Raw genomic sequence first — 111,225 nt, 5'->3', positions numbered from 1 at the left:
GAGGAACGCCGGCATTTTGCCCTGCGACAGGAAGCGGGTGGCGCTTTCGGCAAAGCCGGTGGTGGTCGGGCAGGAGAGCTGGGCCTGGAAGATGGTCAGGGCGCCGCTGACGCTGTGGCCGCAAACGTCCAGCGTGCCGCCCGCTTCGGTAAAGCGGATCAGCGCCACCAGAATGTGATGCAGGCCGAACGGCAGCAGCAGGCGTTCGCCGGTGCCGAAAATCATCGGCCCGAAGATGCCGGCGCCGTTGATGACGCGGCCCAGGCCGTTAATGCCGGCGGCGAACCACGGCCAGATCAGCGGGATCACCAGGCCGCATAGGCCCAGCACCACGGTGGTCACGATCGGCACGAAGCGGGTGCCGCCGAAGAACGCCAGCGCGTCCGGCAGGCGGATGGTGTGGAAACGCTCATGCAGCAGATACACGATGATACCGACGATCACCGCGCCAAGGATGCCGGTGTCGATCGACTGAATGCCGAGAATGTTCTGGATGTTGTTGGCCTTCAGCACCAGCGGATCGCTGCTGGGCAGCACGCCGGCGGCGGTCAGATAGAAGTTGGTGGCCAGATTCAGCACGGCGAAGCCGACGAAGCCGGAGAACGCGGCCACGCCCTTGTTCTCGCGCGCCATGCCCAGCGGAATGGCGATGGCGAACATCACCGGCAGGAAGCTGAAGGCGAAGGAGCCTATCTTGCTCATCCAGGTGAAGATCAGCTGGAAGATCGGATGGCCGATAAACGGCATCAGGGTGATCACATCGCGGCTGCTCAGCGAGCTGCCGATCCCCAGCATGATGCCGCAGAAAGAGAGCAAGGCGACGGGCAACATGAACGTTTTGCCCAGGCTCTGGAAGAACTCCCAGAGGGTGATTTTTGGTTTGTTGGCTGCTGACATAACCGACTTCTCCTGGCGAAAAGACGAGCAAAAAGGGGACTGCTGATTAGGTAAAAAGAAGATAAAACGTTTTACCTAGCAAAAATGCGCCGTTAATCACAAATTTGCCGCCCGCTTTTTGGCGACAATGCGGCGGTCAGTAAAACGTTTTACTGAGTTAACGGATTCGGTATACCCTTGATCATCACGGCGCGGGTTGCCCAGGAACGGGTTCGCAGAGACTATGAGCATTAAAAAGATCACCATTACCGATGTGGCGCAACAGGCGGGCGTTTCGGTCACCACGGTTTCCCTGGTGTTGAGCGGCAAGGGGCGGATTTCGCCCACCACCGTCGAGAAGGTCAATCAGGCGATAGCGCAGCTGGGCTATGTACGCAACCGCCAGGCGGCGACGCTGCGCGGCGGCGAGTCCGGGGTGATCGGCCTGATTCTGCGCGATATCTGCGAACCCTTCTATGCCGAAATGACCGCCGGGCTGAGCGAAACGCTGGAGGCGCACGACAAACTGCTGTTTTTGACGCAGAGCGGGCGGGAAGGTCAGGGGCTGCAGCGGGCGTTTGACGCGCTGCTGGCGCAGGGCGTCGACGGCATCGTGCTGGCGGGCGGCATTCGCGCGGCGGCGGGGCTGAAGGAAAAGGCGGCCGAGCAGGGCGTGCCGCTGGTCTGCGTAGCGCGCTCCAGCGGTCTCGAGGGGGTGGACGTGGTACGGCCGGACAATATGCAGGCCGCCAAGCTGGCCTCCGAGTTTTTGATCGCCCGCGGTCACAGCCAAATCGCTTACCTCGGCGGCCAGAGCGACTCGTTGACGCGCGCCGAACGGCTGGGCGGATTCTGTGCCACGCTGTTGCAGTATGGCCTGCCGTTTCGCAGCGAATGGATCGTCGAGTGCGATTGCCGACAGAGCCAGGCGGCGGAGGCGGCGGAGCAGCTGCTGCGCCACTACCCGAATATCACCGCTATCGTCTGCCACAAGGCGTCGGTGGCGCTGGGCGCCTACTTTGGCCTGACGCGCAGCGGCCGCAGCATCGGTTCGGACGGGGTCGACGCCTACTACGGGCGACAGGTGGCGCTGATTGGCTTTGGCGACGTGCCGGAGGCCGAACTGACCGAGCCGCCGCTGACCTTTGTTTCCAGCTCGGCGCGGGAAGTGGGGCGCAGCGCCGCTGCGCGCCTGTTGCAGCGCATCCATGACGCCGATCTGCCGACGCAGAACGTCATCCTGCCACCGGCGCTGATCCGGCGCGGCTCCGCTTAGTCGCACCGCTGCTCCTCTTCCGCCTCCCGGCCGATCCAGCCGATAAAGGCTTTCATCGCCGGTGTCAAATCCCGCGATTTCAAATGGGTCAGCCAATAGGCGCCGAGCGCGGCCTCGGCGGCGAACGGCCGCTGCAGCGCGCCGGTGGCCAGTTCGCGGCGGAACATGCTGACCGGCGCCAGCGCCACGCCGTCGCACTGGATCGCGCCTTCCACCATCAGCCTTGAGGAATCGAACACCGGGCCGTTGATCCGCCACGGCGTCACCTGAGCCGCGCTGAACCAGCGCTCCCATTCATCCTTGCGGTAAGTGCGCATCAGCTGCTCGTGCTGCAGGTCCTGCGGCGCGTGCAGGCGCGCGGCAACCGCCGGCGGGCAGAGCACCGTCAGCGGCGCGTCGAACAGTTTGATATTGCGGGTGGCGGGCCACAGGCCTTCGCCGAAGCGGATGGCGAAATCCATGCCGTCCGCCGACAGATTGACCAGGTTGTTGTGGGTCAACACCCGCAGATCGATAAACGGATGGGCGGTGCGGAACGCCGCCAGCCGTGGCATCAGCCAGCCGACGGCGAAGGTGCCGACCACCGCCACCGTCAGCACCTCGTGGAAATGCCCGCCTTCGAACTGCTGCAGCACCGCCTCGATACGGTCGAAGGCGTCGTTCAACACCGGCAGCAGCGCCTGGCCTTCTTCCGTCAGATCCAGCCCGCGCGGCAGGCGGCGGAACAGCTGAATGCCCAGCTGTTCTTCCAGCATGCGCACCTGCTGGCTGACGGCGGCCTGGGTCACCCTCAGCTCCAGACCGGCGCGGGTGAAGTTCAGGTGGCGAGCGGAAGATTCGAACGCCCGCAGGGCGTTGAGGGGAAGTCGATTGCGCATGATTGATAGCCATAAGTTTTTCTTTATGCTGGCTGAAATTATTATCGCTTGTCAACCCGGCGGCAAAATCCGATATTTGGCGCCACTGCTGCGAAAGTGGCGGAGTCCGTAAAGGAATGACATCATCAATCAGGGAAAACGCCGTGTTCAACGCCAACAAAAACTTTTGGCCGCGCCGATGCCCTGCAACCGAAGAGTTTCTATCATGACGAAAATGAATCGCCTGGCGGCCGCGCTGATCGCCGCATTGATCCTGCCGACCGCGCATGCCGCACAGCAGCAGGATATCGACGCCGTAATTCAGCCGCTGATGAAAAAGTACGGCGTGCCGGGCATGGCGATCGCCGTGTCGGTCGACGGCAAACAGCAGATCTACCCGTATGGCGTGGCCTCGAAGCAGACCGGCAAACCGATCACCGAGCAGACGCTGTTCGAAGTGGGCTCGCTGAGCAAAACCTTCACTGCGACGCTGGCGGTCTATGCGCAGCAGCAGGGCAAGCTGTCGTTCAGCGATCCGGCCAGCCGCTATCTGCCTGAACTGCGCGGCAGCGCCTTCGATGGCGTCAGCCTGCTGAATCTGGCGACCCATACCTCCGGTTTGCCGCTGTTCGTGCCGGACGACGTCACCGACAATACGCAATTGATGGCCTACTATCGCGCCTGGCAGCCGAAACACCCGGTCGGCAGCTACCGCGTCTACTCCAACCTCGGCATCGGCATGCTGGGCATGATCGCCGCCAAGAGCCTCGGCCAGCCGTTTATCCAGGCGATGGAGCAGGGGATGTTGCCGGCGCTGGGCATGAGCCACACCTATATTCAGGTGCCGGCGGCGCAGATGGCCAACTATGCGCAAGGATATAACAAGGACGACAAACCGGTGCGGGTCAATCCCGGCCCGCTGGATGCCGAGTCTTACGGCATCAAATCCAACGCCCGCGATCTGATTCGTTACCTGGACGCCAACCTGCAGCAGGTGAAAGTCGCACAGCCGTGGCGCGAAGCGCTGGCCGGCACGCACGTCGGTTATTACAAGGCGGGCGCGTTCACGCAAGATCTGATGTGGGAGAACTACCCGTATCCGGTAAAACTGCCGCGACTGATCGAAGGCAACAACGCCGGGATGATCATGAACGGCACGCCGGCCACCGTCCTCACGCCGCCGCAGCCGGAATTGCGCGCCGGCTGGTATAACAAAACCGGTTCCACTGGCGGTTTCTCCGCCTACGCGGTGTTTATCCCGGCGAAAAATATCGCCGTGGTGATGCTGGCCAACAAGTGGTTCCCGAACGACGATCGCGTCGAGGCGGCTTACCGCATCATCCAGGCGCTGGATAAGCGCTGACGGACAGGGGCGCCGACGGGGCGCCCCTATTACCGATGCTGCCGTTCACGCCGCTCGCGCATGAAATCGATAAAGGCGCGCAGCTTGAGCGGCAAATGCCGGCCGGCGGGAAAGTAGATGAAAAATCCCGACGTCTCGCTGGCGCAGTCCGGCAACACTTCCACCAGATCGCCCTGCGCCAGTTCTTTCAGCACCGTGCCCTGAAAACGCTGTGCAATCCCCAGTCCCGCCAACGCGGCATCCTTGATCAGCCTATCTTCGTTAAAAATCAAACTGCCGCTGACGTCCAGCGCGCGTTCATCGCCATGTTGACTGAAATACCAGGGTTCCAGTTTGCCGCTGCCGGGAAAACGGTAGCGCAGGCAATGGTGCGCGAGCAGCTCATCCGGCGTGGCCGGTGCGCCGCAGCGCGCCAGATAGTCGGGTGAGGCGACCAGCACCCGGCGTTGCCCGTTGTCGATCGGCACGGCGACCATGTCCTTTTGCAGCATGGCGTGCATGCGAATGCCAGCATCGAAACTGCCCAGCACCAGATCGGAAAAGCGGTCTTCGGTAAACAGTTCCAGCTGCACCTCGGGATAGCGGCGCTGAAACGCCGCCAGGTGCGGCATTACCAGCAGCGAAGCGGCCAACTGCGGCAGCGTAATGCGCAGCAGGCCCGCCGGCTGTGCGCCCAGGGTACGCACGTCGTCCGCCGCCGCGTCGATCTGGTTCATCGCCGGCGACACTTTCTGATAGAACAACCGGCCCTCGTCGCTCAGCCGCACCGAGCGGCTGGTGCGGTGGAAGAGTCGCACCCCCAGCTGATTTTCCAGCGCCTGTATATTTTGCGACACCGCCGGCGGCGTGACGCCCAGCTGGTTAGCCGCGCGGGTAAAGTTGCCCAGGCGCGCGACGGCTTCGAAATAGGGCAACAGTTGCAAAAGTGAACTCATAGATTGCTAACCTGTGCTTAATGATCCATTAAATTATGCCGTATTTTAATTTATGAATAACGTTCTAGACTGAATGTACTTTTTATCAAAGAGCAAAAAACATGTTGGCGAAACAACAGACGTTAACAGAACGGCTCGCGGCTATCGATCGGCAGGCGATCGCCGAAGGCCGCATCGTGGGCAGCGTGGTGCTGGTGGCGCGGCAGGGCGAGATTTGCTACGCCGGGGCGGCCGGCTATGCCGATCGCGAGGCGCGGCGGCCGATGCGGCGGGAAACGCAGTTTCGGCTGTCGTCGGTGTCCAAACCCTATACCGCGCTGGCGGCGCTGCGTTTGATCGAACAGGGTAAGCTGGCGCTGGACGATGCGGTCAGCGATTGGCTGCCGTGGTTTACCCCGGCGCTGGCCGACGGCCGTCGCCCGGCGATCAAAATTCGTCATTTGCTGAGCCATACCGCCGGGCTGGATTATCGGCTGAATCAGCCGCCGACAGGCGTATATCACCAGATGGGGATCCAGGACGGCGTGGAGCGCTCGACGCTGACGCTGGAGCAAAACCTGCGGCGGCTGGCGCAGGCGCCGTTGCTGTCGGAACCGGGAGAGCGCTTCAACTATTCGCTGGCGATCGACGTGCTGGGGGCGGTGCTTGAACGGGTGACGAGCATGTCGCTGCCGCAGCTGTTTGTCGAATGGGTCGCGCGGCCGCTGGCGCTCGGCAATACCGCGTTCCATGCCACCGACGCCGCGAACCTGGCGACGCCGTATTACAATACGCCGCAGGGGCCGCAGCGCATGTCGGAAGGCGTGCGGGTGGCGCTGCCGGAGGACATGGGCGCCGATGTCGAATTCTCGCCGGCGCGTGCGTTTGACGCCGAAGCGTTTCCTTCCGGCGGCGCCGGCATGGTTGGCGATGCCGACGACGTGCTGCGGCTGGTGGAGGCGCTGCGCAGCGGCGGGCAGGGCATTCTGCGGCCGGAGACGGTGGCTTTGCTGAATAGCCCGCACGTCGGCGCCGAGGCGCAAACGCAAGGGCCAGGTTGGGGGTGGGGATTCTGCGGGGCGCTGCTGGTGGATGCCGAGGCGGCAAATACGCCGCAGCATGCGGGCACCCAGGCCTGGGGCGGGGTTTATGGCCACAGCTGGTTCTTTGATCCCGAGGCGCAGCTGAGCGTGGTTGTCTTGACCAATACCGCGTTCGAAGGCATGTGCGGCCGCTATCCGCAGCAGATCCGAGATGCGGTTTATGCGGGGTAAATAAAAAGGGCCCCGCAGGGGGCCCTCGATCAGGCTTTCAGGCGATTACTGCGCCGGTGCCGGAACAGGCTGCGCATCCTGCGCCGGTTCGTCGTCTTCCGCCGGGGCGCCGCCGCCCAGCAGGCCGAACTGGCCGATGAACTCCTGCAGCGACATCTTGTTGCCGTTCAGGTCAACCTGATTGTCAGCATAGTGGAACTTGCTCGCGATCACGCCGTCTTTCTGGGTAGTCAGCTTGAACATCTGGCCCATCGCCGCCAGGCCCTGCACTTGCTGCTGCGCCAGCTTCTGCGCGTCTTCCTCGTTGTAACCCTGCAACAGCGCGGTCTTCGCGGTCACTTCGGTGGCCATCGCTTCCGGAATAGTCAGGCTGAGATCCAGTTTTTTCACCACGCGCGCGACCATCTGGTCCGGCGATTCGGCCGGAGAGCCGGCCTGGCTTGGATCGGTCAGCGCCAGATCCAGCGTGAAGGTGCTTTCACCCTTGCCGTTTTTCCAGCTCAGCGGGGCGATGCTGAGGCTTGGGTTGCCTTTCAGCAGCAGCGGCAGGTTCTTTTGCAGCATCTCGGTGGTCTGCTGTTCGTAGATCTCCGGATCCAGATTTTCACCCTGCTGCAGCAGCGCCATGGTCTGGCGGTTGTAGCTATCGGAGAAATCTTTCAGCGCTTTGCCGTCGACGTTGTCGATTTTCAGCGTCAGTTTACCGGCGCCGAAGTCGTTGCCCTGCACCTTGAGCGCGTCCATGGTGTAGTCGATCTGGCCGCCGATATTGCTGCTGCCTTGCTCGCCGAACTTGCTCACCAGGTTGAAGCCGTCCAGGGTCACGGCGTCTTTGCCGTCAATCGCCAACTTGAACTGCTTCAGCGTCATCGTCTGATCGCCGAGTTTAACGCCGAACTTGCTCTCGTCGCTGTTGCCTTTCAGCTTGAAGCCCTGGAAGGTGATCTGCTCGGTTTGGCCGAAAGCGTTCGGGCTGCTCACGGTGATGTTGTCGCTGTTGGCGTCGAGCGCGAGGTTCTTCAGATCGCTGGACACGTCGGCGTTGAGGGTGGCGCCGCTGAATTTCAGCGAGGATTTATCCTTCTGGTATTCCAGCGGGATGATGTCGATGGCGGACGCGGTGTCACCGTTGTACGAGATGCGCGAATCGGCGGTAAACAGCGATTTGCCTTTAGTGACCTCAAACAGGCCTTTCACCGCCGGGGTATTTTCCAGCTCGGTATGCACCGACGCCATGCTCGGCAGCAGGTTGAATTTTTTCAGCTGGGCGAAGGGGAACGGACCGTGATCGATGGTTTCCAGGAACGCCACTTCTTCACCGGCTTTCAGCGCCGCGTTCTCACTGGTATCCGTGCCGTCGGAACGCAGCACATAACGCACTTTGCTGCTGAACAGGCCGCGCTGGTAATTTTCATAGCTCAGCTTGACGCCGGCTTTCGGCAGGTAAGCTTTCAACTGGCCGTTGGCGTTGTCGACGACTTCGCCCATGTGTTGCTCGATCAGTTTCCCGGTGTACCAGGATGCCCCGGTCCATGCTGCGCCAAGAACCACAATGACGCTGACAGCGACTAACGATTTTTTCATAGCTCTGTTTCATCCTTTTTTCTTATAACCCTCCGTTGCGAGGGAGGGGGCAAATACGGGCCGACAATAAACGCCCGCAGGCGTTTAATTGTGGGGGCAGCTCTCGCTTTCAGCAAGCAATTTGCTGAAATTTATCAACGGTTAGGCCAGCTGGTTATAAACCCGGGCGATGCGGCCGCTGCCGCTGACGTTGACCGGGGATTCGAAGGCGCCGATAAAGCAGGATTCGCCCGGTTGGAGCGCCAGGCGCTGCCCCGATTTTTCCAGCGTCGCTTCACCGCTGACGCAGAACACGATGGCCGCGCTCTGTTGCGTCAGCGTCTGTGGAGCGGCGGTCAAATCGTGCAGCGAGAAGGCGAAATCCTCCACCGGGATCGGGAAGAACAGCTCATTGCCGCGTTGTTCCGGTTGGGTCAGCAGGCCGGACGCCGGTTGCGGGCGGAACTGCAGGTTGGCCAGCAGCTCAGGCACGTCGATAAATTTCGGCGTCAGGCCGGCGCGCAGCACGTTATCCGAGTTGGCCATCACCTCCAGCGCCACGCCTTTCAGGTAGGCGTGCGGCGTTTCGGCATACAGGAACATCGCCTCGCCCGGTGCGAGCTGCACCACGTTCAGCAGCAGCGGCGAGAACAGGCCGCTGTCGTCCGGGTAAAAGCCGGCGATAAAGCGCACGGTATTCCAGGGTTCACCCTGCTGGTTGTTGAGCGCGGCTTTCAGCACGCCGAGCGCCAGCGATTTTTGCTCGCCGCTCATCGTCAACAGACTGGCGAACAGGGTCGACAGGTGCGCGGTGTCCGGCTGTTGCAGGAAGGCGGCGATGTCGTGGTGCGCGCCGGCGATCGGCTGCAGCAGGGAAACGATATCGGCCAGCTCGCGAAAGCCGTTCATCGCCAGGAACGGCGTCAGGGCGAAGACCAGCTCGGGCTTGTGATTAGGATCTTTGTAGTTGCGTTCGGCGGCGCTCAGCGGGATGCCGGCGGCGTTCTCTTTCGCGAAGCCGATCTCGGCCGCCGCTTTGCTCGGATGGACCTGGATCGACAGCGGTTGATCGGCGCACAGCACTTTAAACAGGAACGGCAACTCGCCAAAGCGGCTGGCGACGTCGGCACCCAGCTGCTTTGGCTGGTCTTCATCGATAAGAAAGCGCAGCGACCGCAGCTCGCCGTCGGCGCCCGGCACGCGGGAAGGGCTCTTGGGATGCGCGCCCATCCACAGTTCGGCCATCGGCTGGTTATCGGGATTGGCGATGCCGTAAAGGCGAGTCAGCGCATCGTGGCTGCCCCAGGCGTAATTCTGTACCGCGTTGGTCATTTTTTGCATGTCGATAAACGTCCTTTGCGTCATTGCCGTACTGACGGCCAATAACTTACTGATTTTTTGTATGATTATCTCAATCTTTGCCGACGACCATCATACGCCCGCGTCGACGGTAAAAATCATGGGCGCGATCAAAATAACGCCGGATAACGTCGCGCCCGGCAATGCGGCCAAAGTATAGCGTGATAACGATCGGCGTCTCAAATGGCGCGCCGGCCTCAAGGCGGCCCGGTAAACCCGTTAATCGATTATTTTTGGGGGCGGCGGGGTTATTGCCGACGGCTCGGACAACCTGCCGCATTATTTAATTTTCAGCATGTCAAAATATGTCGACCGAATTTATTTTTTACCGTCTGAGCCATTCCCTTATTATTATTTTCGCGCTGCGCCGAGCGATCACACGCCGAGCTTAAACCTGAATGACAGACCTCGTTACCGTAACCGTTAACGAGTCAATTTAATGAAACAAGAGGTCTGTCGCATGAAAAAACTGTTGTTGCTATTGGGGCTTTGCACCGGCGCAGCCCAGGCCGCGGTGATCGTCACCTATCCCTACGCCGCCCCGCGCGCCGTGGTGATAACGCCGGCGCCGATCGTTGTTGCGCCCGCACCGGCAGCGGTTCCCGTCGCGATCGCGCCCGCCCCGCATCCGTTGGCGCTCACCGCCGGCGCGGTGGCGGCCGGGGCGTATCGCCATAATGAGCGGCAAGACGCCTACGATGAGATCAATCATCTGCAGCAGCAGCGTATCGATGAGCTCAACCATTTGCAGGCGCAGCGCATCAATAACGTTAATTCACGGCATCCGCGTTAGTTCTTATCTGCGTGTCTATTATCCAGGCGCATTCTTCAACGTTATTTTTGCACGGGTTAACCGATGGCAAATAACCGCGTCATCAATGGGTCAAAGAGATGAAACGTGCTGTGAGATAACTCTCTTAATGCGAATAGTTATTATGTCACTATACTGGGAGTGCATGCCGACGGGGGGTAGCGCGTCGGCCTGACCCTACAATTTTAGGAATTATGCTAAGGAGACAATGATGGCAGGCGTTCGTATCGAAAAAGACTCCATGGGCCCCATCGAAGTACCGGCCGACAAGCTGTGGGGCGCGCAGACCCAGCGCTCGTTGGCGCATTTCCGCATTTCCACCGAAAAGATGCCGACCGCGCTGATCCATGCGCTGGCGTTGACCAAGCGTGCCGCTGCGCAGGTGAACGTGGATCTCGGGCTGCTGCCGGCCGAGCGGGGCGCCGCCATCATCAAAGCCGCCGACGAAGTGCTGGCGGGCAGCCATGCCGACCAGTTCCCGCTCTCGATCTGGCAAACCGGCTCCGGCACCCAGACCAACATGAACATGAACGAAGTGTTGGCCAACCGCGCCAGCGAGCTGCTGGGCGGCGTGCGCGGTGAAGAGCGCAAGGTGCACCCGAACGACGACGTCAATAAAAGCCAAAGCTCCAACGACGTGTTTCCCACCGCGATGCACGTGGCGGCGGTGATTGCGCTGCGCGAGCACCTGATCCCCGAGCTGAAAGTGTTGCACAAGACGCTGAGCGACAAGGCCGAAGCCTACCGCGACATCGTCAAAATCGGCCGCACCCATCTGCAGGACGCCACGCCGCTGACCCTGGGCCAGGAGATCTCCGGCTGGGCGGCGATGCTGGCGCACAGCCTGAAACACATCGAAGACAGTATCCCGCACCTCGCCGAGCTGGCGCTGGGCGGCACGGCGGTCGGCACCGGTCTGAACACCCATCCGGAGTACGCGGTGCGCGTCGCTAAAGCGCTGGCGGCATTGACCCATCAGCCGTTCGTCACCGCCCCGAACAAGTTCGAAGCGCTGGCGACCTGCGATGCGCTGGTGCAGGGCCATGGCGCGCTGAAAGGGTTGGCGGCCTCGCTGATGAAGATCGCTAACGATGTGCGCTGGCTGGCGTCCGGCCCGCGCTGCGGCATCGGCGAGATCGCGATCCCGGAGAACGAACCGGGCAGTTCGATCATGCCGGGCAAGGTCAATCCGACCCAGTGCGAAGCGATGACCATGCTGTGTGCCCAGGTGCTGGGCAACGATGTGGCGGTGAACATCGGCGGCGCTTCCGGCAACTTCGAGCTGAACGTATTTCGCCCGATGGTGATCCACAACTATCTGCAGTCGATCCGTCTGCTGGCCGACGGCATGCAGGGCTTCAACGAGCACTGCGCGGTAGGCATCGAACCGAATCGCGATCGCATCACCCAGTTGCTGAATGAATCGCTGATGTTGGTGACCGCGCTCAACACCCATATCGGCTATGACAAGGCGGCGGAAATCGCCAAGAAAGCGCACAAGGAAGGGCTGACGCTGAAAGCCGCGGCGCTGAAGCTCGGCTATCTGACCGAAGCGCAGTTCGACGAGTGGGTGCGGCCGGAGGCGATGGTCGGCAGCATGCAGAAGTAATCGCGTTCGCCGTCATCTCTTAACGGGGCGCGTTTGCGCCCCGTCTTTTCAAGCCAATCTCTCCAGCACCGATAACAGCGCCTGCGGCTCCGGTCGCCGGGTGTAGTCGGCGTGCGCTTCGGCATAGGCGATACGGCCATCGCGGGCGATGACGAATCGCGCCGGCAGCGGCAGCGTCCAGTCGTCATTCTGATTGAACTGCGCCAGATCGAGGCCGAGCCGTTGTTGATACAGGGTAATCAAGGCCTCCGGCAGGCGGTAACGCAGGCCGAATTGGGCCGCCAGACGGTTGCCGGCATCGCTGAGCAGCGGAAAGGTCAGATCGTGATCGCGCGCGGCCTGGCGGTTATGCATCGCGCTTTGCGGCGAAACGGCCAACAGCTGCGCGCCGCGTTGCTCTATGGCGGGCAATGCGGCCTGCAACGCCTGCAGATCGAGCGTGCAGTAGGGGCACCAGATCCCGCGATAAAAACTGACGACCAGCGGCCCGTTCGCCAACAGCGCTGCGGAAGCGCATGGCCGGTTTTCGCTGTCCGGCAGGGTAAAGCCGGGCGCGACGTCGCCGACGCTCAGTGCGCGTTCGGCGATGCCTGACGCGATCTGCGCCTGTATCGCCTCACGCATCAGCGCGTGATCTTGCGCAGCGAGTTTGAGCGGCAGTTGGCCGGCTTCGAATGCCGCTTTGAAGGCATCGAGTTTGTCTTGCAGTGTCATGCGTTCTCCTGACGGGAATGAGGGGTTGCGCTTATCTTGCCCATTCCGGAATGGCGCGTGTAGACTGCCAGAGGTGTTAACCGTTATTCCATGAGGGAATGCATGGGCAAATTTGCCGATTACGAAACCTATGCCTGCGTTTACGAGAGCGGTTCCTTTACCGCGGCAGCGCGGCGGCTGCACGTAGGGCAACCGGCGGTCTCGAAGGCGGTGGCGCGCCTGGAACAGCAGCTCGGCACACGCCTGATGCTGCGTTCGACCCACGGCCTGCAGCCGACGGATGCGGGGCAGCAGCTGTATCAACGCACTCGGCGCATTCTGAACGAGCTGGCGGAGACCGAAGCGCTGGTGCAAAACGCCGGCGAGACGCTGAGCGGGCGGCTGCGGGTCGCTTCGGCGGCGGTGTTCGCCCGCATCGTGCCCTTGCCCGACCTGACGGCGTTTATGCGCGCCAATCCGCGTTTGAGCGTCGATCTGTTGCTGGATGACGGCAACCTGTCGCTGATTGAAGAGGGCATCGATATTGCTCTTTGCGTCGGCGAGCTGGAGGATTCCGGCTTTACCGCGCGCAAGCTGGGTGAGGTAAAGCAATGCGTGATCGGCACGCCCGATTATTTTGCCGCCGCCGGCATGCCGCAGCGGCCGGAGGATCTGTTGCGGCACGAGATGGTGATTTACCATCGCCAGGGCGGCGGCGAGCAGTGGCGTTTCAGCCGTGAAGGGGAACAGCGCATGCTGCGGTTGCCGGGGCGCATGCGGGTCAACGCGGCGGAGTGCGTGCGCGAGCTGGTGCTGGCGGGCTTCGGCACTACCGTCGCCAGCGAAGGCCTGTTTCGCAGCGAACTGCAAAGCGGGGCGGCGATCGCGGCATTAGCAGATTGGCAACTGCCGCCGCTGGCGCTGTGGGCGGTGTTCCCCGGCGGCCATTTCGTCTCGGCCAAGGCGCGGGCCTTTGCCGATTTTGTCCAAACCTCGCTATGCAGGGAGCCGTGATATGTCGCGCGCGCAACGTTTACTCGATCTGATGCAGCTGCTGCGCAGCCACCGTTATCCGGTGGCGGGCCATGCGTTGGCGCAGGCGCTGGGCATCAGCATGCGCACGCTGTATCGCGATATCGCTACGCTGCAGCAACAGGGGGCGGAGATCGTCGGCGAGGCCGGCGTCGGCTATGTGCTGCGCCCCGGCTTTATGCTACCGCCGCTGATGTTTTCGCAGGCGGAGATAGAAGCGCTGGTGTTGGGCATGCGCTGGGTCAGGCGCCGCGGTGACAGCCAGCTGGCGGACGCCGCGGGCCAGGCGCTGGCCAAGATCGCCGATGTGCTGCCTTCGGCGCTGCGGGAAGAGTTGGAGGCCAACACGCTATTGATCGCGCCGGTTCAGGCGCCGCCGGTGGCGGATGAGATGCGGGTGCTGATCCGCGACACCATTCGCCGTGAGCGCAAGCTGCAGATCGACTATCTCGATCTGGCGGGGCAGCGCAGCGAACGCCTGCTGTGGCCCTTTGCACTGGGTTTTTTCGACCAGTTCCAGATGCTGGTCGCCTGGTGCGAGCTGCGTCAGGCCTTTCGCCATTTTCGCCTCGATCGCATTCAGGCCGCCACGCCGCTGGAACAGCGCTATCCGCGCGGCCGACGGCGGTTGCTGAAAGAGTGGCGTCTCAGCGAGGGCATTGCGGAACAATAGCGGCACACTGCTGCCATAAACTGTCAGTCGCACGCCTTAGTCTGTGCCTATCGGGAACCGACCGGTTCCCATCACTCAGAGGACAGACCGATGACCCTTCCCAGCATGACGATGCTTTACGTCGATAACCCACTCAACAGCGCCGCTTTTTATCAACGCCTGCTGGGGCAGGCGCCACAGGAGCTTTCCCCCGGCTTCGCCCTGTTCGTGCTCAACAACGGCTTCAAACTCGGAATGTGGGCCAGGCAAAAAGTGGAACCTGCCGCCACGTTGACCGGCGGCGGCGGTGAGCTGGGCTTTCTGTGCCAGGATGCGCAAGAGGTGGAGGCGCGCTATAACCAGTGGCGCGAACTTGGGTTGACTATCGAGCAAACGCCAACCGAGATGGAGTTCGGCTACACCTTTGTCGCGCGGGATCCGGACGGCCATCGCCTGCGGGTGTATACCCTCAGCGAGTAGCGTCGTCGGTATACAGGTGCAGGCGCGGCACCAGCAGCCGCAGCGGCCTGGCGTCGGGTTTGTAACGGTGTTTCACCGCCTCGGCGTCGTAGTTGAGCAGCTCGCCGATCTTCGGCACGGCGGCGCCGCTTTCAACCTGACACAGGGCGATCAGCGGCAGCGGGCAGGGGTGCTGCACCTGTTTCTGCTGCTGCTGATACCACACCCGGGCGATCGGCTGCACTTTTACTGGCCGCTTGATTTTCAGCGTAGCCTGCTGCGGCAGCCGGCTGACGTCGTCTATCTCACGGCTGACCAGGGCGGCCCACTGTTCGCGGCTGTGCGGCGGCACCGCGCGGCCGGCTTTCAGGCTTTTCTCCAGCTGCGCCAGAATGTCGTCCCGTTTGACGTTTTTGATGATGTGCTTGTTGGCCCAGCCGAAGCGCACGGAATCGGGATTGGTCAGGGCGGTGAGGGTGCGATAGGCGCTGAGGGTGATCAGCCCGTGCAAATGGGTGTGCACGAATTCGAAACGCTGCTCCGGCGCCAGGCCGGAATCGACGGTGATAATCTGCTCCAGCTCGCCCTTCAGGCGGTTGATCAGCGCCAGCTGCGTTTGCAGCGCCTGATATTCCGGTTGCTCCACCGCCAGACAGATAACGCCGGGCAGGCGCACGGCGGCCTTGCTGCTGACATTCTCCCGGTTGTGGTGAATGAACAGCCGCTGATAATGCTCCAGCGCCAGATCGCGCGCCGCTTGCCCCACATGCTGCTCGACCGCGATATGCGAAATAGCCTGATGCTCCTGGCCTTTTTCTACCTCCGGCAGGCTGAACACCCGCGCCGCCAGCAACCGCAGCGGGGCTATCTGCTGTTGCAACGCGCCGAGCGCCTGCTCCAGTTCGGCAAAGCAGGTGTTCATTCGGCCAATCACATCGTATCTGCTCATCGCGCGCTCCTATTTTAGTTACAACATACTATAGAAGAGTGGCGGACTGGGGGCAACATCGGCAAACGAGGAGGGCGCGGCTTCACTGGCCACCCGGCTTGCCAGCGAAAAATGCGCCAGAAGGGCCTTCTACAGCAGGGCGCGAAATAGACATTGCATTGGTAGGGGTTTGATTCATTGATGGATTTTTTCTGTTGGTTGATATTTTGTTTGATCCATTTTCCGTTTGCCGTTGTCCAACCGCTGAAACAAACAGAATGGCAGGACGCTGTGAGCCCTTCGGGTTATCTTTTTTTCTGTCATTAACGGGTGCTTTAAACGGAGGTTTACTGTGGATATTAAACAGAAAGTCAAAAACATGACGCTGGAAGAGAAAATCGGGCAAAAAATCATGCTGGATTTTCGCTACTGGGATCAGAACGGTAGCAGCAATCAGGATATGACCGTTCCCGACGAAGCCATTGGCAAACTGATCGCCGATAACCACATCGGTGGGGTGATCCTGTTTGCCAATAATCTAAAAGACAAACAGCAGATTAAAACGTTGACGGCCTGGTATGCCGCGATGAAAACCCACGCGGGCGTTGGTTTGTTTATTGGCACGGACAACGAAGGCGGCAACGTTTTCCGGCTGCCACGCGGCGACTACGCCTCATTCCCCGGCAATATGGCGCTGGCCGCCGCGATTGAAGGGGGCGCGGATAAACAGCTCGCCGTTGAACAGGGCAAACTGATGGCCCAGGATATGCGTGCGTTGCATATCAATACCAACTTTGCCCCGGTCGTGGACGTTAACACCAACCCGTTCAACCCGGTGATTAACGTTCGCGCCTTCAGCGATGATAAAAACGCCGTTGCCCGCCTGGCGGAAAACATGGTGGCGGGGATGAAACAGCAGGGGCTGATCACCGCGTACAAACATTTCCCCGGCCATGGCAGCACCTCCACCGATTCGCACACCGGTTTGCCCCGCGTCGATCGCACGAGGGAAGAGGCTTTTGCCATCGATATCGCCCCTTACAAACAGGCTATCGATCGCTGCGCTGCGCCGGATATGGTGATGACTGCGCATATTCAGTACCCCGCACTGGATAACAGCCAGATCGACACCCGCAACGGTGAAAAAATCACGGTGCCGGCCACCATGTCGCTCGAAATCCAGACCCAGATCCTGCGCAATGAGCTGGGTTATGCCGGCGTAACGATTTCAGACGCGCTGGATATGGGCGCGATTGCCGAGCATTTCAGCCAGCAAGGGGCGGCTGAAAACGTCTTTGTCGCCGGGGTGGACATCGCTCTGATGCCTGTCAGCATCGCCTCGCCGGCGCAGGCGAACCTGCTGCCCGAGCTTATCCGCTACATTGCGCAGCGGGTGAAAAGCGGGCATCTCAGCGAGGCCGATATCGATGCCTCTGTCGAGCGCATTTTGCGCCTCAAATTACGTCATAACCTGATGGGCCATAGCGATAAATCGTGTTCAAACGGCGTTTCGTCTTCCGCGCATCAGCTGGAGAAACGCATCGCCGATCGTTCCATTACCGTCGTTATCAACCGTCAACGTCTGCTGCCGTTAAAGGACAAGGCGCTGCGCTACTTTATTCTGACGCCATGGGGCGAGCAGGCCAAAGGCATTGCGAACGTGATGGCGCAGGAGGGGTATCAGAACGTCGTGGCCGCGAAGGAAACGGAACTGAGCGATGCCCAGATCAGGGAACATATTGCCGGCTGCGACGTGTTCCTGCTCGGCACGCTCTCAACCCGCTTTACGCCTGCCGAGCAGGATGGCGTGGTTACCTCCGCAACCGGGGCGGCTAATGATACCAGTCCTTATCCGGGATGGCTGAAATACGCCGCCGAACAGGGGAAAAAGCGCGTTCATCTTTCACTGCGCGCACCTTACGATATCGTGAACTATGCCGCAGAGGTGGAGGCGGCTGTCGCTACCTATTCCTATTACGGCTATGACAGTGGCGTGTGGCGCGGCCACTCGATGGTATCGCTGGCGCAGGTGCTGACGGGTAAAATCAAACCGCACGGCAAACTGCCGGTTAATACCTGGCATGACTACGATGAGCAAACCAATACCGGCAAGGTGGCGTTCCCTCGCGGGACTGGGCTGAGCTGGTGATGGGATAAGGAGAGGCGTCGTCTGAGAAGGGCGGCGCCGGTCGCTAAACCGCGTTGCGAAAGCGGGCGGTTTCTTGCTCCGCACGCCGCGACATGGGATAACCGTCACTCACGGAAGGAGAACACTGATGCCGACAGGCGCAACAAAATTAGGCGGATGGCTGTTGATGGCCGCCATGCTGGGCGTGGGCGGATGCGCCAAGCCCCCCGAGCCGGAGAAGCCCACGCAGCCCATACCGCCGGCAACGCCGATGCGGGGCATCTGGCTGGCCACGGTTATTGGCCTGGACTGGCCGCCGGCGGCCTCCCTGAAAGCGGCCACCGCGCAAGAGCGGGTTCGCCAGCAGAAGCAGGGGCTGACGGACGCGCTGGACGAGATGGCAAGAGCCGGGATTAACACTGTGTATTTTCAGGTTAAGCCGGACGGCACGGCCCTGTGGCGCTCGAACATCTTGCCCTGGTCTGGGGTATTGACCGGCACGGTGGGCCAGGACCCGGGCTACGATCCGCTGGCCTTTATGCTGCAGGAAGCGCGTCGGCGCGGCATCAAAGTGCATGCCTGGCTGAATCCTTATCGGGTTTCCATGAACACCGGGCAGCAAACGATCGATGCGCTTAACCATACGCTGCAGTCCCCGCCGGCCAGCGTCTATGCGCTGCATCCCGACTGGGTACGCACCGCCAGCGATCGCTTCGTGCTCGATCCCGGCCTGCCCGACGTGCGCAACTGGATCACCAGCGTCGTGGCGGAAATTGTCAGAAACTATGATGTCGACGGCATCCAGTTTGACGATTATTTCTATTACGAAACGCCGCAATCGCCGCTGGATGATGAAAAGACCTATCGCCAATACGGCAAAGGGTTTGCAGACAAGGCCAGCTGGCGAAGAGACAACACGCTGCAATTGATAAAGCAGGTTTCCGCCACCGTGAGAGCGTTAAAGCCCGCCGTCGCGTTTGGCGTCAGCCCGGCGGGGGTATGGCGAAACAAGGCGGACGATCCTGCCGGTTCAGCGACTCAGGCCGGCGCGCCATCGTACGATACGGCCTATGCCGATACGCGCCAGTGGGTAAAACTGGGGCTGCTCGACTATATCGCACCGCAGCTGTACTGGCCTTTTGACCGTGAAATTGTCCGCTACGACGTGCCGGCCAACTGGTGGGCCGAGGTGGTGAAAGGCACGCCGGTCCGGCTCTATGCCGGGGTGGCGCTGTATAAAGTGGGTACGCCTTCCGCCAGCGAACCGGCCTGGACCTTCGACGGCGGCGTCCCTGAGCTGAAAAGGCAGTTGGATCTCAACGAAAGCCTGCCGGGGATGGGAGGAACGATACTGTTCCGGCAACGTTATCTGACTGAGCCGCAAACGCATCAGGCGGTGGAATACCTGCAAACTCGCTGGAAACCCGGTCAATAATCACAGCGTTGGCATCACGAGCCGCGGCTAACCACCGCGGCTTTTTCCATTCACAGGCGCGCCGCTTCCGGCAGCCGTTTCAGGTAATGCACCACCAGCAGCGCCAGCAACAGCATCAGGCTGATGAACGCCGCCACGCCATTCCAGCCGAAACTGTGCCAGAACACGCCGCCGAGGGTACCGGCCACGCTGGAGCCGACGTAATAACAGAACAGATACAGCGACGACGCCTGTCCTTTGGCGCGGCGCGCGCGGCGGCCGATCCAGCTGCTGGCCACCGAGTGGGCGGCGAAAAAACCGGCGGTGAACAGCATCATGCCGATAAAGATCGCCGGCACCTGCGGCAGCGCGGTAATCAGAATCCCGATCAGCATAATTGCGATCGACGCCAGCAGCACCGGGCCACGCCCGAAGCGTGAGGTGAGCGCACCGGCCTTGGGCGAACTGTAGGAGCCGGTGAGGTACACCACCGACAGCAGGCCGACGATCGCCTGGCTCAGGTGATAAGGGTCCGCCAGCAGGCGATAGCCAATGTAGTTGAACAGGGTGACGAAACTGCCCATCAGCAGGAAACCTTCCGCGAACAGCAGCGGCAACCCTTTATCGTGCCAATGCAGTTTAAAGTTGATCAGCAGGGTGCGCGGGCGCAGCGAACTGGCGCGAAAATGCCGCGAGGCGGGCAGGATGCGCCAGAACATGCAGGCGGCGGCGAGGGCGAACAGCCCGATGACGCCCAGCGATACGCGCCAGGAGAAGAAATCGGTCAATACCCCGGTGACCAGGCGGCCGCTCATGCCGCCGATCGAGTTGCCGCTGATATACAGCCCCATCGAGAAGGCGACGAAGCTCGGATGGATCTCTTCACTGAGATAGGTCATGCCGACCGCCGCCACGCCGCTCAGCGACAGGCCGATCAGCGCGCGCATCAGTAAAATGCCGTGCCAGCTGGTCATAAAGGCGCAAATCAGCGTGCAAACCGCCGCCAGCAGCAGCGCCACCACCATGACCGACTTGCGGCCGATGGCGTCGGACAGCGGCCCGGTGAACATCAGGCCGATCGCCAGCAGGCCGGTGGAGACCGAGAGCGACAGGCTGCTTTCCGCCGGCGATACGCCGAAGTCTTGCGACAGCACCGGCAGAATCGGCTGCACGCAGTAGAGCAGCGCGAAGGTCGCCAGCCCGGCGGAAAACAGCGCCAGCGTTACGCGCATAAACTGCGGCGTGCCGCGTTCGATATAGGGGAGTTTATTGTTGAGGGTGGAGCGTTTTACTTTTGGCGCAGCGGCCGCGTCATCGTTGGCGGCCAGCGTCGACGGCATCACGGCCGCAGAACGCACAGGGGTTGTCACAGCGTTTCCTTACCGAACTTCGGGGAGATAACAGACACTTTACAGATGACAAAATGATAGGGAGCGGCTAGTTTTTTGTCTAATATATTAATAATTCAAATTAAGACGTTTTACATATGAATATCGAATTGAGACACCTGCGTTACTTTATCGCCGTGGCCGAGGAGCTGCATTTTGGCCGCGCGGCTGAACGGCTGCGTATCTCTCAGCCGCCGCTCAGCCAGCAAATTCAGGCGCTGGAAGAGATGGTCGGCGCGCGGCTGCTGGCGCGCAACAACCGCAACGTCAGTTTGACGCAGGCCGGGGAGATGTTTCTTAAAGAAGCCTATCAGGTGCTCGATCAGGTCGGGCGCGCGGCGGAAAAGGCGGCGCGCCTGGATCGCGGCGAACTGGGGGAAATGACCATCGGGTTTACCTCCTCCGCGCCCTTTATCAGCGTGGTGTCGCGCAGCCTGCGCGCCTTTCGCCAGCAGTCTCCGCAGGTACATATCAAGATGCGCGAAATCAACACCAAGCAGCAGATCGAACCGCTGCTGAACGGTGAACTGGATCTGGGGGTGATGCGCAACACGCGGCTGCCGGAAGCGCTGCACTATCAGCTGCTGCTGCGCGAACCGCTGGTGGCGGTAGTGCCGGAAGGGCATCCGCTGGCGGAAACGCCCGGCGGCGCGCTGCGTTTTCAACATCTGGCGCAGGAGCCGTTCGTATTTTTCTCGCGTGAAGTGGGCACCGCGCTGTACGACGAAATTCTGCTGCTGCTGAGCAAGGCCGGTATCACCCCGTATATCACCCAGGAAGTGGGAGAAGCGATGACCATCATCGGTCTGGTCTCCGCCGGGTTGGGGGTATCGATTCTGCCGGCTTCTTTCGCCCGGGTGCGGGTGGACGGCGTGCGCTATTTGCCGCTGGCGGAGCCGGACGCCACCACCGAAGTGTGGCTGGTTCATCATCGCCGGCGGCCGCTGACCGCGGCGGCGCAGTCGCTGATGGCGTTGATGCTGAAATGACGTTGAGATTGGGCAAATAAAATTCAATTCACGCTGAAATTGCGAGGAATTTGTGCAGCAAATCACATAACGAATCAAATAGTTGACGCTGTATGACAAAAGCCCCACCATAACCCCTAGTCTTTATTTAGAAGCGCGAAAAATAGTAGGAGCAGGTTTGTGATTGCGGTTGGGCAGCCTGGGCATATTGATCAAATCAAGCAGACCAATGCGGGGGCGGTTTATCGGCTAATCGATCAGCTGGGCCCGATTTCGCGCATCGAACTGTCAAAACGCGCGCAGCTGGCGCCCGCCAGCATCACCAAGATCGTGCGCGAGCTGCTGGAAGCCCATCTGGTCAAGGAAACTGAGTACCAGGAGATCGGCAGCCGGGGGCGGCCGGCGGTGGGGTTGGTGCTGGACACCGAAGCCTGGCACTACCTTTCCGCCCGCATCAGCCGTGGCAGCATCACGCTGGCGCTGCGCGATCTCAGCAGCAAACTGGTGGTGGAGGAACAGCTGCCGCTCGCTGCCGAACACCCCGAACCGCTGCTGAAACGCATCCTGACCGAAGTCGATCAGTTCTTTATCCGCCACCAAAGCAAACTGGAACGGCTGACGGCGATCGCCATCACGCTGCCGGGCATGATCGACGTGCAGTCCGGCGTGGTACACCGCATGCCGTTTTACGACGTGCTGGAGATGCCGCTCGGCCCGGCGCTGGAAACCCGCACCGGCCTGCCGGTTTACCTGCAGCACGACATCAGCGCCTGGACCATGGCCGAGGCGCTGTACGGCGCTTCGCGCGGCAGCCAGAACGTGATTCAGGTGGTGATCGACCACAACGTCGGCGCCGGGGTGATCACCGGCGGCCATGTGCTGCACGCCGGCAGCCACAGCGTGGTGGAGATTGGCCACACCCAGGTCGATCCTTACGGCAAGCGCTGCTACTGCGGCAACCACGGTTGTCTCGAGACCGTGGCCAGCATCGAGAACATGCTGGAGATCGCCCAGCAGCGGCTGAGCGGCTCGATGAGTTCCAGCCTGCACGGCGCGCCGTTGACCGTCGAATCGCTGTGCGACGCGGCGCTGGCGGGCGATCAGCTGGCGCGGGACATCATCCTCGGCGTCGGCCACAGCGTGGGGCGCATTCTGGCGATCATGGTCAACCTGTTCAATCCGGAGAAGATCCTGGTAGGATCGCCGCTCAACCGCGCGGCGGAGATCCTGCATCCGGCCATCGCCTCCTGCATTCGGCAGCAGGCGCTGCCGGCCTACAGCGAGCAGGTCAAGGTCGAATCCACGCAGTTCTTCAATCAGGGCACCATGCCCGGCGCGGCGCTGGTGAAAGAGGCGCTGTATAACGGTTCATTGCTGGTGCAGTTGCTGCAAGGCTAACTTCAGAACATCTTATTAATCCGCAAAAGATTGAGCTACCTCAAGCCCCTACGCGGCAGCATCCCCTAGAATTTTTCCGATAGACTTCCTCGCCGCCGATGCGGCGACACATTGTTAACGGGGCATTCCGGGGCATTTTATTCATGTTGAAGCGTTTATTTGTTACAGGCACGGATACCGACGTCGGTAAAACCGTGGTTTCACGCGGGTTGATGCAGGCGCTGGCCGCCAACGGCCGTTCGGTGGCCGGCTATAAGCCGATCGCCGCACGTTGCCAGGAAACCAGCGAGGGCATCCGCAATAAAGACGCTTTGGTATTGCAGGCATCCTCCAGCCTGCCGCTGTCTTACGAGGAGATCAATCCCATCACCTGTCTGGATGAGGTGTTTCACGCCCATGCGAGCGAGGACATCAACTACGGCGTGATGAGCAGCGGCCTGCGGGATCTGTCGGCCAAAGCCGATACGGTAGTGGTGGAGGGCAGCGGCGGCTGGCGGGTGCTGATGAACGATCTGCGGCCTTACGCCGAGTGGGTGGTGCAGGAGCAACTGCCGGTGGTGCTGGTAGTGGGCATCAAACTGGGCTGCGTCAGCCATGCGTTGTTGACCGCTCAGTCGATCATCAACGACGGCCTGCCGTTGTTGGGCTGGGTGGCCAACCGCATCAATCCGGGGCTGGCGCACTATGCCGAAACCATCGCGGCGCTGCAGCAGCGCATACCTGCGCCGCTGCTGGGTGAGATCCCGTATCTGCCGCGCGCGGAACAGCGCGAACTGGCGCACTATCTCGACATCTCCACGCTGCTGCGCTAGCGCGGTCAGGCCAGCAAAGGGGCCAACAGACGGGCGGAGACAAACAGCCCCAGGCCGTACACCGTATGCACCAGCAGGCTGATGATGCGGCTACGCGTCGGGTTGGGGGTATTCGCCGCCGCCACGCCAAAGCCCAGCGCCGGCTGCATCACGAAGAAAGGCGCCGCCAGGCTCAGCCAGCCGCTCAACAGTGCGACCAGCGGCGCCGGTGCGGCGTACCAACCGATGCCCGCCAAACCGAGCGGGATAAAGGCGAAGGCTACGCCGATCGCATAGTGCAGCAACCATCCTGTCGCTTTTTCTCCTCGCCGCACCGGCGACGCCATGATCGGCGCGTGATAAAACCGGCCGTCGAACAGGCCGATAAACCAGCGGCCAACCAGCGCGTAGTTAAGGGGCGGGATGCCCAGCACGCGCTTTTGCACGATGGCCCACAGGTCGGTGCACAGCGTGGCGCCCACTCCGGTCAGCACAATCATCAGTAAAATTTCTGTCGTCATTTTCGTGTCCTTAAAGTCACTCATGGTGTAATGTGCGCACAGTGTGCAACTTAAAGTCGACTTCAAGTCAATGGAAAAAGAACTGGATATTGGCGAGGTGGCGCGTTTGAGCGGCATCGCGCCCTCGGCACTGCGGCATTACGAGAAAAAGGGGCTGATCGCGTCGATAGGCCGCAACGGTTTACGCCGCCAATATGCCGCCGGTGTGCTGGATCAACTGAAGCTGATCGCTCTCGGGCGGTTGGCGGGATTTACGCTGGATGAGATCGCCTCGCTGTTTGACGAGCGGGGACGCATCGCCCTCGATCGCCGGCTGCTGGCGGCGCGGATTGAAGAACTGGATCGCACCCTGCGGCGTTTGGGGCAGGTGCGCGCCGGTTTGCAGCACATGGTCGATTGCCCTGAACCGGAGCACCTGCAGTGCCCGCAGTTCAGGAAGTTGCTGCAGCAGGGCGAGTTTTAAGCCTCGCGTTTGGGCGGCGGCGCGGTGTGGTAGACCGATACCGGCCGCAGACCGCGCGACACGGTGGTGGCGATCACGCAGGCCAGCAAAATGCCGGGCAGCAGCGCGTATTCGCCGGTCATTTCAAACACCATCAGCGCCGCCATGATCGGCGCATGGGTGGTGGCGGCCAGCAGGGTGGCCATGCCGGTCAGCGCCAGCAGCAGCGGCACCGCCGCATCCATGCCCGGCCACAGGCCGAACAGCTGGCCGATCATCGAACCGAGCGCGGCGCCGACGAACAGCGTCGGGGTGAAGACCCCGCCGGGCGCGCCTGAACCGCTGCTGGCGAGGATCGCCAGCAGTTTGCACACCAGGATCGCGCCCAGCAGCAACACCCCTGGCGGCGCGATCAACAGCGCCTGCACCACGCTATAGCCATTGCCCCACACCTGCGGGAACAGCAGCGAAAGCAGCCCGACGATCAGGCCACCCAGCGCCAGCTGCAACGGCGGTTTCAGGCGCAGCGATCGGAAGGCGCGGCCGGTGGCGGTCATCAGCCATAAAAACAGCGGCCCGCCGGCGCCGGCCACCACGCCGACCAGCGCCATCAGCAGGTATTGCGTCGGCAAGGGGGCGGCGAGCGGCGTCACCAGATAGAGCGGCGCCTGGCCGCCGTTGAGCAGGTTGGTCATCAGCAGCGCGCTCACCGCGGCGATCACCACTGGCCCGAGCGAGGCCAGCATCAGGGTGCCGAACAGGATCTCGGCGATAAACAGGCTGCCCGCCAGCGGCGCATGGTAGGCGCTGGCCATCCCGGCGGCGGCGGCGCAGGCCACCCACAGTTTCCACTCTTTCTCGTGTGTAAAGCGCTGGGCGAACAGCGAGCCCACCAGCGCCGCCAGCAGGATCATCGCGCCTTCGCGGCCGATGGCGCTGCCGCTCGACACCACCAGCAGCGACGCCAGGCATTTCACCAGGCTGGCGCCGGTGTCCAGCTTGCCGTTGCCGGTCTCTATCGCTTCCATATAGTCGGTGGGCGCCGCCGGGCGCTGGTGACGGTAGCGCTGGTGGATATACAGCAGCAGGCCCGCCGCCAGCCCGCCCAGCGCCGGGGTCAGCGCGCGCCGCCAGCCCGGCAGCGCGGCGGCGGCGGCCACAAGGCTGCCGTCGGCATTGCCGAGCAACAGCCACTCGAGGCCAATCATCGAACGGTGAAACAGCCACACCGCCAGGGCGGCGGCGACGCCGATAAACACGGCGATAAACAGGCTGCGCAGCAGGGCGCGATAGTGGTGCAAGTGGACCAATCTTTTCATGCGTGGGCGGCGTCGTGAGAAAAATCAAAGGGTCATCAGCGCATTGTGCTTGGCGCTCCGGCCGATGACCAGTGAATCTTTATCAAACTGCGGCATGGGCGGGGCGGCGGTCGCCCCGGCGCGGATTACTGCGGGGTCAGCACCCGGCGCGTACGGCCGGAGCTGAGGTAGTCGGCGATGTAATCCTGCGAGATTTCGCCGCTGTAGCGGCCGTCTTCATCGACGATCGGCATCCAGGAGGTGTTGTGCTCGTACAGCTTCGACAGCACCACGCGCAGGTTTTCCTCCGCTCTGGCGGTGACGCGAAAACGGTGCAGGCTGTCGGCGCAGACGCCCGGCGCGCCGCGCGCCTCGCGGCGTTTGACATAGCCCAACGGTTTGCCGTCGGCGTCGACCACCGTCACCGAGCGGGCGTCGATATCGTCCATCAGCCCGAACGCCTCCGCCAGCGGCGTTTCCCGGCGCACCGTCACCGTTTCCTGTTGATCGGCCACGTCGCCAGCCTGTACCAGCAGCAGGCGCTTCAGCGTACGATCCTGGCCGACAAAGGAGGCGACGAATTCGTTCGCCGGCCGCGCCAACAGCTCATCGGCGCTGGCGTTCTGCACGATCTTGCCCTGGCGGAACACCGCGATGCGATCGCCAAGTTTCAGCGCCTCATCGATGTCGTGGCTCACCAGCATCACGGTCTTTTTCAGCTGGCGCTGCATGTCGAGAAACTCGTTCTGGATGGTTTCGCGGTTGATCGGATCCACCGCGCCGAAGGGTTCATCCATCAGCAGCACCGGCGGATCGGCTGCCAGCGCGCGGATCACGCCGATGCGCTGCTGCTGCCCGCCCGACATCTCTTTCGGGTAGCGGTGCAAAAAGCGCTTCGGATCCAGCGCCACCATGCTCATCAGCTCCTCGGCGCGATCGTGGCAGCGTTTCTTGTCCCAGCCCAGCATGCGCGGTACCACGGTGATGTTTTCCTCGATGGTCATGTTGGGAAACAAACCGATCTGCTGGATGACGTAGCCGATTTTGCGGCGCAGGCTGACGGTATCCAGCGTGCTGGTGTCTTCGCCATTGACCAGAATGGCGCCGGCGGTAGGTTCGATCAGGCGGTTGATCATCTTCAGCGTGGTGGTTTTACCGCAGCCGGAAGGGCCGAGCAGCACGCAGATTTCGCCTTCCGGCACGTCCAGATTGATGTTGTCGACGGCGTTGAACGGTGTGCCGTTCTTTTGCATGAACTGTTTGGTCAGATTTTCCAATTTAATCATGAGCGGATCCCCTTGGGCGTGAGCGCAATTTGCAAACGGTGCAATAACCAATCGAGGACGATCGCCAACAGGCTGATCATCACGGCGCCGGTAATCAACTGGCGGATGTCGCTGCTGCTGATGCCGTTGAGCAGCAGCAGGCCGAGGCCGCCGGCACCGATCACCGCGGCGATCGCCATCACGCCGATGTTCATCACCACGGCGGTGCGGATGCCGCCGAAAATCACCGGCAGCGCCACCGGGATCTCCACCCAGCGCAGGCGTTGCCAGAACGTCATGCCGATGCCGCGGCCGGCCTCGCGCAGCCCGCCGGGCAGGTTGTCGAGCGCGGTGTGGGTATTGCGCACGATCGGCAGCAGCGAGTAGAGAAATACGGCGGTGATCGCCGGCACATAGCCAATGCCGTGACCGATTAAGGAAAACAGCGGGATCATCAGCCCGAACAGGGCGATGGAGGGCACGGTCAGCACCAGCGTGGCCAGGCTCAGCACCGGCGTCGCCAGCCACTTGTGGCGGACGATCAGCACGCCGAGCGGCACGCCGATCAGGATTGCCAGGCCGACGGCGACGCCGACCAGCAGCAGGTGTTCCAGCGTCAATCCGGCGATATAGGCCCAGTTTTGCCAGGCGTAAAGTAAGGTATTCATCATGCCTCCCTAAATCAGGCCGCGCTGCTTGAGGAACGCGTCGGCGACCTGTTGCGGCGTCTGGTAGTCGATATCCACCCTGGCGTTAAGCTCGGTGATCACCTGGTTATTGAACTGTTTCGACAGCGTGTTCAACGCCTCTTCCAGCCCCGGCGTGTTTTGCAACACCTCGGCGCGCACCACCGGCGTGACCGCATAGCTCGGGAAGTAGCCTTTGTCGTCTTCGAGCACCTGCAGATCGAAGCCTTTCACCCGGCCGTCAGTGGTGTACACCAGCCCGGCGTCGACGAAACCGTCGCGGATGGCGTTGTACACCAGGCCCGGATCCATCTGGCGGATTTGCGGGCGATCCAGCGGCATGTCGTACAGCGCCTGCATCGGCTTCAGGCCGTCAGAGCGGCCGGCAAACTCCAGGTCCAGTCCCAGCAGCCAGTTGTGCTTCGGGTCGTTTTTGCGCACCTGTTCCACTTTGGCCACCAGCTGCGACATCGTGCGGATCTGCTCTTTTTCCGCGCGCTGGCGCTGCATGGCGAAGGCGTAGGTGTTGTTCATGTCCGCCGGCTGCAGCCACACCAGGCCGAGTTTGGCGTCGAGTTTTTTTACCGTGTCGTAGGTTTCCTGCGGCGACATGCGCTTATTGATGTGGTTAAAGATGATCAGCGAGGTGCCGGTGTATTCCCAGGTCATGTCGATCTGCTTGTTGATCATGGCGTTGCGGGTGATCACCGTGGCCAGGTTGGTCTTGGGTATCACCTGAAATCCCTTGGCCCGCAGGTATTGCACGGTGATCGCCGACAGAATGCGCTGTTCGGTGAAGTTCTTGCTCGCCAGCGTCAAGGGGGCGGCCCAGGAGGCGGCCGCGCCGCTCAACAGCAAGGAGAACAGCAGCGCGTGGCAAGTGCGTTGTAACCATCGAGTCATCGCGTCTCTCCCTTCAGGATGCGGTGTGCGGGCTGAGCCGGCGGCCGAGCCCGGCCAGCGCCAGATCGAGTAGCAGGGCGATCAGCGCGGTGGCGGCGGCGCCGAGGATCAGCGTCGGGAAGTCGTTCAGGTAGATGCCGGGGAAGATCAGCTCGCCATAGCTGCTGGCGCCGATCAAAAACGCCAGCGGCGCGGTGCCGACGTTGATCGCCATCGCGATGCGCACCCCGGCGAAGATCACCGGCAGGGCGTGGGGCAGTTCGACCTGGCGCAGCCGCTGCCCGGCGGTCATGCCAATACCGTTGGCGGCCTCTGTCAGCGCCGGCGGCACCGAACGCAGACCGGCATAGGTATTGCGCACGATGGGCAGCAGCGAAGCGAGGAACAGCGCCACCACCGCCGGCCGATCGCCGATGCCGATGATCACCATCGCCAGCGCCAGCACCGCCAGCGGCGGCAGGGTGTTGCCGACGTTGAAGATCTGCATCACGTGTTCCGCCCAGCGGCGGGCGAAGGGGCGGCTCAGCAAAATGCCGCTGGGAATGCCGACCAGCAGCGACAGCAGCATGGAACACACCACCAGGAACATGTGCTGTTGGCCGAGGTAGATCAAATCTTCCCGGCGCGACATGAGGGTTTTCCAACCGATGCCGTAAATCAGCAGTGCGATGACGGCGATAAACAGCAGGCTCCCGAAGAGCAGGCGCCGGTATGGCGCGGACTTATGCATGATGTTGCGTCCTCCGTTGCGCGGAGCGGCCGGCGGCGCACTCCACTCTGATTGTTACCCACTGCCCGGCGGGCGTGGCGGTACAAAACGGGCGTTTCGCATGAGGTTAGCGACATTGAGCGAAGGGTGTGTTCGGCATAGCGTGCTGAACGGTGGCTCAATACGTGAGTTAATCAGCATAAGATACTGATATTTAAACTAGAGAAAGCACGAAGCCCAATGACCCCGGCTAGGGAAGGTATAGCACCCTGTCGTTGGCCATGCCAAGTTTTATGAACAAAATCAGTTGATTGAGCTTAGGCGGATCTGCGCCTCAGCCCGCGCCAGCGCTGGGATGCGCGGAAAGTAAAAAAAATCCGCCGCAAATCGTTACGCCGTAACAATTAGTCCAAATGGTGCGATTCGCCGGCGGCAGCGGCAGGATGTGAGGGCGGATAAACCTGCCGCAGGCGCTTGCTGATATACTCAGGGAAAATAAAAACGCCAGGAAGCCTGCATAACGCCATGACAAATAACGTTTCACCCGCACCTATCGCCCACCGCCCGCTGATCCTGATCGCCTGTATGCTGGCTATGTTCATGTCGGCGATCGAAGCCACCATCGTCGCCACCGCCATGCCGACCATCATCGGCGATCTCGGCGGCTTCTCGTTGCTGGGCTGGGTGTTCGCGGTCTATTTGCTGTCGCAGGCGATCACCATCCCCATCTACGGGCGGTTGGCGGATCTCTACGGCCGCAAGCGGGTGTTCTTCTTCGGCGCCACGCTGTTCCTGCTGGGGTCGGTGCTGTGCGGTTTCGCCCCGGACATGTATTGGCTGATCGGTTTCCGTTTATTGCAGGGGCTGGGGGCCGGCGCCATCATGCCGATCGCTTCCACCATCATCGGCGACATCTACAGCGCCACCGAGCGGCCGAAAGTGATGGGATATCTGTCGAGCGTATGGGGCGTGTCGGCGATCATCGGCCCGCTGTTGGGGGCGTTTATCGTGCAGCACCTGCCGTGGGCGCTGGTGTTCTGGGTCAACCTGCCGATCGGCCTGTTGGCGATGTTCTTCCTTTGGCGCTATCTGCCGGCGCATCAGCAATTGCGCCGGCACGCGCTGGATCTGGCCGGCACCGCCTGGTTGACGCTGTTCGTTTCCGCGTTGCTGCTGGCGCTGTTGCAGATGGAAAGCCTGGGATGGTGGGTGGTGCCGCTGCTGGCGCTGGCGGCGGTGTCGCTGGCGCTGCTGATCCGTCAGGAGCGGCGCGCGGTTGAACCGCTGTTCCCGCTGGCGCTGTGGCAAAGCCGGGTGATCGTCGCCGGCAACATCGGCGGGCTGGTGATCGGCGCGGCGATGATGGGCATCAGCGCCTTTCTGCCCACCTTCATTCAGGGCGTGATGGGCGGCTCACCGCTGGAAGCGGGCACCACGCTGGCCTTGATGTCGATCGGCTGGCCGCTGGCCAGCACGCTGAGCGGCCGTTTGATGCTGATGACTTCGTATCGCGCCACGGCGCTGTTGGGCGCGCTGCTGCTGGTGGCGGGCGGCCTGATCCTGCTGATGCTGCAGCCGGACGGCGGCCTGCTGTGGGGCCGGGTGGCGGCGTTTATGGTCGGCGCCGGCATGGGGCTGTGCAACACCACGTTTCTGGTTTCGGTGCAGAACGCGGCGCATTACAGCATTCGCGGCATCGCCACCGCCTGTACGGTGTTTACCCGCATGGTGGGATCGGCCATCGGCACCGCCATTCTGGGCGCCACGCTGAACCTCAACCTGCAGTGGCGTTTGCCGCAGATCGACGATCCGGTGCAGCGGCTGATGGAGCCGGCGGTGCGGCACAGCATGGGGGGCGAGGCGCTGGCGCAGTTGACCCAGCAAGTGGCGGCTTCGCTGCATTGGGTGTTCCTGGTGTCGGCGTTGGTGTCGTTGCTGGCGCTGGCGGCGGCGATGCTGATCCCGGCCCGTTGTCGGCCGCAGGGCGAAGAAGAAGAGGCGGAGCAGGCATAAGGGATGAGAAAGGGCGCTGCTGCAGCGCGCCCTGGGTAGCCGGTGCGGCTTACTGAGTGTTGGAGGTATCCTGGCTGGTGCCGGTCTGCGCCGCGTCACCGCGATCGTCGCCGTTGTTCAGGCGGGTATAAACGATCTTCTGGGTGTCGTTTTCGCAGTGCCCAACCACCTGGCCGCCCGCTTGATCGGCCTGATCGTTTGGCACGATCTCCAGTTTGAAGCCGGACTCCGGAACGCCGTTATTGACGATTTTTTGCGAAATGTCGGCTTTCACGCTTTCGCAGGAGGCCAGGGCCGCCAATGGCGCGCCGGCCAGCAGCACAGCGGTTAATATCAGCGTTTTTTTCATCACGTCATCCTTTTAGACAATGGACTTCCTGTAACAGGATAGCAGCAACGGCGGCCGGGTTTCACGCTCGCCCGCCCGCCGCAGGGGGATTAAGGATTAATCCGACGCCCGGTCTGGCGATCCAGACATTTACGGGTATCCGGCTCCCAGTAGGCGTTAACGTTGTTGCTGTCGTTGCAGCGATCTTCGTCATCCGCCGCGCGGTCGGCCTTGTCGAACTCTTTCTCGACGCGGGTGTTAACCTTGTGGCGCAGGGTTTTGGTATCATTCCACTGCTCTTTGCTCTGGCGCGCTTCTTCGGTGCTCATCGCGCCGCTGCCTTTGCCATCGACGGTGACGCAGGTGCTGCCCTGAGTGCAGGTGGCGGCCAGCGCCGGCGCCTGCCAGGCGCCCATTACGGCCAGCATGGCGACCGGCAGCATCCCGCGCAGCAGTCGTTGGGTCGAAAATGTTTTCATCGTTTCATCCTTATGAGTGAGTGCGCCTGATGATGGCGACACTGGCGTTACCTCGCCCGCAGGCGTGGTGACAAATATACCACCGCGCTCCTGGAATTCACCAGCCAAGCGCCGATTCGTTTAATTTACCGAGAGAAAACTGCGACCGATGTTAAAAACTACGCTGTTGTTTTTTGCGACCGCCCTGGCTGAAATTATCGGCTGTTTCCTGCCTTATCTGTGGCTGAAGAAGCAGGGTAGCGCCTGGCTGCTGCTGCCGGCGGCCTTGAGCCTGATGCTGTTCGTCTGGCTGTTGACGCTGCATCCGGCGGCCAGCGGGCGGGTCTATGCGGCCTACGGCGGCGTGTATGTGGCGACGGCGCTGCTGTGGCTGCGGGTGGTGGATGGCGTGAAGCTGTCTGCGCTGGATTGGGTCGGCGCCGGCGTGGCGCTGGCGGGCATGCTGATTATCGTTTCCGGCTGGCGCGCGGCCTGAGGAAACGCGGCGGGAGTCGCCTCCCGCCGTCGCGGCTCAGGCACCGCGGTGGATGTTCAGCCCGGCGAAGGACTGGCTGACCGGCATCATTTCCAGCGTGTTGATGTTGACGCGCGCCGGCAATGTCGCGACCCAGAACACCGACTCGGCGATGTCTTCCGGCGTCAGCGCATCGGCGCCTTCGTAGGTTTTGTTGACCTTGCCGTCATCACCCTTGAAGCGCACGTTGGAGAACTCGGTACCGCCCACCAGGCCGGGCTCGATATCGGTCACGCGGATGCGCGTGCCGTGCAGATCGGCGCGCAGGCCCAGGCTGAACTGCTTGACGAACGCCTTGGTGGCGCCGTACACGTTGCCGCCGGCGTAAGGCCAGTTGGCGGCGGTGGAGCCGATGTTGATCACATGGCCGACGTTGCGCTCGACCATGGCGGGCAGCAGCGCGCGGGTCATGTTCACCAGCCCTTTGGCGTTGGTGTCGATCATGGTTTCCCAGTCATCGGCGTTGGCCTTGTGCGCCGGCTCCAGCCCCAGCGCCAGCCCGGCGTTGTTCACCAGCACGTCAATCTGGCGCAGCTCGGCCGGCAGCGCTTCGATCGCCTGCTGAATGGCGGCGCGGTTGCGCACGTCGAGCCGCACGATGTGCAGCGCTTCGCCCAGTTCTTCCTGCAGCTCTTCGAGACGCTCAAGGCGGCGCCCGGCGGCGATCACCCGATGGCCTTCACGGATAAAACGGCGTGCGATCGCCTCGCCGAAACCGGAGGTGGCGCCGGTAACAAAAATAATCATGTTGCTGTTCCTCAACTGTTTTTACCCTACATGCCTCTATCATTAGCACAAACCCGCAGGCAGTGGCAGCGGTTATCGCGGCGGAAAGAAAAAAAGCAAACCGGGCCGATCAGCGTTGAGGCGGCAGGTGGTACACCACCGCGTCATACTTGATGCGTTCGCAGCGGCCGGCCAGCACGCCGCCCAGCGACTCGACGAGGCGGCGGCTGGCGGTATTCTGCTCGGCCACCGGGTAGAGAAAGTGCGGCGGCTGAAAGCGCTCGCTGGCCCAGCGCGCGATACCCTGTACGATTTCACGGCCGTAGCCCTGGCCATGCAGGCCCTCTTTCACCCAGATGCCCAGCTCCGGGGTATGGCTGCGCAGGTTGTGCGCGCCGCCGACGCCGACGAACTGCCGGTCTTCGCGCCGGCGGGCGACGAAGATCACTTCTTCGCCTTCGCGCATCAGCGGCAGCCAGCTTTGCCAGACGTTGGCGAAGTCTTCCGGCGATGCTTCCGGTTCAAAGGTCATAAAGCGCGTCAGAGTTGGGGTGATCGCCTGGTAAACATCGTCGGCGTCTGCTGCGGTAAAGGGGGCAATCAACAAACGGTCGGTGTCCACGCGGCACTGAGAAAGGTCATTGTGATTCATGTTATTTTCCCTCGCTTTTCAGGCCAGAACGGCAAAAAATCCGCGCCCATAAATCGGGGCGGATCGTCGATATTACGCGTATTGGCGTCAGAAGCGACTTATTTTTCACCGCTGCGGCGGTGTGCAGGCGCGGCATTTCGTGACGTCGTCACGTTGGTGGGGAAAGCGGCGGGCAGGGTTGGCCGCCCGCCGCTGAGGGTCAGAACTTCACCGAACCTTGCAGATAGATCGTGCGCGGTTGGCCGACGTACAGACCTTTGTTGTTGTCGTCATAGGCGCGGGTGAAATACTCGTGGTTGAACAGGTTTTTCACGCCGACGCCCAGATTCAGGCCGGCCATTTCCGGGCCGAAATCATAGGCGGCGCGCACGCCCCACAGCATATAGCCGGGGATGCGGCCGGTGCTGCCGTCGGCGCTTTCCGCCTCGGTGTTGGCGTTGTCGGCGAACTGGCTGGATTGGAATTCGCCGTTAAGGTTAAACGCCCAGTTGCCTGGCGTGTAGTCCAGCCCCAGCGTGCCTTTATGCTTCGGCGAGAACGGCACCTGGTTGCCCTTGTAGCCGCCGTCTTCACGAATGGTGGCGTTGACGTAGGCGTAGCTGGCGTAGGCGGTCAGGTCGTCCAGTTTCGGCGTCAGCTGCGACAGATCGTAACGCAGGCTGCCTTCCAGCCCGGCGTGGCGGGTTTTGCCGCGCGCGGTCACGCTGTCGGTCACCTGGTTGGAGTCGTACTGGTTGTTGAAGTTGATCAGGAACAGCCCGATTTCGCCGGTCAGCGCATCGCCGGCGTAGCGAGTGCCCAGCTCCCAGGTGCGCGCCTTCTCCGGTTCGATCTTGCCGCTGTCTACCGCTTTGCCCATCTGGCTATATTGCACGGTGCCGAAGGAGCCTTCGGTGTTGGCGTACAGGTTCCAGTATTCGTTCAGGTGATACATCACGTTCAACGCCGGCAGCGGCGCGTTATAGCTGACGTCGAGGCGGTTGTTCTTGATGTAGTTGTTCTGATACGACTTGATGTATTCGTAGCGCATGCCCGGCGTGATGGTCCAGTCGCCGATGTCGATGCGATCGTCGATATAGAACGCGTGCGCCTCGGTGCCGGACTGGGTGTCGCGATCGTACGGGCTGGCGGTGGACGGCAGCTTGCCGGTGCTGGCTTTAGTGTAGTAGCGCAGCTCGTGGGTGGATTCGCTGACGTAGCGATAACCGACGCCGACCTCGTGCGCCGAGTCGCCCCAGCGGAAACTCTGGCTGTAGCGCGGTTCCACGCCGCGCACCCAGTATTCGCGCGGCGACAGCGTCAGGTTTTTACCCTGATCCAGATAGCCGCTGCGCAGGGTGTAGGTGTAGAAGCTCTGCACGTCGAACTTGTGCTGCTGATCCGGCTGATACTGGTAGCCGAAGTTGGCCAACTGGCGGCGACCCCAGAACTTGTCGTACGGGCGGGTCGACTGGAACGGGTTGGCGTTGTAGTCCGCCCGGCTCAGGCCGCCCGGCATCTCCGCTTCGCCTTCGTAGTATTGCAGCAGGCTGTTGAAGGTGTGCACCTCGTTCGGCGCGTAACGGCTTTTCAGCATCACGTCGTCGATTTTGGTCGCGCTGTGCTCGCGCCAGTCGCTGCCGCGGGTGCCGGAGTAGAGCAGCGCCGCGCCGAGGCCGTTGTCGGCGGTGCCGCCGATCATCAGGTTACCGGTGCCTTTCGGGTGATCCTGGCGCGAGGTCGGGCTGAGCTGCCCCTGCATGCCGGCCTCCATGCCGAAGGTTTTCGGGATGGCGCGGGTGACGAAGTTGACGACGCCACCGACGCTCTGCGGCCCGTAGCGCACCGCGCCGCCGCCGCGCACCACGTCAATCGCATCCATATTGCCGAGCGAGACCGGCGCCAGCGACAGCTGCGGCTGGCCGTAAGGGGCGAAGGGCACCGGGATGCCATCCATCAGCACGGTGGAGCGGCTGGCGAGGCGCGGGTTGAGGCCGCGAATGCCGAAGTTCAGCGCCATATCGTGGCTGCCGGTGCCGTTGTTCTCCGGCGCCACCACGCCCGGTACGCGGTTTAACGCTTCGCGCACGGTGGTGGTGCCGGTTTTGGCGAACTCTTCGCGGCGCACCACGTCGCGCGCGCCGGGATGTTCGAATACATCGATCTGGCGGCCTTCCGCCAGCCAGTCGCCGACCACGGTGATGTCTTCTTCTTTCTGCGGCTGCGGCAGTTTGGCCAGCGTGTAGCCGTTGTTGCCGAGCGCTCGGGCCTGCAGGCCGCTGCCCGCCAGCAGGGCATTCAGGCCGTCGTCGACGCCGTAGCTGCCGTTCAGGCCAGGCGAACGTTTACCGGCGGTTAACGCGCCGTCTACCGAAAGCGCGATGCCGGCGCGAGCGGCGAAAGCGTTCAGCGCGCCGTCCAGCTCACCGGCTGGAATGTGATAGGTGGCCGCGGCGCTGGCGGCGCTCGCCATCAGCGGTGCGGCGAATGCCAGGCCAATGGCCACGGCCAGCGGTTTGGCCCGTTTTCCCCAAAGCGAAGCCGGAGCGACCTTTCCCCAAGCGTTGTTCATACCTTCTCCTGAATCATTTTTATTTATTGCTGCAGTGTTTTCCTGGGAGTCGGATGAGCAAGGCAAAAGGGACAATCAAAAATGCGATTTTTTATCATTTTCATTTAAAAAGTTCAGGCGGGGACGATCTGCAGCCAATAGCGGGTAAAGCTCTGCAGACGTATCGGCAGCGTCTGGCTGAGCAGGGCGAGAGCGCGATCGGTATCGTTGAGCGGGAAACTGCCGCTGACGCGCAGGCCGGCAACGGCCGGATCGCAGCTCAGATGGCCGCGCCGGTAGCGCGCCAGTTCGGCGATCACCCGCTCCAGCCGCCACTGGCTGACGCTCAGCACGCCGCGCAGCCAGCCGTCCTCTTGCGCGGCGAGGTGTTTGTCGCCGAAGGCCGTGGCGCTGAAGCTGATCTGTTCGCCGGCATCCACCCGGCGCGTTTGCCGCGCGTCCTGCGCCAACTGCGCTTCAACCGCATGCTCCAGCACCGTCAGACGCGTCTCGCCGCCGCTCTCGCGCACCAAAAAGCGGGTGCCGAGCGCGCGCATCGCCCCCTGCGGGCTTTGCACCCACAGCGGCCGGGCGTCGCGTCCGGTGATCAGGCTGATTTCCCCGGTGTGCAGGCGGATCAATCGTTGGCGATCGTCGTAATGCACATCGACCGCGCTGGCGGTATTCAGCACCAGCTGGGTGCCGTCGCTTAATACAATGGGTTTGATTTCGCCGGTGGCGGTGCGGTAGTCGGCACGCAGCTCCCGGCCGAGCGGGGACTGATAAAAGAAGCCGCCGCCGCCTACGCCGAGCAACAGCAGCAGGCTTTTCAGCAGCGTGCGGCGGTCGATCGCCGATTGGCGGCCGGCGCGATCGAGCGCGCGGTAGCTGAACTTGCCCGGCACGCCCTGCAGCTGGCTCTGCAACGCTTCGACGCGCCGCCATGCCCAGCGGTGATCGTCATGCTGCTGGTGCCAGGCTTGCCACTGTTGGCGCTGGCGTTCGGTGACGTGCTCATCGCACAGCAGGGCGTACCAGTGTGCGGCCATTTTCAGCGCCTGGCGCTGCTCCGGGGTGATGGCGTTGCTCATGAGAAAACGTCGTTTTCCAGGCTGAACAACAGGCAGTGTTCGGTGGCCTTGGCCATGTATTTTTTAACCGAGCTGACCGACACGCCGAGGCGCGCGGCGATGTCCGCATAGCCCAGGCCTTCGAGCTGCGACAACAGAAAGGCCTGCTTCACCTTGGGCCCGAGGCCGTCGAGCATGGCGTCGATCTGCTGCAGGCTTTCCAGCAGGCTCTGGCGCTGCTCCGGCGACGGGGCGTAGCCTTCCGGGATCAGTGCCAGCATCTCCAGATAAGCGCGCTCCAGCGTTCTGCGGCGGAACAGATCGACCATCACCCGCTTGGCGACGGTGACCAGAAAGTCTTTCGGTTCGCGCAGGGTCGCCGCGGCGTCGCTTTTCAGCAGGCGCATGAAGGTATCTTGCGCCACGTCGTCCGCATCGAACGCGCAGCCCAGCCGTCGGCGCAGCCATCCCTGCAACCAGGCGTGATGGGTGGCGTAGAGGCGCGATAGCGCGGTGTGCGGGGCAGAAGCGGTGGCGGACATGATTTTCGCATTGCTGGTCAAAAAGATGCGCGGATGATAATTGAGAATGGTTATCGTTTCAAGTTTGGCCGTTGTCCGCAGGCCGAGATTCAACCCCCAGGCGCGGCGTTGAAATAAGCCGTGCGCCGTGAAGATATTCGCTTGCCCATTCATGGTGCAGCGGCGCGGTGTTATTTTGGCAGGCAAACGGTTGCTATTGATCTGCCGGAGAGGATCGATGGTTTGCTTTATTCTTTTTTGCCGGTCAATTCCCCTTGATTAATTAATATCATTTTGTTTTTTAACAATAATGTATTTTGGCGCCGTCAACTGGCATACGGCTTGCTATGCTTAAGCCGGTCTTAGCGTTTGGGTAACAAAAGGCATTGTTTCATCTGCGTGGGTTATTACGCGGGTGAGGCGCGCCGGTCGCGACAAGGAAGAAAATAATGGCACTGCAATTCACCACGGCTATTCGTGGCAAATTTTTTGATATCTCCGCCTGTGTGGAGGAGCCGCAACAGCTCGACGAACGCCTGCGGCATGTTCCCGACGGTTTGCTGCTGCTGAACGACGGCGTCATCGTCTGGTTCGGCAGCTGGCAGCAGGGCGAGGCGCTGCTGCCGCCGGGCTTCGCGGTCACGGAATATCGCGACAAACTGATCGTGCCGGGATTTATCGATACCCACATCCACTACCCGCAAACCGAAATGATCGGCGCCTATGGCGACCAGCTGTTGGGCTGGTTAAACAATTACACCTTCCCGACCGAAAGCCGTTACGACTGCCAACGGCACGCCGACGAGATGTCGGCCTTCTTTCTGCAGCAGTTGCTGAGTAACGGCACCACCACCGCGTTGGTGTTCGGCACGGTGCATCCACAGTCGGTCGACGCCTTGTTCGGCCAGGCGCAAACGCTGAACATGCGCCTGATCGCCGGTAAGGTGATGATGGATCGCCATGCGCCGGAGGCGCTGCTGGAAACGCCGGAGCAGAGTTACCGCCAGACGCGTGAGCTGATTGAACGCTGGCACGGCAAAGGCCGCCTCGGTTACGCCATTACGCCGCGCTTTGCGCCCACCAGTACGCCGGCGCTGCTGGCGCAGGTTCAGCGGCTGCGCGAAGAGTATCCCGACGTCTGGCTGCAAACGCACCTGAGCGAGAACCCGCAGGAAGTGGCCTGGGTAAAAGCGCTGTTCCCGCAGCACCGGAGCTATCTGGATGTTTACCATCGTTATGGCATGACCGGCGATAAAAGCGTGTTCGCCCACTGCCTGCATCTGGAGGAGCAGGAGTGGGACTGCCTGTGCGATACCCGCTCGGCGATCGCCTTTTGCCCCACCTCCAACCTGTTCCTCGGCAGCGGGCTGTTCGACCTGCAGCAGGCCTGGCGCAAGCGGGTGAAGCTCGGCATCGGCACCGACGTGGGGGCAGGCACCACCTTTAACATGCTGCGCACGCTGGGCGAGGCGTACAAGGTCGGCCAGCTGCAGCATTACCGGCTCTCTGCTTTAGAGGCGTTCTACCATGCCACCCTGGGCGGCGCCCGCGCGCTGTCGCTGGACGACAAAATCGGCAACTTCAACGTCGGCAAAGAGGCGGATTTCGTGGTGCTCGATCCGGCGGTGACGCCGCTGCAGCAGTTGCGCTGCGCCAACAGCGCCACGTCGGCGGAACAAGGGTTCGTGCTGATGACGCTGGGGGACGATCGCAACATTTATCGCACCTATGTGGACGGTAAGGTGGTTTATCAGGCGGCGCGCTGACGCAGCCGCATTCATTCCTGGTATCGAAGCGTCCAACGTCGCTGTCTTTATCTGGTTATTGTGCGGGAAAAGGCGGGAGAGACGTGAAGTCATTGGCACAGGGTTAACACTGTTGAGCGGATACTATTTATTTATCAGGAAGGACACTGCGCGTATTTTTAATTAAACACTATATAAAGGATTTATTGCTCATGCTCGTATCTGACCCCCGTTATCACTTGTTAGCCGTCTGCAGCGCTCAGCATCTGCGCGCTGTAGCTGAAAGGATCTGTGCTCGCGATAAACTAGAACCGCTAGCATTTGATGCTGTTCTTTGGCGGAGTTGTTGGACATCACCACTGCCAACCATATCGCCAGAGTCGTCAAGTGAGTTTTTGCAATCGGTGGGGCATGTTTATCCTCGCGCCACTTATGAGTTGAGGTCTTGGCTCATCTCTGGCAGACGTAAGTTGGATCTGCAAGCTGCCGACAAGCTGATTTATCTTGCTCGCGTGATCGAGAAGGAGTGGAAAGTTGAAGAGCAACCTTCTGTTTGGCGCAAGCACCCCAGCAACAGGCTCAATGGTTATGCGTACAATATCGTACAGATTCTTATACATACCAGCGTATCTGAGGACTATCCAAAGGAGAATAATATCTCTCACCGGCATGATTTGCTTACGCATTCACCGAGTAACTCAAGGCTCACGGCTTGGATGGAAAAATATCAACATAGCTCAAAAGACCCCTTTGTTTTCGCACGGCTTGATGTGACACGTATCAGTAATATGAGGGAGTTGTTTCTGTGGCAGATCTCGCTTGAAACCCGTAGCGGATTATATACTTCGGCAACCTTCGAGGCTGCAGTGGGGAAAAGAATCAGGTCATACGATCGTCCTGTGCCCGGTCGGCGCATTCAAGCGTTTATAGGTTATATCTAATCGAGTCAACGCACCGCTATACGCCACAGGGAGCGAATCATCGTGGGATGGATATTCTAATCACTTGTTTTTGCTCAAAGTGCCAACTGCGCCTAAGCTAGGAGGTGACTCACAGGGAGCCATTCCCCGAGACCTTATTCCGTGAACATGGAGGAGTTTCGATTTGATGCGTTTATCCACATTGGTGCTGGCGATCGGCATGGCGCTGGGCTCGCAGGCACAGGCAGCAGAAACCCAACCACACGCCGACCATAGCGCGCTGCCCAGCGGCCAGGCGAAGGAGGCTACCGTGACCGGTGAAGCCAATCATCACGACCAGCAAAAGACTCAAAATCCGTTCTTCTATCAAAGCCGTCTGCCGTTCCAGGCACCGCCGTTCAACCTGATCAAGGAAAGCGACTACGCGCCGGCGATCGCAGCGGGCATCAAGCAAAAGCGGGAAGAGGTGGAGAAGATCGCCAACAACCCGGCCAAGCCCAACTTCAAGAACACCTTCGTGGCGCTGGAGCAGGCCGGTTCGCTGCTGACGCGGGTAATGAACGTGTTCGGCGCCATGACCTCGGCCAACACCAGCGATGCGCTGCAGAAGCTGGATGAAGAGACTTCGCCGAAGCTGGCGGCGCTGAACGACGACATCATGCTCAACGGCAAGCTGTTCGCGCGCATCAAGGCCATTTATCAGGATCGCGATGCGCTGAAGCTGGATCCGGAGTCGCGTCGGCTGGTGGAAGTGACCTACAAAAACTTCGAGCTGGCGGGCGCCAACCTGTCGGACGCCGACAAGGCCAAGCTGAAAGCGCTGAACCAGGAAGCGGCGACGCTGAGCACCCAGTTCACCAACAAACTGCTGGCGGCGAGCAAAAACGGCGCGCTGGCGATAACCGACCAGGCGAAGCTGGACGGCCTGTCGGAAGGCGAGCTGGCCGCAGCCGCGCAGGCGGCCGCCGAGCGCAAGCTGGAGAAACAGTGGCTGTTGGTGCTGCAGAACACCACGCAGCAGCCGCTGCTGCAGAGCCTGAAAGATCGCGACACCCGTAAAGCGCTGTTCGACGCCTCCTGGACGCGTGCGGAAAAAGGCGACGGCAACGATACCCGCCAGACCATTTCCCGTCTGGCCAAGGTGCGCGCCGAGCAGGCCAAACTGCTGGGCTACCCGAACTACGCCGCCTGGAAGCTGCAAAACCAGATGGCCAAGACGCCGGATGCCGCGCTGAGCTTTATGCGCAACATCGTGCCGGCGGCCACCGCGCGTGCCGAGCGTGAAGCCAAAGACATTCAGGCGGTGATCGATCAGCAGAAGGGCGACTTCAAGGTGCAGGCCTGGGACTGGCAGTTCTACGCCGAACAGGTGCGCAAGGCCAAGTACGATCTGGACGAGTCGCAGATCAAACCTTACTTCGAGCTGAACAACGTGCTGAACAACGGCGTGTTCTACGCTGCCAACCTGCTGTACGGCATCAGCTTCAAAGAACGCAAGGACATCCCGGTCTACCAGCCGGACGTCAAGGTGTATGAAGTGTTCGACAAGGACGGCAAATCGCTGGCGCTGTTCTACACCGATTACTTCAAGCGCGACAACAAGGGCGGCGGCGCCTGGATGAGCAACTTCGTCGATCAGTCGAAACTCAACGGCACCAAGCCGGTGATCTACAACGTGGCCAACTTCACCAAACCGGCGCCGGGCCAGCCGGCGCTGCTGTCGTATGACGACGTGATCACCATGTTCCACGAGTTCGGCCACGCGCTGCACGGCATGTTCGCCGATCAGGAATACCCGAGCCTGTCGGGGACCAACACCGCGCGCGACTTCGTCGAGTTCCCGTCGCAGTTCAACGAACACTGGGTCAGCGATCCGAAAGTGTTCAGCCACTTCGCCAAACATTACCAGACCGGCGAGGCGATGCCGCAGGAACTGGTCGACAAGATCAAGAAGGCCGACAAGTTCAACAAGGGCTACAGCATGACCGAGCTGCTGTCCGCCGCGCTGCTGGATATGCACTGGCACATGCTGACCGCCGATCAGCCGCAGCAGGACGTGGACAAGTTCGAGGCCGAGTCGCTGCAAAAAGACAAGGTGGATCTCAGCTATGTGCCGCCGCGCTACCGCTCCAGCTACTTCCAGCATATCTGGGGTAACGGCTACGCCGCGGGCTACTATGCCTATCTGTGGACGGAAATGCTGGCGGACGACGCCTTCCAGTGGTTCACCGAACACGGCGGACTGACCGCCGAAAACGGCCAGCGCTTCCGCGACATGATCCTGTCGCGCGGCAACAGCCAGGATCTGGAGAAGCTGTACATCGACTGGCGCGGCAAAGAGCCGAGCATCGAGCCGATGCTGCTCAACCGCGGGCTGAAGGACGAGTAAGTTCGTCCATTCCCGGTAAGTCAACAAAAGGGCGCGTGATGCGCCCTTCGTCTTTTTTGGCGTCGAGGCGTTAGAGAAAGGTTGAGGGTTAATCCGTTGCCGTGCGGTCGGCAAGATCCTCCTCTCCCTGGCGCAGGAACGCCACCAACCGCTGCGCCGGCAGCGGCAGCTGCGCCAGTTCACGCACCGCAATAGACAGACGCCGGATCGCCCAATCGTCCGTCAGCGCGAGGGCGCTACGTTGAATCTCAGGATGGCGCCGGGCACTCTCTTCCGGCACCACCGCCAGCCCGGCGCCGCGCAGCACCATGCGGCAGATGGCGTCGAAATGGCCGGCGCGCGCCCGCAGCCGCATTGGGCCGCCGCTGCGTATCGCCAGCTGCTCCAGATGCTGTTGCAGCGCGCTCTCTTGCGGCAGGCCGATAAAATCAAAAGGCAGGGCGTCCGCAAAGCCGATCTGGCGGCGGCCGCTGAGCGCATGCCCCGGCGGCAGCGCCAGCACCAGACGATCCTGGCGAAAAGGATAGCTGACCAGACCGCGCAGGTCGGCGTGATCCGCCACGATGCCGATATCCGCCGCCCGTTCGGCGATCGCCTGCGCGATAGCCGGGCTGGGCAGCTCCTCCAGCGCGATGTCGGTGTGCGGGTGCAGCGCCAGAAAATCCGCCAGCAGCTCCGGCAAAAAGGCGTCGGCGGCGACGGTATTGGCGACGATGCGCAGCTGGCTGCGCTGGCCCGGCGCAAACTCGGCCATTTCGCCGCGCAGCCGGTCGCGCTGTTGCAACAGCAAACGAGCGTGTTGCAATAAGCGTTCACCGGCGGCCGTTACCTGGACGCCGCGCGGATTGCGCGTCAGCAGCGCCACACCTGCCTGCTGCTCCAGCCCGCGCATGCGGGCGCTGGCGGCGGCCAGCGACAGCCCGACGCGCTCGGCGCCGGCGGTGATGCTGCCGGTCTCGATCACCGCCACCAGCAGCCGCAGATCGATAAAGTCAAAATGCATGCGTTCTCCCTCTGTCTTTGCCGCAGGCAGGCTCTGCCATTGCCGCATTGTGCCGAGCCGCGCCGCTGGTCACAATCGGGCCGTTGATTGCCATAAGGATAGACGCATGTCGCTGACGCTACTGGATATTATCGCCCTGACGGGCATTTTTACGCTGGCCGGCACGGTCAAAGGGGCGATCGGTCTGGGATTGCCGACGGTGTCGATGGGGCTGCTTAGCCTGATGATGCCGCCGGGGCAGGCCGCCGCGCTGCTGCTGTTGCCCTCACTGATCACCAACCTGTGGCAGTTGCTGTGCGGGCCGATGCTGGGGGCGCTGTGCCGTCGGCTGTGGCCGATGATGCTGTGCGTTACGCTGGGCACGTTGCTGAGCGCCGGTGCGCTCACCGCCAGCGACGGCCGCCTGGCGCCGCTGGCGTTGGGCGTTTGCCTGATCGGTTATGCGCTGTTGGGTTTTACCCGTTTCGATTGGCGCATTTCCGCCGCGACCGAACCTTGGCTGGGGCCGCTGTGCGGCTTGGTGACCGGTGTGCTGACCGGCGCCACCGGTGTATTTGTCATACCGGCGGTACCTTATCTGAATGCGTTGGGCTTGGCGCGTGACGATCTGGTGCAGGCGCTGGGGCTGTCGTTCACCGTCTCGACGCTGGCGCTGGCCGCCGGTTTGGCCTGGCATCAGGCGCTGCCCGGCGCGCTGCTCGGCGGTTCGTTGTTGGCGCTGTTGCCGGCGTTGGGCGGCATGTGGCTGGGGGAGAGGGTGCGTCGTCATTGTCGCCCGCAGCTGTTCCGCCGCCTCTTCTTTATTGGGTTATTAATCTTGGGCGTTGAGATTATTTGGCGACTCAATTAATTGAATCGATAGCATGTGCGTGTAATTAGGTTCGATATATTATTCTGGGGTTTATTTTAATATGATGAGTTGCAATGTTTAGAACACGCTTTTTTTATTGGTTTTTTTATGAAATACAGGATGGTTATGGATTGTTATTAGTGTGTTTTACATTTGCCACTACAGCTGTTTTTAATGACGGTAAAACCAGTAAGCCCATAGGAGAGTATTTATGAAGGAAATTTTAAGTAGCCAATTCGATGCGGTGTCAGGTGGATGGCAGGATCGAGATGGGAGCGGCAAAAGATCGTCTGATAACGGAGGCTCTGGTGCTTCAGATCGTGGTGGAAATAACGGCGGTGACCGCGGGCCTCAGTCATTCTTGTCAAAAAACAGCCCTTATGGCAGCGGTTCCGGCGCCAGTGGTTTCTGGGGGAATGGCAGCTCTACAGGAAATGGTTATGGCGGCAATGGCACTGGGCCGAGAGAAACCAGAGAATCCGGAACCAAACGCTAATTAACAGCTGCAATCCCAGCACAGAAGTAACATTCTGTGCTTTTATGGGGTATATGATGAATAAATATGTTGTTTTTATAAAGAGCGATGAGTCAAGGGTACTGAGAAAGGAAGTGGTTACACGAGAAATAATTAAAGACATGAAGCGGAAGGGGTTCAGAAAGCATCATGTTGAAGTAGAAGCTGAGAACGAAAACGATGCTATTAACAAATTAAATAAGAACAGCAATGACTATTTGGATTCACTGAAAAATTTTTCCGGTGATTTATTGTTTTGTTCTATTTGTATCATTGTTATGGTCATGGTTTATTTATTTAGCTGAGCCATAATCAGTATTGAATTATTAAAGTTATTTATACTATATTTTGCGTGGTGATTTAAATGAGTCATCAGATGTTGGGTGTGGATTTATCAAAGATAGAAAAGTCATCCGTTCCAAATATCCTGCACTTTATATGGATTGGTGACTTAAGTGAAGTAAATACTCATTATGTCGATATATGGAAAAAGACGAATAAAGATAAGCAGGTATTCTTTTGGTATGACAAAGACGCTTCACTGTGTCATTTGCTAAATAATGCCATACACGATTTCGTCAACGCCGAAAAAAAATAAATTTAAGGTTGAATTGAAAATAAAAAATCACGCCTTTAATTATATATGCCCAAAGGTAATGGAGGGCTTTTCTTTTGATGAGCTGGTTGTTGCATTCTTAATCGAAAATAAAATTCCTTATCAGAAACCGCCAAAAGCGATTGAAGACGTATGGTTTGAAAGTAGGGGTTTTACAAAAAAATGTATAACGGAGCTTTTTTGCAATGGTTTCGATGATTTCATGAGATATTATTATTATGAGATTATATTAAGGTGTAATCTTGCCAGTGCAAGTGACATAATCAGGCTTTTAATCATCTACCAATATGGTGGAACTTATGTCGATGTTGATACACTCCCATACACTGATAACATATATCATGGGTTAAATAAGCATATAGAAGAGGAGGGCATTATCGAGAGCGACTCGCTTCTCTTATTTAAGGCCGTGTGTTTTTTAAAAAAGACAAATTCAGAAGAGCTATGGCCTGCAGCAGTGATCGGCTGCGATGAAAATGAGTTAGGAGTAGATGCTGTTGAATTTGAAAAAATAAAACAGCTTGTCGAACAGGACCTCTATGGTTTTTCTTTGGATATGATACTGCCATTGGGTGAAACATACGTTCATAAAAATTTATTGGCGTTAGGATCACTCAGAAGATTTAAAGGTGTTTATTTTAATAATTTCATATCTTCTCATCAAAAATCAAAAGCGATAAGGATCATCCTTAGAACCATGAAGAAAAGGTATCGCTTTTTGGAAAAAAGCAATTGCATATTTGATTGTTACGTTGATGACAAGCCCAAGTGTTATCTGACCAGACTTTTAACATGGAGAACCGAGTTAACAACAAGGGACTATTGTGTGACTCAGGTCTTAACTGGTCCGGGATTGATTGTCGAGGTTTTATTGGGGTTGGCTTATAAAGTATTCAATATTGAATATTCAGTTGAGCCACATATTATAGCCGAGTACATGCAAAATTCTGATTTTGGAATTGCATTATTTCAACACAACATAGATACACCTGATGCCGTCTATTCCACATGGAGAAAATAAAAAATAGCTTTGGATGCAAGGTGGTTTAAGTTTCGATGGATTATTGCCAATCTAATAGCGTGTGAGTTTTGTCATTATACTTCACTAAGGGACGCTGCTCATGTTTCGCCAGGAAGCGATCGAGAATCAGAAAATGAAATGGCGTGGCAGGGCGCTCCTGCTACCCGGCATTCCCTTTTGGCTCACGGCAGGGCTCTGCCTATTTTTCTTCATCGCCTTTCTCACCTTCGCGATCGCCGGTACCTATACCCGGCGGGTCAACGTGACCGGCGAGATCAGCACTTATCCGCGCGCCGCCAACGTTTATTCCGCCGTCCAGGGGATAGTGGTCAAGCAATTTGTCACCGAAGGGCAGGTGATTGCCGCCGGCGCCCCCATTTACCAGATTGACGTCAGTAAAAGCACCCGTAGCGGTGTGATCAGCGACAACCAGCGGCGGGATATCGATGGCCAGCTGGTACGCATTGCGCAAATCATCAACCGACTGGAAAGCAGCAAGCAGGCCACGCTTACCATGCTGGAGAAACAGAAGGCACAATATACTGCCGCGTTCACCCGCTCCACTGACATTCTCCGGCGTGCTCAGGAAGGGATACGCATCATGAAGGAAAACATGGAGAACTACCGGCACTATCAAACCAAGGGACTGATAAATAAGGACCAGCTCACCAACCAGGTGGCACTGTATTACCAACAGCAGAACAACCTGCTGGGCCTGTCCGGCCAGAATGAACAGAATGCGCTGCAGATCACCGCGCTGGAAAGCCAGATCCATATCCAGGCCGCCGAGTTTGACAACCAGATCTACCAGATGGAGCTGCAGCGCTACGAGCTGCAAAAGGAGCGGCAAAACATCGATGCCACTGGCGATATTATCGTTCGCGCGCTGGCCGGCGGCCGCATTGACTCGCTGAGCGTCACGGTTGGCCAGATGGTCAACGTCGGCGACAGTCTGCTGCAGGTACTCCCCCACGACATCGATCGCTATGCTCTGGTGCTGTGGGTGCCCAACGACGCTATCCCCTACATCGCCACCGGTGACAAGGTCAATGTACGCTATGACGCCTTTCCGGCAGAAAAATTCGGCCAGTTTGCCGGTACGGTATCCGTCATCTCCAAAGCTCCGGCCTCACCGCAGGAAATGCTGACCTATCAGGGGGCGCCCAAAGCGGCGCTGACCGCCGCCGTGCCTTACTACAAAGTGATCGTCATGCCGGAGAAACAGGCCATTGCCTATGACGGTAAACGTCTGAGCCTGGAAAACGGCATGAAAGCGCAAAGCACCCTGTTTCTGGAAAAAAGGAAGATTTATCAATGGATGCTGTCGCCGTTCTACGACATGAAACACAGCGCAACGGGGCCAGTCAATGAGTAGGAGCACATTCAAACAACGGGTCAGCCAGCTGGATCTGCGGCTGCGCCACCGGGTTCCGATGGTACACCAGACCGAGTCGTCGGAATGCGGGCTGGCCTGTTTGGCGATGATCTGCGGTTATTACGGCAAAAACATCGACCTGATCGCGCTGCGCCGGCAGTTCAATCTGTCGGCCCGCGGTGCAACGCTGGTTGGGCTGACCGGTATCGCCGAACAGCTGGGGTTGAGCACTCGCCCCTTGTCGCTGGAGCTGGACGAACTTGGCGCGCTAAAACTGCCCTGCATTCTGCACTGGGAATTCAACCATTTTGTGGTGCTGGTCAGCGTCAAAGGCCACCGCGCAGTGCTGCACGATCCGGCGCGCGGGCGGCGGGCGGTCAGCCTGGCGGAGCTGTCGCACAGTTTCACCGGCGTAGCGCTTGAGGCCTGGCCCGGCAGCACCTTTACCGCCGACAGCGTTCGCCACCGCATTCACCTGCGCACGCTGATTGGCAGCGTGCATGGCCTCAAGGGGGCGCTCGGCAAAATCTTTTGCCTGTCTCTGGTGTTCGAAACCATCAACCTGGTGATGCCCATCAGCACGCAGCTGGTGATGGATCACGCTATTCCTGCCGGAGATCGCGGGTTACTGTCGCTCATCTGCGCCGGATTGATGCTGTTTATCTTGTTGCGGGCTGCCATCGGCATGGTGCGGGCGTGGTCCGGACTGGTTATGTCGACGCTTATCAACGTTCAGTGGCAATCCGGTCTGTTTACTCACCTGCTGCGCCTGCCGCTCGGTTACTTTGAACGGCGTAAGCTGGGTGACATTCAGTCACGCTTCGGTTCACTGGATACGCTGCGCAGCACTTTCACCACCAGTATCGTCGGCGCCATCATGGATAGCATCATGGTGATTGGCGTGCTGGTGATGATGGCGCTGTATGGCGGCTGGCTGACCTGGGTAGTGCTCACTTTCACCGCGCTTTATGTGTTGATGCGACTGCTGACCTACGGCTATTACCGTCAGCTGTCTGAGGAGGCCCTGGTTAGAGAGGCTCGGGCCGGCTCGTATTTTATGGAAACGCTGTACGGTATCGCTACCGTCAAAATGCAGGGCATGGCAGAACGCCGCATCGCTCACTGGCTAAACCTTGAAATCGACACCATCAACACGGGGATCCGCGTCACCCGAATGGACATGCTGTTTGGCGGGATCAACACCTTCATAGCGGCGTGTGACCAGATCGTCATACTGTGGCTGGGCACCAGCCTGGTGATCGATAACCAGATGACCCTCGGCATGTTCGTGGCGTTCGGCGCCTTTCGGGGGCAGTTCTCCGACCGCATCGGGTCGCTGACGGAGTTTTTGCTGCAACTGCGCATGATGAGCCTGCATAACGAACGCATTGCCGATATCGCCCTGCATCCGCGGGAGGAGCGTAAACCCGATCACCCTTACACGGCGGGCCTGCAACCTTTGGGATTGACGACCCATGCCCTGAGCTATCGTTACGACAGCCAGTCACCGGCTATCTTTGATGGCCTGGACATCAGCGTTGCGCCGGGCGAAAGCGTGGCCATTGTGGGTCCGTCCGGGGCAGGGAAGACCACGCTGATGAAGGTACTGTGCGGGCTGTTTCCCCCAGATTCAGGGCGGGTTGAGGTGAACGGCGTCGATATCCGGCAGCTCGGCATCAACAACTACCACAAAATGATTGCCTGCGTGATGCAGGACGACAAACTGTTCTCCGGCTCGATCCGGGAAAATATCTGCGGGTTCGCGGACGAGATGGATGATGCCTGGATGGAAGCCTGTGCCCGTGCCAGCTATCTGCATGAGGTGATCATGCGCATGCCGATGGGGTATGAAACCCCGATCGGCGAACTGGGGGAAGGTTTGTCCGGCGGGCAAAAACAGCGTCTATTCATAGCCCGGGCAATCTACAAGAAGCCGGCTATTTTGTTCCTGGATGAGGCCACCAGTGCGCTGGATAAGGAGAGCGAAGCTGCCGTGAATCAGGCAATTAAGAGACTCAATATCACTAAGCTGATCATTGCCCACCGTGAAACGACCATTGCGTCGGCAGATCGGGTTATACATCTTGGATAAGGGGGGATATCACCCGCGGCACCGGCTATTTACATTGCTTTTCTCCCCAAAAACCCAATAAGTGGCGATGGGGCAAGGCTATTTTTGCTGCTCGCTTCCGCTTTCAATTTACGGCGCGGCGCATTGCGCGATATTCTGGTTTCCTGATGGGCTAACGGCGGACGAGGGAACCATGACGGACAGCCAGGTGTTTGAACAACAAAGCCTCGACAATCTGCTGAGCTATTGGCGGCGTCATCGCCGCCTGCCGGGCGCGCGTTACCCGGCCGGCCCGACCGACAGCCTGTGCGACGTGCCGGGCGTCAGCGTCGGGCATCACACGCTGGCCGACGGCGAATGCCAGACCGGCGTCACCGCCATCGTGCCGCCGGGCGATCTGTTCAACCAACCGCTGCCGTGCGGCAGTGCGGTGCTCAACGGTTTCGCCAAGCCGCTGGGATTGGTGCAATTGAATGAGCTGGGGGAGTTGCAGACGCCTATTCTGCTGAGCAATACCTTCGCCGTCGGCACGCTGTTTAACGCCATGGTGCGGCGCAGCTGTTTGCGCTATCCGCAGATCGGCCGCGGCAGCGCCACCATTAATCCGCTGGTGCTGGAGTGCAACGACGGCTACCTCAACGATATTCAGGCGATGGCGGTGCGGGAGGAACACGTCTTCAGCGCGCTGGATAATCACTCCACCCGCTTTGCGCGCGGCAGCGTCGGCGCCGGGCGCGGCATGAGCAGCTTCGGCCTGAAGGGCGGCATCGGCACCGCCTCGCGCTATTGCCCGGGGTTAGGCACCATGCTGGGCGTGCTGGTGCTGGCCAACTTCGGCACCCTCGACTCGCTGACGCTGAGCGGCGTGCGCGTAGGTCCGGCGCTGGGCAAACTGTTGGCGGATCCGCCGCCGCAGGTAGACGCCGGTTCGGTCATCATCATCATCGCCTGCGATCGGGCGCTGGACAGCCGTCAACTGAACCGTATCGCCCGCCGAGCGGGCGCCGGTTTGGGGCGGGTAGGCAGCCATTGGGGGCACGGCTCCGGCGACATCGCGCTGGCGTTCTCCACTCGGCTGTTGGGGGCGACGTTGCCGGACGAACGGCTGGAGCCGCTGTTTGCGGCGGCGGCGGACGCCACCGAATACGCGGTGCTGGATGCCTTGCTGAGCGCGGAAGGCGTCAGCGGTTTCCAGCAACATGCGCGCGTGGCGCTGGGCCCGCTGCTCGATCGGCTGGCGGCGGCAAATTAACTTACGGGAGCCCGATGTGAAGGTCTTTATCTCTGCAGATATCGAGGGGATAGCCGGCGTAATGCGGCCGGAGCAATGTAACCCGGCCCATGCCGACTATGCGGCGGCGCGCGAGCTGATGGAGCAGGAAGTCAACGCCGCCATCGACGGCGCTTTCGCCGGCGGCGCCACCGAGGTGACGGTGGCCGACAGCCACGCCATGATGCAGAACCTGCGCGCCGATCGCATCGATGCGCGGGCACGACTGGTGCAGGGCAAGCCGCGTGGGCTGTCGATGGTGGAAGGGCTGCAGCATCAGCGTTACGACGGCCTGATGTTTATCGGTTATCACAGCGCCGCCGGCGAGCGCGGCGTGCTGGCGCACACCATCAACGGCCGGGCCTTTTATCGCGTCAGCCTGAACGGCGACGTGGTGGGCGAAAGCGATCTGTATGCGGCGGCGGCGGCCGAGTTGAACGTGCCGCTGTGGCTGGTGAGCGGCGACGACGAGCTGCAAGGCTGGATCGCCGAACGCTATCCGCAAGCCGGCTATGTCTGCGTGAAGCGCGCCATCTCGCAAACCGCCGCCGAATCGCTCAGCCCGCAACGGGCGCGCGCCGAGATCCGCGAACGCGCGATGCAGCAGGTGCGACAGGGTGCCAGGCTGCCCGTGGAACGCCGCTTCATGCCGCCTTATCGGTTGACGCTGATGGCGGCCAAACCGGTGCTGGCGGATCTGTTCAGTCTGGTGCCCGGCGTGCAACGCCAGGACGCGCTCACCGTGGTCTTCGACAGCGACAACATGGCGGCGCAAATCAGCCTGCTCAGCGTATTTTCCTATCTGGCAACGACGCAGAGCTGAGCATCCCGGTCATTACTGCCGGTCGCGTTGGGTTAACTGGATAGTGAGGTGCTCGATGCGTTCGGCCATCTGCTTGGTCAGGGCGGTGAGCTCGGTGTTTTGTTTCAACAGCTCGAGCAGCTGTTCGGATTGCCGTTCGACCAGGGTTTGCCGCTGCGCCATCGCCTCATCCAAATCCTCCCGGTGCTGGGCATCGGCCAGGGCGTGCGCCTGATCGCGCTCGGCCTGACGGGTTTGCGCCAGCAGGATCAGCGGCGCGGCGTAGGCGGCCTGCAGGCTGAACGCCAGGTTCAGCAAAATAAACGGATAAGGGTCAAATTTGGTGAAGCCCGCCAGGTTGAGATAGATCCATACGCCGACCACCACCGTTTGCCCCACCAAAAACGTCGGGGTGCCGAAGAAACGGGCGAACGCCTCGGCTTTCAGGGCAAACCACTGATCGCCAAAGGTGTGAGTCAGGCCTTTCAGCGGGCGATACAAGCGAAATTTTTTGTGTTCCGACATAGCGGTAAGACTCGTTGCGGTTGGAAGTGCCTCATTTATAGCACAAATGAATGCAAAATTTTGTCCGCGCGACGGTCGGGCGTTGCCGGCCCGCACCGCACGATTCTCCAATAGAAAATCCCTTTTCAACATTAAGCCTACTGAATAATAGGCTACGCTAATTATTGCTCTGCTGCGCTATATCACCTGACCGGCGCGGCAAGCCATTCCCATAACAAGATTTGTTTCGCCGAAGGCAGTGACGCCTTCGGTTTTTTTGGAGTCATGAGCAATGAGCATATCCCAAGTTCCGCTTTCGCGGCGGCGGTTCATCGTCGGCGCCGGGGCGTTGGTGATCGGCGCTTATCTGCCGTCCACCGGCGCGCTGGCGCGCTCGAACGCCCCGGCCGCCTCCGGCGCGGCGGCGTTTGACGCCAACGCCTTCGTCCAGATCGGCGCCGACGGCATCGTCACCGTGATCAGTAAACACACCGAAGTGGGCCAGGGGGTCTATACCGGCATGGCGACGCTGGTCGCCGAAGAGCTCGATGCCGACTGGGCGCAGGTGCGGGTCGTGGCCGCGCCGGTGGACACCTCCGTCTACAAGAACCTGGCGTTCGGATTCCAGGGCACCGGTGGATCCAGCTCGGTCGCCAATGCCTATGAGCAGATGCGGCGCATGGGCGCCATGGCGCGTGCGCTGTTGGTGCAGGCCGCCGCGCAGAGTTGGAAAACCTCGGCGCAGGAAATCACCGTGCAGGCGGGCAAGATTCGCCACGCCGCCAGCGGGCGAGAAGCGGGTTTTGGCGAGTTCGCCGCGTTGGCCGCCACGCTGCCGCCGCCCGATCCCGCCAGCCTGACGCTGAAGGATCCGGCCCATTTCACCCTGATTGGCAAAACGCGCGGCCTGCACCGCGTCGATTCGCTGGCGAAAACCAACGGCAGCGCGCAGTTCTCGCAGGATATCCACGAGCCGGACATGCTGACCGTCACCATCAAGAAGCCGCCGCGTTTCGGCGGCAAGGTGGCGACCTTCGACGCCGAGCGCGCGTTGGCGGTGCCGGGAGTGGTGGCGGTGAAGCAGATCGCCACCGGCGTGGCGGTTTACGCCAAAAATACCTGGGCGGCGATCCAGGGACGGGAGCGGCTGCGGGTAACCTGGGACGACGCGCAGGCCGAATGGCGCAACACCGAAGAGATTTACGCCGAATTCCGTCAGGTGGCGCAGAAAACCGGCGTGGTGGCGAAGAGTCTCGGTAAGCCGGACGAGGTGTTCGACAAGGCCGACAAGGTTATTGAGGCCGAATACACCTTCCCGTACGTCGCCCACGCCCCGATGGAGCCGTTGGACGGTTACCTATTCTGGGATGGCGAAAGCGTCAAGGCGCGCTATGGCTGCCAAATCCAAACGCTCGATCACAAGCAGCTGTGCGATCTGTTCGAACTGCCGCCGGACAAGGTGCAGATTGACACTATTCTGGCGGGCGGCAGCTTTGGGCGGCGCATCGATCTGGGTAACCCGACGCTGGGGCCGGACCTGGCGGCCGACATGGCGGCTGCCGCCAAGGGCATCGGCCCCGGCCACGGTGTGAAGGTGGTGTGGACGCGCGAGGACGACATCCGCAATGGTTGGTATCGTCCGATGATCCTGCACCGCCTGCGCGGCGCCATCCGTGGTGGCAAGGTGGTGGGGTGGACCGATACCGTGGTCGGCCATTCCTGGACGCGCCACAGCGCGATGGATGCGCTGGTGGTCAACGGCCTCGATCAGATGATGGTCGAGGGTGCCAGCGAGGTGCCTTATACCTTCGAAGCCTTCCGCTGCGATGCGCACATCGTGCCCGGCAAGGTGCCGACCACCTCACTGCGATCGGTCGCCAGCACCCACACCGGCCACGCGGTGGAGAGCTTTATCGATCAATTGCTGCAGGAGACCGGGCAGGATCCGGTTGAAGGGCGGCTGGCGTTGATGGGCGAGGCGCCGCGTGCGGCGGGTGTGCTGCGGGCGGTGGCCAAAGCCGCCGGCTGGCAGGGTGCCAAAGTGGTGGACGGACGCGCGCGCGGCGTGGGCGTCGCCAAGGCGTTCGATACCTATGTGGCGCAGGTGGCCGAGGTGTCGATCGGCGAGGGCGGCATTCCGAAAGTGCACAAGGTGTGGTGCGCGGTGGACTGCGGCGTGGCGGTGAATCCCGACGTGATCCGCGCGCAGATCGAAGGTGGCATCGGCTACGGCCTCAGCATGGCGCTATACGGCAACATTACGCTGAAAGATGGCGTGGTTGAACAGTCCAACTTTAATAATTACCGCCCGCTGCGCATCGATGAGATGCCGGAGATCGAGGTGATCATCGTGCCCTCGAGCGAGAAACCGACCGGCATAGGCGAACTGGGGGTGCCGACCATCGCTCCGGCGGTCGGCAACGCGCTGGCGCTGCTCGGGCGGCCGCGCAGCTCGCTGAACCTGCCGCTGCATAATCCCACCGCGAATCCGGCGTCTGACAAGGAGAGAACCTGATGATGCAATTAACCGTAAACGAGCAGCCGCTGACCTTTGAGGGTGACCCGCACATGCCCCTGCTGTGGTTCTTGCGTGACGAAGCCGGCCTGACCGGCACCAAGTTCGGCTGCGGCATCGCCATGTGCGGTGCCTGCACCGTGCATCTGGACGGCGTGCCGGTGCGATCGTGCATGACGCCGGTCTCCGCCGCCGTCGGCAAGAAAATCACCACCATCGAAGCCGTGGGCGCCACGCCGGAGGGCAAAGCGGTGCAGGAAGCCTGGCTCGACCTGGACGTGGTGCAGTGCGGTTACTGCCAGTCCGGCCAGATCATGAGCGCCAGCGCGCTGTTGGCGCAAAGTAAAAATCCAAGTGATGCGGACATCGATGCGGCGATGGGCGGCAACGTCTGCCGCTGCGCCACCTATGTGCGCATTCGCGCCGCCATCCACCAGGCCGCCAAGGCATTGGGTTAGGGAGAGATGCGATGAGCAACGCCTTGAAAGGGCTGTTATGGCTGATTATCGCCGTGGCGGTACTGGCGGGAGGGTACGCGCTGTACACGCAACTGCGGCCAACCGGCGCGGAACCCGCGGCGCCGATCGCCGGGGCGCCGGCCGGCATCACCGATAAGCTGGCGCGCGGCGAGTACCTGGCGCGCGCCGCCGACTGCGTGGCGTGCCATACCGCGCCGGGCGGCGCGCCTTATGCGGGCGGCTTCGTCTTTAAACTGCCGTTCGGCACCATTTACGGCACCAACATCACCGCCGACAAGGAGACCGGCATCGGCAACTGGAGCGACGATCAGTTCGTGCGCGCGGTACGTGAGGGCATCGGTCCGCAGGGCAACCTGTATCCGGCGATGCCGTACACCTCGTACACCGGGCTGAGCCGCGACGACGTGCTGGCGATCAAGGATTATCTGTTCAGTCTGCCGCCGGTGAAACAGGCCAACCCGCAAAACGATCTGTCGTTCCCGTTCAACCAGCGTTGGGGCATGAAATTCTGGAACCTGGCGTTCTTCCGGGAGCAGCGCTTCGCGCCGGATCTCAACAAGGATGAACAGTGGAATCGCGGCGCCTATCTGGCGACGGCGCTCGGCCACTGCGGCGAGTGTCATACGCCGCGCAATCTGGGGTTCGGCCTTAACCAGAGCAAGCACCTGAGCGGTGAAGTGGTGCAGGGGTGGTTCGCCGCCAACATCACGCCGGACAAACAGACCGGCATCGGCAGCTGGAGCGACCAGCAGCTGTCGCAGTATCTGGCCACCGGTCATGCGCCGGGGCGCAGCAGCGCCGCCGGCCCGATGGCGGAAGCGGTGGAAAACAGCCTGCAGTTCCTGACGCCGGAAGATAATCTGGCGCTGGTGAAATACCTGCGCGATATCGAGCCGATCGCCGGCGACGGCGCGGCGGCGGTGAACCTGCAGCCGAAGGGCGCGGCGGCATCCACCCCGATCCTGCCGGGCGGGCAAGACAGTTCGCTCGGGCGGCGGCTGTTCGCCAACGACTGCAGCGGCTGCCACCAGTGGAACGGGCCGGGCCGCCAGAGCGAGTACGCTTCGCTGGTGGGCAGCACGGCGGTGAACGATCCGCAGGGGCGCAGCGTGGTGCAGGCCATCCTGAAGGGGACGAGCATCAGCATCGGCGATCGGCATGAAATGATGCCGGCGTTCGGCAGCGCCTATTCCGACGAGGAAGTGGCGGCGGTCGCCAACTTCGTGGTCGGCCACTTCGGCGATAAGCAGGGCAAAGTCACCGCCAAGCAGGTAGCGGAGCAGCGCAAGCAGTAGCGAAAAGGCGCGCGGGCCGGATTAGCCTGCGCGCTTCTCGACCAGAAAGTCCAGCAGCGCCCTGACCTTGGAAGACATGTGCTCACGGGAGGGAATGTACAGATAGAAGCCGGGGAAGGGCTGCGACCAGGCCTGCAGTATCCGCACCAACTCACCGCGTTCCACCATCGCTTTCACGGCGAAATCAAAGTGCTGAATAATGCCGACGTGCTGTAATGCGGCGCGGATCATGCCGTCGTCGTCGTTGGTGATCACGCTGCCTTTCGGTTCGACGGAAAAGGTATGGCGCGCGTGCCGCTCGACGGTGGAAAACTCCCATTGATAAATGGCGCCGCTGGTTGCGTGGCGAAAAGCGATACAGTTGTGGTTGACCAGATCCGCCGGCGTGGCGGGCGTGCCGTAACGGCTGAGGTACTGCGGCGTGGCCACCGCCGCCAGCGCCACCTGTGGCGTGATGGGGATCGCCACCATATGCTCGGCGAGGCTTTCACCCAGCCGAATGCCGGCGTCGTAACCTTCGGAAATGATGCTGGCCATGCCGTCGTCCATCACCAGTTCAAGCTTCAGCCTGGGGTAGCGCATCAGGAATTCGCCGATATGCGGTTCGATAAAGTGCTTGGCGGCTGTGCGCGAAGTGTTTATCCGCAGCAGCCCCGCCGGTTCATGGCGGCTCTCTTCCAACGTGCCGACGGCGTGCTCGATCGTGCTGAGGGCGGGCGTCAGGGCTTCCAGCAGGCGTTGCCCTTCCTCGGTGAGCGACATATCGCGGGTGGTGCGGTAGAGCAGCTTGACGTTCAGCTGTTTTTCCAACGCCTTCAGGTTTTGCGACAGCGCGGCGCGGGAAACGCCCATTTGGGCCGCCGCTTTGGTAAAGCTGCGGTGCTGCGCGATATGCGCGAACCACGCCAGTGAAGGAAGCAAGGAAGGATCCATCGAGATGCCCGTATTGTAAATTACAGCTTAACACTGTAGTCCATTCTCTGGGCTTATCAAAGAACAATACGGCGTATAAAGTGAGCGTTATCCCAGCGGAAGCGATGCCGAGTGCGTTTCCCGAGCCAGCAACCCTGTGAGGAACTCATGATGAAAACGGTCAAAATCAAACGTCAGTATTGGGACATCGCGGCGGATATCCACTTCCCGCCGGATTTCGACGAGCGGAAAAAGTACCCGGCGATCATCAGCGCCCATCCAATTGGCAGCTGTAAAGAGCAGACTTCGGGCACTGTCTATGGGGCGGCGCTGGCGAAAGCCGGCTTTGTGGTCATCGCGTTCGACGCCAGCTTCCAGGGCGAGAGCGGCGGCGAACCGCGCTTTATCGAAGATCCCGCCCAGCGCGTGGAAGATTTTCGCGTCGTGACCGATTATCTGGTGACGCTGGACTACGTTGACGACCAGCGTATCGGCGTGCTCGGCATCTGCGGCGGCGGCGGTTACGCCATCAATGCTTCGATGACCGAGCGGCGCATCAAAGCGGTGGCGACCATTACCGGCGCCAACTATGGCCGGGTGATGCGCGAGGGCGTGTTGGCCAATGGCGATCCTGTGGCTTTCCTGGAGGATATTGCCCGGCAGCGCACCGCAGAGGCGCGCGGCGTGGCGTTGCGTGTGGATGTGGGCCTGTACCCGAGCGTTGAGGCGGCGCAACAAGACGGCGCCGATATCGATCTGCGCGAGGCGACGGAATACTACCGTACGGCGCGCGGCGAGAAGCCGAACGGCGTAAACAAGACGCTGTATTCCCATAACGCGGTAGCCGTGGGCTGGGACGCGTTCCACCTAGCGGAAGTGCTGCTGACCCAGCCGCTGTTGGTGATTGTCGGCAGCAAACCCGGCCTGTTCGGCGCGCTGCGCGACGGCTATGAGATTGTGCGCCGCGCCAAGTCGCAGCACAAAGAGCTGGTGGTGGTAGAAGGCTGGTCACATTACGATCTCTACGACAAACCGGAGCCGGTAGCTCAGGCGCTGGAGAAGCTGGTGCCGTTCTTTAAAGCGACGCTGTAAGCGGCGGGCCGGAGGGCGAGGGAGGTTTCTCCCTCGCCGTGGCGTCAGCGGCTGCGCCGCGACATCACCCGTTTGTCTTTCGGCCGTTCCTGCCAGTCTTCAACCTGGTTATTGAAGTTGTCCGCCAGCAGGTAGGCCGGGGTTTTCGCCAGCCAGTCGGACAACGAAATGTCCTGATAGATACCGTTGTCCATCACGATCAATACCTTCAAATCCTCATCGCCGATGTTCTCGATGTAATGGCCGAAGCCCTGCGGAACGTAGCCGACGTCTGAAGGCGCGTACTCTTCCGTCTGCGCGTGGCCGTGCGAGCTGAACACCGTCATGCGGCCCTTGCCGGAAATATAGTATTGCCATTCGTTGGCATTGGGGTGCCAGTGCAATTCCCGGATCGCGCCGGGTTTCACGATCTCGATGATGCCGGTCATGGTGGTGGAGATGGGGAATTCTTTCGACGACACCAAATGCACGCTGCCGGCGTCATTTTCAAAGAACGGTTTTTGCTTCATTAATTCATAGCGGTGGGTCAGAGGAGCGTTATTTAATCCGCCGTCGTTTTTCGGTAATGGCAAGGCGGGCGGAACGGCGCCGCCGACAATATAAGCCTCGCCCTGTTTGGCCTTGGAAAATACCGCCGCCGGCATGTCGACGCTTTTTTCCAATACCTCTTTCGGCATATGCGCCACCCAATCGGTGATGCTGAAGGTGCCGAATTCGGAGAAGTGCCCGTTATCGAACGCCAGAATAAAATGCGCACCGTCCGCCAACGCCTGAATGGAATGGCCGTAGCCTTTCGGGAAATACCAGACGTCGCCGGGGCCGAAATCTGCCACCTCACATTTTCCTTCAGGATCGAGGATGGTGATGCGCGCATGGCCTTCCAGCATGAACGCCCATTCGGCGGCGATGGCATGCCAGTGCAGTTCGCGCACGCCGCCCGGCTCCAGCGTCATGTCGACGCCGGCCACGCCCTCGGAGATCGGAAACTGCTCGACGGTGGCTTCGCGCGCCCAGCCGCTGGGCAGGCTGCGTTTTTTGCTGTCGGTGAATTTGTATTTATAGAGATGCTGGGCATCGGCAGGTGGCTGGTAGCTGCTGGGGGGCACGATATTGCGATGGTCGTCGGCAGCGGCATTTTTGGCGATGCCGCCGATCATGCCGGCGGCGGCCGCACTGACGGCGGAGACTTTCAATATATCACGACGCGATAGCATAGCTTTTTCTCCAATATAAAACCGTGCGCCTGCAGAGGCAGGCGACAGGGAAGGCGCGATCGCCATTGAAATGGTTTTTGTCATCGGCGGGATTTTGCTGTGACCCTTAAATCCTAGCGGCTGGCGTTTATTAGGTAGGCGCTTATTTGTTTGCGTTTGTTACTAAGTGAGTGCGGGTTTAATTAATTCATCGGAAGTTGAATAGTCATTAATAGGAATTAAATTTAATCGCCGATAGGTTTAAATAGATAATAAACGAACGTCATTTTTTATTGGCCGTTCGGGCTATTTGTTATGACTGCCCCACGGTCTCTAGCACCAGCTGACGAAAGCGCTCGACGATAGGCGAAGCCGGGCTGCGGCGCAGCGCCAGGTAAAGCGGGGCGCTGAGCTGCGCTTCTTCGGCGAGGGGGCGGTAGACGATGCCGTCGCCGCCCAGCCGCCGCATCGAGCCGGGCACGATTGACAGCCCCAGCCCGGCGCCGACCAGGCTGAGGGTTGCCGGCAGGCGCGGCGCTTCCTGCACGATGCGCGGGCTGAAGCCGGCGCGGTGACAGGCGGCCAGGATGGCGTCGTACAGCCCCTGGCCGGCCGGGCGGCGATAGAGAATAAAGGCCTCGTGGGCCAGTTCGGCCAGCGGCAGCGGCTGCTGCGTCTCTTGCGCTAGCCGGTGGCCCAGCGGCAGGGCGACGATCATCGGTTCGCTGAGCACCGGTTCCACGCTCAGGCCGGGAATGCCGCTGGCCGGCGAGCGCACGAAGGCAGCGTCGAGGCGTTGTTCCAGCAACGCCTCCATCAGCTCGCCGCTGCCGGCCTCTTCCAGTTGGGTGGTGATGCCCGGCAGAATGTCGCGGTAACGGCGTAGCAGATTGGGCACGAACGGGTGCAGCGCGGCGGAGCTGGTGAAACCGATGGCGATGTGGCCCTGCTCGCCACGGGCGGCACGCTGGACCGCTTCGCGCAGGCGCTCGGCGCGCGCCAGCAGGGCGCGGGCTTCCTCGAACAACACGCCGCCCGCTTCGGTGACGCGCACGCCGCGCGGCAGGCGCTGCAACAATTTCACGCCCAGTTCGTCTTCCAGCCCCTGCAACAGGCGGGTGAGCGGCGGCTGCTGGATAAACAGCCGCTCGGCGGCGCGAGTGATGTTGCCTTCTTCCACCACGGTGACGAACGCCCGCAGGCGACGCAGTTCGATCATATCCATACCTCAAAGGTATCTTTAGTTGTTCTGGAATGCATTAGACATCATGGCACGGCGGCGCGCATGATACCAGACATCAAAACAAGCGATGTGGAACGGCAATGTCATGTCAGATATCAATACGTTAAAACCGCACCCGGCGGCAGCGCCGGGCAACGCGGAGCTGTTTTTAGGCTTTCTGTGGCTGGGGCTGATCGGCTTCGGCGGCGTGTTGCCGCTGGCGCGCAGCATGTTGGTGGAGCGCCGGCGCTGGCTGAGCGGCGAACAGTTCACCGAGCTGCTCGGGCTGTGCCAGTTTCTGCCCGGCGGTAATGTGATCAACCTGTCGGTGGCGGTGGGGATGGAGTTTCGCGGGCTACGCGGTGCGCTGTGCGCCTTGCTGGGCCTGATCAGCGCGCCGACGGCGATCGTGGTGGGGCTGGGTGTGGTCTACGCCCGCTTCCAGAACGATCCCCACGTGCAACATGTGTTCGCCGGTCTGGCCGCCGCCGCCGCCGGGTTACTGCTCTCGACCGGGATTAAGATGCTGCTGCCGCTGCGCGGCAAGTGGGCGGCGCTGGCGATTGTGGCGCTGGCCTTGATCGCCATCGCCTGGCTGCGCCTGCCGCTGCTGCCGACCATGCTGGTGCTGGCGCCGCTGAGCATTCTGCTGATGTGGCGGTGGCCGTCATGAGCGGGGTGTTGATTGCGCTGGCGCTGATCTTCACCGAGCTCTCTCTGCTGGCGTTCGGCGGTGGCATGACCATTCTGCCGGAGATGCAGCGGCAGGTGGTGGAAGTGCATCAGTGGATGAGCGCCCAGGAGTTCAGTGCGCTGTTCGCCATGGCGCAGGCCGCGCCGGGGCCGAACATGATGATCGTGCCGCTGGTCGGCTGGCACGTCGCCGGCTGGGCGGGGCTGCTGGTGTCTTCGGTCGCCAAGTTTGGGCCGTCTTCCATCGTCACGCTGCTGGTGATGGGCGCCTGGCGGCGCTTTAAGGATCGCCCGTGGCGCCGCATCGTGCAGGCCGGGCTGGTGCCGCTCACCGTGGGGTTGGTGGCGGCCAGCGGCCTTTTGATCGCCGAGGCTTCCGCGCCCAATTGGCGGTTGGCGGCGATCGTGGCGCTGGCGACGGGATTGAGCATGAGCAAGCGCCTTCATCCGCTGTGGGTGCTGGCGGGCGGCGCGCTGCTCGGCTTGCTGTTCGCCTGAGGGATTAGCGCGGGATCAGCACAAAGCGCGAAGGGCCGTTGCGGTCGATCAGCTCATAGCGCTTCGGCGCGGTCAGGGCCAGAAACGCCACCATGCTCCCTTCGGCGTCGGTCAGCGTCATGCCGTCCGGCGTCGGCCGCCAGGCGACCGGCAGCGCGTGCAGTGCTAACGGCTGCAGGCACTGGGCGGAGGCGGTGAAGCGGAAAGCGTTGGTGTTGGCTACCGCTTCGTCGCTCAGCTGCACCTCGCAGACGGTTTTACCGTCGCCGATGGCGGCGAGCTGCCAGTCGCCCTTCAGCGCGGCGGGTTCCAACAACGGCAGTGAACTGCCCAGGGCACTGCTGCACAATACGCTCATAACGACTCCTGTCAGGCTGGCGCGGCGCAAGGCGCGCATAAGGAAATGGGTTGGCATCGGGTCACTCCTTTCGGCTGTCCGTTCACACCTTAGCACGTTCCCAGCGGGATGATGAGGCAAGGATTAGGTTTTTTAATCCTCGATAATTCTGATCTAACCGGCGATACCATGCCTATAAAGACGAGTCATTAGCCCACCGATACGCTTATCTTTCTCATTAATACCGCGCTAATACAAATCGTTATGATTATTTCCGCCTTAACGCCCGGCGCGATGATGCGCGGCGGCGTGGGCTCGCGCCGTCGGGGTTAATGGCTATACTGGTCAATCCTAAGTCATGGCTTAGATTAGAACGACTGATGAATAGTCTTACAAAGCGAGTGGATTCCTACTGTGTAAAAGGAGAATGCAATGAGCAGTCGCCACAACGACATTTTGCAAGATGACGATGAGTTCACCAGCCTGTCCGCCACATCCCCCAACGATCATAACTATCAGTTTTACTATCACCGACCCGGCAGCCTCTATGATGGGTTAGGGTACGGCGCGCTGTTTACGCTGGATAACGCCAACCTATACAGCAACCAGCGCGGCGGAGCAGCCATCAACAACCTGGGCAAAATCCGCGATAACTTCAGCTTCGATCGCGCCGCCGATCAGCTGACGCGACCGGGCCTGACGCACAACGGCGATCAGGTGTATCACCAGCCGGTGGCGCTGACCTATTCCTTTCTGACGCAGAGCGCGCTGAACCGCATCGGCCAGACCGGCGACGGTGACAAGGGGCTGCAGCCGCTGACCCTGGCGGCGCAGGCTCAGGCGCTGAAATCGATGCAGGCCTGGGCCGATGTGGCGAACGTAACCTTTACTGCGGCGGCGTCCACCGACATCAACCACCGCGCGGACATTACCTTCGCTTACTTCACCCAGCGCGCCGACGGCAGCACCGCCGCCGGCAGCGGCCCCAATGCCATCAACGCTTACGCCTATTACCCGCCGAGCTCCAAAGCGGGCAGCGATAACGCCTTCGCCGGTACGGTATGGTTCAACAAGAACTTCGCCACCCATAAGGCACCGGTTAGCGGCGACTTCAGCAGCCAGACCTTCACCCACGAGCTGGGCCATGCCCTGGGGCTGGCGCATCCGGGCTCTTATGACGCGTCGTTGGGCAACCCGAGTTACCAGAACGATGCGGCTTATTATCAGGATTCGCTGCAATACTCGATCATGAGCTATTTCAACGCCGGTTATACCGGCGCCGATACCAAAGGGGTATACGGTTATGGGCCGATGGTGGATGACATCGCCGCGATCCAAAAATTGTACGGCGCCAACATGAACACCCGCACCGGCGACACGGTGTATGGCTTCAATTCCAACACTGGCCGTGATTTCCTGACCGCCACGGCGGACAACGGCAAACCGGTCAACTTCGCGGTGTGGGACGCCGGCGGCAACGACACGCTGGACTTCTCCGGCTACAGCCAGCAGCAGATGATCAACCTGAACGACGGCGCGTTTTCCAGCGTCGGCGGCGGCACGCAGAACGTCGCCATCGCGCGCGGGGCGATCATCGAGAACGCCATCGGCGGCAGCGGGCGCGATGTGATCATCGGCAACGATCAGGACAATCTGCTGGCGGGCAACGCCGGTTCCGATATCCTGTACGGCGGGCTGGGGGCGGATCATCTGTGGGGCGGCAAAGACGCCAATAACTTCACCGACTATTTCGTCTATCTCAGCGCCAAAGAGTCCACGGTGGCGGCGTTCGACGTGATTGAAGACTTCGAGCACGGCATCGACAAGATCGACCTCTCCGGCCTGCGCTTCAACAACAGCCTGAGCGAGCTGCGCTTTATCGACAGCGGCAGCGCCTTCAGCGGCCAGAAAGGCGAAATCCAACTCAACTTCGACGCCCTTAACGGCACCACCGATCTGTTGATGAACACCCACAGCAACAGCTACGCCGCCGACTTCAAGATCCACGTGGTCGGGCAGGTGGTGCAGAGCGATATTCTGTTTGCCTGAGGGTGATGAAGGGGAAAGAGAAAAGGGCCGAACGGCCCTTTTTTTACGACTGGGCCGCTGCGCTTTCCACCGTGAAGTCGCCGGTGGTCACCTCGCCGGCGCGGCGGTAGTGGGCCACGATCACGCCGCCGGGTGAGACCACCGATTGGGTCAGCGTAAAGGCCGTCGGCGCAGCGTTTTCATCGAACAGCCGCTTGCCTGCGCCGAGCAGCACCGGGTAGGTGAGCAGGCGCAGTTCGTCCACCAGGTCGTTGGCCAGCAGCTGTTGCATCAGGGTGCTGCTGCCCTGCACCAGCAGCACCGGCCCCTGACCGCGTTTCAGCTCGCGCAGCCGGGCGATGATGTCCCGCCCCAGCCATTGGCTGTTCTGCCACGCCAGCGTCTCGCCGTGATGAGTGGCGACGTACTTGGTGGCCTGATTGAACGTGCGGGCGATATCGGCCGAAAACGGGTCGGCCTCGTCGGTGATCTGCGGCCAGTAGCCGGCGAAAATATCGTAGGTGCGCCGCCCGAGCAGCAAGTCAAAAGGCGCCGAGAAAAGATCGCCCATCGTTTCCGCGACGGCGTCATCCCAGTAGGGGGCGGTCCAGCCGCCGAAGCGAAAGCCGCCGCTGCGGTCTTCCTCTTGCCCGCCCGGCGCCTGCATCACGCCGTCGAGGCTGACGAAGGCGCTGGCAATAATCTGTCGCATGGCTGTCTCCTGCCGTTGAGTGCCAGCTGAAAGTTTAGCCGCCGCGCGGCGGCTGCGCCAATCGGGCGCTCAGGGTTGCAGCGCCTTGAGCAGCGCCTGATGGAAACGCTCCGGCTCCTCCATCTGCGGCGCGTGGCCGAGCCCGGCGAACTCGATCAGCGTGGCGTGCGGGATCAGTTTCGCCGCCTGTTTGCCTAACACGTCATAATGCCCGATCGCGGCCTTGATCGCCGGCGGGGCGATATCGCTGCCGATGGCGGTGGTGTCGGCGGTGCCGATCATCAAGGTGGTGGGCGTTTGCAGATCCTTGAACTCGTAATACACCGGCTGGGTGAAGATCATGTCGTAGATCAGCGCCGAGTTCCACGCCACCAGGCGGTGGCCCGGCCCGTTGTTCAGCCCGGCCAGCATATCCACCCAGCGATCGTACTCCGGCTTCCAGCGGCCGCCGTAATAGGTACGTTGCTCATAGTTGCGGATGCCCTCGGCGGTGGTGTTCAGCTCGCGCTCGAACCATTGATCGACGCTGCGCCACGGCACGCCTTTCGCCTTCCAGTCCTCCAGCCCGATCGGGTTGACCATCACCAGCCGTTCCACCGCCTGCGGGTACATCAGGCTGTAACGCGTGGCCAGCATGCCGCCGGTAGAGTGGCCGATGACGATGGCCTTGCTGATTTTAAGATTCTGCAGCAGCCCGTGGGTATTTTGCGCCAGCTGCTGAAAGCTGTAATGGTAATGCGCCGGCTTGGTGGAAGAACAAAAGCCGATCTGATCCGGCGCGATCACGCGATAACCGGCCTTGCTCAGCGCCTTGATGGTGTCCTGCCAGGTAGCGGCACAGAAGTTTTTACCGTGCAGCAGCAGCGCGGTGCGGCCGTTGGCGGCGCCTTCCGGCGGCACGTCCATATAGCCCATCTTTAATGTCTGCCCCTGCGAGGCGAAGCTGAACTGCTGCAACGGATAGGGGTAGTGGAAGCCCTGCAGTTCCGGGCCGAACTTCGGCGTTTCGGCGGCGGCGGTAAACGCGGCCAGCGCGGCGCACAGCAGCGCGCTGCGGGTTAATCTCAACATCCTGATCTCCTGAAAAGGGCGATAGCCGAGTATAGCCACAATCAGGGCGTCGGCGCGCCGGTGGATTCAGATAATTCTGTAATGTGACGACTTGATTCCAGGCAAGGTTCCGGCCAGGGCCTTTTTCACAGTGAACGCGGTCACGCCGCGCAACATTGATGGCCTCTGATGGTTTTATTTCAAGGCTAAGTTATGCGATGCTTAAGCATTATTTATGCAAAAGGATCCTCGCATGTCCGCTTTATCCCGCTGCGCTTTCAGCGAAGGCAGCGTCGCTTTGCCGGAAGGCTATGCCGATCGCACCGTCAACGTACTGCTGGCCGGCGATGACGTTTCCCCCTCAATCAATATTTCCCGCGATGCGCTGCAGCCGGCGGAGAACCTGGAAAGCTACGTCACCCGCCAGCTTGATGCGCTGGCGCAGGGGCTGAAAGGCTGGGCGTTCAAAAGCCGCGAGCCGGCGTCGCTGGGCGATGGGCTGGTCGCCGGTGAATGGGTGCGCGCCAGCTACCTGCGCGACGGCAAACGCATCTGGCAAAACCAGGCGGTGTTCGCGCTGGCGGAGGGCCGGGTGCTGGTGTTCACCCTGGCGATGGCGCGCAAGCTGACGCCGCAAGACGACGTGCTGCTGTTGCAGGTGCTGAGCAGCTACCGGGCGGCATAACGATGAACTCTTCACGTAAAAGGACCTTACGATGACCGAAGCGGCTCGCGTCGGCGATATTATCGGGCACTCCCATGCCCTGGCCGGCATGATTGCCGGCACGATTGTCGGCGGCCTGATCGCCGCCGCAGGCGCATTGGCGGCGGGGGCGCTGTTCGTCGCCGGCCTGGCGGCTTCCTGTATCGGCGTCGGCGTGTTGCTCATCGGCGCCAGCCTGGCGGTGGGGTATCTCACCGGGGAGGCGGCCACCGCGGCGCGCGACGGCATTGCCGATGCCGGTGCCGGTAGCCTGACCCCCAAAGGCAATATCGTCACCGGCTCCACCAACGTTTTCATCAACGGCAAACCCGCCGCGCTCGCCACCAACAGCCAGGTGGCCTGCAGCGACGACGGCCCGAGCATGCAGATGGCGCAGGGCTCCGACAAGGTCAGTATCAACGGCCAGCCCGCCTCGCGCGTGGGGGACAAAACCAACTGCGACGCGCAGGTGATGGAAGGCTCACCCAACGTGTTTATCGGTGGCGGCACCGTCACCACCTTGCCGATCAAGCCCGAAGTGCCGGATTGGCTGTACAAGGTCTCTGACCTGACGCTGCTGTTCGCCGGCCTGGTGGGCGGCGTGGGCGGCGCCGCCGGCAAGCTGGGGGCATTGGGCAAACTGCTGGGCAAGCTGCCCGGCATCAACAAACTGGCGCGCATCGCCTGCCGCGCCGGCACGCTGATGACCGCCACCGCCGCCGTGGGCATTATCGCCCGGCCGGTGGATATCGTTAGCGGCCAAAAATTCCTCGACGGCGAAGACGATCTCGATTTCGTGCTGCCTTCGCGGCTGCCGGTCGCCTGGCAACGCTATTGGCGCAGCGGCAACCCCGGCGACGGCGTACTGGGCCGCGGCTGGAACCTGTTCTGGGAGAGCAGCCTGCAGCCGTATCAGGACGGCCTGGTGTGGCGTGCGCCTTCCGGCGACTTCGTCGCTTTCCCGCAGGTGCCGCGCGGCCATAAAACCTACTGCGAAGCCGAAAAATGCTGGCTGATGCACAACGACGACGGCAGCTGGCAGCTGTTTGACGTCGGCGAACAGATTTTCCACTACCCGCCGCTGGCGGGCGACCAGCCGAGCCGGCTGAGCATGATCACCGACGCCATCGGCAACGCCACCTCGCTGTTCTACGACGACGAGGGGCTGCTGAGCGAACTGGTGGACAGCGCCGGGCAGCGCCTGATGTGCCACTATGCGCAGGGCCGCCTGCGCGAAGTGGCGCTGCAAACCGCCGAAGGCGAACGGACGCTGGCGCGCTACGGTTACGATGAGCTGGGCCAACTGACGACGGTGAGCAACCGCGCCGGTGAGGTGACGCGCCGCTTTGGTTGGCGCGACGGCCTGATGATCAGCCACCAGGACGCCGCCGGGCTGCTGAACGAATACCAATGGCAAGAGATCGACGGCGTGCCGCGCGTGACGGCCTACCGCAACAGCGCCGGGGAATCCCTTGAGTTCGGTTACGACTTCGCCGGCGGGCGCCGCAGCGCGGTGCGCGGCGACGGCAAACGGGCGGAGTGGCGGCTGGATGACGACGACAACGTGGCGCAGTACACCGATTTCGACCAGCGCCGCTACGGTTTTATCTACCAACGCGGCGAGCTGTGCAGCGTGCTGCTGCCCGGCGGCGCGCAGCGCCAGAGCGAATGGGATCCTTACGGCCGCCTGCTGTCGGAGACCGATCCGCTCGGCCGCGTGACGCGCTATCAATATTCGCGCAACAGCGGCCGGCTGTTCGCCGTCGCCTACCCGGACGGCAGCAGCGAGGCGCAGCATTGGGACACGCTGGGGCGCCCGACGCGCTATGTCGATGCGCTGGGCAACGCCACGCTGTACCGCTATCCGGATGACGAAGAGAGCCTGCCCGCTAGTGTGATCGACGCGCTGGGCGGGGAAGTGAAGCTGGAGTGGGACGCCCGCGGCCAGCTGACGCGCTACACCGACTGTTCCGGCAGCGTCACGGCTTATACCTACGATGCGCTGGGGCAACTGACGGCGCAGACCGATGCCGAAGGCCATCAGACGCGCTACTTGTGGGATAACGGCGGCCGCCTGCACACCCTGATCCACCCGGGCGGCGGCGAAGAGCGCTTTAACTGGAATGCGCACGGCCAGCTGGCCGAACATCAGGACGCGTTGGGCAGCCTGACCCGCTGGCAGTACAACGCCCTGGGGCTGCCGGTCAGCATCACAGACCGCATCAACCGCACCCGGCGCTATCACTACAGCCCGCAGGGCTGGCTGACGCGGTTGGAGAACGGCAACGGCGGCGAATATCGCTTCAGCTATGACGCAGTCGGCCGCGTGCTGGCCGAAGAGCGCCCGGACGACACCCGCCACTATTATCGCTACGGCGCGGCCGGGCTGCTGGAGGAGCACCGCGAGGTCGGCCTGCCGGGCAGCGCAGGCGAGCTGACGCAGCGCGAACAGCGCTTCCGCTTCGACGAGGCCGGGCAACTGGTCTGGCGCGGCAACGCCAGCGCGGAATGGCATTACCGTTTCGACGCCATGGGGCGGCTGCGCGAGCTGAACCGCCTGCCGACGGCGAGCGGCGCGGTGCTGGGCATCGAGCCGGACAGCGTGCAGATGCGCTATGACGCCGCCGGGCGGCTGCTCGGCGAACAGGGCGTGAACGGCGAGCTGCAATACCAGTGGGATGCGCTGGCCAACCTGCAGGCGCTGACGCTGCCGCAGGGCGATCGCCTGCAGTGGCTGTATTACGGCTCCGGCCACGCCAGCGCCATCAAATTCAACCAGCAGGTGGTGAGCGAATTCACCCGCGATCGCCTGCACCGGGAAACCAGCCGCAGCCAGGGCGCGCTGCAGCAGCAGCGGCGTTACGACGCCCTGGGCCGCCGCAGCTGGCAGAGCAGCGCCTTTGGCCACGATAAACTGACCCGGCCGGAAGACGGCGTGCTGTGGCGCGCTTATCGCTACACCGGCCGCGGCGAGCTGGCCGGGGTGAGCGACGCGCTGCGCGGCGAAGTGCATTACGGTTACGACGCCGAAGGCCGCCTGCTGCAACACCGCGAACCCAATCAGGGCAAACCGGGCGCACGGCTGGTGTACGATCTGGCGGATAACCTGCTGGGCGAGCGCAGCCCGCAGAGTGACATCGACGCGCACCTGCCACTGGCGCCGATCGCCGACAACCGCCTGACGCACTGGCAAAAACTGTTTTATCGTTACGACGCCTGGGGCAACCTGATCAGCCGGCGTAACGGCCTGTACGAACAGCACTACCGCTACGACGCCGACAACCGGCTGGTGCAGGCGTACGGCCGCGGCCCGCAGGGCGAGTTCGACGCGCAGTACCATTACGACGCGCTGGGCCGCCGCAGCCGCAAAGCGGTGCGCTACAGGGGCAAAACCGAACAGACGACCCGTTTCCTGTGGCAGGGCTACCGGTTGCTGCAGGAGCAGCGCGACGACGGCAGCCGCCGCAGCTGGAGCTACGATCCGGCCAGCCCGTGGAGCCCGCTGGCGGCGCTGGAGCAGGCGGGCGACAGCCGCTCGGCGGATATTTACTGGTATCACACCGATCTGAACAGCGCGCCGCTGGAAGTGACCGACGCAGCGGGCAACCTGTGCTGGTCCGGGCAATACGACACCTTCGGCAAGCTGCAGGGCCAGACGGTAGCCGGCGCGGCGAAGCGGCAGGGCGCGCAGTATCAGCAGCCACTGCGCTACGCCGGGCAATATCAGGACGACGAAAGCGGCCTGCACTACAACCTGTTCCGCTACTACGAACCCGAGGTGGGGCGTTTCACCACGCAGGATCCGATAGGGTTGGAAGGCGGGTTGAATTTATATGCTTATGTCATGAACCCACTGACGTGGGTTGATCCTTTGGGATTAGCTGGGTGTCAGAGTGTAAACGCTAAACATATTTTTCATGGTGAGATTAACCGCCGAGGTCGTGCTGTTGGTTTCCATCATGAAGGAAGCATTGGGCATCTAGGAAAAGCTAGAGTAACTCAAGTCACGACACCACCAAACGCTCATGGTGTATATAAAGGTAAAGTGGAAATATTCGATTCTACTAGTGGGCAATGGGTACAAAAAGGGCCAGAATCTACATTTTTCCCAACATCATGGAACAGGCAGAAAGTAATGACTGAAGTCCGTGGGGCATATAATAATGGCACGGTCATGTCAAATGGAAAGTGGGAAGGTATATCTCCTAGTGGCGTGAAGATTGGTGGCTATTTGGATTCTGGTGGGAATATTAATACAGCTTTCCCAATAATGTAATGGAGATGGGAATGAGATTTTTTATCGGTGATGACGGTTATCCATCTATAGAAGCTGATGGTGATTTTAGGATACTGATTGACTTTTTAAAGGATGATATCCAAAGAAGTGTCTATGGCGTCAATGAGTTTATTGAGGCTTGTAAACTTGTAAGCTCTGGAACTCTGCCATTTTGGGAGGGGACGGGGAACTCTCATACTATAACTATTAAACCTAATGGTGTGGAGATTTTTAATGAGTACACCGAGGAGTCTATGATTGTCTCGAGCATAGATGAGTTTGAGGGATATCTTGAGAAATGGAAGCGTCTAATTTCAAATGAAAATGGCTTGTGAGAAGGAGAGGGATAAACAATATAATTTAATGCTAAAAAATTAGGTTCAGCGAGGCGTTCTTTAAAAATAAGAATGAATTGGTTTAATAAGCCTGCAAAACGACATCCTCGCACACCTGCCGTTGGTGCCGATCGCCGACAACCGGCAGGTGCAGGCGCACGGCCGCGGCCCGCAGGGCGAGCAATACCATTACGACGCGCTGGGCCGCCGCAGCCGCAAAACGGTGCGCTACAGGGGCAAAACCGAACAGACGACCCGTTTCCTGTGGCAGGGCTACCGGTTGCTGCAGGAGCAGCGCGACGACGGCAGCCGCCGCAGCTGGAGCTACGATCCGGCCAGCCCGTGGAGCCCGCTGGCGGCGCTGGAGCAGGCGGGCGACAGCCGCTCGGCGGATATTTACTGGTATCACACCGATCTGAACAGCGCGCCGCTGGAAGTGACCGACGCAGCGGGCAACCTGTGCTGGTCTGGGCAATATGACACCCTCGGCAAGCTGCAGGGCCAGACGGTAGCCGGCGCGGCGAAGCGGCAGGGCGCGCAGTATCAGCAGCCACTGCGCTACGCCGGGCAATATCAGGACGACGAAAGCGGCCTGCACTACAACCTGTTCCGCTACTACGAACCCGAAGTGGGGCGTTTCACCACGCAGGATCCGATAGGGTTGCGTGGAGGGTTGAACCTGTATCAGTATGCGCCGAACCCGCTGATGTGGGTGGATCCGTTTGGGTTGAGTATTGAATGGGTTAATCCTTCGTCGTTAAATTATTCTCAAGCATATATATCTGATAACGTAACTGGATATATACATGATATGTCTAATAACAATTGGGATTGGAATCGAAGTGGACCATTGAATGTTGCCGAAGTGGATGGACAATTAGTATCTCTAGACAACCGCAGATTATATGCAGCACAAATGGCTAATGTAGAATCTGTACCGATTAAGAGAGTTAATTTATCTGAGCCGTTACCACCACCAGCAACTGGAGGTACGTATGGGAGTAATCTCAATAAAAAACTGAACTCTAAACCTAAGAATTCTGATGTTCCTAGAGTCCAGTTGCCAGCAACAGGAACACCTAAAAAGCCAACAATTGTTAGCAAGAACAAAAAAACGGGGAGTTGCAAATGATAGCTAAAGAAATGCAGAGTAAGTGGGAAGACAATCAACTGATCGGATTAGATGTAATCATTAATGATGTAGGTGTCGTAAGAGAAATAGACATTGAATTCGAGATGAATTATAAATTTAAAGACACCTTTAATAAGGAGTATAAAATTTCATTAGGTAATGAGACAACATTGAATGCATTGATTGAACAGTATGACGAGGTGTGGTCAGAGATTCAAGTGAATAACAAGGTGCAACTTCCTGACGGTGATTTCTTGTTATGTGGTGAGGGTGAAATGGGCAATGAAGGGTTTATTGCACGTACAGATGGAATTAATAGATTAAAATGGTTTATGTACTCAACAACCTCTAACCCTTTTGTTAACGTTATAGATACTGGCAAATGTGTATATTTTCAATCTACGCTGGGTTTCTATCTCTGCCTTGATATAACCAATAATAACATATCTATAAAAAATGAAAAAAGTTGGTGAGACTTTAAACGAAAGTGCTTGGCGTGGATGAAAGTTTATTTCTATGAAGTGATGAGCTAAATCGGCAAGCTTCAGAGCCAGACGGTGGCCGGCGCGGCGAAGCGGCAGGGCGCGCAGTATCAGCAGCCACTGCGCTACGCCGGGCAATATCAGGACGACGAAAGCGGTCTGCACTACAATACTCTCAGCCAAGGCAACTGTAACACCAGCAGATCTCAAAACAGGCACTGCAGTTAATACGAGTGCTCGTGATGCTGCGAGGGCTATGGGATATCAGACAGATGATGCGGGGCATATATTAGCAAAAGTGCTGGGGGCCAAGGTGGAAAGGGCAATGTATTCCCGCAGTTACCAGGAGTGAATCGTGGGCAGTATAGGACATTTGAGGACTCGGTTCGTAAATTTATAAATAAGCAAGGTGCGGTCGATATTGAATGGACTTTCAAATATGCTAATGATGGTGCAAGACCAACATCGATACAGTACGATGTATTCCAAAACGGTCAAAAAGTACTTGGCCGAATATTTACGAGCTGATAGGGGTGAGTTATGGAAACGGTAGAAGTAGCAAGAAATGTTTTAACTAATTTCATAATGAAGATGAATGAGTGGGAAATGAGATGCTATCCACTGCTTTCTGCAGATGACTCGGAAAATATTAAGGTTGTGTTGAAAGATGAACTTGATGAGATATTCAATAAGTTCTGTGCGGTGAAGGAAAGGAAGCAAGGTCGTCAAACATCCCTATCTTGTAGTGAACCACCAGAATATTCTCCTAGCGAAGAGGTGCTAATCTCTGAAATAAACAAAAACAAGGCGGTTTTTGTCACTCAACAACATACGGGATTTAAAAATAAATATCGATATACCCTGCATCTAAAAAATGATGAATGGCGTATTGATAAAAAAGAGTGGCTTGATGACGATAATGGTATTGAAAAATGGAAACAGTGCTACCTTTGATTTTTAATAACGACTCTTTTTTGAAGAGGTAGTTTGGCGTAGCAAGAGTGATGATCCTAGCCGTGAAGGGGGGCAACCTGTGCTGGTCCGGTTAGCGCGACGCCTTTAGGTTGATAGAACACCACGAAACAGGACTACTTGATGCCACCATACCATCGAGTCGGTACCTGTAACCTATTAGCTGTTAAACCAATAACGGCGTGGGCGGTAGCGTGCTAAAACTACGAAGCCGTGAAGTATGGTCAAGCCCGTGGTTATGAGCAGTATTATATAGAGAAATATAAAACCCGCACTGGCGTTATAGGTGAGGAAATATCTTCGACCAATAGAGGAAATAAATACAATTCATTCGATCATGGCCGTACAGATCCTCGCGCAGCAGCATTTAAAGATGCTTATGGAAATAAGAAAAGGTTAGGGGGTAAATGTTGATGAATAAACTCGAATTTTGGGGTTGGGAAAAGAAACCAAGGACAATGCTCAGATTTATTAAACCGGGCGATGTATTCTGCTTTAAGCTAACGGATGAAAAGTATGGTTTTGGGCGGATTATATCTAAGGTTAGCATTGGTCACTCGGCAGAAATATTTGATACGTTCTCGAAAGAGCCGAAGGTGCCAGATGATCTGTTCTCTAATCCACAAATTGGGTCACACCCAATAATTTTGGATGCATATAGTCTGTTTGATAAGAAAATCTCTGGTGAGTGGAGAATTATAGGGCATCAGGAAGGGCAGGCTAAAAAATTCGAAAACACCTATTTTGTATATGGTGCTTTAGGGAATAGAAAGAAAATAGATATGTATGGGAATAGTGAAAATGTTTCTGATAAAGATTCAGAACGTTATCCACCATATATGCCTAGTAATGACATGCATGTGCGAAAATTGCTAGCCATTTAATTTTCAAATGATTCTGCACTAATAGGTTGTTCAATTGAGAGCCATCTAAGTATAATGGTGGCTCGAATGGGTCGATAAAATCTTTGGGGTGATATTTATAAGGGGAAATATCCAAGCGAGCAGGCTTGGTAATTTTGAAATATCCATCCGTACACATTGATAAATCATTTAATATTACGGTGTCTAACATGATTGATTTTAACGCTAGGATTGTGTCGGGTGTTTCCATGGGGAATGTCGCTCTAAATGAAAATATTTCATTATATATTAATGAGATGCACTCCAGATTTAGCGTTAAGATTAAAAGCCGCTTCCTACCTGACGGGAGTGAGCGAAATTCATATACAGTCGATAATGCCTTGACCGTCGTAACAGATAAGGACGGTGTCATTTTGTCACTTGGATGTAATGCTCATTATCAAGGGGGCTACAATGGAATCATATTCCCCGGAATGAAAGTGATAGATATAATCAAGCTGACGATGTCGCAGAAAATATACAATGGCTCCATCATTATTAATGATGACTTTGGTGTTTCGTTTATGCTCCCACCTCCATATGATGAGATTGCCGATGCGATAAATCATATTCCTGGTGGGCTGATAATAAACGAAATTTTCGTATCTGATTTTTCATTCTGGCGTTAGTTTATGGAGTATATGAGTGAGTTTAGTGAGCATATAGTTAAATTTGGGGTGCGTGATGTAGTTGTCACTGGCTACATAGATTCGGATGCACCACCGGTTTTTCACCCGATGTATGACAGAGTTTACTTTATATCAGATGAGACTATATTTGAATTTTACATTGATGATGATGGGGTTGTTAATTCACATTTAGTTGAAAACATCGCTCCGTGGTTTGAGGTGGATGAGGATGATCAATTTTCTATGATGTCAATTTATTCCCAATTATTTAAAACTGAGCAGGAGGTTAGGATAGTTGGAGTAAATTATAGTGACACTCCGTTCTCAGGGGTTTTCTTAGAATATAAGGAGGGTGACGAAGAGCGGTTGTTGACTTTAGAGCCAAATAATTTTTTCGGCTTTCTTATTTCATAGATCAAAGGATTTCGAGATTGTTAAATAAAATGGTGATTAACTGTTGGATATAATTCATTCCATTTGCCGTGGGAGGAGGAAGGAACTGTGAAATCCAATAAAATCATTATAAATTAATATGTGAGCTCATATTATTTTCCAATTATTGATGAGGAAACCTCGACGTTCAGAGAACTTGAAGATGGAAGCAAGCTCATTGATGTGCCTGCTTACAAGTGTGATAGGGGGTTCTTTATTGCCAGGGATAGCATCTATTGCGAAAGGATAATTGTCTCTCAGCAGTTTGTTGACCTATGTAATGAAGAGCAGCTAAACATAGGCTTTGAGAGTTGCTAATTGACGTTCCCAAAAGATGCTCACCATCCTCTTTTTCCTCCCCAAAATTAAATACCCACCGTGCCATTAATCAGGGTGCGGCAGTGTCCGCCGATCCAGGGTTCGTCGTCAATAAAGCGCACGCTCACGCGGCCATCACGATTAAGTTGGGTGCCCTGGCGCACCTGGTAGCCCTGCGCGGTCCGGCCGCCGTCGGGGAAGCGGTTGGCCTGCAGCAAGCGCGCCAGGCAGGCGTTGGCGCTGCCGGTTACCGGATCTTCAATCAAAACGCCGCACTCCACCATAAACGCGCGCATTTCGTAATCGGCCGGCTCGGTTGCGGAGCTGGCGCCATAAACCACCACGCCATCCACATCGCAAGTCGTTTGCAGCCGTTTAATCGTGGCCTGATCCGGCGCCACCGCCAGGCAGGACTGTGCGTCCGGCAGGCGCACCATCAGCCAGCGAATGCCCATCTCGGCAATCACCGGCGGGGTGCCTGCTGCAATCACTGCAGGCCGTAAAGCGGCCGTCAGCCGTTCGGTTTCTTCGGCCGCCATTGGGCGGAACTCTACTTCGGGCGCGGCGAACGCCAATGTGCCTTCCGGCAGGATATTGACCGCCACCAGGCCGACGCCGCATTCCTGCATCACCGTTCCAGGGCGTTTAGGCGTCAATCCGGCTTCCAGCAGGGCGTGGGCGGTGCCCAGCGTCGGGTGGCCGGCGAAGGGCAGCTCTTTTTCGGTGGTGAAAATGCGCACCTTATAATCCGCTGCCGGGTGCGTCGGTTTAAGCACAAAGGTGGTTTCCGAAAGGTTGGTCCAGCGGGCCAGTGCCAGCATCTGTGCGCTGCTCAGCCCCTCGGCCTCCAGCACGACCGCCACGGGGTTGCCCTGCAGCGGCGTGCGGGTAAAAACGTCCACCTGTTGGTAGGCGCGGGGTGTCACATCATCACTTCTGAGCATTTGCCATCATCCGTTATCAACAAAACCTGATGATAACGATATTCGCCAATGGCTTCAAAGGGTTGAGTTTTGCTTTGAGATACCCGCCCGTCGCCATTTCAGCCCCGGTTTGGCGAACATCACCAGGTTACCCAACAGGATCAGGCACAGGCCCAGCACGGCGTTGAAATGCCACTGGTAGCCTTCGTAAATCGTTGAGATGGTCAGCGCCACCAGTGGGAACAGCAGGGTGCTGTAGGCCGCCGCGCCGGCGCCGATGCGGCCGAGCAGGCTGAAGTAAGCGGCGAAGGCGATCACCGATCCGAAGATCGCCAGATACAGCAGGGAGCCGATGTAGCGGCTGCTGTATTCCATCTGGAACGATGCGCCCTGCGCCAGGGCGATCAATGCCATCAGCATCGCGCCGTAGGTCATGGCGTAGGTGTTGGTGGAAAAGATATCCAGCCCACGGCGCTGATGGCGCGTGCTGATCATGTTGCCCAGTGAGAAGCCGTAGGTGCCGAGCGCGCTCAGGCCGATGCCTTTAAGCAGCTCCGGCGCCATGCGGGTGGCGGCCAGATCTTGCCAGAACAGCGCCACGATGCCGGTCAAACCCAGCAGCGCCGCTGGCAGCAGGTTGGGGCTGGGACGCTGGCGGAAAAACAGCAGGCTGTTGAGGGCGTTGAACAGTACCGCCATCGAGAAGATCACCGATTCCAGCCCGCTGCTGATATAAGCCGCTGCGTGGTAAAAGCAGAAGAAGTTGAAGCCGAACACGCAGCAGCCCTGCAGCACGCAGAACAGATGATCGCGCGGGGCGATGCGGCGCAGGCGGCGTGTTAACAACAGCACGGCGAACATCACCGCAGCGGAAATGGCGAAGCGATAAGCGATCGACACGGGAATGGCCACCGGGCCTTCCTGTTGCAGGGTAATCGCTATCCAGGTGGTGCCCCAAATCAGCACCACGGCGAGGTACAACAGCGCATTCATGTTCTTTACTCCGAAAAAACCGATAGCGCAGTATCCGCTTTGGCGCGCGGCGGCGCTTGCAGCGCTTTGCGCCCAGTTGCATATTCTTGCGCTTTTTTTTGGTAAAAGCGCGGGGCGGCGGCTGGCATGCCGAGGCGCCACTCTTTACACTGTCGGCATGTCGAACTACGGGGCCGGCGATGTCCAACTATCAGGCGTTTGAAACACTGCGCGAACACAAGGCGCGGTTGCACGGCAGCGTGCTGCTGGGTACCGGCGTGGAGCTGGCCGCCTGGTCCAACTGCAACGATCGCGTCACGCAGGAAAGCGCCGACCACCATACCCTGAGTCTGTACGTCGCCGACGGCTACGAGTGCTACCAGCAGGTGCCGGGCGGCTGGCGCAACGGCGGCGGGCCGGATCGCTTCTGCATCATGCCGCGCCAGTACGCTTCCACCTGGGATGTGCGCAGCGATCTGTCATTCGTGCATCTGTACTGCACCGATGACCATCTGCGGCAGTTGGCGGAGCAGACCTGGGATCGCAGCCCGGCGGCGATCAACGTGGAGCAGCGCAGCTTCGGCGAAGATCCGCAGATCACGCTGCTGTATCGCCAGTTTTTGCTCAACTGCGACTGGCGCGACAGCGCCAATTTGCTGGCGCTCAGCAGCGCGTCGAACCTGCTGATGTCGCATCTGATCCAGCGCTACAGCCAGCTGCAGTGGAAGCTGCCGCCGGCGCGCGGCGGCCTGGCACCCGCAGTGGCCAAGCGGGTGCGGGAATATATCGCAAGCCACCTCGATCGGCCTTTGTTGCTGGCCGATCTGGCGGCGCAGGCCGGGTTGAGCGAATACCATTTTGCCCGCATGTTCAAACATTCAACCGGCCTGGCGCCACATCAGTTCGTGATGCGCGCGCGGCTGCAACGGGCGGAACAGCTGTTGCGCCACAGCCAACAGCCGATCACCGAGATCGCGCTGGCGTGCGGCTTCAGCTCCGCCAGCCATTTCAGCAACCGCTTCAAGGCGGCCTATGGATTTGCTCCGCTGCAGGTGCGGCAGGGGCGCTAACCGGAAGGGAGAGCAGCATGGATCAACAATTTGCCGGGCTGGGCGTGTTGTTTGTCGCCGGATTCGGGCCGATCGCGCGTGAGAGCGGCGAGAGCAAGGCGTTTTATGTCGAGGCGCTGGGGCTGCCGCTCAAACCGATGCCGGGCAACGAAACCTATCTGCTGTCGGAGCCGGGCGCGCTGGGCGGCGTGAAGCATTTTGCCCTGTGGCCGCTGGCGCAGGCGGCGCAGTCCTGTTTTGGCGACGATCGCTGGCCGGCGGATCTCACGGTGCCGCAGGCGTGGATCGAGTTTGACGTGGCCGACATGGCGGCCGCCACCCAGGGGCTGATCGACCGAGGTTATCGGCTGCTGGTCGCCAATCGCGAAGAGCCGTGGGGCCAGAGCGTTACCCGTTTGCTCAGCCCGGAAGGGTTGCTGGTTGGCGTTACCTATACGCCCTGGCTGCGTTAAACGCCACGCCGTTCGCCGCCATTTTCCGGCGGTGGGCGGCTTAAGAACAAATACGCATTAGCTTAAAGCGATCTGCGCTATAGACCCATCAAATCCCCGAGTGGTTTCCCTTCCTGAAAGCAGTAATTCCGTTCATTGCGTAAAAACCAATGGCCAGAATGCGCTATTGCCATGCCATTTTACGGCGATTTTTTGCCCGCTTTTTTCGCCGCCAGGTGCCTGATGGGAATAGAGATTATTCTTATATTTCCGCCAACCGTTAAGAAATAATAATGATTCTCGTTTTCAACCATGGAAAGGAGAAGGAACGATGAAAACAGTGAAGCGAACGGGCATCGCGTTGGCGATAGCCCTGACTTTCCCCCTGGCATTGCCTGCCGCTGCGGCGGCGCAAACCTCCCTGACTAACAGTAAGGCGGCGACGATGACGGAAAAACACGGGCAGTTTATTGCGGTCGGTAAAGTGGTGCAGGTGACCTTCGGCGATTTTGCCTTCAAGCTGGATTTTACCGATGACAAGACCATGACCTTCACCGGTATCGGCGAAGCGTCGCAGGGCATCACCGATACCGTGCAGTACACCGCGGTGGAGATTCGGCCGAAGGTCTATATGGTCTATTGGCATGAACCGCAGTCCGGCGACAACGTGACGCATGTCGAGGACTTTGAGCGTGGCGAGGTGTACACCAACATCGCCGCCAAGGACGGCAGCTTCACCCATCTGAAAGGGCAGCTGAAAATCGTAGGTCACTCAGGAAAATAAGGAGCAGTTATGAAAAAGGCATTGATCACCTGTGCGATCGTCGGCGGTTTGCTGGCGAGTTACCCGGCGCTGTCAACGGATCAGGCGGCGTCTTACAAGTCGGCCGGCAAGGGCGGTTATCATCATGCTCAGCAAAAGCTGAAGGTGGTGGAAGACCTGTACGCGGGCTTCTTCAACCGTCACGACATCAGCGTGGCGCAAAAGCTGATTGTGGAGAACTACAAGCAGCATAACCCGTTTGTCGGCGACGGCATCAAGCCGTTCCTGGATTTCTTCAGCCAGACCTTTAAAGACAATCCGCAGTACAGCGCCAAAATCTACCGCAGCGCGGTCAATGGCGATCTGGTCTATGTTCACGTCAAATACCAAAATAACCCGCAGGATCGCGGCACCGCCAGCGTGGATATTTATCGGGTGAACGATCAGGGTAAAATCACCGAGCATTGGGACGTCAATCAGGATGTGCCGGAAAAATCGGCCAACGACAATACCATGTTCTGATCCGCAAGGGCCGCTGCGGCGGCCCTCTACATGCCCGTAACACTTTATTTACTTACATAAATAGGAAATGACCGCCGCGTCGAGTAGGCTACGGCCGCCTTTGGCAGTGGTGGCACGGTTGATGGGCGTCATTGTCCCACCACTGCTTGAGGCGTTTCCCCGCATTCCCCGTTATCCCGCGCGTTGATTCTCCACTTTTTTGAACTGATGCCGCAGCTGCAGCGCATTGCAAAGCACCAATACCGCCGTGACGGCGAACACCCAACGGAACCCCATCATCGCCGAAATGCCCGATCCCAGCAGCGGGCCGACCACGTTGCCCAGGTACATAAAGGATTGGTTATAGCCGAAGATGCGCCCGGTCACCTGATCGGAGGAATACTTCAGCAGCAGCGCCTGCACCGCCGGCATCAGCGCGCCGTCGGCGAACCCCAGCAGGAAGCGCAGAATGCCCAGCTGCAGCGGGGTATTCACCCAGGCCATCACGGCGAACAGGCCGGTGGTGAACAGCAACGCGGCGATCAGGATGCGCGCGGTGCCGATGCGATCGCCGAGCCGCCCGAGGCGTGGCGCCGAGATCAGCGCCGCAATGCCGGGCACGGCGGCGATCATGCCGCTGACAAAGGCGATATTGCTGACGTCGCCCGACAGCTCGCGGATGAACAGCGTCAGGATCGGGCTGATGGACGAGTTAGCCAGCTGGATCATCAGGGTACAAACGAACAGCGTGACGATCAGCGTCGGATAAGGCAGTGAACGGAATACCGCCTTGCCGCTCAGCTGATCCGCTTTTTTCACCGTGATGCGCCGTTCCTTAATCAGGAACAGCGTCACCAGGAAGCTGACGAACATCAGCCCGGCGGTGACGAAAAACACCACCCGCAGCCCCAGATGATCGGCCATCAGCCCGCCCAGCAGCGGCCCGGCGATCACGCCGGAGATCTGCCCGGTAGAGAGCGTGCCCAGCGCCCAACCGCTTTTATCGCGCGGCGCCTGCGAGGCGACCAGCGCCATGGCGTTGGGAATATAGCCGGACGTCAGCCCCATCAGGGCGCGCAGCGCGAACAGCTGCCAGACGTTGGTGGCCAGCCCCTGCAGCGCGATGACGATCGCCATGCCCAACGAGGCGCGCAGCAGCATCAGTTTGCGGCCTTTGCGGTCGGCGAGGCTGCCCCACAGCGGCGACACCACCGCCGAGACCAAAAAGGTGCCGCTGAACACCAGTCCGGACCACAGGCTGAGGGATTGATGATCGCTGACGCCGAGCTGTTCGACGTACAGCGGCAGAAAAGGGAGGATTTGGCTCATCGCCAGCCCGGTGAAGAAACACCCGAGCCAGACCGAGATCAGATTGACTTTCCACGCTTCCATCGACTTGTCGTACCACTTTGAATTTGGAGGGATTTGTTAAGCAAGATAATAATAACACCGCGAACTGGCCGGCGCGGGGGAAATGCGTGAGAAAACGTAAAGCTCGTCGGCGGCGTTGTTACATTTCGCTATGAATTAATAGCTATATTATCATAGGTATTTATTTTAAGCTACTCCACCAAGCCGCTCAACAATCCGGCGGCGCCACACTCTCTCTACCCATTTCGCCGTGTCGGCGGCAAGGAGACGCTTTCTATGAATACCGCACTGATCGCTCTGGACTACATCGTGGATATCTCCCACCCGGAAGGAAAAATTGCGCGCTCGGCGCAGCAGGTCATTGAGCGCGATGCTATCGCGCGGGCAAATAGCGCATTGTCTCTCGCGCAGCGCAAGGATTGGCTGCGCATATTGGTTAAAGTCGGTTTCTCGGCCGGCTATGTCGATCAACCCAAATACTCGCGGATGTTTGGGCTGGCGCATCAATTTGGCGCTATCGCACTGGGCCAGCCGGGCACGGATTTTCATCCTGATTTAGCGTCTGATTTGGGGGAGTTAACCATCGTAAAACCGCGCGTCAGCGCGTTTTATGGCACCAATCTGGATGCGACGCTGCGCGCCCGCCGTATTGAACGGTTGGTGATCTGTGGGGTCAGCAGCACCTGGGCGGTACAGGCGACGGCGCGCGACGCGCACGATCGCGATTATCAGGTGCTGATACTGGAAGAGGCTTGCGCGGCGGCCACGGCGGAAGAGCACCGAATCTCGATGGAAACGCTTGCCACTATTGCCGATATCGTCACGCTGGAACAGCTGAGCGCATTGTGAAGCCGCTGCGTGAAGAAATTGCCTGGCGTCAGCTGCGACGGGGAGCATGGGTGTTGGCGCCGTTGCTGGTCCTGAGCCTGGCGACAGGCAATGCCAACTGGCTGAAGGCTTCGGTGGTCACCATATCGCTGTTTGTTGTTTGCGAGCGCCTTGAACTGGCGCCGCTCGGCGTGGCGCTACATGCGGCGGCATTGCTGCTGCTCTTTATGGCACTGCTGTGCGCCATGCACACGCCGGTAATCTTCATTTTGGCGTGCGTGTTGGCAGCGGCGGCGGCGGTTGGGATCTCCGCGTTCGGCGGCAAGCTGCGATCCTTGGGGAATTTTATTTTTATTCCGGCTCTTTATCTGGCGTGTGAAACCGCTGAAGGTGGCGCCGGCGCGCCATTAGCCCAATGCGGCTGGGCGCTACTCCCTTTTCTGGGGGCAGCCGTCTTGCCGGTGCTGATGCTTGCACTGGCAGAGCATCGGCGGCTAACGTGGCTCTCGACGAGTGACCGCCTGCATCATTATCTCCAGCTGCGTCGCAGCGATGAGCTTGGCGCTCGCGTGCCCTGCGGCGAGGCTTTGCTTGCCGTAAGTTGTGCCGTTGCACTGTCGGCGGCGATCGTTGAGTGGCAACACATCGATTACGGGCAATGGGTGATCTGGTCGGCCGTCAGCGTGATCAGCGGCGATATGGCCGGTACACGCAACAAACTCCGCCAGCGTGCGTCAGGCGCATTGCTGGGAGTGCCCATCGGTATTTTGCTGGGCAGCCTCATGCCGCATGGCAATGTGGGTTATGAACTGCTGAGCGTGGTGACGATGCTCACCTTGGTGTCTTTTCATCGTTATACCCTGGGGTTTGGCGCCCGTTGCGCTTGCATCGCCTGCGCGTTGGTGATTGCCGGAAAAGCGCCGTCGATCGCCGCAGAAAGGGTGGTCAATGTGTTGCTGGGCGGTGGCGTCGGTCTGCTGTTCGCTTTGGTGGTGCACGCGGTGTTGCCGCTCAACGCCGGCACCCGCCAATAGCGAGCTGGCATATTTCGGCCGCCAATTTCGGTTGACCGTACCCGGTCTCGGTGTGAAAGTACGGACAAATCTATCGTTATCTATTGATGCCAATGAAAAAAGATCATCCTGAAGACGTGACGCTGCTGCGCACGCAGTTAATGTCGCTGGTGCGCCGTTTGCGGCGCGAATCGCGCAGCGACGAAAAATCCTGGGCCCAGCTGATGCTGCTGGGAGCTATCGATCGCCACGGCGGCGAGGCGACGCCGTCGCTGCTGGCGGAGTCGGAGCGTATGCGTTCCTCTAACCTGGCGGCCGCACTGCGGGAGCTGGAGGCCGACGGGCTGCTGGTGCGCACGCCGGATGCCGAAGACAAACGCCGGGTGCGGGTGCGCTTGACCCCTGCCGGGCTGGGCCTGCTGCAGCAAAGCCGCACCCGGCGCGAGGCGTGGTTGCTGGCGGCGATGGAAAGCTGTTTAACGGAGCAAGAACAGGCGCAGCTGATCGAAGCGGGGGCGTTGATGGCGCGGCTGGCGGCGGCGCCGCCAACGGACGCGGAATAATCGCCGGGCCGCCCGTGCGGCGAGGTTATGGCATCGGCCAATCGACCGGCATGGTGCTGACCACGTCTACGTAGCGATCCCAAGCCGACGACCAGAATTGGGTGAAGGCTTCCAGCGTGAGATGGATGCCCATCAGCCCCATCACGAACCAGCAGGCGGTAAACAGGCCCAGGCTGCTGAACATGAACGCCATGCCATTGCGGCTGGTTTTACGGCAAACGACGTTTAACTGGCTGGCGAAGAACATCATCACGGCGCTCAGCAACTCCCAGCGCATCATGATTAAACCGGTGGCAATGGTACTCATCGAACTCGATCCTATGTAACAAAAGCCGCATCCGGCAGGGCGCCGACAGGGAGATGCGGAGGGGAATAACGGGAATAATGTGATTTGGGTCACATTGTAGCATTGGGGTGAACGGCGGCTCAATGGGGAGCGCGGTGAAAAAATCGCCGCCGGTAACATTCCAATATGCTGAAACAGTTATGCCATTTCATTAGCAACCTTTTCATGGGGCGGCGCGCCCGATAACGCTATGCTTGCCGGCTTTTCAGTTCCCTGATTTTGCGGGGAAATGTGACGCAAAAGGTACCGGCACCGCATGGCCCTGTTAAAAGAAAAAATTCGCGACCACTCTGCGGAAGAGAGGCTGTTCATCCGCCGGGCGGCCGTGGCGCTGGCGCTGGTCGTCGTCTGTTTCGGCGCGCTGATCGTCAACCTCTACCGGCTGCAAATTCGCCAGCACGGCTTTTACCAGACGCGCTCCAATCAAAATGACATCAAGATGCTGCCGATCGCGCCCAGCCGCGGGCTGATCTTCGATCGCAACGGCATTCCGCTGGTGCGAAACGTGACACTGTATCGTATCGAAGTCACGCCCAGCAAAGTCGCCGACATGGCGGCGCTGCTGCGGGCGTTGACGCCGGTCGTCGATCTGACGCCGGAAGACATCAGTGCGTTTCGCGACGATATGCACCACAACAGCCGCTACAAACCGGTCACGCTGAAGGCGGGGCTGAACGACACCGAGGTGGCGCGCTTCGCTGTTAACCAATACCGTTTCGACGGGGTGACTATCGATACCTATCAGCAGCGTGAGTATCCTTATGGCGCCCAGCTGGCACACGTGCTGGGTTATGTGTCGAAGATCAACGACAGCGATCTCAAACGCCTGGACAAGGCCGGCCTGAGCGAGAACTACGCCGCCGACCGCAATATCGGCAAACAGGGCATCGAGGCCTATTACGAGTCCGAACTGCATGGCACCACCGGTTATCAGGAGGTGGAGGTGGATAACCACGGGCGCGTGATCCGCTTGCTGAAGGAGCAGCCGCCGCAGGCCGGCAAAAACATCTATCTGACGCTGGATCTGCCGCTGCAGCAGTACATCGAATCGGTGCTGAAGGGGCAACGCGCCGCCGTGGTGGTGGAAGACCCGCGCGACGGCGGTATCCTGGCGATGGTCTCCAGCCCCAGTTACGATCCCAACCCCTTCGTCAAAGGCATCGGCTATCAGGCCTATAAAGCGCTGCTGCACAACCCGGATCTGCCGCTGATCAACCGCGTCACCCAGGGGTTGTATCCGCCGGCTTCCACGGTGAAGCCCTACATGGCCGTTTCGGCGCTGTTCGCCGGGGTGATCACACCCACCACCACCTTTTTCGGCGCGCCGACCTGGACGCTGCCCGGCACCGAACGCCGCTACCGCGACTGGCTGAAAACCGGCCACGGCATGCTCAACGTGACCAAAGCGATCGAGGAGTCCGCCGACACCTTCTTTTATCAGGTGGCCTATGAGATGGGCATCGATCGCATTCACCACTGGCTGAGCCAGTTCGGTTACGGCCAGTCGACCGGTATTGATCTGAACGAAGAGTACCGCGGCGTGCTGCCGAGCCGCGACTGGAAGCTGAAGGTGCACAAAAAGGGCTGGTATCAGGGGGATACGGTCTCGGTGGGCATCGGCCAGGGGTATTGGGTGGCGACGCCGATTCAAATGGTGAAAGCGCTGACCACGCTGCTCAACAACGGCCAGGTGAAAACACCGCATCTGCTGTATTCGCTGCAGCAGGGCGGCCGCGTGACGCGCTACCAACCGCCGATGCAGGCGGCGCAGATTGGCGATCCCAACTCGCCTTACTGGGGTATCGTGCGCAACGGCATGTACGGCATGGCCAACCTGCCGAACGGCACCGGTTACAAGCTGTTCCATACCGCGCCTTACCAGATCGCCGCCAAATCCGGCACCTCGCAGGTGTTCAGCCTGAAGCAAAACCAGACCTACAACGCCAAAATGATCCCGGTGCGGCTGCGCGATCACATCTTCTATACGTTGTTCGCCCCGTATAAAAACCCGCGGGTGGCAATGGCGCTGATCCTGGAAAACGGCGGCGGCGACGGCGTGGTGGCGGGGCCGACCGCGCGCGCGATCCTCGACCACATTTTCGACCCGGCCAACGCGCCGCAGTCCGGCGACCCGGCGCAAAGTAAACCGCAGTTAAACGACAGTGCGGATGTGCAACGGTGATGCGGTTTGTTTTTACTTTCTTACAAACTGCAATCTCCTGACCATTTCCGGCAATGTAGACTGAAATAACACCATAAACCGAATAAAAACGCAGGGTTAACACAACAGTGGCGCCATCGACCAAAAAGAGCGGTAAAACCTATTCCACAGTTCGTTTCGGCTGGATTTGCGCCGGCATGCTGGTCTGTTTTTTTCTGTTGGCGTTCCGGGTCGGCTATCTGCAGCTGTTGGAACACCAGCAGTTGGCGGACCAGGCTGATCAGCGCTCGATCCGTACCCAGGTGGTGCCGACCAACCGCGCCATGATCACCGATCGCAACGATGAAGCGCTGGCGGTCAGCGTGTCGTCCAAAGACATCGTGCTGGATCCGAAACACATTCTCGATACCCAGACCGACACTAGCAACGAGCGCTGGCAGAGCATGGCCAACGTGCTGAAGATCCCGCTGGCGGACATCCAGCACCTGATCCAGAGCAACGCGCGCAAGCGTTTCGTTTACCTGGCGCGCAAGGTGGAGGACGATAACGCCGCCTACATCAGTAAACTGCACCTGACCGGCGTCAGCACCGAGCAGGATTTCAGCCGCTTTTATCCGATGGGCCAGGACGCCGCCGGGCTGATCGGCATCGTTGGCCAGGACAATCAGGGGCTGGAGGGCATCGAGCTGGGCTTCAACCCGCTGCTGCAGGGTAAAAACGGCCTGCGGGTCTACCAGAAGGACGGCAGCGGCGCGGTGATCGGCGTGCTTAAAAGCGTGGATCCGGTGCCGCCGCCGAATGTGACGCTCAGCATCGACAAATTTATCCAGTACGTGCTCTATGCGCAGATCCGCGACGGCGTGGTGGCTAACCAGGCCGACTCCGGCTGTGCGGTGCTGGTCAAGATCGACACCGGCGAGATCCTCGGCATGGCCAGCTACCCGTCGTTCAACCCGAACAACTATGGCAGCACCCCGGCGAAGGATATTCGCAACGTGTGCAGCAGCGACAGCTTCGAGCCTGGCTCGACGGTGAAACCGGTGGTGGTGATGGTGGGGCTGGAGCATAAGCTGATCCGGCCGGATACCGTGCTGGACACCACGCCGTATCGGGTGAACGGTCACCTGATCAAAGACGTCGGCCACTGGTCGAAGCTGACCATCACCGGCGTGCTGCAAAAATCGAGCGACATCGCGGTATCGCACATTGCGTTGGCGTTGCCCGCCACGGTGCTGCCGGCGGTCTACCGCAGCTTTGGCCTGGGGCGACCGACCGAGCTCGGCATCGGCAACGAGAGCAGCGGCTACCTGCCGCAGCATCGCGAACGCTGGGCGGATATCGAACGCGCCACCTTCTCCTTCGGCTATGGCCTGCGCGTGACGCCGCTGCAGATGGCGCGCGAGTATGCCGCTATCGGCGCCTTCGGCGTTTATCGGCCGCTGTCGATCACCAAGGTGACGCCGCCGGTGATGGGGCAACGTATTCTGCCGGCCGATACGGTGAAAACCGTGGTGCATATGATGGAGAGCGACGCCTTGCCGGGCGGCAGCGGGGTGAACGCCGCGGTGCCGGGTTATCGGTTGGCGATCAAAACCGGCACCGCCGAGAAAATGGGCCCGAGCGGCAAATACGACGGCGGGTATATCAACTATACCGCCGGCGTGGCGCCGGCCAGCGATCCGCAGGTGGCGCTGGTGGTGATGGTCAACAACCCGAAAGCCGGCAAACACTTCGGCGGTTCGGTGGCCGGGCCGGTGTTCGGCAAGATCATGGCCCAGGTGCTGGAGCACATGAATATCCTGCCGGACGCCCAGCCGCTCAACGTGGTGTCGTCGGTCAAGAGCTAACCCGCGGGTTAACGCGATTCCAGCAGGCGCTTCAACGCCTGCAGATCGGCGTTAACCAGCCTGGCGTCGTGGGCGAACTGCGCGTCGTCCATGCCCGGCTGGCGGAACAGGGTGAAGATCACCTCGGCGCCTTGCCGGTTGGCGAGCGCGCGCAGCGGCACGTAGACCACGCCGCCGTCCGGCAGCGTCACCCAATGATCCAGCACGCCGAAGGCGTTCGGCGCGCTGAAGCGAATGCGGATCCGCCCCTGCGGGGTATCCGCCATCCAGTCTTCACCTTCCTGCCGCAAACTGTTGGCTAACCCTTTGGCCCACAATGGGAAGTTTTCCGGCCGGCTGAGAAAGGCGTATACCTCGTCACAGGGGCGGTTGATGGCGACATGCAGCGTCTGCGCGCTCAGCATCGTGATTTCTCCGGTTGACGGCGATACTTCAGTGTAGATCCCGCCGCGCTCAGAAGTAGTAACCGATGTTTACGTTGGTGCGAAAATACCATTTATTGCTGCCGGAGGACTGGGTACCGGTCCAGCCGGTGGCGTTTTCCACGCCGCCCCACGGGTTGGCGTTCTGCGCCCAGGTCAGATCCACCCACAGCATCACCGGCATGGCGAACACCTGCACCCCGAGCGTATTCATTTTGGAGTCGGAGCCGCCGCGCTTATCTTTCCAGAGCACGCTGTAGTCGTTGTAGAACCGCAGTTTTTTCACCGGACCCCAGGGCACCTCGACGTCGCGCGCCAGGTTAATGGCGGCGGTGGTGGCCTGCGAGGGGATCAGATAGGCCGGCGTCAGGCCGTTGCCGCCCATCAGGATCACCGAATTGTTGGCTCCGGCCGGGCCTTTGGCGTCGTAACCGTAGCGGATCACCTGGCCGGACAGATGCCAGGCATCTCGATTCACCAGCGTGTGCAGGCCGGCCGCCCAGAAGCTGCCGTCATCGCCGGTCGCCTGGTTGTAAAGCCGCGAGGCCGCCAGCGAACCGCCGAGCTCGTTATCCCAGCCGCCCGGGTGGAAAGCGTGCGTCAGCCGCAGGTTCAGCTGATCGCGTTTTTCGTTGCGCTGCAGGTGCTGCGAGGCAAAGTTGGTGTTCTTCAGATCGTCGTAGCTGGCGACGTCGGGGGCGTAACGCACGCCGGCCGGCATCATGCGTGGGTAGTAGGCGGCGTCGAAGGCCCAATCGCCCTGTTGATATTGGTATTTGGCGCCCAGCCCGGTGTTGACGCCGAAGCCGAGGTAAAACGGAATGCCGTACGACCAACCGAACTGCGGGTAGGGCATCAGGCCGAAGGGTTTGAACGGCGCGCCAAGCTGCACGGCGGAACGCTCAGACAGGTGATAGCCGACATAGGCGCGGTCGATGGCGTATTTGCGCCGATCCTGAAACCAGAATCCGCTATCGAAAAATGCGTCGTTTACCTGACCGGCGGCGTCGATGCGAAAGGCGTCAAAGCGTAAATGCGGCGGATGCCGATAATTGCTGCTGTGCCAGTCTTCATAACGATAATTGGCGCGCAGTGCGCCGCCGATATCGATACTCTTTTTATTGTCATCGCTTTGCCAATGAATATGGGGAAATGCCGGACGACTTTTTTTGACCGGCACCGCGGTGGCGGCCGTGTCGTTGGCTAATACGGAGGTTGCCGCATAACTCACTGGTGAAACAAGAAAAAAACAAAGGGTGATCTTGCGCATGTCCGGCCCCTGATGAATATTTGGTCTCTATTAAGACGAGCGGGTTTTACCTGAAAATAAGGCGTTGGTGCTCGTTTGTTTTATATTTGAGACGATTTAATTGCGCGTTTCATATATTAAATTCACTTCCGGTTAATATATGAAACTTTGTTTCTTGTTTAATGGGGGAACTATAAATCTGCGATTAAACAAGTCAAGCAATAAAAATAAACGTTGGTGTGCCATACCGCCGATTTTGCCATTTTTCTTGGTGAGGGGCGGCGCAGAGCAGACTGAAATATTAGTGTCATCAATGCCCGTTAGACTCGCGGCATCCTGGTATTACTGACTAAAAATCATGAACATAAAACTGACACTTGGCCGCAGGGTAAAACCTGCGACGGCGCTGCCGCGCGCGTTTGGCTTCGGCAAGAGCATGGGATTATTAAGCGGCGTAATTTGCGTTATTGCGCTATTTTCTCTGCTGCAATTGTTTTCCACCGTATTTATTTCCAATATTCTGCGTGACGCCAAGGTTAACCTGGTGACGGGCGACGCGTTGCATCGCCAACAGGCGGCGATGGATCGCGCCAGGCTGTCGCTGTTGACGGCCAGCGACAGCCTGAACCGCGCGGGCATCTATTATCTGCAGGACCAAGCCACCGGCTCCGACGGCAGTTGGCACAGCCTGCTGGATGAGTCGTTGGCGGCGCTGCAGGCTTCCGAGCAGGCCTTCGCCCAGTTCGAACGTTTGAGCGCGGATGCGCCGGCGGCGGCGGCCCTGAAAGACGGCTATCGTCTGTTTTATGACGGCCTGAAAGAGCAGGCGCAAGGGCTGCAAGGCAGCAGCGGCATCGAGGCGTTTTTCGCCGTGCCGATCCAGGCGTTTCAGGCGGATTTCAACGAGAAGTATCTCGCTTATCAGGCGCTGAACGAACGGCGCGGCGATGACGTCAACGTGCAGCAATTGGCGGCGCTGGAGCAGGCCAAGACCTTTGCGCTCGGCGCGCTGGCCGCGTTGGTGCTGATCGCCGTCGGGGTATGGTTCGCCGTCTCCCGCTGGGTGATCGCGCCGCTGCAGCGGGCGATCGCGCACCTCAACGTGCTGGCCGCCGGCGATCTTTCGCGGCCGCTGCCGCCTGAAAGGGCGGTTAACCGCGAGATGCGCCAACTGCAAACCAGCATTGGCCACATGCAAGGCGGCCTGCAGCGCTTGGTGAGCGAAGTGCGCGACGCGGCGAGCGGGATCCTGAACGGCGTCGGGCGGCTGGCGGACGGCAATCGACAGCTGACGGCACAGTCGGCGAAGCAGGACGGCGAATTGCACTTGGCGACCGAGCACGTGCAGCAGCTGGCGGCGCGGGTGGAAGAAAACGGTCAATACGCGCAGCAGGCCAGTGAACGCACTGAACAGGCCCGCCAGTGCGCCGACGCCGGTGAGCAGATGATGCAAACCGTCAATGTCTCGATGCAAGGGATCGTCAACCAATCGGCGGAGATGCGCGGCATTGTGGCATTGATCGACAGCGTGGCGTTTCAGACCAATATTCTGGCGCTGAATGCGGCGATCGAGGCCGCGCACGCCGGCGTTCACGGCCGCGGTTTCGCCATCGTGGCTAAGGAAGTGGGTCTGCTGGCGCAGAAAAGCAGCCATTCGACGCGCGATATTCAGCAGTTGATCGGCCGCTCATTGCAGCAAATCGATCGGGGATCGCAGGCGGTGGATCTGTTGACGGGCAACCTGCGGCAGATTATCAGTCTGGTGAACAAGTGCAGTGCGCTGATGGGGGAAATTTCGCTGGCGTCACTCAATCAGGGGGAGAGCATTCAGGACGTGACGGCGCGCATCACCGCGCTGAATCAGGTGGCGCGGCAAACCGGCAGCGTGGTGAACGCGGTGACCGAGGCTTCGCAGTTGCTGCAGGGGGAGTCGGAACGATTGGAAAAAGCGATGGCGCGCTTCAGGCTGCCTGCGCAATAAATACTTCTGGTGCAGGTTAATTAATAATAAAGCTGCGCTTAACGTTATTTATTATTGTTCCTTCCGAAGGACGTTCATCGGGATAAATAAAGCAGGCCGGCGCACGTGAATTAACAAAGCGCCGGCCTGCTGAGATATTTTTAACGGAATGATTAACGGCTGGTTTGGTGGCCGATAATGCCACCCAGCGCTGCGCCGCCGAGTGTGCCCAGCGTGCTGCCGTCGGTCAATACCGCGCCGCCGACGGCGCCGACACCCGCGCCGATCGCCGTGTTGCGATCGCGATTGGACATATGCCCACATGCGGTAACGGAAAGCGTTGCCATCACCACCACCAACACACCCGCGGCACGTTTAATATTCATAATGAGTTCCTGGTAAATTGGCGGATTAGTGGATTAAAAATAATCCGATTAAGCCGCCGGTAGAAGTTGGGATGAATGTATTCCTCCGTAAGAAAATCGAACAGGTAAAAATTCTTAATTTTGCGGCGGCGAAAAGCGTTTGCTCGCCGAATGTGCGGCCGCCGGCGAAACCGCGGGTCTATACTGAGAAGACGCCTCGTGGGGGACGGGGCGCACGTTGTGGAGGCCGCCATGTCCGATCTCGTTTCCGCATCCGGCAAGCCGGTGAAAATTCCCGGGCCGGATCATCCGATTACGTTAACTCGCCATCCCATGCGGGTCGTGGTGCACGCCGCCGGCCAAATCCTGGCCGACAGCCGCAACGCGCTCCTTTTGCGGGAAGCCAACTATCCGCCGGTGTTTTACTTTCCGTGTGAGGATGTGCAGATGGCGTTGCTGCAGAAAAACCATCGCGTTAGCTACTGCCCTTATAAGGGCGACTGCAGTTATTTCGACCTCACGCTGAACGGCCCGCAGGGGAACAATACGGCCTGGAGTTATGAAATGCCTTACAACGCCGTGGTGGCGATCAAGGATCATCTGGCATTTTATGCCGATAAAGTGGCGGAGATCCGTACCGAAGCCTGAACTGCCGTCGCCGCCGGGCGGGGGCTGGTTGACATTCCGCTAATCCCTACTCATTATGTGTATTACCGGAAATTGATACACTTTCCTTATGTTTTAATCCGACATAAACGAAACTCTGAGCAGGTGCCAAGGTGTCTACCTCTACGCGATTTGCCGTTGCCATCCATATCCTGACCAACATCACGCTGTGTCGCGGCCAGACGGTGCGTTCCGAAGACATCGCCCGCAGCGTCAACACCAATCCGACGGTGGTGCGGCGCATCCTCGGCGCTCTGGCGGAAGCGGGGCTGACCTATTCACAAATGGGGCAAGGCGGCGGGGCGCTGCTGGCGCGGCCGGCGGAAGCGATCTCGCTGCTGGACGTGTATCGCGCGGTGGAGGATCAACCCTATTTCATGCTGCACCGCGCCCGACCTAACGATGCGTGCTATATCGGCCACGCCATTACCCCGGTGCTGGAGCAAGAGTTCGCGCGCGTGGGGCATGCGCTGGAAGCCAGCCTGGCGCAGACCAGCATCGCCGAAATGGCCGGGCAGGTCGAGCGGCGCGCCGGCTATCCTTTCGCCCCCTGTTCGCCGCAATATCAAGCAGATACGCAATAAAAAATCCACGCCAATCCCTTTGCCGCACAGAGCATTTTTTGCATTGCGTTAATGTAATTGTGTAAGTTACATTAGCTCGCATCAAGTGTGATGTAGCTCACGTTTTAGACTGCCTCCCCACGATAATCAACCGATTAGCCGGAAACCTTTTCTTCCGGCGCAGATTCGCTGTGCTTAAAAACCAGGAGAGAACGATGTTAGAAATGCTTGAAAGCTTGGCCACCGTGGTGGTCCTGGTGCCGGTAATGGTGGCCGTACTGCTCGGCGCGATTTACGGCTTGGGTGAAGTGTTTAACGTCTTTTCCGCTATCGGCCGCAAAAACGGCTAAATCTGTACGCCAGGGGCTATCGGCCCCGGCTATTCGTAGTTTCCTTCTTCTCTCATGCTCATGATGATGGATGCGCCACGGCGCCGATCATGGTCATCAGCCCGTTGTAATCCATGTCGATACGGCGCATCCCTACGCTATGGTTTTGCGTACGGCGACCAGCGGTAAACTTTCCGACAGAAAATCGATCAGCGCTCGCACGGAAGGCAACATGCCCCGACGCGTCAGAAAAGCCAGATGAAATAGCAGCTCCACAGCTCCCCACTCCGGCAATACCACGCAAAGCTCATGCTTGGCCAAGGCTTTCAGGCAGGCGACGTCCGGCAGCATCGCCACACCGAGATTCTGAATTGCCGCCTGCAGCAGGGTTTCATAATCGCTGCTTATCAGGATTGGCTCATGCACGATGGTCTTCTCTTCGCCGCTAACCCTGTGTTTCATCAACCAATTTGGCGAAGCGGCATTGGCGTCATAATGCAAGGTCGCATGCTGCAGCAGATCCTCCGGCGTGGCGATCGGCGCACGACGAGCGAGATACTCTGGGCTGGCGACCAAAATGCGGCGGCTGATACCGAGCGGTTTGGAAATCAAATCGGGGTCCTGCAGGATCGGTTCCCTGAGCCGCAGCGCAATATCGATATTCTCGATGCGCAAATCGACAGGGCGGTCCTGTGCGAGAACCTGTACGGATACGTGTGGATAGCGCGCCATAAACTGCGGCAGATAGGGCGCGATATAAACCTGAGTAGCCAGAACGGGGCAACTGATGCGAACCCGTCCGCGCGGCGTTCCGCTGGCCATATCTATCGTTTCTTGCGCCGCCAGAGCCTCGGCCAGCAGCCCGCGGCAGTGCGCGTAAAACTGCGTCCCCACATCCGTCAGCGAAACATGACGAGTAGTCCTTTGCAACAAGCGCACGCCCAGGCGCTGTTCCAACACTTTTATTCTGGCGCTTAAACGCGATTTAGGGATCGCGGCCACGCGTTCAGCGGCGGAAAAACCGCCATTCTCCACCACCAGGGCGAAATAGCGCAGATCGTTCAAGTCATCAAAAACCGCCGCCTGTCCATGCATACCTATTGTCCGAATTTGAGTAACAGTGATTTCAAAATTAGCACATAGACGCTTTATTGTCCGATATGTAGCCTTAATTCGGACAGCAATCATTCGTTATGAGGTGAAAAAAATGCAAGCAATCGCGGTGGAATCGTTCGGAGCAACACCGACGCTAATGACGCTGCCTACGCCCCAGCCGGCGCGTGGCCAACTGCTGGTCAAACTGGAGGCCAGCGGCATCAACCCCATCGATTGGCGGATCGCGCAGGGGATGTTGAAAGATCGCGTGCCTCACGTCTTTCCCTTGATTATGGGCGTGGACGGCGTTGGCACCGTGGCGTCAGTCGGCGCCGACGTTCAGCGTTTTCAGGTTGGGGACCGGGTGGTGGGGCAATTCTTGTTTGGCCAGGCTGGCAACGGCAGCCATGCCGACTATGCCGTGCTGAATGAAGAAGCCACGCTGGTGTTGTGCCCTGAAACGGTAGAGGCCGTTCAGGCCGCCGCGCTGCCTACGGCGGGCATTACGGCATTGCAGCTCAGCCAGCGGCTCGATATCGCGCCGGGCGGAACCGTGTTGATTATCGGGGCGACCGGCGGTGTCGGCACATTTCTGACCCAGTGGGCGGTGATGAAGGGCTTGCGAGTCATCGCCACCGCCAATCAGGATGCGCAGGCACATATGCGGGCGCTGGGGGCGGTGGAGACGCTTGACTATCATCAGACGCCGATCGACGCGTGGCTGGCGGCCCACTCACCACATGGCGTCGACGCATTAGTCGATTTGGTCAGCGACAGCACCGATTTTGCGCGCTACGTCACCCATGTTCGCCGCGGGGGCGTTGCCTTGAGCAGCGTGTGGGCGGCGCAGGAGCAAAGCCTGGCCGCGCGTGACATTCGCGGCGGCAACTTTGAAGTGCGGGCTACTGCCAACGATCTCGGCATCGTCTTGACGGCAGTCGCTTCAGGCAAGCTCAAGGTCACCATCGACCAGACGATGCCTTTGGCGCAAGGGGCCGAGGCACTCCTGGCCAACCGCGCCGGTGGCGCCCGTGGAAAAACGATTCTAGTGCGCTAGCGCGCCATCTTCTTGCCTGGCTGGCAACGCCTTTTCGCCAGCACACCATGACAGACATAAAGGGGAACACGATGAAAATTATCGCCGCCGTGGCTGAACGACCAAAAGAAGCGTTTATCGTCCGACCGTTGGAACTGGATACGCCGCGTGATGACGAGTTGTTGGTGAAAATTGTCGCTACGGGCATTTGTCATACCGATCTGGTGGTGCGCGATCAGATTTTGCCGGTACCGATGCCGGTGGTGCTCGGGCATGAGGGCGCCGGTATCGTCGAACGGGTGGGGAAAAACGTCAGTCACCTGAAGCCCGGCGACAAGGTGATTCTTTCTGTGGGGTACTGCGGCCATTGCGCGCCGTGCGCTATCGGTATGCCGGTTTATTGTCACGATCATCAGGCCATCAACTGGGCGGGCAGCCGCCCGGATGGTTCGGTGAGCCTGCATGACGGCGCACGCGCGGTGCATAGCCATTTCTTCGGGCAGTCATCGTTCGCCAACTATGCGGTCGTCAATCAAAGCAGCGCTGTTAAGGTTGCCGACGATGCGCCGCTGGCCGCGCTGGGGCCGTTTGCCTGCGGCATCATGACCGGCGCCGGCGCGGTGATGAACAGCCTGAAACCGGAGCCCGGTTCATCGATCGCTATCTTCGGCATCGGCGCGGTGGGGATTGCCGCCGTCGCCGCTGCGCGCGTCATGGGCTGCACCACCATCATCGCAGTGGATGTGCAGGTGGGGCGTCTGGCGCTCGCCGAACGCGTGGGCGCAACGCATATCATCAACAGCCGGGAGCAAGATCCTATCGAGGCCATTCGGCAAATCACGCAGGGAGAAGGGGTGCGCCATGCGGTCGAATGCTCGGGGGTCACCAGCGTCATGAAAGACGCCGTAAATGCGCTGCAGGAAATGGGATCGTGCGTGTTGACGGGCGTGCCTGCTCTCGGAGCGGCGTTGCCGCTGGATATCTTGCATTTGCTGCGGGGGCGCCTGGTGCGGGGCAGCATCATGGGGGATGCCGCCCCGAGCGTCTTCTTGCCGAAGCTGGTCGCGCTGTTCCTGGCGGGGCGCTTTCCGGTTGACGAAATGTATCGCTTCTATCCGCTGGAAGAGATCAATCAGGCGATTGCCGATACCCATGCCGGCACCACCATCAAAGCGATTCTGAAAATGCCGCACGTTTAATGCGCTGCGCAACCCACCTAAGGAGAATACTCATGACAAAAGCATCGCAACGTTACGATCATATTGTTATCGGCGCCGGATCTTCCGGTTGTGTATTAACCCGACGCCTGTTGGATGCCGGGCGCCGCGTCTTGTTGCTGGAGGCGGGGCCGAGCGATGACAAACCGGAAATTCATGACCCGATGGGTTCCATCGCACTGTGGAATTCGGACGTCGACTGGGCGTTTACCACCGAACCGCAAATTTACGCCAATGGTCAGCGTTTGCCGTTTCCACGCGGCAAAACGCTGGGTGGCAGCAGCGCCTTCAATGGCATGATTTATGTGCGCGGCGCCCAGCAAGATTTCGACACCTGGGCTTACCTCGGCAATGCCGGTTGGGACTATCAAAGCGTATTGCCGCATTTCAAACGGTTTGAACAGTTTGCCGACGACAATGATGAGGTACACGGCGTCGCGGGCGAACTGCCCGTCACGCTGAATCCGCGTCCCACGCCGGTGACTCAGGCGCTGTTGGCGGCCGCGCAAGCGGCGGGCGTGCCGCTGAATCGCAATTACAATGACGGCCGTAACATGTGGGGGGCTTATCACACCTGGATCACCGTCAAAAACAACCGGAGAATGAGCGCCTGGGTCGCCTTCCTGGAGGAGTATCGTCATCATCCCGGCTTGACCGCCATAACCGGCGCGCATGTCACCGACATAGAGTTTGACGGCGAATGTGCAGTTGGGGTGCGCTATGTTCAGCAGGGCGAAGTTCACCTGGCTCATGCGGACCGTGACATCGTGCTGAGCGCCGGTTCGCTGTGCACCCCGCAGCTGTTGATGCTGTCGGGCATTGGGCCGGCGACGCACTTGCATGAGATGGGGATCCGCGTGCGTGTCGATCTGCCCGGTGTCGGACAAAATTTACAGGATCACGTGAATGTGCCGCTGGTTTGGCAATCGCCGCAGCCGGTTCCGCTTTCGGGCGCACAGGGGTTGGAGGCGACACTGTTCTGGAAAAGCCATCCGGAGATGATCGTCCCGGATATGCAGCCCATCTTAATCACGTTCCCGTATCCCGGCGCAAATGCGCCTGAACACGGTTTCACCATCGTGCCGACCTTGCTGCACCCTTATAGCCGCGGCGTAGTTAAATTGCGTTCCGCCGATCCTTTTGCGCCGCCGTCTATCGATCCCTGTTTTCTGAAGGATCCGCGCGATCTCGAGCTGTTGGTCAAGCAGATCGCCTTTATTCGCGACATTGTCGAACGCCCAGAAATGGATGATTGGCGCTTGCGGGAGACGGCGCCGGGCGCGGACTGTGTTTCAGACGAAGCGGTTGCGGAATTCGTTCGCCGCAATGCCGTCAGCGATCACCATCAGGTGGGCACCGCCAAGATGGGCGTCGATGCGATGGCGGTGGTCGATCCCGAACTGCGGGTCTATGGCGTGCGTAATCTGCGCGTGGCCGACGGCTCTATTATGCCGCTGATCGTCAGCGGCAATACCAATGCGGCTTGCATCATGATCGGCGAGAAAGCGGCCTCGCTGATTCTGGGCGGTGAGTGATGAACCGGTATGCGCCGGTCCTGGGGTATCGGCTCCATGGACGCGGCGATCGCGGCGTCATCGTGCTGCATGGGTGGTTCGGCGATCAGACCCTCTATGAACCGATGATGGCCTGCCTTGACGCCGCTTCTTTCACCTATGCCTTCCTTGATTTCCGCGGCTATGGGAGGTCACGAGCGCTGAACGGCGCCTACACCACGGACGAGATGGTGGATGATGTCGTGACGCTGGCCGATGCGCTGGAATGGCGACGTTTCGACATCGTTGGCCACTCGATGGGGGGAAAGATCGCGCAACTGGTTGCCGCGCGCCATCCCGAGCGCGTGCGCAGTGCCATCGGATTAACCCCGGTGCCGGCCAGCGGTTTGGAGGTTGACGCCGAGGCCTGGCACATCTTCGAACGGGCGACCACCGATGACGAGCATCGCAGAATGCTGGTTGATTTTTCAACCGGCGGTCGGCTGCCGCCGCGCTGGGTCGACATGATCGTGCAACGCTCGCGGGCGGCCTGCGATCAGGCGGTGTTTGCGCACTATCTCCAAAGTTGGGCGCAGGATGACCGCGCGGCAGAAACTCACGGTTGCCCGGTGCCGTTACTGCTGCTGATTGGGCAACACGATCCCGCACAGACGCTGCCCATCATGGAACGCACCTGTCTGACGTGGTTCGACAACGTGCAGTGCACGTTGCTGGAGGGCAGCGGGCACTATCCCATGCAGGAAACGCCAGTCTATCTGACCCAGGTGATCGAGAGCTATTTACGCCATCAGCTCGCCTGACCCAAATGGAGCCGTCGCCGTTGCGCGACGCTCCCTTACTGGAGGTTCATCATGCAAACTGACCATTCATTAGCGTCAGACGTTGACGACAGCGCTAAACCCATCCACGGACTGCATCATTTCGCCTGGCGCTGCCGGAACGCGGAGGAGACGCGCCATTTTTACGAAGATCTGCTCGGATTGCCGTTGGTACACGTCATCAGAAACGATCGCGTTCCCAGCACCGGCGAATATTGCCCCTATGTGCATATCTTTTTTCGCATGAACGACGGTTCACATATCGCTTTCTTTGATCTTGGCGACGACACCGCCGCGTTGCCGAGCGCCAATACGCCGGCATGGGTCAACCATATTGCGCTGCGCGTCGGCAGCCGGGCGGCGTTGGACGCCATGCACCGCCGCCTGGAAAAATCTGGCGTAGAGGTGTTGGGGGTGACCGATCACGATGGATATCTCGAGTCGATTTACTTTTTTGACCCGAACGGCTTTCGTCTGGAACTGACAACCGAAGTCGCGCCGGCGGCGGCGATCGAGGCGTTTGCACGAAAAGCCCACGATGAGCTGGCAAGATGGCATGCGGAGCGATCCGCACCAACAGCGAAGCGGGAGTAAGAACATGACAACCCATGTTAAGCCCTCTTTACGTTTGGCGACGCGTGACAACGGTCGTCGCGATGGTGAGTTGGTTCTGGTGTCGGCCGACCAACGGCGCTGTCGGGCAATACCTGACATTGCGGCCACGCTGCAGGATGCGCTGGATGATTGGCGGGCAGTGGCGCCACGCTTGGTGCAGATGACGCATGAGCTGGAAGCGACAGGGTGGGCGTCCGGAGACCGTTTAGACGCCGCTGCCTGCCTGGCGCCGCTGCCGCGCGCCTATCAATGGGTGGATGCTTCGGTCTACCGACACCATGCGCAGCTGATGTATCGCTGGCGTAATGAACCGATACCCGCGGGGTATGAAGACACTCCGCTGGTTTATCAGGGAGGCTCCGACGTTATGTTGGCGGGGACCGCGCCGATCGAAGCTACGGACACGGCGTTCGACGTCGATTTTGAAGCGGAGATCGCGGTGATCACGACGGATGTGCCGCTGGGGGCCACGCTGCAGCAGGCGATTGACAGCATCGCCCTGGTCGTCTTGTTGAACGACGTATCCTTACGCGGCTTGATCCCCAGTGAGCTGGCGCGTGGGTTTGGTTTCTACCAAAGCAAGCCGGCGACCAGCTTTGCGCCTATTGCGGTCACGCCGGCGGCGTTATGGGCAGCGTGGCGAGGCGAGATGTTGCACTTGCCGGTGCGTATCGAACTGAACGGTAAATGGTTCGGTGCGCCTGAAGCGGGTGAGGACACGGTGTTTAATTTTGGGCAAATCATCGTGCACCTCGCGCGGACTCGAGCGCTGTCCGCCGGCAGCATTATCGGCGCGGGAACCATCAGCAACGCCGATCCGGCCGCCGGCAGCGCCTGTGTAACGGAAGCGCGTATCCGTCAGTCGCTGGCCGGTATGAGCAAACTGCAACCGTATCTGTCGCACGGTGACCGGGTGCGCATCGAAGTGCTGGATCCACACGGGTATTCGCCCTTCGGCGCCATCCACCAGCGGGTGATAATTCGGGAGCGGGGAGCGGCAAATACGCCCGATATCGCCATTGTTTGATTAGTCCCAAGGCGGCATGGCTCACCGGCGCGATTATTGATGTCGGTGACGGTTTTCAATTAATGCCCTGAAAGTCGAATTTTTTCTTAATGACTATCTCTTATTAACACAATGAGGTGTGATGATGTCTCAAGACGATACGATTTATTCCGGCTCTGATAACCCACGTCAGGTCGCTGAGTTCGTTTGCCACGCGGTCAACGGCTGGACGGAAGACCCGACGCGCATGCTTCCTTATTTTACCGAGGAGGGTGGCTGGGACTTTCCCTTCGCCCCCGAAGAGTTTGGCTTGTTCTTTAAGCAGCTACGGGGGAAAGAGGCGATGAAAACCTATTTTTCATCACTGACGCCGTATATGGAAAAGCTGGATGTAGGTCCTGCGGAAAATTGGGGTGCTCATAAAGTCAATGCCCCCTGGACCTATCTCTTTACTTACTCTGGAACCGCAATCATCAAACCGAGCGGTAAGCTTTACAAACAAGATTATATTTCCGTGGTGACGCTGGAGCACGGGAAAATAAAGAATTACCGGGAATATTGGAATCCCTATACCGCCTTGGTCGATTTCGGTTTGGCGGCCCCGGTTGGTCACCCCTGAAATATCTGCTACTCACTGTCTGGTTATCGAGCTTTATGTGAATAAATTCAAATAAGGTGGTCATGATGAATGCAAAAGAAGTAGTTGCCGCAATGTGGGATGCGTTAATGACGGCGGGCGATCCCAATGCTATCGATACTTACGTGGATCCTCATTACCGGCAGCATAGCCCCTATGTAAAAGATGGCCCGGAAGGATTGCGCGATCTCCTCGCCACATTACGGCCGGATTATCGCTACGAGCTGGTGCGCATTATCGGCAACCAGGAGTTCGCGGTGATGCACGGCATACACCATAACTGGTTGAATGGCGTATTTACCGGCGGTGAGGCGGTCGTTGGTTTTGATATGTTCCGGGTTAAAGACGATAAAATTGCAGAACACTGGGATGCTTCCATCCCCAGATTGCATGTCAGCGCGTCCGGGCGCAGTCAACTGGACGGGCCGACGGCAGTGGGCCAGCCGCAACTGACCAACGCCAGTCAATCCGCCGGTGAGGCCTACGTGCAAACGGTGCTCATTGATGGCCACAGAGACAAGCTGTCCATTTTGGTGCGAAGCGACGTCAAACAACATCGCCCAGAGGTCGATGATGGCCTTGAGGCGTTGCAGAACGCGTTGGCGCAAAGCCATCAACATTACGACAAGATCCTGCATGTTATCGCTGAAGGTGAGTTTGTGGCCGTGCACTCCAGTGGTAACGTTCGGCAACAGCCGTACTCTTTCTGGGATCTGCTGCGTGTCGACGATCAGGGATTGATTGCCGAACAATGGCAGGTGGCGGCGGTCTACCCGGACATTGTCGCTCATGACAACGGCCCCTATTAATCACTGCAGCAGCGCAACGGTGAAGTGCCGGGGCTAAGGGAGCCCGATGAGGTTCATCGGGCGTTTCTATTCCAGGGCCAACTCGGCCGCGTTACGTCGACTCGCCTCGCTACCGACGCCGCCGTTCAACGCCAAACTACCCTCGCGCGCCGTCGATCATCGCCATCACTTGCCGGAACATCGCGCTTTCCGCATCGGCGAGCTCGTTGACCAACGTAAAGTGATTGCAGTGGCGGTCTGCCAGCAGCTGGACGTCGAGACCATGCGCCAGGCAAGCGTCATAATAGGCCTGCGTCTGGTTTTTAAACCCCTGTGTTTCCCGCTGGCCGACGTCGAGCAGGATCTGCGGCGCATGGCCTTTCGGCGGCAGCAGAAACAGCGGGCTGAGGGTGTGCGCCTGCTCGGGCGTCAGGTGCAGCCAGTCGTTGATATAGATATCGCACAGCGGGCGCAGATCGTATAAGCCGCTCAGCGCCAACGCGCCTTTGATCGCATCGGGCGGCAGACGATAGCGTTGCTGCCAGCCGTCGGCGATCAGCATGCCGCACAGATGCCCGCCGGCCGAACTGCCGCTGACGAAAATGCGCGCCGGATCGATGCCGAATGGTGCCCCGTGATGATAAAGCCAGGCGACGGCGCTGCGTACCTCATGCACGATCTCCGCCAGCGTCGCTTCCGGCGCCAGCGTGTATTCCAACGTAGCGACCGCCACGCCGCGGCGGGCAAACGCGGCGGCCATCGAACAGGCTTCCTCTTTGCGCTGCGAATGCCAGTAACCGCCATGAATAAAGATCAGCAGCGGGGCGGGCTGAATGCTGGCCGGGAACAGATCGAGGCGTTCGGCGGCGCCCATGCCGTAGCGCAGGTCATAAATGCCCGGCGTCTGCGCTTTGGCGCGCTGGGCCAGCGCGGCGTATTCCGCCATGCAGGCGTCAAAATCCTCGACCGAAGCGCGGGCGTTGTATTGCACGGCGCGCGCGTTCAGGTTTTCAAACGTCAGATCGATGCTCATCATTTCTCCTGGTTGTTATGCGTTCTGCCTCCATCATTGTCCAGGCGGCGAAAAGATGTTTGATCTCCTGTGCGCGCCAATGCGTCTTCTCTGATGCCGTTTTCTGCTGTATATTGCTGTTTAATGCTTTTTATTGCGGGATAAACCATGCACAAAGCGGCGCGACAACGACATTTACTGGATTTGCTCAGCGAACGCGGGCAGGCGGCGGTAGCGGAATTGGCCAACGCCATCGGCGTTTCCGTCGATACCGTGCGCCGCGATCTGGCCGATCTCGAGCGGCAGGGGCTGGCGCAAAAACATCACGGCGGGGCGATCGCGCTTGAACCGTCCGGCATGCCGCGCCAGGCGCGCGCGGCGCTGTTGCCGCAGATCAAACAGCGGCTCGGCCGCGCGGTGGCCGCACAGATCCCGCCCGGCAGCACTCTGATGCTGGATGCGGGCAGTACGCTGCTGGCGGTGGCGCAAGCGTTGCGCGGCCCGGCCACGGTGATCACCGCCTCGCTGGATATCGCGCAGTGCCTGAGCGACAGGCCGGAGATCCAACTGATCCTGCTGGGCGGTCAGTGGGATGCGCGTCAACGGCTGTTCGCCGGCAGCGCCACGTTGGCGTTGCTGGCACGCTATCGCGCGGACATCGCCTTGCTGGGCGCCTGCGCGGTGCATGCTCAGCTGGGGCTGAGCGCCGGAGAAGAGGCCGATGCCGAGGTCAAACGCGCCATGCTGGCCAACAGCGGTGAGCGCTGGCTGGTGGCCGACCATATGAAGCTGGATCGCTGCGAACCGCATCACGTTGCGGATCTGGCGCAGATCCAACGCCTGTTTACCGATCGCCCGTGGGACAACCTGGACGAGCAATCAATGATTGAACTTTGTGTCGTCGCCGACGACCGCTAGAGGAGAACACTGATGAACGATAACGCTCAACCGTTGCAGGTGGCGCTGATTGGCTACGGCTTTGTCGGCAAGGCGTTTCACGCGCCGCTGATCAACGCCGTGCCGGGGCTGGAACTCAGCGTGGTGGCTTCGCGCGACGCCGCCAAAGTTCACGCCGACCTGCCGCATGCGCGCGTGATCGCCGATCCGCTCGAGGCGATCCGCCTGCCGGAGGTCGATCTGGTGGTGATTGCTTCGCCGAACGCCACCCATGCGCCGCTGGCGCTGGCCGCGCTGGAAGCGGGAAAGCATGTGGTGGTGGATAAGCCGTTTACGCTGGACCTGGCGGAGGCGCGCACGCTGATTGCGGCGGCGGAGAAGCACGGCCGCCTGCTGTCGGTATTCCAGAACCGCCGCTGGGACAGCGATTTCCTCGGGGTGAAACAGGTGATCGAGCAGGGGCTGATCGGCAAGGTAACGCATTTTGAGTCGCACATCGATCGCTACCGCCCAGAAGTGCGGGTGCGCTGGCGCGAACAGAACCTGCCCGGCAGCGGGCTGTGGTTCGATTTGGGGCCGCACATGGTCGATCAGGCGCTGCAGCTGTTCGGGTTGCCGCACAGCGTGCAGGCCAACATCGCCACGCTGCGCGCCAACGCGCAGGTCAATGACTGGGCCCATGTGGTGTTGAACTACCCGACGCACCGCGTGATCCTGCACGGCAGCATGCTGGTGGCGGGCGGCGTTTCACGCTTTACCGTGCACGGCGATAAGGGCAGCGTGGTCAAGGCGCGCGCCGACGGGCAGGAGAGCCAGCTGCTGGCCGGTGTGACGCCGGGCTCGGCGGACTGGGGCAAAGACGACGACGCGATGAGCCTGTTTATCGGCACGGAGCCGGCGCGCACGCTGCCGACGCCGGATGGCGATCAGCGCCAATACTACTTCCAGGTGCGCGATGCGCTGCGTGGCACCGGTACCAACCCGGTTACCGCGTCGCAGGCGCTGGCGGTGATGGCGGTGCTCGAGGCGGCCACCCTGGCGGCGGAAACCGGCGTCACTCAAACGCTGCCGCTCACTGCGGCGGAGATCGCCGCCTGGTAAAGGCGTTGCGCCAGATAAGGCGTCAGATGCATTGATACAGTGCATATCGTGCGTCTTCCGCCATTCCAGACCCTGACATAGGCTAACCCTCAGTCTATGTCAGGAGTCTTTATCATGTTATCCCATCCTTCGCCGCAGGGCGTCCGCGGCATACTGGCCGCACTTTCTCTGAGCATGCTGCTGTCGTCGCTCGGCATCAGCATCGCCAACGTCGGGCTGCCGGTGCTCGCCGCCGCGTTTCATGCCTCGTTCCAGGCCGTGCAGTGGGTGCTGCTCTGCTATCTGCTGGCCGTCACCACCTGCATCATCGGCATCGGCCGCTTGGGCGACAGCTGCAATCGCCGGCGCCTGCTGCTGGCGGGCATCGCGCTGTTTACCGCCGCTTCGCTGGCTTGCGCGTTGGCTCCGCAGCTTTGGCTGTTGTTGGCGGCGCGCATAGCGCAGGGGCTGGGAGGCGCTGTGATGATGTCAATCGCCATGGCGCTTGCGGGCGAGGCGCTGGGCGCGGAAAAAATCGGCCGCGCGATGGGGCTGCTCGGCACCATGTCGGCGGTGGGCACCGCGTTGGGCCCGTCGTTGGGCGGCGCGCTGATCGCCGGTTTTGGCTGGCGGGCGATGTTCCTGATCAACCTGCCGCTGGGCCTGCTGGCGTTGTGGCTCGTCTGGCGCTGCTTGCCAGATGGGCCACGGACGACTGCGCGTCCGGAACCTTTCGATCGCGCCGGCACGTTGCTGCTGGGCGGCGCATTGCTCTGTTACTCGCTGGCGATGACCCTCGGGCGCGGCAATTTCAGCGCGCTCAATCTGGCGTTGATGTTGGGCGCTTTGCTGGCGGGGGCGCTGTTTATCCGCGTGGAGCGCCGCGCCGCATCGCCGCTGTTGGCGCCGACGATGTTCCGCCATCCGGCCTTGACGGCGGGGCTGGCGGCCAGTGCGTTGGTGATGACGGTGATGACCGCCACGCTGGTGGTCGGACCGTTCTATCTGTCGCGTGCGCTGGGCCTAAGCGCCGCGCAGGTCGGGCTGGTGATGTCGGCGGGGCCGGCGGTGGCCATTCTGACCGGCATTCCGGCCGGCTATCTGGTGGATCGCTTCGGATCGCAACGCATCGCCCAGTTTGGGCTGGCGGCGGTGGCCGCCGGGGCGGCATTGCTCTCGTTGCTGGGCAGTTGGGGCGTGCTTGGCTATGTTGCGCCGATCGCGCTGTTGACCGCCGGCTATGCGCTGTTCCAGGTGGCCAACAACACGGCGCTGATGAAGGATCTGTTTCCTGAACGGCGCGGACTGATCGCCGGCATGGTGAACCTGGCGCGCAACCTCGGCGCGATCACCGGCGCTTCGGCGATGGGGGCGCTGTTTTATCTGGCTTCGCAACGGGTGGCGGGCGCCGCCGCCGCGGCCGCTTACGGTATGCAGGTGACCTATGGTGCGGCGGCGCTGTTGGCGTTGGCGGCGTTGCTCATCGCCCTCGGTGGCCGCCGATTGACGCTGCGTTATGACGCGCGCTGAACGGCATAACGCTCTTGTACGAAACCGTTGTCCGATTGTGTAACGGCGAGCAAGCGCAGACGCTGCTCAGGGGCATCGACGCCGAACAAGGGAATGCCGCCGCCCAGCAGCAGCGGCACGCGCGTGATGGTCAATTCGTCGATCAATCCGGCCTGCAGAAAGCGCTGCACGGTCTGGCCGCCGTCGATATACAGATGACGGCAGCCTTGGCTGGCCAACTGCGCGACGATGGCCGCCGGTTCGCCATTCATCCAGCGAACGTGGCCTGCTTCTTGCGGCGCGGGCGGCTGCGTCGACAGCACCACCACCGGCAGTTCGCCATAGGGCCATTCGGGAAAGGCGCGGACTTTTTCATAGGTATGGCGTCCCATCACCAGCGCGTCGACGTCGGCGATAAACGCCTCATAGCTCAACCCGTTGAGCAACGACACAGCGTATTCGGGACGCAGCAGCCAGTCGATGTCGCCGTCCGCACCGGCAATGAATCCGTCTACGCTGGTGGCGATGTAAACCGAACATTTCATCAGGCGAGATCTCCCCGGTAAACCAAATGAACCTTGTTGCCGTCGGGATCGCGCAGGTAAGCGCCAAAATAGCCTTTGCCATAGTGCGCGCGCTCGCCGGGTTCTCCTTCACTGCTGCCGCCCGCTAACAGGCCGGCGGCGTAGGCGCGTTTGACCGCCACTTCATCGACGGCGAGAAAGGCCAGCATGCTGCCGTTGCCGGCGCTGGCGGGCTGCCGGTCGAAGGGCTGGTAGGCATAGAAACGCGGCAGTGTCTGGCCCGGCATCACCCAGCAGCGAGCGGCGGGGCCGCCGTCCGGCGTCACTTCCCGCCGTTGTAATCCCAGCGGCAACAAAATCGCGTCGTAGAACGCGGCGGCGGCGTCCAGATCGCTGACGCCGACGGTAATATGGCTGAACATGGCGCTTCCTTTCCGAAAAGAGAGTGTGAAGGCATAGAACAGTAGCAGCGATATCGCAGGATGGACAGGCCGCAGCGGAGGATTCGGATTAAGGACGCGCGCAGGGGCGAACGCGCTTCACGGTTTGCGGAGCCGGCGCCGATCAATTGCTCTCGACGCGGGGATTGGCGTGCGTCGGCTGGCTGGGATAATCCACCTGATGCTTGTGCAGATAATCGCGGATCAGCTGGCGCACCACTTGGGAAGGGGTAACGTCCTGCTGCAGACAGAGTTCTTCCAGGGCTTTCTTTTTGTCCGGGTCAATCAGCACCGTCAGCCGCGCCGTTTTCTTTTCCATCAGGATCCTCCAGAGAATGATAACTGAATGATAATACCATGTGGGCGAAGCGGCCAGCCAGAGCGCGCCGCCGCCCGCGTTCAGCGGAAATGCAGCCGCTCTATTTTGCGCGACAGGTAGCCGAGCTCGCAGTTGAACAACTCGCCGCTGCCGGCGGCCAGCGTGCGCAGCGTGCTCAGCGGCAGCGTCACACGGGCCGGCGTAGCGTAAATGATCACGTTGCCGCTGGGGGCGACGCAAAACAGCACGGTGTTGAATACCCGATGCAGGCTGTGATACAGCAGGCTGTTTTCGTCGGGCAGGTCGTGGTAATTCAGCACCAGCCAGCCCCCGTCGTTCAGCCGCGCGGCGCAGTTCTCCAGAAATGTCTGACTGCCTTGCTGCGGATCCATGGCGAACGCCGAATAGAGATCGGAAAAGATCAGATCGTAGCGCGCCTCGGCGGGCGGGCGCACGAAGTCCATGGCGTCGGCAGTGCGCAGGCTGATAGTGTCGGTGGCCGGCAGCGTAAAGTAGCGGCGCGCGACGGCGATCACCGCGGCGCGCAGCTCGACCACGTCCAGACGCATCGCCGGATCGAGGGCATGCAGCGCACGCAGCAGGCTGCCGCCTCCCAGGCCCAGAATCAGCGCCGATGCCGGCGGCTGCCAGGCCACCGCCATCAGCATCGCTTTGATG

111 protein-coding genes and 2 pseudogenes (2 of these 113 running past the window's edge) are annotated in these 111,225 nt (G+C 60.0%); 70 read left to right on the top strand and 43 right to left on the bottom strand.

The window, feature by feature from the left end; translation table 11 throughout:
- Window positions 1-897, bottom strand: partial view of a maltose/glucose-specific PTS transporter subunit IIBC gene (gene malX, locus AAIE04_RS15100; protein ID WP_498577258.1) — the 5' portion only. 723 nt of this gene lie to the left of the window's left edge; only the first 897 of its 1,620 coding nucleotides appear in the window; the start codon lies at window positions 895-897; its stop codon lies off the left edge, out of view.
- 223 nt (window positions 898-1,120) lie between these two features.
- Between malX and AAIE04_RS15095 the strand changes: the two genes are divergently transcribed.
- Entirely contained in the window at window positions 1,121-2,152 is a 1,032-nt protein-coding gene (locus AAIE04_RS15095; protein ID WP_498577257.1) for a Mal regulon transcriptional regulator MalI, read from the top strand.
- On the opposite strand, the gene AAIE04_RS15090 is transcribed toward AAIE04_RS15095, so the two are convergent.
- Complete coding sequence (locus AAIE04_RS15090; protein ID WP_498577256.1) at window positions 2,149-3,030, bottom strand: LysR substrate-binding domain-containing protein; 882 nt, start codon at window positions 3,028-3,030, stop codon at window positions 2,149-2,151. The two genes, AAIE04_RS15095 and AAIE04_RS15090, sit on opposite strands and share 4 nt — an antisense overlap.
- A 205-nt stretch (window positions 3,031-3,235) precedes the next feature.
- Between AAIE04_RS15090 and blaSRT the strand changes: the two genes are divergently transcribed.
- A complete protein-coding gene (gene blaSRT, locus AAIE04_RS15085) occupies window positions 3,236-4,372 on the top strand; it encodes an SRT/SST family class C beta-lactamase (protein ID WP_498577255.1) in 1,137 nt (378 codons plus the stop codon).
- A 29-nt stretch (window positions 4,373-4,401) separates the two neighbouring features.
- Here blaSRT and AAIE04_RS15080 read toward each other — a convergent pair whose 3' ends face one another.
- A complete protein-coding gene (locus AAIE04_RS15080; RefSeq protein WP_025159718.1) occupies window positions 4,402-5,307 on the bottom strand; it encodes a LysR family transcriptional regulator in 906 nt (301 codons plus the stop codon).
- Window positions 5,308-5,408: 101 nt separating this feature from the next.
- Here AAIE04_RS15080 and AAIE04_RS15075 point away from each other — a divergent pair, with 101 nt between their 5' ends.
- Entirely contained in the window at window positions 5,409-6,560 is a 1,152-nt protein-coding gene (locus tag AAIE04_RS15075; RefSeq protein ID WP_498577254.1) for a serine hydrolase domain-containing protein, read from the top strand.
- Between the two features lie 45 nt (window positions 6,561-6,605).
- Here the strand turns inward: AAIE04_RS15075 and AAIE04_RS15070 are convergent, their stop codons facing one another.
- The 3 genes from AAIE04_RS15070 to AAIE04_RS15060 all read right to left on the bottom strand — a co-directional run bounded on the left by AAIE04_RS15070 (window position 6,606) and on the right by AAIE04_RS15060 (window position 9,762).
- Window positions 6,606-8,144, bottom strand: coding sequence for a YdgA family protein (locus tag AAIE04_RS15070; protein ID WP_498577253.1), 1,539 nt, complete (start codon window positions 8,142-8,144; stop codon window positions 6,606-6,608).
- A gap of 141 nt (window positions 8,145-8,285) precedes the next feature.
- Complete coding sequence (gene manA, locus AAIE04_RS15065) at window positions 8,286-9,464, bottom strand: mannose-6-phosphate isomerase (protein WP_025159721.1); 1,179 nt, start codon at window positions 9,462-9,464, stop codon at window positions 8,286-8,288.
- Window positions 9,465-9,534: 70 nt separating this feature from the next.
- The gene (locus tag AAIE04_RS15060; RefSeq protein WP_498577252.1) at window positions 9,535-9,762 is read right to left on the bottom strand and encodes a hypothetical protein; all 228 of its coding nucleotides are present in this window, start codon (window positions 9,760-9,762) and stop codon (window positions 9,535-9,537) included.
- A gap of 180 nt (window positions 9,763-9,942) precedes the next feature.
- On the opposite strand from AAIE04_RS15060, the gene AAIE04_RS15055 reads away from it, so the two are divergent.
- Together AAIE04_RS15055 and fumC are read left to right on the top strand one after the other, a co-directional pair.
- A complete protein-coding gene (locus AAIE04_RS15055) occupies window positions 9,943-10,275 on the top strand; it encodes a hypothetical protein (protein WP_019455931.1) in 333 nt (110 codons plus the stop codon).
- A gap of 229 nt (window positions 10,276-10,504) precedes the next feature.
- A complete protein-coding gene (fumC, locus tag AAIE04_RS15050; protein WP_063919390.1) occupies window positions 10,505-11,902 on the top strand; it encodes a class II fumarate hydratase in 1,398 nt (465 codons plus the stop codon).
- Between the two features lie 48 nt (window positions 11,903-11,950).
- Here the strand turns inward: fumC and AAIE04_RS15045 are convergent, their stop codons facing one another.
- Window positions 11,951-12,616, bottom strand: coding sequence for a peroxiredoxin-like family protein (locus AAIE04_RS15045; protein WP_211129422.1), 666 nt, complete (start codon window positions 12,614-12,616; stop codon window positions 11,951-11,953).
- Between the two features lie 102 nt (window positions 12,617-12,718).
- Here AAIE04_RS15045 and AAIE04_RS15040 point away from each other — a divergent pair, with 102 nt between their 5' ends.
- From AAIE04_RS15040 to AAIE04_RS15030, 3 genes are all read left to right on the top strand, one after another.
- A complete protein-coding gene (locus tag AAIE04_RS15040; protein WP_498577251.1) occupies window positions 12,719-13,609 on the top strand; it encodes a LysR family transcriptional regulator in 891 nt (296 codons plus the stop codon).
- 1 nt (window position 13,610) lies between these two features.
- Window positions 13,611-14,300, top strand: coding sequence for a helix-turn-helix transcriptional regulator (locus tag AAIE04_RS15035; protein WP_019455927.1), 690 nt, complete (start codon window positions 13,611-13,613; stop codon window positions 14,298-14,300).
- A 90-nt stretch (window positions 14,301-14,390) separates the two neighbouring features.
- Window positions 14,391-14,759, top strand: coding sequence for a VOC family protein (locus tag AAIE04_RS15030; RefSeq protein WP_025159723.1), 369 nt, complete (start codon window positions 14,391-14,393; stop codon window positions 14,757-14,759).
- On the opposite strand, the gene tus is transcribed toward AAIE04_RS15030, so the two are convergent.
- On the bottom strand, window positions 14,749-15,687 hold the full coding sequence (gene tus / locus AAIE04_RS15025) for a DNA replication terminus site-binding protein (RefSeq protein ID WP_025159724.1): 939 nt from the start codon (window positions 15,685-15,687) through the stop codon (window positions 14,749-14,751). The genes AAIE04_RS15030 and tus overlap by 11 nt on opposite strands.
- Before the next feature lie 331 nt (window positions 15,688-16,018).
- Between tus and AAIE04_RS15020 the strand changes: the two genes are divergently transcribed.
- Together AAIE04_RS15020 and AAIE04_RS15015 are read left to right on the top strand one after the other, a co-directional pair.
- Window positions 16,019-17,815, top strand: a complete 1,797-nt coding sequence (locus tag AAIE04_RS15020; protein WP_498577250.1) for a glycoside hydrolase family 3 protein — start codon at window positions 16,019-16,021, stop codon at window positions 17,813-17,815.
- Window positions 17,816-17,942: 127 nt separating this feature from the next.
- Window positions 17,943-19,229, top strand: a complete 1,287-nt coding sequence (locus tag AAIE04_RS15015) for a glycoside hydrolase family 10-like protein (protein ID WP_498577249.1) — start codon at window positions 17,943-17,945, stop codon at window positions 19,227-19,229.
- Between the two features lie 50 nt (window positions 19,230-19,279).
- Here the strand turns inward: AAIE04_RS15015 and AAIE04_RS15010 are convergent, their stop codons facing one another.
- Window positions 19,280-20,548, bottom strand: coding sequence for an MFS transporter (locus AAIE04_RS15010; protein WP_029988790.1), 1,269 nt, complete (start codon window positions 20,546-20,548; stop codon window positions 19,280-19,282).
- A gap of 146 nt (window positions 20,549-20,694) precedes the next feature.
- Between AAIE04_RS15010 and AAIE04_RS15005 the strand changes: the two genes are divergently transcribed.
- The 3 genes from AAIE04_RS15005 (at window position 20,695) to bioD (ending at window position 23,774) form a co-directional block, all read left to right on the top strand.
- A complete protein-coding gene (locus AAIE04_RS15005) occupies window positions 20,695-21,585 on the top strand; it encodes a LysR family transcriptional regulator (protein ID WP_063919397.1) in 891 nt (296 codons plus the stop codon).
- Window positions 21,586-21,744: 159 nt separating this feature from the next.
- Complete coding sequence (gene mlc, locus AAIE04_RS15000; protein ID WP_004938526.1) at window positions 21,745-22,962, top strand: sugar metabolism global transcriptional regulator Mlc; 1,218 nt, start codon at window positions 21,745-21,747, stop codon at window positions 22,960-22,962.
- 143 nt (window positions 22,963-23,105) lie between these two features.
- Window positions 23,106-23,774 (top strand): dethiobiotin synthase, encoded by a 669-nt coding sequence (gene bioD, locus AAIE04_RS14995; protein WP_019455919.1) that lies wholly within the window; start codon window positions 23,106-23,108, stop codon window positions 23,772-23,774.
- Window positions 23,775-23,779: 5 nt separating this feature from the next.
- On the opposite strand, the gene AAIE04_RS14990 is transcribed toward bioD, so the two are convergent.
- A complete protein-coding gene (locus AAIE04_RS14990; protein WP_025159726.1) occupies window positions 23,780-24,274 on the bottom strand; it encodes a DUF2938 domain-containing protein in 495 nt (164 codons plus the stop codon).
- A 70-nt stretch (window positions 24,275-24,344) separates the two neighbouring features.
- Here AAIE04_RS14990 and AAIE04_RS14985 point away from each other — a divergent pair, with 70 nt between their 5' ends.
- Window positions 24,345-24,737, top strand: coding sequence for a helix-turn-helix domain-containing protein (locus tag AAIE04_RS14985; protein WP_049241177.1), 393 nt, complete (start codon window positions 24,345-24,347; stop codon window positions 24,735-24,737).
- Here the strand turns inward: AAIE04_RS14985 and clcB are convergent.
- The 5 genes from clcB to AAIE04_RS14960 form a co-directional block, all read right to left on the bottom strand.
- Complete coding sequence (gene clcB / locus AAIE04_RS14980; protein ID WP_063919399.1) at window positions 24,734-26,035, bottom strand: voltage-gated ClC-type chloride channel ClcB; 1,302 nt, start codon at window positions 26,033-26,035, stop codon at window positions 24,734-24,736. The two genes, AAIE04_RS14985 and clcB, sit on opposite strands and share 4 nt — an antisense overlap.
- A gap of 125 nt (window positions 26,036-26,160) precedes the next feature.
- The gene (gene osmV, locus AAIE04_RS14975; RefSeq protein WP_019455915.1) at window positions 26,161-27,300 is read right to left on the bottom strand and encodes an osmoprotectant ABC transporter ATP-binding protein OsmV; all 1,140 of its coding nucleotides are present in this window, start codon (window positions 27,298-27,300) and stop codon (window positions 26,161-26,163) included.
- Entirely contained in the window at window positions 27,297-27,947 is a 651-nt protein-coding gene (gene osmW, locus AAIE04_RS14970) for an osmoprotectant ABC transporter permease OsmW (RefSeq protein WP_015377782.1), read from the bottom strand. The genes osmV and osmW overlap by 4 nt, the downstream gene beginning before the upstream one ends.
- 9 nt (window positions 27,948-27,956) lie before the next feature.
- On the bottom strand, window positions 27,957-28,868 hold the full coding sequence (locus AAIE04_RS14965) for a glycine betaine ABC transporter substrate-binding protein (protein ID WP_498577248.1): 912 nt from the start codon (window positions 28,866-28,868) through the stop codon (window positions 27,957-27,959).
- Window positions 28,869-28,881: 13 nt separating this feature from the next.
- The gene (locus tag AAIE04_RS14960; protein ID WP_019455913.1) at window positions 28,882-29,598 is read right to left on the bottom strand and encodes an ABC transporter permease; all 717 of its coding nucleotides are present in this window, start codon (window positions 29,596-29,598) and stop codon (window positions 28,882-28,884) included.
- A 504-nt stretch (window positions 29,599-30,102) separates the two neighbouring features.
- On the opposite strand from AAIE04_RS14960, the gene AAIE04_RS14955 reads away from it, so the two are divergent.
- Window positions 30,103-31,590 (top strand): MDR family MFS transporter, encoded by a 1,488-nt coding sequence (locus AAIE04_RS14955; RefSeq protein WP_063919401.1) that lies wholly within the window; start codon window positions 30,103-30,105, stop codon window positions 31,588-31,590.
- 49 nt (window positions 31,591-31,639) lie between these two features.
- Here the strand turns inward: AAIE04_RS14955 and AAIE04_RS14950 are convergent, their stop codons facing one another.
- Both AAIE04_RS14950 and AAIE04_RS14945 read right to left on the bottom strand, forming a co-directional pair.
- Window positions 31,640-31,939 (bottom strand): DUF1161 domain-containing protein, encoded by a 300-nt coding sequence (locus AAIE04_RS14950; protein WP_019455911.1) that lies wholly within the window; start codon window positions 31,937-31,939, stop codon window positions 31,640-31,642.
- 89 nt (window positions 31,940-32,028) lie between these two features.
- A complete protein-coding gene (locus tag AAIE04_RS14945; RefSeq protein WP_019455910.1) occupies window positions 32,029-32,397 on the bottom strand; it encodes a DUF1283 family protein in 369 nt (122 codons plus the stop codon).
- Window positions 32,398-32,545: 148 nt separating this feature from the next.
- On the opposite strand from AAIE04_RS14945, the gene AAIE04_RS14940 reads away from it, so the two are divergent.
- Window positions 32,546-32,872, top strand: coding sequence for a YnfA family protein (locus AAIE04_RS14940; protein ID WP_004938563.1), 327 nt, complete (start codon window positions 32,546-32,548; stop codon window positions 32,870-32,872).
- Window positions 32,873-32,908: 36 nt separating this feature from the next.
- Here the strand turns inward: AAIE04_RS14940 and ydfG are convergent, their stop codons facing one another.
- The 5 genes from ydfG to fecI all read right to left on the bottom strand — a co-directional run bounded on the left by ydfG (window position 32,909) and on the right by fecI (window position 38,431).
- Window positions 32,909-33,658 (bottom strand): bifunctional NADP-dependent 3-hydroxy acid dehydrogenase/3-hydroxypropionate dehydrogenase YdfG, encoded by a 750-nt coding sequence (gene ydfG / locus AAIE04_RS14935; RefSeq protein ID WP_198636415.1) that lies wholly within the window; start codon window positions 33,656-33,658, stop codon window positions 32,909-32,911.
- 109 nt (window positions 33,659-33,767) lie between these two features.
- Window positions 33,768-34,289: a GNAT family N-acetyltransferase gene (locus AAIE04_RS14930; RefSeq protein ID WP_019456504.1), complete on the bottom strand. Its 522-nt coding sequence runs from the start codon at window positions 34,287-34,289 to the stop codon at window positions 33,768-33,770.
- Window positions 34,290-34,488: 199 nt separating this feature from the next.
- Window positions 34,489-36,840, bottom strand: a complete 2,352-nt coding sequence (gene fecA / locus AAIE04_RS14925) for a TonB-dependent Fe(3+) dicitrate receptor FecA (RefSeq protein ID WP_498577247.1) — start codon at window positions 36,838-36,840, stop codon at window positions 34,489-34,491.
- A gap of 113 nt (window positions 36,841-36,953) precedes the next feature.
- Window positions 36,954-37,910 carry a ferric citrate uptake sigma factor regulator FecR gene (fecR, locus tag AAIE04_RS14920; protein ID WP_498577246.1) on the bottom strand — a complete coding sequence of 319 codons (957 nt, stop codon included), beginning with the start codon at window positions 37,908-37,910 and terminating at the stop codon, window positions 36,954-36,956.
- Window positions 37,907-38,431 carry a ferric citrate uptake sigma factor FecI gene (gene fecI / locus AAIE04_RS14915; protein ID WP_025159729.1) on the bottom strand — a complete coding sequence of 175 codons (525 nt, stop codon included), beginning with the start codon at window positions 38,429-38,431 and terminating at the stop codon, window positions 37,907-37,909. The genes fecR and fecI overlap by 4 nt, the downstream gene beginning before the upstream one ends.
- A 428-nt stretch (window positions 38,432-38,859) precedes the next feature.
- On the opposite strand from fecI, the gene guaD reads away from it, so the two are divergent.
- The 3 genes from guaD (at window position 38,860) to dcp (ending at window position 43,464) form a co-directional block, all read left to right on the top strand.
- The gene (gene guaD / locus AAIE04_RS14910) at window positions 38,860-40,176 is read left to right on the top strand and encodes a guanine deaminase (protein WP_498577245.1); all 1,317 of its coding nucleotides are present in this window, start codon (window positions 38,860-38,862) and stop codon (window positions 40,174-40,176) included.
- A gap of 191 nt (window positions 40,177-40,367) precedes the next feature.
- Window positions 40,368-41,096 carry a hypothetical protein gene (locus AAIE04_RS14905; protein ID WP_139285526.1) on the top strand — a complete coding sequence of 243 codons (729 nt, stop codon included), beginning with the start codon at window positions 40,368-40,370 and terminating at the stop codon, window positions 41,094-41,096.
- A 166-nt stretch (window positions 41,097-41,262) separates the two neighbouring features.
- Window positions 41,263-43,464: a peptidyl-dipeptidase Dcp gene (dcp, locus tag AAIE04_RS14900; RefSeq protein WP_440529229.1), complete on the top strand. Its 2,202-nt coding sequence runs from the start codon at window positions 41,263-41,265 to the stop codon at window positions 43,462-43,464.
- An 88-nt stretch (window positions 43,465-43,552) separates the two neighbouring features.
- Here dcp and AAIE04_RS14895 read toward each other — a convergent pair whose 3' ends face one another.
- Complete coding sequence (locus AAIE04_RS14895) at window positions 43,553-44,467, bottom strand: LysR family transcriptional regulator (protein ID WP_498577244.1); 915 nt, start codon at window positions 44,465-44,467, stop codon at window positions 43,553-43,555.
- A 106-nt stretch (window positions 44,468-44,573) separates the two neighbouring features.
- Between AAIE04_RS14895 and AAIE04_RS14890 the strand changes: the two genes are divergently transcribed.
- The 9 genes from AAIE04_RS14890 (at window position 44,574) to AAIE04_RS14850 (ending at window position 53,007) form a co-directional block, all read left to right on the top strand.
- Window positions 44,574-45,317, top strand: coding sequence for a sulfite exporter TauE/SafE family protein (locus AAIE04_RS14890; protein WP_498577243.1), 744 nt, complete (start codon window positions 44,574-44,576; stop codon window positions 45,315-45,317).
- 211 nt (window positions 45,318-45,528) lie between these two features.
- Window positions 45,529-45,813, top strand: coding sequence for a hypothetical protein (locus AAIE04_RS14885; RefSeq protein WP_161796309.1), 285 nt, complete (start codon window positions 45,529-45,531; stop codon window positions 45,811-45,813).
- A gap of 56 nt (window positions 45,814-45,869) precedes the next feature.
- Window positions 45,870-46,136, top strand: coding sequence for a hypothetical protein (locus tag AAIE04_RS14880; protein ID WP_498577267.1), 267 nt, complete (start codon window positions 45,870-45,872; stop codon window positions 46,134-46,136).
- Window positions 46,137-46,195: 59 nt separating this feature from the next.
- Window positions 46,196-46,429 (top strand): TcdA/TcdB catalytic glycosyltransferase domain-containing protein, encoded by a 234-nt coding sequence (locus AAIE04_RS14875; RefSeq protein ID WP_498577242.1) that lies wholly within the window; start codon window positions 46,196-46,198, stop codon window positions 46,427-46,429.
- The gene (locus AAIE04_RS14870) at window positions 46,392-47,468 is read left to right on the top strand and encodes a TcdA/TcdB catalytic glycosyltransferase domain-containing protein (protein ID WP_498577241.1); all 1,077 of its coding nucleotides are present in this window, start codon (window positions 46,392-46,394) and stop codon (window positions 47,466-47,468) included. The genes AAIE04_RS14875 and AAIE04_RS14870 overlap by 38 nt, the downstream gene beginning before the upstream one ends.
- A 100-nt stretch (window positions 47,469-47,568) precedes the next feature.
- Complete coding sequence (locus AAIE04_RS14865; protein ID WP_498577240.1) at window positions 47,569-48,843, top strand: HlyD family secretion protein; 1,275 nt, start codon at window positions 47,569-47,571, stop codon at window positions 48,841-48,843.
- On the top strand, window positions 48,836-50,935 hold the full coding sequence (locus tag AAIE04_RS14860; protein WP_498577239.1) for a peptidase domain-containing ABC transporter: 2,100 nt from the start codon (window positions 48,836-48,838) through the stop codon (window positions 50,933-50,935). Before AAIE04_RS14865 ends, AAIE04_RS14860 begins: the two co-directional genes overlap by 8 nt.
- 172 nt (window positions 50,936-51,107) lie before the next feature.
- Window positions 51,108-52,166, top strand: coding sequence for a P1 family peptidase (locus tag AAIE04_RS14855; RefSeq protein WP_063919407.1), 1,059 nt, complete (start codon window positions 51,108-51,110; stop codon window positions 52,164-52,166).
- A 16-nt stretch (window positions 52,167-52,182) separates the two neighbouring features.
- Window positions 52,183-53,007, top strand: a complete 825-nt coding sequence (locus AAIE04_RS14850) for a M55 family metallopeptidase (protein WP_025159731.1) — start codon at window positions 52,183-52,185, stop codon at window positions 53,005-53,007.
- A gap of 12 nt (window positions 53,008-53,019) precedes the next feature.
- Here AAIE04_RS14850 and AAIE04_RS14845 read toward each other — a convergent pair whose 3' ends face one another.
- Window positions 53,020-53,511, bottom strand: coding sequence for a DUF1003 domain-containing protein (locus AAIE04_RS14845; RefSeq protein WP_019456353.1), 492 nt, complete (start codon window positions 53,509-53,511; stop codon window positions 53,020-53,022).
- A gap of 271 nt (window positions 53,512-53,782) precedes the next feature.
- On the opposite strand from AAIE04_RS14845, the gene AAIE04_RS14840 reads away from it, so the two are divergent.
- The 3 genes from AAIE04_RS14840 to AAIE04_RS14830 are packed head-to-tail and all read left to right on the top strand — an operon-like array spanning window position 53,783 to window position 57,779.
- Window positions 53,783-56,005 carry a xanthine dehydrogenase family protein molybdopterin-binding subunit gene (locus tag AAIE04_RS14840; RefSeq protein ID WP_498577238.1) on the top strand — a complete coding sequence of 741 codons (2,223 nt, stop codon included), beginning with the start codon at window positions 53,783-53,785 and terminating at the stop codon, window positions 56,003-56,005.
- Entirely contained in the window at window positions 56,005-56,463 is a 459-nt protein-coding gene (locus AAIE04_RS14835) for a (2Fe-2S)-binding protein (protein ID WP_063919409.1), read from the top strand. Before AAIE04_RS14840 ends, AAIE04_RS14835 begins: the two co-directional genes overlap by 1 nt.
- Before the next feature lie 11 nt (window positions 56,464-56,474).
- Window positions 56,475-57,779, top strand: coding sequence for a c-type cytochrome (locus tag AAIE04_RS14830; protein ID WP_498577237.1), 1,305 nt, complete (start codon window positions 56,475-56,477; stop codon window positions 57,777-57,779).
- Between the two features lie 21 nt (window positions 57,780-57,800).
- Here AAIE04_RS14830 and AAIE04_RS14825 read toward each other — a convergent pair whose 3' ends face one another.
- A complete protein-coding gene (locus AAIE04_RS14825; protein ID WP_004940760.1) occupies window positions 57,801-58,712 on the bottom strand; it encodes a LysR family transcriptional regulator in 912 nt (303 codons plus the stop codon).
- A 150-nt stretch (window positions 58,713-58,862) separates the two neighbouring features.
- Between AAIE04_RS14825 and AAIE04_RS14820 the strand changes: the two genes are divergently transcribed.
- Entirely contained in the window at window positions 58,863-59,783 is a 921-nt protein-coding gene (locus AAIE04_RS14820; RefSeq protein WP_498577236.1) for an alpha/beta hydrolase, read from the top strand.
- Window positions 59,784-59,827: 44 nt separating this feature from the next.
- Here the strand turns inward: AAIE04_RS14820 and AAIE04_RS14815 are convergent, their stop codons facing one another.
- Both AAIE04_RS14815 and AAIE04_RS14810 read right to left on the bottom strand, forming a co-directional pair.
- On the bottom strand, window positions 59,828-60,997 hold the full coding sequence (locus tag AAIE04_RS14815) for a cupin domain-containing protein (RefSeq protein ID WP_075685849.1): 1,170 nt from the start codon (window positions 60,995-60,997) through the stop codon (window positions 59,828-59,830).
- 292 nt (window positions 60,998-61,289) lie between these two features.
- Complete coding sequence (locus tag AAIE04_RS14810; protein ID WP_498577235.1) at window positions 61,290-62,201, bottom strand: LysR family transcriptional regulator; 912 nt, start codon at window positions 62,199-62,201, stop codon at window positions 61,290-61,292.
- Window positions 62,202-62,304: 103 nt separating this feature from the next.
- Here AAIE04_RS14810 and AAIE04_RS14805 point away from each other — a divergent pair, with 103 nt between their 5' ends.
- Both AAIE04_RS14805 and AAIE04_RS14800 read left to right on the top strand, forming a co-directional pair.
- A complete protein-coding gene (locus AAIE04_RS14805; protein WP_025159734.1) occupies window positions 62,305-62,871 on the top strand; it encodes a chromate transporter in 567 nt (188 codons plus the stop codon).
- Window positions 62,868-63,389 carry a chromate transporter gene (locus AAIE04_RS14800; RefSeq protein ID WP_019456334.1) on the top strand — a complete coding sequence of 174 codons (522 nt, stop codon included), beginning with the start codon at window positions 62,868-62,870 and terminating at the stop codon, window positions 63,387-63,389. Before AAIE04_RS14805 ends, AAIE04_RS14800 begins: the two co-directional genes overlap by 4 nt.
- Before the next feature lie 4 nt (window positions 63,390-63,393).
- On the opposite strand, the gene AAIE04_RS14795 is transcribed toward AAIE04_RS14800, so the two are convergent.
- Entirely contained in the window at window positions 63,394-63,747 is a 354-nt protein-coding gene (locus tag AAIE04_RS14795) for a protease inhibitor Inh/omp19 family protein (protein WP_063919422.1), read from the bottom strand.
- A gap of 411 nt (window positions 63,748-64,158) precedes the next feature.
- Here AAIE04_RS14795 and AAIE04_RS14790 point away from each other — a divergent pair, with 411 nt between their 5' ends.
- Window positions 64,159-65,775, top strand: a complete 1,617-nt coding sequence (locus tag AAIE04_RS14790; RefSeq protein WP_498577234.1) for a serralysin family metalloprotease — start codon at window positions 64,159-64,161, stop codon at window positions 65,773-65,775.
- Between the two features lie 43 nt (window positions 65,776-65,818).
- Here the strand turns inward: AAIE04_RS14790 and AAIE04_RS14785 are convergent, their stop codons facing one another.
- Both AAIE04_RS14785 and AAIE04_RS14780 read right to left on the bottom strand, forming a co-directional pair.
- On the bottom strand, window positions 65,819-66,466 hold the full coding sequence (locus tag AAIE04_RS14785; RefSeq protein ID WP_498577233.1) for a dihydrofolate reductase family protein: 648 nt from the start codon (window positions 66,464-66,466) through the stop codon (window positions 65,819-65,821).
- A gap of 69 nt (window positions 66,467-66,535) precedes the next feature.
- The gene (locus AAIE04_RS14780; RefSeq protein WP_498577232.1) at window positions 66,536-67,537 is read right to left on the bottom strand and encodes an alpha/beta fold hydrolase; all 1,002 of its coding nucleotides are present in this window, start codon (window positions 67,535-67,537) and stop codon (window positions 66,536-66,538) included.
- A 232-nt stretch (window positions 67,538-67,769) separates the two neighbouring features.
- On the opposite strand from AAIE04_RS14780, the gene AAIE04_RS14775 reads away from it, so the two are divergent.
- The 11 genes and pseudogenes from AAIE04_RS14775 (at window position 67,770) to AAIE04_RS14725 (ending at window position 77,361) form a co-directional block, all read left to right on the top strand.
- The gene (locus AAIE04_RS14775; protein WP_498577231.1) at window positions 67,770-68,201 is read left to right on the top strand and encodes a DcrB-related protein; all 432 of its coding nucleotides are present in this window, start codon (window positions 67,770-67,772) and stop codon (window positions 68,199-68,201) included.
- Between the two features lie 31 nt (window positions 68,202-68,232).
- Window positions 68,233-72,495, top strand: coding sequence for an RHS repeat-associated core domain-containing protein (locus tag AAIE04_RS14770; RefSeq protein ID WP_498577230.1), 4,263 nt, complete (start codon window positions 68,233-68,235; stop codon window positions 72,493-72,495).
- 11 nt (window positions 72,496-72,506) lie between these two features.
- Window positions 72,507-72,830 (top strand): hypothetical protein, encoded by a 324-nt coding sequence (locus AAIE04_RS14765; RefSeq protein WP_197668418.1) that lies wholly within the window; start codon window positions 72,507-72,509, stop codon window positions 72,828-72,830.
- A gap of 133 nt (window positions 72,831-72,963) precedes the next feature.
- A pseudogene (locus AAIE04_RS14760) lies at window positions 72,964-73,563 on the top strand (RHS repeat-associated core domain-containing protein); the annotation flags it as partial.
- Window positions 73,564-73,958: 395 nt separating this feature from the next.
- Window positions 73,959-74,435, top strand: coding sequence for a hypothetical protein (locus AAIE04_RS14755; RefSeq protein WP_498577229.1), 477 nt, complete (start codon window positions 73,959-73,961; stop codon window positions 74,433-74,435).
- Window positions 74,436-74,498: 63 nt separating this feature from the next.
- Window positions 74,499-74,615: pseudogene (locus tag AAIE04_RS14750) on the top strand (RHS repeat-associated core domain-containing protein); the annotation flags it as partial.
- 177 nt (window positions 74,616-74,792) lie between these two features.
- Window positions 74,793-74,972, top strand: a complete 180-nt coding sequence (locus AAIE04_RS14745) for a hypothetical protein (RefSeq protein ID WP_498577228.1) — start codon at window positions 74,793-74,795, stop codon at window positions 74,970-74,972.
- A 12-nt stretch (window positions 74,973-74,984) separates the two neighbouring features.
- Entirely contained in the window at window positions 74,985-75,398 is a 414-nt protein-coding gene (locus AAIE04_RS14740) for an NTF2 fold immunity protein (RefSeq protein ID WP_498577227.1), read from the top strand.
- Window positions 75,399-75,829: 431 nt separating this feature from the next.
- A complete protein-coding gene (locus AAIE04_RS14735; protein WP_498577226.1) occupies window positions 75,830-76,300 on the top strand; it encodes an Imm26 family immunity protein in 471 nt (156 codons plus the stop codon).
- A gap of 188 nt (window positions 76,301-76,488) precedes the next feature.
- Entirely contained in the window at window positions 76,489-76,947 is a 459-nt protein-coding gene (locus AAIE04_RS14730) for a hypothetical protein (RefSeq protein WP_498577225.1), read from the top strand.
- A gap of 12 nt (window positions 76,948-76,959) precedes the next feature.
- The gene (locus AAIE04_RS14725) at window positions 76,960-77,361 is read left to right on the top strand and encodes a hypothetical protein (RefSeq protein WP_498577224.1); all 402 of its coding nucleotides are present in this window, start codon (window positions 76,960-76,962) and stop codon (window positions 77,359-77,361) included.
- A gap of 383 nt (window positions 77,362-77,744) precedes the next feature.
- Here the strand turns inward: AAIE04_RS14725 and AAIE04_RS14720 are convergent, their stop codons facing one another.
- Both AAIE04_RS14720 and AAIE04_RS14715 read right to left on the bottom strand, forming a co-directional pair.
- On the bottom strand, window positions 77,745-78,641 hold the full coding sequence (locus tag AAIE04_RS14720) for a PhzF family phenazine biosynthesis protein (protein ID WP_498577223.1): 897 nt from the start codon (window positions 78,639-78,641) through the stop codon (window positions 77,745-77,747).
- 54 nt (window positions 78,642-78,695) lie between these two features.
- Window positions 78,696-79,613 carry a DMT family transporter gene (locus AAIE04_RS14715; protein ID WP_063919433.1) on the bottom strand — a complete coding sequence of 306 codons (918 nt, stop codon included), beginning with the start codon at window positions 79,611-79,613 and terminating at the stop codon, window positions 78,696-78,698.
- Between the two features lie 179 nt (window positions 79,614-79,792).
- On the opposite strand from AAIE04_RS14715, the gene AAIE04_RS14710 reads away from it, so the two are divergent.
- From AAIE04_RS14710 to AAIE04_RS14695, 4 genes are all read left to right on the top strand, one after another.
- On the top strand, window positions 79,793-80,662 hold the full coding sequence (locus AAIE04_RS14710; protein ID WP_019456321.1) for a helix-turn-helix domain-containing protein: 870 nt from the start codon (window positions 79,793-79,795) through the stop codon (window positions 80,660-80,662).
- Window positions 80,663-80,679: 17 nt separating this feature from the next.
- Window positions 80,680-81,114 carry a VOC family protein gene (locus AAIE04_RS14705; RefSeq protein ID WP_498577222.1) on the top strand — a complete coding sequence of 145 codons (435 nt, stop codon included), beginning with the start codon at window positions 80,680-80,682 and terminating at the stop codon, window positions 81,112-81,114.
- Between the two features lie 310 nt (window positions 81,115-81,424).
- Complete coding sequence (locus tag AAIE04_RS14700) at window positions 81,425-81,877, top strand: MoaF-related domain-containing protein (protein ID WP_244889074.1); 453 nt, start codon at window positions 81,425-81,427, stop codon at window positions 81,875-81,877.
- Between the two features lie 9 nt (window positions 81,878-81,886).
- Complete coding sequence (locus AAIE04_RS14695; RefSeq protein WP_019456318.1) at window positions 81,887-82,378, top strand: nuclear transport factor 2 family protein; 492 nt, start codon at window positions 81,887-81,889, stop codon at window positions 82,376-82,378.
- Window positions 82,379-82,549: 171 nt separating this feature from the next.
- Here the strand turns inward: AAIE04_RS14695 and AAIE04_RS14690 are convergent, their stop codons facing one another.
- Window positions 82,550-83,749, bottom strand: a complete 1,200-nt coding sequence (locus AAIE04_RS14690) for a multidrug efflux MFS transporter (RefSeq protein ID WP_004940721.1) — start codon at window positions 83,747-83,749, stop codon at window positions 82,550-82,552.
- A 255-nt stretch (window positions 83,750-84,004) separates the two neighbouring features.
- Here AAIE04_RS14690 and AAIE04_RS14685 point away from each other — a divergent pair, with 255 nt between their 5' ends.
- From AAIE04_RS14685 to AAIE04_RS14675, 3 genes are all read left to right on the top strand, one after another.
- Window positions 84,005-84,577, top strand: coding sequence for a cysteine hydrolase family protein (locus AAIE04_RS14685; RefSeq protein ID WP_498577221.1), 573 nt, complete (start codon window positions 84,005-84,007; stop codon window positions 84,575-84,577).
- The gene (locus tag AAIE04_RS14680; protein WP_498577220.1) at window positions 84,574-85,590 is read left to right on the top strand and encodes an FUSC family protein; all 1,017 of its coding nucleotides are present in this window, start codon (window positions 84,574-84,576) and stop codon (window positions 85,588-85,590) included. The genes AAIE04_RS14685 and AAIE04_RS14680 overlap by 4 nt, the downstream gene beginning before the upstream one ends.
- Window positions 85,591-85,682: 92 nt before the next feature.
- A complete protein-coding gene (locus tag AAIE04_RS14675) occupies window positions 85,683-86,132 on the top strand; it encodes a MarR family winged helix-turn-helix transcriptional regulator (RefSeq protein WP_019456317.1) in 450 nt (149 codons plus the stop codon).
- Between the two features lie 25 nt (window positions 86,133-86,157).
- Here the strand turns inward: AAIE04_RS14675 and AAIE04_RS14670 are convergent, their stop codons facing one another.
- The gene (locus AAIE04_RS14670; RefSeq protein WP_019456316.1) at window positions 86,158-86,439 is read right to left on the bottom strand and encodes a YjcB family protein; all 282 of its coding nucleotides are present in this window, start codon (window positions 86,437-86,439) and stop codon (window positions 86,158-86,160) included.
- Window positions 86,440-86,734: 295 nt separating this feature from the next.
- On the opposite strand from AAIE04_RS14670, the gene mrdA reads away from it, so the two are divergent.
- Both mrdA and AAIE04_RS14660 read left to right on the top strand, forming a co-directional pair.
- Window positions 86,735-88,660: a penicillin-binding protein 2 gene (gene mrdA / locus AAIE04_RS14665; RefSeq protein WP_211129396.1), complete on the top strand. Its 1,926-nt coding sequence runs from the start codon at window positions 86,735-86,737 to the stop codon at window positions 88,658-88,660.
- Between the two features lie 107 nt (window positions 88,661-88,767).
- On the top strand, window positions 88,768-90,486 hold the full coding sequence (locus tag AAIE04_RS14660; RefSeq protein WP_025159737.1) for a penicillin-binding transpeptidase domain-containing protein: 1,719 nt from the start codon (window positions 88,768-88,770) through the stop codon (window positions 90,484-90,486).
- Between the two features lie 8 nt (window positions 90,487-90,494).
- Here AAIE04_RS14660 and AAIE04_RS14655 read toward each other — a convergent pair whose 3' ends face one another.
- Window positions 90,495-90,890: an SRPBCC family protein gene (locus AAIE04_RS14655; protein WP_498577219.1), complete on the bottom strand. Its 396-nt coding sequence runs from the start codon at window positions 90,888-90,890 to the stop codon at window positions 90,495-90,497.
- Between the two features lie 49 nt (window positions 90,891-90,939).
- A complete protein-coding gene (locus tag AAIE04_RS14650) occupies window positions 90,940-92,178 on the bottom strand; it encodes a putative porin (RefSeq protein WP_498577218.1) in 1,239 nt (412 codons plus the stop codon).
- Window positions 92,179-92,515: 337 nt separating this feature from the next.
- On the opposite strand from AAIE04_RS14650, the gene AAIE04_RS14645 reads away from it, so the two are divergent.
- Window positions 92,516-94,138: a methyl-accepting chemotaxis protein gene (locus AAIE04_RS14645; protein ID WP_498577217.1), complete on the top strand. Its 1,623-nt coding sequence runs from the start codon at window positions 92,516-92,518 to the stop codon at window positions 94,136-94,138.
- 152 nt (window positions 94,139-94,290) lie between these two features.
- Here the strand turns inward: AAIE04_RS14645 and osmB are convergent, their stop codons facing one another.
- Complete coding sequence (osmB, locus tag AAIE04_RS14640) at window positions 94,291-94,503, bottom strand: osmotically-inducible lipoprotein OsmB (protein WP_004940700.1); 213 nt, start codon at window positions 94,501-94,503, stop codon at window positions 94,291-94,293.
- A gap of 231 nt (window positions 94,504-94,734) precedes the next feature.
- On the opposite strand from osmB, the gene AAIE04_RS14635 reads away from it, so the two are divergent.
- From AAIE04_RS14635 to AAIE04_RS14625, 3 genes are all read left to right on the top strand, one after another.
- A complete protein-coding gene (locus AAIE04_RS14635) occupies window positions 94,735-95,130 on the top strand; it encodes a DUF427 domain-containing protein (protein WP_498577216.1) in 396 nt (131 codons plus the stop codon).
- Window positions 95,131-95,261: 131 nt separating this feature from the next.
- Entirely contained in the window at window positions 95,262-95,732 is a 471-nt protein-coding gene (locus AAIE04_RS14630) for an Rrf2 family transcriptional regulator (RefSeq protein WP_019456309.1), read from the top strand.
- Between the two features lie 194 nt (window positions 95,733-95,926).
- Window positions 95,927-96,061: an AcrZ family multidrug efflux pump-associated protein gene (locus tag AAIE04_RS14625; protein ID WP_019456308.1), complete on the top strand. Its 135-nt coding sequence runs from the start codon at window positions 95,927-95,929 to the stop codon at window positions 96,059-96,061.
- A 132-nt stretch (window positions 96,062-96,193) separates the two neighbouring features.
- Here AAIE04_RS14625 and AAIE04_RS14620 read toward each other — a convergent pair whose 3' ends face one another.
- Window positions 96,194-97,228, bottom strand: a complete 1,035-nt coding sequence (locus AAIE04_RS14620; protein ID WP_498577215.1) for a LysR family transcriptional regulator — start codon at window positions 97,226-97,228, stop codon at window positions 96,194-96,196.
- A 19-nt stretch (window positions 97,229-97,247) separates the two neighbouring features.
- Here AAIE04_RS14620 and AAIE04_RS14615 point away from each other — a divergent pair, with 19 nt between their 5' ends.
- The 8 genes from AAIE04_RS14615 to AAIE04_RS14580 all read left to right on the top strand — a co-directional run bounded on the left by AAIE04_RS14615 (window position 97,248) and on the right by AAIE04_RS14580 (window position 104,787).
- Complete coding sequence (locus AAIE04_RS14615) at window positions 97,248-98,192, top strand: NADP-dependent oxidoreductase (protein ID WP_498577214.1); 945 nt, start codon at window positions 97,248-97,250, stop codon at window positions 98,190-98,192.
- Window positions 98,193-98,263: 71 nt separating this feature from the next.
- Window positions 98,264-99,370, top strand: coding sequence for an NAD(P)-dependent alcohol dehydrogenase (locus AAIE04_RS14610; RefSeq protein WP_498577213.1), 1,107 nt, complete (start codon window positions 98,264-98,266; stop codon window positions 99,368-99,370).
- A 32-nt stretch (window positions 99,371-99,402) separates the two neighbouring features.
- On the top strand, window positions 99,403-100,923 hold the full coding sequence (locus AAIE04_RS14605) for a GMC family oxidoreductase (protein WP_498056056.1): 1,521 nt from the start codon (window positions 99,403-99,405) through the stop codon (window positions 100,921-100,923).
- Window positions 100,923-101,702: an alpha/beta fold hydrolase gene (locus tag AAIE04_RS14600; protein WP_498577212.1), complete on the top strand. Its 780-nt coding sequence runs from the start codon at window positions 100,923-100,925 to the stop codon at window positions 101,700-101,702. Before AAIE04_RS14605 ends, AAIE04_RS14600 begins: the two co-directional genes overlap by 1 nt.
- A 51-nt stretch (window positions 101,703-101,753) precedes the next feature.
- A complete protein-coding gene (locus tag AAIE04_RS14595) occupies window positions 101,754-102,314 on the top strand; it encodes a VOC family protein (RefSeq protein ID WP_498577211.1) in 561 nt (186 codons plus the stop codon).
- A gap of 4 nt (window positions 102,315-102,318) precedes the next feature.
- Window positions 102,319-103,362 (top strand): fumarylacetoacetate hydrolase family protein, encoded by a 1,044-nt coding sequence (locus AAIE04_RS14590; RefSeq protein ID WP_498577210.1) that lies wholly within the window; start codon window positions 102,319-102,321, stop codon window positions 103,360-103,362.
- 121 nt (window positions 103,363-103,483) lie between these two features.
- Entirely contained in the window at window positions 103,484-103,960 is a 477-nt protein-coding gene (locus AAIE04_RS14585) for a nuclear transport factor 2 family protein (protein WP_498577209.1), read from the top strand.
- A 62-nt stretch (window positions 103,961-104,022) separates the two neighbouring features.
- Entirely contained in the window at window positions 104,023-104,787 is a 765-nt protein-coding gene (locus AAIE04_RS14580) for a nuclear transport factor 2 family protein (RefSeq protein WP_498577208.1), read from the top strand.
- Window positions 104,788-104,923: 136 nt separating this feature from the next.
- On the opposite strand, the gene AAIE04_RS14575 is transcribed toward AAIE04_RS14580, so the two are convergent.
- Complete coding sequence (locus AAIE04_RS14575; protein ID WP_019456304.1) at window positions 104,924-105,799, bottom strand: alpha/beta hydrolase; 876 nt, start codon at window positions 105,797-105,799, stop codon at window positions 104,924-104,926.
- A gap of 147 nt (window positions 105,800-105,946) precedes the next feature.
- Here AAIE04_RS14575 and AAIE04_RS14570 point away from each other — a divergent pair, with 147 nt between their 5' ends.
- From AAIE04_RS14570 to AAIE04_RS14560, 3 genes are all read left to right on the top strand, one after another.
- Window positions 105,947-106,696, top strand: coding sequence for a DeoR/GlpR family DNA-binding transcription regulator (locus tag AAIE04_RS14570; RefSeq protein ID WP_019456303.1), 750 nt, complete (start codon window positions 105,947-105,949; stop codon window positions 106,694-106,696).
- Between the two features lie 12 nt (window positions 106,697-106,708).
- Window positions 106,709-107,776: an oxidoreductase gene (locus AAIE04_RS14565; RefSeq protein ID WP_019456302.1), complete on the top strand. Its 1,068-nt coding sequence runs from the start codon at window positions 106,709-106,711 to the stop codon at window positions 107,774-107,776.
- Window positions 107,777-107,890: 114 nt separating this feature from the next.
- Window positions 107,891-109,285 (top strand): MFS transporter, encoded by a 1,395-nt coding sequence (locus AAIE04_RS14560; RefSeq protein WP_498577207.1) that lies wholly within the window; start codon window positions 107,891-107,893, stop codon window positions 109,283-109,285.
- Here AAIE04_RS14560 and AAIE04_RS14555 read toward each other — a convergent pair.
- From AAIE04_RS14555 to AAIE04_RS14540, 4 genes are all read right to left on the bottom strand, one after another.
- Window positions 109,270-109,809, bottom strand: coding sequence for a dihydrofolate reductase family protein (locus AAIE04_RS14555; protein WP_498056065.1), 540 nt, complete (start codon window positions 109,807-109,809; stop codon window positions 109,270-109,272). The genes AAIE04_RS14560 and AAIE04_RS14555 overlap by 16 nt on opposite strands.
- Complete coding sequence (locus AAIE04_RS14550; RefSeq protein WP_498577206.1) at window positions 109,809-110,210, bottom strand: VOC family protein; 402 nt, start codon at window positions 110,208-110,210, stop codon at window positions 109,809-109,811. The genes AAIE04_RS14555 and AAIE04_RS14550 overlap by 1 nt, the downstream gene beginning before the upstream one ends.
- 142 nt (window positions 110,211-110,352) lie before the next feature.
- Entirely contained in the window at window positions 110,353-110,547 is a 195-nt protein-coding gene (locus AAIE04_RS14545) for a ribbon-helix-helix protein (protein ID WP_004928567.1), read from the bottom strand.
- An 80-nt stretch (window positions 110,548-110,627) separates the two neighbouring features.
- Window positions 110,628-111,225 carry the 3' portion of a spermidine synthase gene (locus tag AAIE04_RS14540; RefSeq protein ID WP_019455316.1) on the bottom strand. Its footprint extends 191 nt past the window's final position, so only the last 598 of its 789 coding nucleotides appear in the window; its start codon lies off the right edge, out of view — the gene reads right to left on this strand; it ends in the stop codon at window positions 110,628-110,630.

It is taken from the genome of Serratia sp. Ae19-1 (assembly GCF_059801225.1).
The sequence above is the reverse complement of the archived record's forward strand: the minus strand, read 5'-3'. Positions and strand labels throughout refer to the sequence as shown.

Excerpts from the sequence above, each read along its gene's own strand:
- AAIE04_RS15095 (WP_498577257.1), top strand. The coding sequence starts at position 1,121 with ATGAGCATTAAAAAGATCACCATTACCGATGTGGCGCAACAGGCGGGC.
- AAIE04_RS15090 (WP_498577256.1), bottom strand. The coding sequence starts at position 3,030 with ATGCGCAATCGACTTCCCCTCAACGCCCTGCGGGCGTTCGAATCTTCC.
- blaSRT (WP_498577255.1), top strand. The coding sequence starts at position 3,236 with ATGACGAAAATGAATCGCCTGGCGGCCGCGCTGATCGCCGCATTGATC.
- AAIE04_RS15080 (WP_025159718.1), bottom strand. The coding sequence starts at position 5,307 with ATGAGTTCACTTTTGCAACTGTTGCCCTATTTCGAAGCCGTCGCGCGC.
- AAIE04_RS15075 (WP_498577254.1), top strand. The coding sequence starts at position 5,409 with ATGTTGGCGAAACAACAGACGTTAACAGAACGGCTCGCGGCTATCGAT.
- AAIE04_RS15070 (WP_498577253.1), bottom strand. The coding sequence starts at position 8,144 with ATGAAAAAATCGTTAGTCGCTGTCAGCGTCATTGTGGTTCTTGGCGCA.
- manA (WP_025159721.1), bottom strand. The coding sequence starts at position 9,464 with ATGCAAAAAATGACCAACGCGGTACAGAATTACGCCTGGGGCAGCCAC.
- AAIE04_RS15060 (WP_498577252.1), bottom strand. The coding sequence starts at position 9,762 with ATGCGGCAGGTTGTCCGAGCCGTCGGCAATAACCCCGCCGCCCCCAAA.
- AAIE04_RS15055 (WP_019455931.1), top strand. The coding sequence starts at position 9,943 with ATGAAAAAACTGTTGTTGCTATTGGGGCTTTGCACCGGCGCAGCCCAG.
- fumC (WP_063919390.1), top strand. The coding sequence starts at position 10,505 with ATGGCAGGCGTTCGTATCGAAAAAGACTCCATGGGCCCCATCGAAGTA.
- AAIE04_RS15045 (WP_211129422.1), bottom strand. The coding sequence starts at position 12,616 with ATGACACTGCAAGACAAACTCGATGCCTTCAAAGCGGCATTCGAAGCC.
- AAIE04_RS15040 (WP_498577251.1), top strand. The coding sequence starts at position 12,719 with ATGGGCAAATTTGCCGATTACGAAACCTATGCCTGCGTTTACGAGAGC.
- AAIE04_RS15035 (WP_019455927.1), top strand. The coding sequence starts at position 13,611 with ATGTCGCGCGCGCAACGTTTACTCGATCTGATGCAGCTGCTGCGCAGC.
- AAIE04_RS15030 (WP_025159723.1), top strand. The coding sequence starts at position 14,391 with ATGACCCTTCCCAGCATGACGATGCTTTACGTCGATAACCCACTCAAC.
- tus (WP_025159724.1), bottom strand. The coding sequence starts at position 15,687 with ATGAGCAGATACGATGTGATTGGCCGAATGAACACCTGCTTTGCCGAA.
- AAIE04_RS15015 (WP_498577249.1), top strand. The coding sequence starts at position 17,943 with ATGCCGACAGGCGCAACAAAATTAGGCGGATGGCTGTTGATGGCCGCC.
- AAIE04_RS15010 (WP_029988790.1), bottom strand. The coding sequence starts at position 20,548 with ATGCCGTCGACGCTGGCCGCCAACGATGACGCGGCCGCTGCGCCAAAA.
- AAIE04_RS15005 (WP_063919397.1), top strand. The coding sequence starts at position 20,695 with ATGAATATCGAATTGAGACACCTGCGTTACTTTATCGCCGTGGCCGAG.
- bioD (WP_019455919.1), top strand. The coding sequence starts at position 23,106 with ATGTTGAAGCGTTTATTTGTTACAGGCACGGATACCGACGTCGGTAAA.
- AAIE04_RS14990 (WP_025159726.1), bottom strand. The coding sequence starts at position 24,274 with ATGACGACAGAAATTTTACTGATGATTGTGCTGACCGGAGTGGGCGCC.
- AAIE04_RS14985 (WP_049241177.1), top strand. The coding sequence starts at position 24,345 with ATGGAAAAAGAACTGGATATTGGCGAGGTGGCGCGTTTGAGCGGCATC.
- clcB (WP_063919399.1), bottom strand. The coding sequence starts at position 26,035 with ATGAAAAGATTGGTCCACTTGCACCACTATCGCGCCCTGCTGCGCAGC.
- osmV (WP_019455915.1), bottom strand. The coding sequence starts at position 27,300 with ATGATTAAATTGGAAAATCTGACCAAACAGTTCATGCAAAAGAACGGC.
- osmW (WP_015377782.1), bottom strand. The coding sequence starts at position 27,947 with ATGAATACCTTACTTTACGCCTGGCAAAACTGGGCCTATATCGCCGGA.
- AAIE04_RS14965 (WP_498577248.1), bottom strand. The coding sequence starts at position 28,868 with ATGACTCGATGGTTACAACGCACTTGCCACGCGCTGCTGTTCTCCTTG.
- AAIE04_RS14960 (WP_019455913.1), bottom strand. The coding sequence starts at position 29,598 with ATGCATAAGTCCGCGCCATACCGGCGCCTGCTCTTCGGGAGCCTGCTG.
- AAIE04_RS14955 (WP_063919401.1), top strand. The coding sequence starts at position 30,103 with ATGACAAATAACGTTTCACCCGCACCTATCGCCCACCGCCCGCTGATC.
- AAIE04_RS14950 (WP_019455911.1), bottom strand. The coding sequence starts at position 31,939 with ATGAAAAAAACGCTGATATTAACCGCTGTGCTGCTGGCCGGCGCGCCA.
- AAIE04_RS14945 (WP_019455910.1), bottom strand. The coding sequence starts at position 32,397 with ATGAAAACATTTTCGACCCAACGACTGCTGCGCGGGATGCTGCCGGTC.
- AAIE04_RS14940 (WP_004938563.1), top strand. The coding sequence starts at position 32,546 with ATGTTAAAAACTACGCTGTTGTTTTTTGCGACCGCCCTGGCTGAAATT.
- ydfG (WP_198636415.1), bottom strand. The coding sequence starts at position 33,658 with ATGATTATTTTTGTTACCGGCGCCACCTCCGGTTTCGGCGAGGCGATC.
- AAIE04_RS14930 (WP_019456504.1), bottom strand. The coding sequence starts at position 34,289 with ATGAATCACAATGACCTTTCTCAGTGCCGCGTGGACACCGACCGTTTG.
- fecA (WP_498577247.1), bottom strand. The coding sequence starts at position 36,840 with ATGAACAACGCTTGGGGAAAGGTCGCTCCGGCTTCGCTTTGGGGAAAA.
- fecR (WP_498577246.1), bottom strand. The coding sequence starts at position 37,910 with ATGAGCAACGCCATCACCCCGGAGCAGCGCCAGGCGCTGAAAATGGCC.
- fecI (WP_025159729.1), bottom strand. The coding sequence starts at position 38,431 with ATGTCCGCCACCGCTTCTGCCCCGCACACCGCGCTATCGCGCCTCTAC.
- guaD (WP_498577245.1), top strand. The coding sequence starts at position 38,860 with ATGGCACTGCAATTCACCACGGCTATTCGTGGCAAATTTTTTGATATC.
- AAIE04_RS14905 (WP_139285526.1), top strand. The coding sequence starts at position 40,368 with ATGCTCGTATCTGACCCCCGTTATCACTTGTTAGCCGTCTGCAGCGCT.
- dcp (WP_440529229.1), top strand. The coding sequence starts at position 41,263 with ATGCGTTTATCCACATTGGTGCTGGCGATCGGCATGGCGCTGGGCTCG.
- AAIE04_RS14895 (WP_498577244.1), bottom strand. The coding sequence starts at position 44,467 with ATGCATTTTGACTTTATCGATCTGCGGCTGCTGGTGGCGGTGATCGAG.
- AAIE04_RS14890 (WP_498577243.1), top strand. The coding sequence starts at position 44,574 with ATGTCGCTGACGCTACTGGATATTATCGCCCTGACGGGCATTTTTACG.
- AAIE04_RS14885 (WP_161796309.1), top strand. The coding sequence starts at position 45,529 with ATGAAGGAAATTTTAAGTAGCCAATTCGATGCGGTGTCAGGTGGATGG.
- AAIE04_RS14880 (WP_498577267.1), top strand. The coding sequence starts at position 45,870 with ATGAATAAATATGTTGTTTTTATAAAGAGCGATGAGTCAAGGGTACTG.
- AAIE04_RS14875 (WP_498577242.1), top strand. The coding sequence starts at position 46,196 with ATGAGTCATCAGATGTTGGGTGTGGATTTATCAAAGATAGAAAAGTCA.
- AAIE04_RS14870 (WP_498577241.1), top strand. The coding sequence starts at position 46,392 with ATGCCATACACGATTTCGTCAACGCCGAAAAAAAATAAATTTAAGGTT.
- AAIE04_RS14865 (WP_498577240.1), top strand. The coding sequence starts at position 47,569 with ATGTTTCGCCAGGAAGCGATCGAGAATCAGAAAATGAAATGGCGTGGC.
- AAIE04_RS14860 (WP_498577239.1), top strand. The coding sequence starts at position 48,836 with ATGAGTAGGAGCACATTCAAACAACGGGTCAGCCAGCTGGATCTGCGG.
- AAIE04_RS14855 (WP_063919407.1), top strand. The coding sequence starts at position 51,108 with ATGACGGACAGCCAGGTGTTTGAACAACAAAGCCTCGACAATCTGCTG.
- AAIE04_RS14845 (WP_019456353.1), bottom strand. The coding sequence starts at position 53,511 with ATGTCGGAACACAAAAAATTTCGCTTGTATCGCCCGCTGAAAGGCCTG.
- AAIE04_RS14840 (WP_498577238.1), top strand. The coding sequence starts at position 53,783 with ATGAGCATATCCCAAGTTCCGCTTTCGCGGCGGCGGTTCATCGTCGGC.
- AAIE04_RS14835 (WP_063919409.1), top strand. The coding sequence starts at position 56,005 with ATGATGCAATTAACCGTAAACGAGCAGCCGCTGACCTTTGAGGGTGAC.
- AAIE04_RS14830 (WP_498577237.1), top strand. The coding sequence starts at position 56,475 with ATGAGCAACGCCTTGAAAGGGCTGTTATGGCTGATTATCGCCGTGGCG.
- AAIE04_RS14825 (WP_004940760.1), bottom strand. The coding sequence starts at position 58,712 with ATGGATCCTTCCTTGCTTCCTTCACTGGCGTGGTTCGCGCATATCGCG.
- AAIE04_RS14820 (WP_498577236.1), top strand. The coding sequence starts at position 58,863 with ATGAAAACGGTCAAAATCAAACGTCAGTATTGGGACATCGCGGCGGAT.
- AAIE04_RS14815 (WP_075685849.1), bottom strand. The coding sequence starts at position 60,997 with ATGCTATCGCGTCGTGATATATTGAAAGTCTCCGCCGTCAGTGCGGCC.
- AAIE04_RS14810 (WP_498577235.1), bottom strand. The coding sequence starts at position 62,201 with ATGGATATGATCGAACTGCGTCGCCTGCGGGCGTTCGTCACCGTGGTG.
- AAIE04_RS14805 (WP_025159734.1), top strand. The coding sequence starts at position 62,305 with ATGTCAGATATCAATACGTTAAAACCGCACCCGGCGGCAGCGCCGGGC.
- AAIE04_RS14800 (WP_019456334.1), top strand. The coding sequence starts at position 62,868 with ATGAGCGGGGTGTTGATTGCGCTGGCGCTGATCTTCACCGAGCTCTCT.
- AAIE04_RS14795 (WP_063919422.1), bottom strand. The coding sequence starts at position 63,747 with ATGAGCGTATTGTGCAGCAGTGCCCTGGGCAGTTCACTGCCGTTGTTG.
- AAIE04_RS14790 (WP_498577234.1), top strand. The coding sequence starts at position 64,159 with ATGAGCAGTCGCCACAACGACATTTTGCAAGATGACGATGAGTTCACC.
- AAIE04_RS14785 (WP_498577233.1), bottom strand. The coding sequence starts at position 66,466 with ATGCGACAGATTATTGCCAGCGCCTTCGTCAGCCTCGACGGCGTGATG.
- AAIE04_RS14780 (WP_498577232.1), bottom strand. The coding sequence starts at position 67,537 with ATGTTGAGATTAACCCGCAGCGCGCTGCTGTGCGCCGCGCTGGCCGCG.
- AAIE04_RS14775 (WP_498577231.1), top strand. The coding sequence starts at position 67,770 with ATGTCCGCTTTATCCCGCTGCGCTTTCAGCGAAGGCAGCGTCGCTTTG.
- AAIE04_RS14770 (WP_498577230.1), top strand. The coding sequence starts at position 68,233 with ATGACCGAAGCGGCTCGCGTCGGCGATATTATCGGGCACTCCCATGCC.
- AAIE04_RS14765 (WP_197668418.1), top strand. The coding sequence starts at position 72,507 with ATGAGATTTTTTATCGGTGATGACGGTTATCCATCTATAGAAGCTGAT.
- AAIE04_RS14755 (WP_498577229.1), top strand. The coding sequence starts at position 73,959 with ATGATAGCTAAAGAAATGCAGAGTAAGTGGGAAGACAATCAACTGATC.
- AAIE04_RS14740 (WP_498577227.1), top strand. The coding sequence starts at position 74,985 with ATGGAAACGGTAGAAGTAGCAAGAAATGTTTTAACTAATTTCATAATG.
- AAIE04_RS14735 (WP_498577226.1), top strand. The coding sequence starts at position 75,830 with ATGAATAAACTCGAATTTTGGGGTTGGGAAAAGAAACCAAGGACAATG.
- AAIE04_RS14730 (WP_498577225.1), top strand. The coding sequence starts at position 76,489 with ATGATTGATTTTAACGCTAGGATTGTGTCGGGTGTTTCCATGGGGAAT.
- AAIE04_RS14725 (WP_498577224.1), top strand. The coding sequence starts at position 76,960 with ATGAGTGAGTTTAGTGAGCATATAGTTAAATTTGGGGTGCGTGATGTA.
- AAIE04_RS14720 (WP_498577223.1), bottom strand. The coding sequence starts at position 78,641 with ATGCTCAGAAGTGATGATGTGACACCCCGCGCCTACCAACAGGTGGAC.
- AAIE04_RS14715 (WP_063919433.1), bottom strand. The coding sequence starts at position 79,613 with ATGAATGCGCTGTTGTACCTCGCCGTGGTGCTGATTTGGGGCACCACC.
- AAIE04_RS14710 (WP_019456321.1), top strand. The coding sequence starts at position 79,793 with ATGTCCAACTATCAGGCGTTTGAAACACTGCGCGAACACAAGGCGCGG.
- AAIE04_RS14705 (WP_498577222.1), top strand. The coding sequence starts at position 80,680 with ATGGATCAACAATTTGCCGGGCTGGGCGTGTTGTTTGTCGCCGGATTC.
- AAIE04_RS14700 (WP_244889074.1), top strand. The coding sequence starts at position 81,425 with ATGAAAACAGTGAAGCGAACGGGCATCGCGTTGGCGATAGCCCTGACT.
- AAIE04_RS14695 (WP_019456318.1), top strand. The coding sequence starts at position 81,887 with ATGAAAAAGGCATTGATCACCTGTGCGATCGTCGGCGGTTTGCTGGCG.
- AAIE04_RS14690 (WP_004940721.1), bottom strand. The coding sequence starts at position 83,749 with ATGGAAGCGTGGAAAGTCAATCTGATCTCGGTCTGGCTCGGGTGTTTC.
- AAIE04_RS14685 (WP_498577221.1), top strand. The coding sequence starts at position 84,005 with ATGAATACCGCACTGATCGCTCTGGACTACATCGTGGATATCTCCCAC.
- AAIE04_RS14675 (WP_019456317.1), top strand. The coding sequence starts at position 85,683 with ATGAAAAAAGATCATCCTGAAGACGTGACGCTGCTGCGCACGCAGTTA.
- AAIE04_RS14670 (WP_019456316.1), bottom strand. The coding sequence starts at position 86,439 with ATGAGTACCATTGCCACCGGTTTAATCATGATGCGCTGGGAGTTGCTG.
- mrdA (WP_211129396.1), top strand. The coding sequence starts at position 86,735 with ATGGCCCTGTTAAAAGAAAAAATTCGCGACCACTCTGCGGAAGAGAGG.
- AAIE04_RS14655 (WP_498577219.1), bottom strand. The coding sequence starts at position 90,890 with ATGCTGAGCGCGCAGACGCTGCATGTCGCCATCAACCGCCCCTGTGAC.
- AAIE04_RS14650 (WP_498577218.1), bottom strand. The coding sequence starts at position 92,178 with ATGCGCAAGATCACCCTTTGTTTTTTTCTTGTTTCACCAGTGAGTTAT.
- AAIE04_RS14645 (WP_498577217.1), top strand. The coding sequence starts at position 92,516 with ATGAACATAAAACTGACACTTGGCCGCAGGGTAAAACCTGCGACGGCG.
- osmB (WP_004940700.1), bottom strand. The coding sequence starts at position 94,503 with ATGAATATTAAACGTGCCGCGGGTGTGTTGGTGGTGGTGATGGCAACG.
- AAIE04_RS14635 (WP_498577216.1), top strand. The coding sequence starts at position 94,735 with ATGTCCGATCTCGTTTCCGCATCCGGCAAGCCGGTGAAAATTCCCGGG.
- AAIE04_RS14625 (WP_019456308.1), top strand. The coding sequence starts at position 95,927 with ATGTTAGAAATGCTTGAAAGCTTGGCCACCGTGGTGGTCCTGGTGCCG.
- AAIE04_RS14620 (WP_498577215.1), bottom strand. The coding sequence starts at position 97,228 with ATGATTGCTGTCCGAATTAAGGCTACATATCGGACAATAAAGCGTCTA.
- AAIE04_RS14615 (WP_498577214.1), top strand. The coding sequence starts at position 97,248 with ATGCAAGCAATCGCGGTGGAATCGTTCGGAGCAACACCGACGCTAATG.
- AAIE04_RS14610 (WP_498577213.1), top strand. The coding sequence starts at position 98,264 with ATGAAAATTATCGCCGCCGTGGCTGAACGACCAAAAGAAGCGTTTATC.
- AAIE04_RS14605 (WP_498056056.1), top strand. The coding sequence starts at position 99,403 with ATGACAAAAGCATCGCAACGTTACGATCATATTGTTATCGGCGCCGGA.
- AAIE04_RS14600 (WP_498577212.1), top strand. The coding sequence starts at position 100,923 with ATGAACCGGTATGCGCCGGTCCTGGGGTATCGGCTCCATGGACGCGGC.
- AAIE04_RS14595 (WP_498577211.1), top strand. The coding sequence starts at position 101,754 with ATGCAAACTGACCATTCATTAGCGTCAGACGTTGACGACAGCGCTAAA.
- AAIE04_RS14590 (WP_498577210.1), top strand. The coding sequence starts at position 102,319 with ATGACAACCCATGTTAAGCCCTCTTTACGTTTGGCGACGCGTGACAAC.
- AAIE04_RS14585 (WP_498577209.1), top strand. The coding sequence starts at position 103,484 with ATGATGTCTCAAGACGATACGATTTATTCCGGCTCTGATAACCCACGT.
- AAIE04_RS14580 (WP_498577208.1), top strand. The coding sequence starts at position 104,023 with ATGATGAATGCAAAAGAAGTAGTTGCCGCAATGTGGGATGCGTTAATG.
- AAIE04_RS14575 (WP_019456304.1), bottom strand. The coding sequence starts at position 105,799 with ATGAGCATCGATCTGACGTTTGAAAACCTGAACGCGCGCGCCGTGCAA.
- AAIE04_RS14570 (WP_019456303.1), top strand. The coding sequence starts at position 105,947 with ATGCACAAAGCGGCGCGACAACGACATTTACTGGATTTGCTCAGCGAA.
- AAIE04_RS14565 (WP_019456302.1), top strand. The coding sequence starts at position 106,709 with ATGAACGATAACGCTCAACCGTTGCAGGTGGCGCTGATTGGCTACGGC.
- AAIE04_RS14560 (WP_498577207.1), top strand. The coding sequence starts at position 107,891 with ATGTTATCCCATCCTTCGCCGCAGGGCGTCCGCGGCATACTGGCCGCA.
- AAIE04_RS14555 (WP_498056065.1), bottom strand. The coding sequence starts at position 109,809 with ATGAAATGTTCGGTTTACATCGCCACCAGCGTAGACGGATTCATTGCC.
- AAIE04_RS14550 (WP_498577206.1), bottom strand. The coding sequence starts at position 110,210 with ATGTTCAGCCATATTACCGTCGGCGTCAGCGATCTGGACGCCGCCGCC.
- AAIE04_RS14545 (WP_004928567.1), bottom strand. The coding sequence starts at position 110,547 with ATGGAAAAGAAAACGGCGCGGCTGACGGTGCTGATTGACCCGGACAAA.